General features: G+C 41.2%; 124 protein-coding genes and 4 pseudogenes (1 of these 128 cut by a window edge). 90 read left to right on the top strand and 38 right to left on the bottom strand.

Going from position 1 to position 115,343, the window contains the following annotated elements; genetic code table 11:
• Window positions 1–27: 27 nt before the first annotated feature.
• The gene (gene dapF / locus BA81_RS12995) at window positions 28–882 is read left to right on the top strand and encodes a diaminopimelate epimerase (protein ID WP_034282609.1); all 855 of its coding nucleotides are present in this window, start codon (window positions 28–30) and stop codon (window positions 880–882) included.
• A 73-nt stretch (window positions 883–955) separates the two neighbouring features.
• A complete protein-coding gene (locus BA81_RS12990; protein ID WP_024423354.1) occupies window positions 956–1,318 on the top strand; it encodes a HesB/IscA family protein in 363 nt (120 codons plus the stop codon).
• Window positions 1,319–1,471: 153 nt separating this feature from the next.
• Here BA81_RS12990 and BA81_RS12985 read toward each other — a convergent pair whose 3' ends face one another.
• Together BA81_RS12985 and BA81_RS12980 are read right to left on the bottom strand one after the other, a co-directional pair.
• Complete coding sequence (locus BA81_RS12985; protein ID WP_034282608.1) at window positions 1,472–2,368, bottom strand: DUF2268 domain-containing putative Zn-dependent protease; 897 nt, start codon at window positions 2,366–2,368, stop codon at window positions 1,472–1,474.
• Complete coding sequence (locus BA81_RS12980; RefSeq protein ID WP_193510686.1) at window positions 2,352–3,119, bottom strand: MerR family transcriptional regulator; 768 nt, start codon at window positions 3,117–3,119, stop codon at window positions 2,352–2,354. Before BA81_RS12980 ends, BA81_RS12985 begins: the two co-directional genes overlap by 17 nt.
• Window positions 3,120–3,363: 244 nt before the next feature.
• On the opposite strand from BA81_RS12980, the gene BA81_RS12975 reads away from it, so the two are divergent.
• Window positions 3,364–3,570, top strand: a complete 207-nt coding sequence (locus BA81_RS12975) for a hypothetical protein (protein WP_024425965.1) — start codon at window positions 3,364–3,366, stop codon at window positions 3,568–3,570.
• Between the two features lie 46 nt (window positions 3,571–3,616).
• On the opposite strand, the gene yumC is transcribed toward BA81_RS12975, so the two are convergent.
• Window positions 3,617–4,615: a ferredoxin--NADP reductase 2 gene (gene yumC / locus BA81_RS12970; protein WP_034282604.1), complete on the bottom strand. Its 999-nt coding sequence runs from the start codon at window positions 4,613–4,615 to the stop codon at window positions 3,617–3,619.
• Between the two features lie 391 nt (window positions 4,616–5,006).
• Between yumC and BA81_RS12965 the strand changes: the two genes are divergently transcribed.
• From BA81_RS12965 to BA81_RS12955, 4 genes are all read left to right on the top strand, one after another.
• Window positions 5,007–6,224: an NAD(P)/FAD-dependent oxidoreductase gene (locus tag BA81_RS12965; RefSeq protein WP_024423350.1), complete on the top strand. Its 1,218-nt coding sequence runs from the start codon at window positions 5,007–5,009 to the stop codon at window positions 6,222–6,224.
• 135 nt (window positions 6,225–6,359) lie between these two features.
• Window positions 6,360–6,485: a YuiA family protein gene (locus BA81_RS19665; RefSeq protein WP_157840088.1), complete on the top strand. Its 126-nt coding sequence runs from the start codon at window positions 6,360–6,362 to the stop codon at window positions 6,483–6,485.
• Window positions 6,486–6,566: 81 nt separating this feature from the next.
• Complete coding sequence (locus BA81_RS12960; protein WP_024423349.1) at window positions 6,567–6,887, top strand: YuiB family protein; 321 nt, start codon at window positions 6,567–6,569, stop codon at window positions 6,885–6,887.
• A 99-nt stretch (window positions 6,888–6,986) separates the two neighbouring features.
• Window positions 6,987–7,631 (top strand): 3D domain-containing protein, encoded by a 645-nt coding sequence (locus BA81_RS12955; RefSeq protein ID WP_034282599.1) that lies wholly within the window; start codon window positions 6,987–6,989, stop codon window positions 7,629–7,631.
• Between the two features lie 40 nt (window positions 7,632–7,671).
• Here BA81_RS12955 and BA81_RS12950 read toward each other — a convergent pair whose 3' ends face one another.
• Window positions 7,672–8,148, bottom strand: coding sequence for a divergent PAP2 family protein (locus BA81_RS12950; RefSeq protein WP_024423347.1), 477 nt, complete (start codon window positions 8,146–8,148; stop codon window positions 7,672–7,674).
• Between the two features lie 324 nt (window positions 8,149–8,472).
• Between BA81_RS12950 and BA81_RS12945 the strand changes: the two genes are divergently transcribed.
• The 3 genes from BA81_RS12945 to BA81_RS12935 all read left to right on the top strand — a co-directional run bounded on the left by BA81_RS12945 (window position 8,473) and on the right by BA81_RS12935 (window position 12,368).
• The gene (locus BA81_RS12945; protein WP_034282598.1) at window positions 8,473–9,963 is read left to right on the top strand and encodes a leucyl aminopeptidase; all 1,491 of its coding nucleotides are present in this window, start codon (window positions 8,473–8,475) and stop codon (window positions 9,961–9,963) included.
• A 140-nt stretch (window positions 9,964–10,103) separates the two neighbouring features.
• Window positions 10,104–11,432 carry a Na+/H+ antiporter family protein gene (locus BA81_RS12940; protein WP_034282597.1) on the top strand — a complete coding sequence of 443 codons (1,329 nt, stop codon included), beginning with the start codon at window positions 10,104–10,106 and terminating at the stop codon, window positions 11,430–11,432.
• 159 nt (window positions 11,433–11,591) lie between these two features.
• A complete protein-coding gene (locus BA81_RS12935; protein WP_034282596.1) occupies window positions 11,592–12,368 on the top strand; it encodes a sporulation protein in 777 nt (258 codons plus the stop codon).
• 38 nt (window positions 12,369–12,406) lie between these two features.
• Here the strand turns inward: BA81_RS12935 and BA81_RS12930 are convergent, their stop codons facing one another.
• The 3 genes from BA81_RS12930 to adeR all read right to left on the bottom strand — a co-directional run bounded on the left by BA81_RS12930 (window position 12,407) and on the right by adeR (window position 15,596).
• Complete coding sequence (locus BA81_RS12930; protein WP_034282595.1) at window positions 12,407–13,003, bottom strand: biotin transporter BioY; 597 nt, start codon at window positions 13,001–13,003, stop codon at window positions 12,407–12,409.
• 116 nt (window positions 13,004–13,119) lie between these two features.
• Window positions 13,120–14,256 carry an alanine dehydrogenase gene (gene ald, locus BA81_RS12925; RefSeq protein WP_034282594.1) on the bottom strand — a complete coding sequence of 379 codons (1,137 nt, stop codon included), beginning with the start codon at window positions 14,254–14,256 and terminating at the stop codon, window positions 13,120–13,122.
• 110 nt (window positions 14,257–14,366) lie between these two features.
• Window positions 14,367–15,596, bottom strand: a complete 1,230-nt coding sequence (gene adeR / locus BA81_RS12920) for a sporulation transcriptional activator AdeR (protein WP_034282592.1) — start codon at window positions 15,594–15,596, stop codon at window positions 14,367–14,369.
• A 406-nt stretch (window positions 15,597–16,002) separates the two neighbouring features.
• Between adeR and BA81_RS12915 the strand changes: the two genes are divergently transcribed.
• The 8 genes from BA81_RS12915 (at window position 16,003) to BA81_RS12880 (ending at window position 27,388) form a co-directional block, all read left to right on the top strand.
• On the top strand, window positions 16,003–16,296 hold the full coding sequence (locus BA81_RS12915) for a WXG100 family type VII secretion target (protein ID WP_003213769.1): 294 nt from the start codon (window positions 16,003–16,005) through the stop codon (window positions 16,294–16,296).
• Between the two features lie 95 nt (window positions 16,297–16,391).
• On the top strand, window positions 16,392–16,631 hold the full coding sequence (gene yukD, locus BA81_RS12910; protein WP_003213579.1) for an ESX secretion system protein YukD: 240 nt from the start codon (window positions 16,392–16,394) through the stop codon (window positions 16,629–16,631).
• 14 nt (window positions 16,632–16,645) lie between these two features.
• On the top strand, window positions 16,646–17,959 hold the full coding sequence (gene essB, locus BA81_RS12905; protein ID WP_034282589.1) for a type VII secretion protein EssB: 1,314 nt from the start codon (window positions 16,646–16,648) through the stop codon (window positions 17,957–17,959).
• 51 nt (window positions 17,960–18,010) lie between these two features.
• Complete coding sequence (gene essC, locus BA81_RS12900; protein ID WP_034282587.1) at window positions 18,011–22,486, top strand: type VII secretion protein EssC; 4,476 nt, start codon at window positions 18,011–18,013, stop codon at window positions 22,484–22,486.
• The gene (gene esaA / locus BA81_RS12895; RefSeq protein WP_034282585.1) at window positions 22,483–25,392 is read left to right on the top strand and encodes a type VII secretion protein EsaA; all 2,910 of its coding nucleotides are present in this window, start codon (window positions 22,483–22,485) and stop codon (window positions 25,390–25,392) included. The genes essC and esaA overlap by 4 nt, the downstream gene beginning before the upstream one ends.
• Entirely contained in the window at window positions 25,382–25,867 is a 486-nt protein-coding gene (gene essA / locus BA81_RS12890; RefSeq protein ID WP_034282584.1) for a type VII secretion protein EssA, read from the top strand. Before esaA ends, essA begins: the two co-directional genes overlap by 11 nt.
• Before the next feature lie 99 nt (window positions 25,868–25,966).
• Complete coding sequence (locus BA81_RS12885; protein WP_034282708.1) at window positions 25,967–26,710, top strand: (S)-benzoin forming benzil reductase; 744 nt, start codon at window positions 25,967–25,969, stop codon at window positions 26,708–26,710.
• A 144-nt stretch (window positions 26,711–26,854) separates the two neighbouring features.
• On the top strand, window positions 26,855–27,388 hold the full coding sequence (locus tag BA81_RS12880; RefSeq protein WP_024423336.1) for an HD domain-containing protein: 534 nt from the start codon (window positions 26,855–26,857) through the stop codon (window positions 27,386–27,388).
• Here BA81_RS12880 and BA81_RS12875 read toward each other — a convergent pair.
• Window positions 27,385–28,872 carry an esterase/lipase family protein gene (locus BA81_RS12875; protein ID WP_227001681.1) on the bottom strand — a complete coding sequence of 496 codons (1,488 nt, stop codon included), beginning with the start codon at window positions 28,870–28,872 and terminating at the stop codon, window positions 27,385–27,387. The two genes, BA81_RS12880 and BA81_RS12875, sit on opposite strands and share 4 nt — an antisense overlap.
• A 176-nt stretch (window positions 28,873–29,048) precedes the next feature.
• On the opposite strand from BA81_RS12875, the gene BA81_RS12870 reads away from it, so the two are divergent.
• The 9 genes from BA81_RS12870 (at window position 29,049) to BA81_RS12830 (ending at window position 35,426) form a co-directional block, all read left to right on the top strand.
• The gene (locus tag BA81_RS12870) at window positions 29,049–29,285 is read left to right on the top strand and encodes a YuzF family protein (protein ID WP_034282580.1); all 237 of its coding nucleotides are present in this window, start codon (window positions 29,049–29,051) and stop codon (window positions 29,283–29,285) included.
• Between the two features lie 183 nt (window positions 29,286–29,468).
• A complete protein-coding gene (locus BA81_RS12865) occupies window positions 29,469–30,572 on the top strand; it encodes an AI-2E family transporter (protein ID WP_034282578.1) in 1,104 nt (367 codons plus the stop codon).
• 66 nt (window positions 30,573–30,638) lie between these two features.
• A complete protein-coding gene (locus tag BA81_RS12860) occupies window positions 30,639–30,860 on the top strand; it encodes a spore germination protein (protein ID WP_003213446.1) in 222 nt (73 codons plus the stop codon).
• A gap of 98 nt (window positions 30,861–30,958) precedes the next feature.
• On the top strand, window positions 30,959–31,180 hold the full coding sequence (locus BA81_RS12855; RefSeq protein WP_024425952.1) for a spore germination protein: 222 nt from the start codon (window positions 30,959–30,961) through the stop codon (window positions 31,178–31,180).
• Between the two features lie 96 nt (window positions 31,181–31,276).
• Window positions 31,277–31,525, top strand: a complete 249-nt coding sequence (locus BA81_RS12850) for a YueH family protein (RefSeq protein ID WP_034282707.1) — start codon at window positions 31,277–31,279, stop codon at window positions 31,523–31,525.
• A 27-nt stretch (window positions 31,526–31,552) separates the two neighbouring features.
• Window positions 31,553–31,960 (top strand): YueI family protein, encoded by a 408-nt coding sequence (locus tag BA81_RS12845; protein ID WP_034282575.1) that lies wholly within the window; start codon window positions 31,553–31,555, stop codon window positions 31,958–31,960.
• Window positions 31,961–32,020: 60 nt separating this feature from the next.
• A complete protein-coding gene (locus BA81_RS12840; protein ID WP_024425949.1) occupies window positions 32,021–32,572 on the top strand; it encodes a cysteine hydrolase family protein in 552 nt (183 codons plus the stop codon).
• 17 nt (window positions 32,573–32,589) lie between these two features.
• The gene (locus tag BA81_RS12835; RefSeq protein WP_034282574.1) at window positions 32,590–34,062 is read left to right on the top strand and encodes a nicotinate phosphoribosyltransferase; all 1,473 of its coding nucleotides are present in this window, start codon (window positions 32,590–32,592) and stop codon (window positions 34,060–34,062) included.
• A 137-nt stretch (window positions 34,063–34,199) separates the two neighbouring features.
• The gene (locus BA81_RS12830) at window positions 34,200–35,426 is read left to right on the top strand and encodes an EAL and HDOD domain-containing protein (RefSeq protein ID WP_024423326.1); all 1,227 of its coding nucleotides are present in this window, start codon (window positions 34,200–34,202) and stop codon (window positions 35,424–35,426) included.
• A gap of 35 nt (window positions 35,427–35,461) precedes the next feature.
• Here BA81_RS12830 and BA81_RS12825 read toward each other — a convergent pair whose 3' ends face one another.
• Window positions 35,462–35,818, bottom strand: coding sequence for a YuzC family spore coat inner layer protein (locus BA81_RS12825; RefSeq protein ID WP_034282571.1), 357 nt, complete (start codon window positions 35,816–35,818; stop codon window positions 35,462–35,464).
• A 505-nt stretch (window positions 35,819–36,323) separates the two neighbouring features.
• Between BA81_RS12825 and degQ the strand changes: the two genes are divergently transcribed.
• The 6 genes from degQ (at window position 36,324) to BA81_RS12795 (ending at window position 41,198) form a co-directional block, all read left to right on the top strand.
• Window positions 36,324–36,464, top strand: a complete 141-nt coding sequence (degQ, locus tag BA81_RS12820) for a degradation enzyme regulation protein DegQ (protein ID WP_003213123.1) — start codon at window positions 36,324–36,326, stop codon at window positions 36,462–36,464.
• Between the two features lie 151 nt (window positions 36,465–36,615).
• Window positions 36,616–37,530 carry a polyprenyl synthetase family protein gene (locus tag BA81_RS12815; protein ID WP_034282569.1) on the top strand — a complete coding sequence of 305 codons (915 nt, stop codon included), beginning with the start codon at window positions 36,616–36,618 and terminating at the stop codon, window positions 37,528–37,530.
• Window positions 37,527–37,697, top strand: coding sequence for a competence pheromone ComX (gene comX / locus BA81_RS19335; RefSeq protein WP_073207246.1), 171 nt, complete (start codon window positions 37,527–37,529; stop codon window positions 37,695–37,697). Before BA81_RS12815 ends, comX begins: the two co-directional genes overlap by 4 nt.
• A gap of 53 nt (window positions 37,698–37,750) precedes the next feature.
• On the top strand, window positions 37,751–40,063 hold the full coding sequence (locus tag BA81_RS12805) for an ATP-binding protein (protein WP_034282568.1): 2,313 nt from the start codon (window positions 37,751–37,753) through the stop codon (window positions 40,061–40,063).
• An 80-nt stretch (window positions 40,064–40,143) separates the two neighbouring features.
• Window positions 40,144–40,785: a two-component system response regulator ComA gene (gene comA / locus BA81_RS12800; RefSeq protein WP_034282566.1), complete on the top strand. Its 642-nt coding sequence runs from the start codon at window positions 40,144–40,146 to the stop codon at window positions 40,783–40,785.
• Between the two features lie 23 nt (window positions 40,786–40,808).
• Window positions 40,809–41,198 (top strand): hotdog fold thioesterase, encoded by a 390-nt coding sequence (locus tag BA81_RS12795; protein ID WP_034282564.1) that lies wholly within the window; start codon window positions 40,809–40,811, stop codon window positions 41,196–41,198.
• A 91-nt stretch (window positions 41,199–41,289) separates the two neighbouring features.
• Here BA81_RS12795 and mnhG read toward each other — a convergent pair whose 3' ends face one another.
• Genes mnhG through BA81_RS12760 form a run of 7 tightly spaced genes read right to left on the bottom strand, consistent with a single transcriptional unit; the run spans window position 41,290 to window position 47,060 of the window.
• Window positions 41,290–41,664 carry a monovalent cation/H(+) antiporter subunit G gene (gene mnhG, locus BA81_RS12790; RefSeq protein ID WP_024423320.1) on the bottom strand — a complete coding sequence of 125 codons (375 nt, stop codon included), beginning with the start codon at window positions 41,662–41,664 and terminating at the stop codon, window positions 41,290–41,292.
• A complete protein-coding gene (locus BA81_RS12785; protein WP_024425942.1) occupies window positions 41,648–41,929 on the bottom strand; it encodes a Na(+)/H(+) antiporter subunit F1 in 282 nt (93 codons plus the stop codon). Before BA81_RS12785 ends, mnhG begins: the two co-directional genes overlap by 17 nt.
• The gene (locus tag BA81_RS12780) at window positions 41,929–42,408 is read right to left on the bottom strand and encodes a Na+/H+ antiporter subunit E (RefSeq protein WP_024425941.1); all 480 of its coding nucleotides are present in this window, start codon (window positions 42,406–42,408) and stop codon (window positions 41,929–41,931) included. Before BA81_RS12780 ends, BA81_RS12785 begins: the two co-directional genes overlap by 1 nt.
• A 6-nt stretch (window positions 42,409–42,414) precedes the next feature.
• Complete coding sequence (locus tag BA81_RS12775) at window positions 42,415–43,893, bottom strand: Na+/H+ antiporter subunit D (RefSeq protein ID WP_034282562.1); 1,479 nt, start codon at window positions 43,891–43,893, stop codon at window positions 42,415–42,417.
• Entirely contained in the window at window positions 43,886–44,227 is a 342-nt protein-coding gene (locus BA81_RS12770) for a Na(+)/H(+) antiporter subunit C (protein WP_024423316.1), read from the bottom strand. The genes BA81_RS12775 and BA81_RS12770 overlap by 8 nt, the downstream gene beginning before the upstream one ends.
• Complete coding sequence (locus BA81_RS12765; protein WP_024423315.1) at window positions 44,227–44,658, bottom strand: Na(+)/H(+) antiporter subunit B; 432 nt, start codon at window positions 44,656–44,658, stop codon at window positions 44,227–44,229. Before BA81_RS12765 ends, BA81_RS12770 begins: the two co-directional genes overlap by 1 nt.
• Window positions 44,655–47,060, bottom strand: a complete 2,406-nt coding sequence (locus BA81_RS12760; RefSeq protein WP_034282561.1) for a Na+/H+ antiporter subunit A — start codon at window positions 47,058–47,060, stop codon at window positions 44,655–44,657. Before BA81_RS12760 ends, BA81_RS12765 begins: the two co-directional genes overlap by 4 nt.
• A 218-nt stretch (window positions 47,061–47,278) precedes the next feature.
• Here BA81_RS12760 and BA81_RS12755 point away from each other — a divergent pair, with 218 nt between their 5' ends.
• Window positions 47,279–47,488 (top strand): hypothetical protein, encoded by a 210-nt coding sequence (locus BA81_RS12755; protein ID WP_024423313.1) that lies wholly within the window; start codon window positions 47,279–47,281, stop codon window positions 47,486–47,488.
• Between the two features lie 74 nt (window positions 47,489–47,562).
• Here the strand turns inward: BA81_RS12755 and BA81_RS12750 are convergent, their stop codons facing one another.
• From BA81_RS12750 to malK, 7 genes are all read right to left on the bottom strand, one after another.
• Window positions 47,563–48,900, bottom strand: coding sequence for a 2-hydroxycarboxylate transporter family protein (locus tag BA81_RS12750; RefSeq protein WP_034282557.1), 1,338 nt, complete (start codon window positions 48,898–48,900; stop codon window positions 47,563–47,565).
• A gap of 176 nt (window positions 48,901–49,076) precedes the next feature.
• Window positions 49,077–50,036 carry an ABC transporter permease gene (locus BA81_RS12745; RefSeq protein ID WP_024423311.1) on the bottom strand — a complete coding sequence of 320 codons (960 nt, stop codon included), beginning with the start codon at window positions 50,034–50,036 and terminating at the stop codon, window positions 49,077–49,079.
• Window positions 50,037–51,083, bottom strand: coding sequence for an ABC transporter permease (locus tag BA81_RS12740; protein WP_034282555.1), 1,047 nt, complete (start codon window positions 51,081–51,083; stop codon window positions 50,037–50,039).
• Window positions 51,076–52,611 (bottom strand): ABC transporter ATP-binding protein, encoded by a 1,536-nt coding sequence (locus tag BA81_RS12735; RefSeq protein ID WP_024425936.1) that lies wholly within the window; start codon window positions 52,609–52,611, stop codon window positions 51,076–51,078. Before BA81_RS12735 ends, BA81_RS12740 begins: the two co-directional genes overlap by 8 nt.
• Before the next feature lie 159 nt (window positions 52,612–52,770).
• Window positions 52,771–53,853, bottom strand: a complete 1,083-nt coding sequence (locus tag BA81_RS12730; RefSeq protein ID WP_024425935.1) for a BMP family lipoprotein — start codon at window positions 53,851–53,853, stop codon at window positions 52,771–52,773.
• 394 nt (window positions 53,854–54,247) lie between these two features.
• On the bottom strand, window positions 54,248–54,955 hold the full coding sequence (locus BA81_RS12725) for a response regulator (protein ID WP_024423307.1): 708 nt from the start codon (window positions 54,953–54,955) through the stop codon (window positions 54,248–54,250).
• Window positions 54,948–56,546 (bottom strand): malate sensor histidine kinase MalK, encoded by a 1,599-nt coding sequence (malK, locus tag BA81_RS12720; protein WP_024425933.1) that lies wholly within the window; start codon window positions 56,544–56,546, stop codon window positions 54,948–54,950. The genes BA81_RS12725 and malK overlap by 8 nt, the downstream gene beginning before the upstream one ends.
• A gap of 185 nt (window positions 56,547–56,731) precedes the next feature.
• Here malK and BA81_RS12715 point away from each other — a divergent pair, with 185 nt between their 5' ends.
• Window positions 56,732–57,289: a YufK family protein gene (locus tag BA81_RS12715; RefSeq protein WP_024423305.1), complete on the top strand. Its 558-nt coding sequence runs from the start codon at window positions 56,732–56,734 to the stop codon at window positions 57,287–57,289.
• Between the two features lie 42 nt (window positions 57,290–57,331).
• Here BA81_RS12715 and BA81_RS12710 read toward each other — a convergent pair whose 3' ends face one another.
• From BA81_RS12710 to BA81_RS12700, 3 genes are all read right to left on the bottom strand, one after another.
• Window positions 57,332–57,742: a thiol-disulfide oxidoreductase DCC family protein gene (locus BA81_RS12710; RefSeq protein WP_024425932.1), complete on the bottom strand. Its 411-nt coding sequence runs from the start codon at window positions 57,740–57,742 to the stop codon at window positions 57,332–57,334.
• An 18-nt stretch (window positions 57,743–57,760) separates the two neighbouring features.
• On the bottom strand, window positions 57,761–59,662 hold the full coding sequence (locus BA81_RS12705; RefSeq protein WP_051627354.1) for a transglycosylase domain-containing protein: 1,902 nt from the start codon (window positions 59,660–59,662) through the stop codon (window positions 57,761–57,763).
• 107 nt (window positions 59,663–59,769) lie between these two features.
• Complete coding sequence (locus BA81_RS12700) at window positions 59,770–60,948, bottom strand: MFS transporter (protein ID WP_269199624.1); 1,179 nt, start codon at window positions 60,946–60,948, stop codon at window positions 59,770–59,772.
• Between the two features lie 218 nt (window positions 60,949–61,166).
• On the opposite strand from BA81_RS12700, the gene kapD reads away from it, so the two are divergent.
• Complete coding sequence (kapD, locus tag BA81_RS12695) at window positions 61,167–61,784, top strand: 3'-5' exonuclease KapD (RefSeq protein ID WP_034282551.1); 618 nt, start codon at window positions 61,167–61,169, stop codon at window positions 61,782–61,784.
• Here kapD and kapB read toward each other — a convergent pair.
• Entirely contained in the window at window positions 61,781–62,173 is a 393-nt protein-coding gene (gene kapB / locus BA81_RS12690; protein ID WP_025094193.1) for a kinase-associated lipoprotein KapB, read from the bottom strand. The genes kapD and kapB overlap by 4 nt on opposite strands.
• A gap of 92 nt (window positions 62,174–62,265) precedes the next feature.
• Between kapB and BA81_RS12685 the strand changes: the two genes are divergently transcribed.
• On the top strand, window positions 62,266–62,445 hold the full coding sequence (locus BA81_RS12685; RefSeq protein WP_034282549.1) for a hypothetical protein: 180 nt from the start codon (window positions 62,266–62,268) through the stop codon (window positions 62,443–62,445).
• Here BA81_RS12685 and BA81_RS12680 read toward each other — a convergent pair whose 3' ends face one another.
• Both BA81_RS12680 and BA81_RS12675 read right to left on the bottom strand, forming a co-directional pair.
• Entirely contained in the window at window positions 62,446–63,738 is a 1,293-nt protein-coding gene (locus BA81_RS12680) for a sensor histidine kinase (RefSeq protein WP_034282546.1), read from the bottom strand. It lies immediately after the preceding gene.
• Between the two features lie 330 nt (window positions 63,739–64,068).
• A complete protein-coding gene (locus tag BA81_RS12675) occupies window positions 64,069–65,244 on the bottom strand; it encodes a MalY/PatB family protein (protein WP_034282544.1) in 1,176 nt (391 codons plus the stop codon).
• Between the two features lie 83 nt (window positions 65,245–65,327).
• On the opposite strand from BA81_RS12675, the gene BA81_RS12670 reads away from it, so the two are divergent.
• Entirely contained in the window at window positions 65,328–65,588 is a 261-nt protein-coding gene (locus tag BA81_RS12670) for a DUF1871 family protein (RefSeq protein ID WP_034282542.1), read from the top strand.
• Here the strand turns inward: BA81_RS12670 and BA81_RS12665 are convergent.
• On the bottom strand, window positions 65,585–66,409 hold the full coding sequence (locus BA81_RS12665; protein ID WP_034282539.1) for an alpha/beta fold hydrolase: 825 nt from the start codon (window positions 66,407–66,409) through the stop codon (window positions 65,585–65,587). The two genes, BA81_RS12670 and BA81_RS12665, sit on opposite strands and share 4 nt — an antisense overlap.
• A gap of 175 nt (window positions 66,410–66,584) precedes the next feature.
• Between BA81_RS12665 and BA81_RS12660 the strand changes: the two genes are divergently transcribed.
• The 3 genes from BA81_RS12660 (at window position 66,585) to yugI (ending at window position 68,870) form a co-directional block, all read left to right on the top strand.
• Window positions 66,585–67,085 carry an Lrp/AsnC family transcriptional regulator gene (locus tag BA81_RS12660; RefSeq protein WP_003213765.1) on the top strand — a complete coding sequence of 167 codons (501 nt, stop codon included), beginning with the start codon at window positions 66,585–66,587 and terminating at the stop codon, window positions 67,083–67,085.
• On the top strand, window positions 67,086–68,279 hold the full coding sequence (locus BA81_RS12655; RefSeq protein ID WP_034282537.1) for an aminotransferase: 1,194 nt from the start codon (window positions 67,086–67,088) through the stop codon (window positions 68,277–68,279).
• A 198-nt stretch (window positions 68,280–68,477) separates the two neighbouring features.
• Window positions 68,478–68,870 carry a S1 domain-containing post-transcriptional regulator GSP13 gene (gene yugI, locus BA81_RS12650; RefSeq protein WP_007500519.1) on the top strand — a complete coding sequence of 131 codons (393 nt, stop codon included), beginning with the start codon at window positions 68,478–68,480 and terminating at the stop codon, window positions 68,868–68,870.
• 234 nt (window positions 68,871–69,104) lie between these two features.
• Here yugI and BA81_RS12645 read toward each other — a convergent pair whose 3' ends face one another.
• The gene (locus tag BA81_RS12645) at window positions 69,105–69,341 is read right to left on the bottom strand and encodes a DUF378 domain-containing protein (RefSeq protein WP_003212952.1); all 237 of its coding nucleotides are present in this window, start codon (window positions 69,339–69,341) and stop codon (window positions 69,105–69,107) included.
• 144 nt (window positions 69,342–69,485) lie between these two features.
• Here BA81_RS12645 and BA81_RS12640 point away from each other — a divergent pair, with 144 nt between their 5' ends.
• The 5 genes from BA81_RS12640 to BA81_RS12620 all read left to right on the top strand — a co-directional run bounded on the left by BA81_RS12640 (window position 69,486) and on the right by BA81_RS12620 (window position 74,185).
• Window positions 69,486–70,649, top strand: a complete 1,164-nt coding sequence (locus BA81_RS12640; protein ID WP_034282535.1) for an iron-containing alcohol dehydrogenase — start codon at window positions 69,486–69,488, stop codon at window positions 70,647–70,649.
• A 120-nt stretch (window positions 70,650–70,769) separates the two neighbouring features.
• Complete coding sequence (locus BA81_RS12635) at window positions 70,770–71,942, top strand: iron-containing alcohol dehydrogenase (RefSeq protein WP_034282532.1); 1,173 nt, start codon at window positions 70,770–70,772, stop codon at window positions 71,940–71,942.
• A 126-nt stretch (window positions 71,943–72,068) separates the two neighbouring features.
• Window positions 72,069–73,424, top strand: coding sequence for a glucose-6-phosphate isomerase (locus tag BA81_RS12630; protein WP_034282529.1), 1,356 nt, complete (start codon window positions 72,069–72,071; stop codon window positions 73,422–73,424).
• 111 nt (window positions 73,425–73,535) lie between these two features.
• Window positions 73,536–73,739, top strand: coding sequence for a spore germination protein (locus BA81_RS12625; RefSeq protein WP_227001680.1), 204 nt, complete (start codon window positions 73,536–73,538; stop codon window positions 73,737–73,739).
• 44 nt (window positions 73,740–73,783) lie between these two features.
• The gene (locus tag BA81_RS12620) at window positions 73,784–74,185 is read left to right on the top strand and encodes a YugN-like family protein (RefSeq protein WP_024423291.1); all 402 of its coding nucleotides are present in this window, start codon (window positions 73,784–73,786) and stop codon (window positions 74,183–74,185) included.
• Here BA81_RS12620 and BA81_RS12615 read toward each other — a convergent pair.
• Entirely contained in the window at window positions 74,182–75,168 is a 987-nt protein-coding gene (locus BA81_RS12615; RefSeq protein WP_034282528.1) for a potassium channel family protein, read from the bottom strand. The two genes, BA81_RS12620 and BA81_RS12615, sit on opposite strands and share 4 nt — an antisense overlap.
• 126 nt (window positions 75,169–75,294) lie before the next feature.
• Here BA81_RS12615 and BA81_RS12610 point away from each other — a divergent pair, with 126 nt between their 5' ends.
• From BA81_RS12610 to BA81_RS12585, 6 genes are all read left to right on the top strand, one after another.
• Window positions 75,295–75,519, top strand: a complete 225-nt coding sequence (locus BA81_RS12610) for a YuzI family membrane protein (RefSeq protein ID WP_024423289.1) — start codon at window positions 75,295–75,297, stop codon at window positions 75,517–75,519.
• An 81-nt stretch (window positions 75,520–75,600) separates the two neighbouring features.
• Window positions 75,601–76,275, top strand: a complete 675-nt coding sequence (locus BA81_RS12605) for a zinc metallopeptidase (protein ID WP_024423288.1) — start codon at window positions 75,601–75,603, stop codon at window positions 76,273–76,275.
• Between the two features lie 48 nt (window positions 76,276–76,323).
• Window positions 76,324–77,616, top strand: a complete 1,293-nt coding sequence (locus tag BA81_RS12600; protein WP_024423287.1) for a hemolysin family protein — start codon at window positions 76,324–76,326, stop codon at window positions 77,614–77,616.
• Between the two features lie 113 nt (window positions 77,617–77,729).
• The gene (locus tag BA81_RS12595) at window positions 77,730–78,131 is read left to right on the top strand and encodes a secondary thiamine-phosphate synthase enzyme YjbQ (protein WP_034282527.1); all 402 of its coding nucleotides are present in this window, start codon (window positions 77,730–77,732) and stop codon (window positions 78,129–78,131) included.
• 16 nt (window positions 78,132–78,147) lie between these two features.
• Complete coding sequence (locus BA81_RS12590; RefSeq protein WP_034282526.1) at window positions 78,148–79,179, top strand: NAD(P)H-dependent flavin oxidoreductase; 1,032 nt, start codon at window positions 78,148–78,150, stop codon at window positions 79,177–79,179.
• A gap of 24 nt (window positions 79,180–79,203) precedes the next feature.
• The gene (locus tag BA81_RS12585; protein ID WP_034282525.1) at window positions 79,204–79,452 is read left to right on the top strand and encodes a hypothetical protein; all 249 of its coding nucleotides are present in this window, start codon (window positions 79,204–79,206) and stop codon (window positions 79,450–79,452) included.
• Between the two features lie 21 nt (window positions 79,453–79,473).
• On the opposite strand, the gene BA81_RS12580 is transcribed toward BA81_RS12585, so the two are convergent.
• The gene (locus BA81_RS12580; protein ID WP_034282523.1) at window positions 79,474–80,214 is read right to left on the bottom strand and encodes a protein-glutamine gamma-glutamyltransferase; all 741 of its coding nucleotides are present in this window, start codon (window positions 80,212–80,214) and stop codon (window positions 79,474–79,476) included.
• Between the two features lie 156 nt (window positions 80,215–80,370).
• Here BA81_RS12580 and BA81_RS20205 point away from each other — a divergent pair.
• The 9 genes and pseudogenes from BA81_RS20205 to BA81_RS12555 form a co-directional block, all read left to right on the top strand.
• Window positions 80,371–81,420, top strand: a pseudogene (locus BA81_RS20205) (cache domain-containing protein); the annotation flags it as partial.
• Complete coding sequence (locus tag BA81_RS20200; protein ID WP_369810485.1) at window positions 81,412–82,362, top strand: methyl-accepting chemotaxis protein; 951 nt, start codon at window positions 81,412–81,414, stop codon at window positions 82,360–82,362. The pseudogene BA81_RS20205 and the gene BA81_RS20200, both read left to right, overlap by 9 nt.
• A gap of 125 nt (window positions 82,363–82,487) precedes the next feature.
• Window positions 82,488–83,534, top strand: a pseudogene (locus tag BA81_RS20195) (HAMP domain-containing protein); the annotation flags it as partial.
• A complete protein-coding gene (locus BA81_RS20190) occupies window positions 83,529–84,479 on the top strand; it encodes a methyl-accepting chemotaxis protein (RefSeq protein ID WP_369810484.1) in 951 nt (316 codons plus the stop codon). The pseudogene BA81_RS20195 and the gene BA81_RS20190, both read left to right, overlap by 6 nt.
• A 173-nt stretch (window positions 84,480–84,652) precedes the next feature.
• Window positions 84,653–85,690: pseudogene (locus BA81_RS20185) on the top strand (HAMP domain-containing protein); the annotation flags it as partial.
• Window positions 85,682–86,629 (top strand): methyl-accepting chemotaxis protein, encoded by a 948-nt coding sequence (locus BA81_RS20180; RefSeq protein WP_392387672.1) that lies wholly within the window; start codon window positions 85,682–85,684, stop codon window positions 86,627–86,629. The pseudogene BA81_RS20185 and the gene BA81_RS20180, both read left to right, overlap by 9 nt.
• Window positions 86,630–86,994: 365 nt before the next feature.
• Window positions 86,995–88,038 (top strand): annotated as a pseudogene (locus BA81_RS20175) (HAMP domain-containing protein); the annotation flags it as partial.
• Entirely contained in the window at window positions 88,030–88,983 is a 954-nt protein-coding gene (locus BA81_RS20170; RefSeq protein WP_422109999.1) for a methyl-accepting chemotaxis protein, read from the top strand. The pseudogene BA81_RS20175 and the gene BA81_RS20170, both read left to right, overlap by 9 nt.
• 90 nt (window positions 88,984–89,073) lie before the next feature.
• Window positions 89,074–89,598, top strand: coding sequence for a type 1 glutamine amidotransferase domain-containing protein (locus BA81_RS12555; RefSeq protein WP_034282514.1), 525 nt, complete (start codon window positions 89,074–89,076; stop codon window positions 89,596–89,598).
• Between the two features lie 62 nt (window positions 89,599–89,660).
• Here BA81_RS12555 and BA81_RS12550 read toward each other — a convergent pair whose 3' ends face one another.
• Window positions 89,661–90,653: a Gfo/Idh/MocA family protein gene (locus BA81_RS12550; protein ID WP_034282511.1), complete on the bottom strand. Its 993-nt coding sequence runs from the start codon at window positions 90,651–90,653 to the stop codon at window positions 89,661–89,663.
• 197 nt (window positions 90,654–90,850) lie between these two features.
• Here BA81_RS12550 and BA81_RS12545 point away from each other — a divergent pair, with 197 nt between their 5' ends.
• The 4 genes from BA81_RS12545 to BA81_RS12530 all read left to right on the top strand — a co-directional run bounded on the left by BA81_RS12545 (window position 90,851) and on the right by BA81_RS12530 (window position 94,057).
• Window positions 90,851–91,243, top strand: a complete 393-nt coding sequence (locus tag BA81_RS12545; RefSeq protein ID WP_034282508.1) for a DoxX family protein — start codon at window positions 90,851–90,853, stop codon at window positions 91,241–91,243.
• 66 nt (window positions 91,244–91,309) lie between these two features.
• Window positions 91,310–92,452, top strand: a complete 1,143-nt coding sequence (locus BA81_RS12540; protein ID WP_024423275.1) for an AI-2E family transporter — start codon at window positions 91,310–91,312, stop codon at window positions 92,450–92,452.
• Between the two features lie 127 nt (window positions 92,453–92,579).
• Entirely contained in the window at window positions 92,580–93,413 is an 834-nt protein-coding gene (locus tag BA81_RS12535; protein ID WP_034282702.1) for an undecaprenyl-diphosphate phosphatase, read from the top strand.
• A 170-nt stretch (window positions 93,414–93,583) separates the two neighbouring features.
• On the top strand, window positions 93,584–94,057 hold the full coding sequence (locus BA81_RS12530; protein WP_024423274.1) for a hypothetical protein: 474 nt from the start codon (window positions 93,584–93,586) through the stop codon (window positions 94,055–94,057).
• Window positions 94,058–94,092: 35 nt separating this feature from the next.
• Here the strand turns inward: BA81_RS12530 and bioB are convergent, their stop codons facing one another.
• The 3 genes from bioB to BA81_RS12515 all read right to left on the bottom strand — a co-directional run bounded on the left by bioB (window position 94,093) and on the right by BA81_RS12515 (window position 96,187).
• Window positions 94,093–95,088 (bottom strand): biotin synthase BioB, encoded by a 996-nt coding sequence (gene bioB / locus BA81_RS12525; protein ID WP_034282505.1) that lies wholly within the window; start codon window positions 95,086–95,088, stop codon window positions 94,093–94,095.
• Between the two features lie 151 nt (window positions 95,089–95,239).
• Window positions 95,240–95,590, bottom strand: a complete 351-nt coding sequence (locus BA81_RS12520) for a hypothetical protein (protein WP_024425911.1) — start codon at window positions 95,588–95,590, stop codon at window positions 95,240–95,242.
• A gap of 219 nt (window positions 95,591–95,809) precedes the next feature.
• Window positions 95,810–96,187, bottom strand: a complete 378-nt coding sequence (locus BA81_RS12515) for a helix-turn-helix domain-containing protein (RefSeq protein WP_024425910.1) — start codon at window positions 96,185–96,187, stop codon at window positions 95,810–95,812.
• Between the two features lie 159 nt (window positions 96,188–96,346).
• Between BA81_RS12515 and BA81_RS12510 the strand changes: the two genes are divergently transcribed.
• From BA81_RS12510 to BA81_RS12430, 18 genes are all read left to right on the top strand, one after another.
• Window positions 96,347–96,610, top strand: a complete 264-nt coding sequence (locus BA81_RS12510; RefSeq protein WP_034282502.1) for a helix-turn-helix transcriptional regulator — start codon at window positions 96,347–96,349, stop codon at window positions 96,608–96,610.
• Complete coding sequence (locus tag BA81_RS19780; RefSeq protein WP_169737554.1) at window positions 96,607–96,759, top strand: hypothetical protein; 153 nt, start codon at window positions 96,607–96,609, stop codon at window positions 96,757–96,759. Before BA81_RS12510 ends, BA81_RS19780 begins: the two co-directional genes overlap by 4 nt.
• Window positions 96,737–96,979, top strand: a complete 243-nt coding sequence (locus BA81_RS12505; protein ID WP_080701215.1) for a hypothetical protein — start codon at window positions 96,737–96,739, stop codon at window positions 96,977–96,979. Before BA81_RS19780 ends, BA81_RS12505 begins: the two co-directional genes overlap by 23 nt.
• A 50-nt stretch (window positions 96,980–97,029) precedes the next feature.
• Window positions 97,030–97,431, top strand: coding sequence for a RusA family crossover junction endodeoxyribonuclease (locus tag BA81_RS12500; protein ID WP_034282500.1), 402 nt, complete (start codon window positions 97,030–97,032; stop codon window positions 97,429–97,431).
• A complete protein-coding gene (locus tag BA81_RS12495; RefSeq protein WP_024423268.1) occupies window positions 97,428–97,634 on the top strand; it encodes an XtrA/YqaO family protein in 207 nt (68 codons plus the stop codon). The genes BA81_RS12500 and BA81_RS12495 overlap by 4 nt, the downstream gene beginning before the upstream one ends.
• 126 nt (window positions 97,635–97,760) lie before the next feature.
• Complete coding sequence (locus tag BA81_RS12490) at window positions 97,761–98,279, top strand: sigma-70 family RNA polymerase sigma factor (RefSeq protein WP_034282498.1); 519 nt, start codon at window positions 97,761–97,763, stop codon at window positions 98,277–98,279.
• A gap of 152 nt (window positions 98,280–98,431) precedes the next feature.
• Window positions 98,432–99,076, top strand: a complete 645-nt coding sequence (gene terS / locus BA81_RS12485; protein WP_034282496.1) for a phage terminase small subunit — start codon at window positions 98,432–98,434, stop codon at window positions 99,074–99,076.
• 8 nt (window positions 99,077–99,084) lie between these two features.
• Window positions 99,085–100,386 carry a PBSX family phage terminase large subunit gene (locus BA81_RS12480; protein WP_162176180.1) on the top strand — a complete coding sequence of 434 codons (1,302 nt, stop codon included), beginning with the start codon at window positions 99,085–99,087 and terminating at the stop codon, window positions 100,384–100,386.
• Complete coding sequence (locus BA81_RS12475; protein ID WP_024425905.1) at window positions 100,383–101,840, top strand: phage portal protein; 1,458 nt, start codon at window positions 100,383–100,385, stop codon at window positions 101,838–101,840. The genes BA81_RS12480 and BA81_RS12475 overlap by 4 nt, the downstream gene beginning before the upstream one ends.
• A 38-nt stretch (window positions 101,841–101,878) precedes the next feature.
• Window positions 101,879–102,967, top strand: a complete 1,089-nt coding sequence (locus BA81_RS12470; RefSeq protein ID WP_034282492.1) for an XkdF-like putative serine protease domain-containing protein — start codon at window positions 101,879–101,881, stop codon at window positions 102,965–102,967.
• 22 nt (window positions 102,968–102,989) lie between these two features.
• Window positions 102,990–103,913: a phage major capsid protein gene (locus BA81_RS12465; RefSeq protein WP_034282489.1), complete on the top strand. Its 924-nt coding sequence runs from the start codon at window positions 102,990–102,992 to the stop codon at window positions 103,911–103,913.
• Between the two features lie 13 nt (window positions 103,914–103,926).
• Entirely contained in the window at window positions 103,927–104,310 is a 384-nt protein-coding gene (gene yqbG, locus BA81_RS12460) for a protein YqbG (RefSeq protein WP_024423261.1), read from the top strand.
• Window positions 104,307–104,663 carry a YqbH/XkdH family protein gene (locus tag BA81_RS12455; protein WP_034282486.1) on the top strand — a complete coding sequence of 119 codons (357 nt, stop codon included), beginning with the start codon at window positions 104,307–104,309 and terminating at the stop codon, window positions 104,661–104,663. The genes yqbG and BA81_RS12455 overlap by 4 nt, the downstream gene beginning before the upstream one ends.
• Entirely contained in the window at window positions 104,660–105,157 is a 498-nt protein-coding gene (locus BA81_RS12450; protein WP_034282483.1) for an HK97 gp10 family phage protein, read from the top strand. The genes BA81_RS12455 and BA81_RS12450 overlap by 4 nt, the downstream gene beginning before the upstream one ends.
• 4 nt (window positions 105,158–105,161) lie before the next feature.
• Window positions 105,162–105,617 (top strand): phage tail terminator family protein, encoded by a 456-nt coding sequence (locus BA81_RS12445; RefSeq protein ID WP_034282479.1) that lies wholly within the window; start codon window positions 105,162–105,164, stop codon window positions 105,615–105,617.
• On the top strand, window positions 105,604–105,816 hold the full coding sequence (locus BA81_RS12440) for a YqzN/YkzM domain-containing protein (RefSeq protein ID WP_034282476.1): 213 nt from the start codon (window positions 105,604–105,606) through the stop codon (window positions 105,814–105,816). The genes BA81_RS12445 and BA81_RS12440 overlap by 14 nt, the downstream gene beginning before the upstream one ends.
• Window positions 105,817–105,819: 3 nt before the next feature.
• Complete coding sequence (locus BA81_RS12435; protein WP_034282473.1) at window positions 105,820–107,166, top strand: phage tail sheath family protein; 1,347 nt, start codon at window positions 105,820–105,822, stop codon at window positions 107,164–107,166.
• 1 nt (window position 107,167) lies between these two features.
• On the top strand, window positions 107,168–107,611 hold the full coding sequence (locus BA81_RS12430) for a phage tail tube protein (RefSeq protein WP_024423257.1): 444 nt from the start codon (window positions 107,168–107,170) through the stop codon (window positions 107,609–107,611).
• A 283-nt stretch (window positions 107,612–107,894) separates the two neighbouring features.
• Here BA81_RS12430 and BA81_RS20165 read toward each other — a convergent pair whose 3' ends face one another.
• Entirely contained in the window at window positions 107,895–107,951 is a 57-nt protein-coding gene (locus tag BA81_RS20165; protein ID WP_350223447.1) for a putative holin-like toxin, read from the bottom strand.
• Between the two features lie 185 nt (window positions 107,952–108,136).
• Here BA81_RS20165 and BA81_RS12425 point away from each other — a divergent pair, with 185 nt between their 5' ends.
• The 7 genes in view from BA81_RS12425 to BA81_RS12400 are tightly spaced (at most 41 nt apart) and all read left to right on the top strand, a layout consistent with a single transcriptional unit that may run on beyond the window.
• On the top strand, window positions 108,137–108,577 hold the full coding sequence (locus tag BA81_RS12425; protein WP_012011040.1) for a phage tail assembly chaperone: 441 nt from the start codon (window positions 108,137–108,139) through the stop codon (window positions 108,575–108,577).
• Window positions 108,578–108,618: 41 nt separating this feature from the next.
• Window positions 108,619–108,756 (top strand): hypothetical protein, encoded by a 138-nt coding sequence (locus BA81_RS19580; protein ID WP_095357030.1) that lies wholly within the window; start codon window positions 108,619–108,621, stop codon window positions 108,754–108,756.
• Window positions 108,757–113,076: a transglycosylase SLT domain-containing protein gene (locus tag BA81_RS12420; protein WP_034282470.1), complete on the top strand. Its 4,320-nt coding sequence runs from the start codon at window positions 108,757–108,759 to the stop codon at window positions 113,074–113,076. It abuts the gene before it with no gap.
• Entirely contained in the window at window positions 113,069–113,737 is a 669-nt protein-coding gene (locus tag BA81_RS12415) for a LysM peptidoglycan-binding domain-containing protein (RefSeq protein WP_034282467.1), read from the top strand. Before BA81_RS12420 ends, BA81_RS12415 begins: the two co-directional genes overlap by 8 nt.
• An 11-nt stretch (window positions 113,738–113,748) precedes the next feature.
• Complete coding sequence (locus BA81_RS12410) at window positions 113,749–114,759, top strand: XkdQ/YqbQ family protein (protein ID WP_034282465.1); 1,011 nt, start codon at window positions 113,749–113,751, stop codon at window positions 114,757–114,759.
• Window positions 114,756–115,022, top strand: a complete 267-nt coding sequence (locus tag BA81_RS12405) for a DUF2577 family protein (protein ID WP_024423253.1) — start codon at window positions 114,756–114,758, stop codon at window positions 115,020–115,022. Before BA81_RS12410 ends, BA81_RS12405 begins: the two co-directional genes overlap by 4 nt.
• A 14-nt stretch (window positions 115,023–115,036) precedes the next feature.
• A protein-coding gene (locus BA81_RS12400; RefSeq protein ID WP_034282463.1) for a DUF2634 domain-containing protein crosses the window boundary here: on the top strand, window positions 115,037–115,343 show its 5' portion. 116 nt of this gene lie beyond the right edge of the window; only the first 307 of its 423 coding nucleotides appear in the window; its start codon is at window positions 115,037–115,039; its stop codon lies off the right edge, out of view.

Below are 115,343 nucleotides of genomic sequence, written 5' to 3'. Positions count from 1 at the left end.
AAGAAACAACATTTTTGGAGGAAGCTCATGACATCATTTCAATTCACGAAAATGCACGGATTAGGAAATAATTATATTTACGTCAATCAGATGAAGGAACAGCTTCCAGAAGAGCAGCTATCAGAGATAGCGATCCGCGTTTCTTCTGTTTATACAGGAATCGGTTCTGACGGGATGATCCTTATTTGTCCATCAGATGTTGCACCTGTGAAGATGCGCATTTTCAACAATGATGGATCAGAGGGCAAAAACTGCGGTAACGGGCTGCGCTGCGTTGCAAAGTATGTGTATGAGCATCAAATTGTGACGGACACAACGTTCCAGATTGAGACATTGTCAGGACTCGTTGAAGCGACCGTTCACGCTCAGGATGGTCACGTTCAGCTAGTCACAGTAGATATGGGAAAACCACGTTTTGAAAAAGAAGCGATGCCAATGCTTGGTGAACCGGACAGCACAACGATTAATGAGGCACTTGATTTTGGCAAGGCAGTTTTAAATGGAACGGCCGTTTCAATGGGAAACCCGCACATCGTTTTTTATTTAGAGGACATTGAAAAAGCACCGCTTCATACACTTGGACCAATCATCGAAAAACACCACATGTTCCCAGAAGGCGTCAATGTAGAATTTGTTGAAGTTGTCAGTGAAACAGAACTGCATTTTCGTGTGTGGGAAAGAGGTTCAGGGATTACACAGGCCTGCGGAACAGGGGCCTGTGCTGCGGCTGTATCCACAATTGTGAATGGTCAGGCGAAAAAAGAAACAGACATGACCGTTCATTTAGCAGGCGGAGACCTCATCATTCGCTGGAAAGACAATGACCACGTGCTCATGACAGGACCTGCTGAAACGATTTGTGACGGCACATTTTATCTCTAAACCATTTATTTGAGAAAAGCCATCATCACGTTTATAATTGAAAAGAAACATCCAGTCAAAAGGAGGGATGATCATGAGTACACCAGTAACCATTACAGAAGCTGCTGCACTGCAGATTAAAGATATGATGAAAGAACATGAAGAAGAAAATGCGTTCCTTCGAGTGGGCGTAAAAGGCGGCGGCTGCAGCGGTCTCTCATACGGCATGGGCTTTGACCATGAAGTCTCAGAGAAAGACACGCAGTTCGAACAGCACGGCATCAATGTCCTTGTCGATTCCGAAAGCCTTGATATCATGAACGGAACCATCATTGATTTCAAACAATCACTCATGGGCGGCGGTTTCACGATTGACAATCCGAACGCCATCGCGTCATGCGGGTGCGGTTCTTCTTTCAGAACAGCGACGAATACCGGTACGCCGGAAGAGTGTTAAGGGGTAAAACGATTCATTCTGTAAATCTATTTGTATAATTAAGACCTCCTCAAATTGATTATTTTTTTGAGGAGGTTTTTTTGTGTTGTTTTTAAAGATGCGAAAAAAGGACATGACTTAAATCACACAGCACGTCCTTCTTTATAAAGGTATTTAAGTAGAAAAAAGTTCGCAGTTTCTTAGTATTTCCTCTGTACCCAGTAAGGTCGCTTCTTCAATACCTATATCATTAATTCTCATGAAAGATTGTACAGCTTGATAACCTACTGCATAACCGGCAAAGGGTGATAATCCTACAGGTTGAAAGCCTTGTTCTTTGGCAATGGTATCACCAAACATATAACTACTGACCTCAGCAAACCCTTTTGTATGGATAGCCTCTTTTATCACTTCTTTTGAATAGTCAAATTCCTCTTTATCAAAAAAAGTGACCCAAGGTCCTAAAACATGTTCACCATAAAGCTCTTTTGCAAATGATTCAGCTAAACCCTCTATAATTAAATAATCTCCAACTGTGACGTTTCCGTAATCCCATTCAAAATGTGAAAAACGGATATTATGGTGGAATTCATGTGCAATGAGAGCAGGAATTCTTGGGATATTATATGAATTTGGATATAGTGATACTTGAATAAATCCAGGAATTCCTCCAAAGCCACAATATCCTTTTTGCAGTTCAAGCTTTTTCGGATCAGCTATATACAGACCAAATCTCAACTCATCAGCATTTATTTGAAGGTTATGCTTTTTTATGAAATCCATACAATGGTTTAAGGTGATATCTGCTGTTTGAAGAGCCTGAATTTCTTGTAGTCTTTTTAATGCTTGTTGTCCAGTTTGTGTATCTGTTACATCAAGATAGCCAAGCATCTTGGTTGCCATTATTACATCATAGCCATTTTGCTGTTTAGCTTTTAGCGGAACGTTTATCATATTCCACATCTTTTCAAAAGGTTTCATCATGGTGTGTCGGAAAAAATTTTCTTTATTGTGTTTCGTTGAGAATAACTTTTCGTATTGATCGATTGTATTCTCAATCATAATTTTCATAGCTGTTCCCTCTTTTATGAAGAGTAGTAAAGACTTCCATCGCTTCGCTCATAAATGATGCCAAGCCCTCACCATATTGATCTATATTCTTTTTGAAACGTTCATCTTGAATATAGAGTTGACCTAAGCCGTAAAAAGCATCAAGAGAGTAATAACTAAAGTTTTCGTTTAAAAAGTCGTACCATTGTTTGATTACGATTTGTACTCTCTTGGATTTAGGGGAATGGTTGCGAAGAGAGGCTAGTTTATTAAATATGCTATCCCACCTATCAGATAATTCAATTTGTTCATCTTTAGACAAATGATTTAGTTTTGAGCTGACTTCATCAACAGCTTGATTTCCCCAACGGTGACGAGCTTCTTCTTCATATTGGCTAAAATTCATATTCATATTCTCAAACCTTTCTTTATAGGTGTATTGAGTTACTCCCGTTAAATGCTGCAGCGTCTTATCAATATTACCGATCATTTTATCGAGATTATCTCGTTTCTCTATTAACATTTTTCTTTGTAGCATAAATGCTTCTTTCTTATTAAATGAAAGATTGTGCATCATCTTTTGGATTTCCTTCAATGGAAATCCAAGTTCCCTGAAAAATAATATTTGCTGCAATGTTTCAAGGTTTTCTTCTGAATAGAATCGATAACGATTTTCTGTGACTTCACTTGGGGTCAATAAACCAATCTTGTCGTAATGATGAAGTGTACGAATGCTAATACCAAATAATTCAGCTACTTCTTTTACTTTCATTTCAATTCACCTCTCTTGATATCCACTATAAAATATGACGTTGCGTTAGGGTCAATCATCTTTTTTTAAATTTAAATCATGGATTGTTGATCTTGTTTGAAGCAGCGGATTCAAGGAGCTATGTTTTTTTCTCGCAAATCGCTCAATTTTGTTACAGCTTGCCCGAACAACTGGCTATTTCCACTCGAAAAGAGTATCATGAGAACCAAACATAAACTGTAGTCAGAAAAGAGGTTGCTGAGGTTTGAGTGAACAAATCAATTGCAGGAACTGTCATGAACTGATTCCGTATCGTTCCAAAACGTGTCCGTCTTGCGGGATTGAAAAGCCGCTTCCGAAAAAGGAACGTGTGAAGGATCGGGTGATTTTGGTTGTGGCAGGGATTGTTGTGGTGCTGCTTGCTGCAATGGTACTTGGGATGGCAAATGCCTATATTGGGATTTTTAAATAAACGAAAAAGGAGTTCCGCGAGTGGGAACTCCTTTTTTGATCCGCTCTTATTTGTTTTCAAATAAGCTTGTGGAATGGAGAGGCTGTACACGGGCTTTCGGGTCCATGTAAGCTTTCGCATTGTTGACAGCAGTTGGTGCTTCACCAAATCCGCTTGCGATCAATTTGACTTTTCCTTCATACGTACAGATGTCTCCTGCCGCATAGAAGCCTTCAATGTTTGTTTCCATTGTAGATTTCACCACGATGGAGTTCTTTTCGATTTCAAGGCCCCATTGTTTGATTGGTCCAAGGGAGGAAACAAAACCGAAGTTGACGATCACGTCGTCCACATCAAGCACTTGTTTTTTGTCGCCTTTGACTTCTTCGAGCACGATTTGTTCAATGCGGTCTTCACCAATGAGCTCAGTTGGTACAAATGGTGTCAGTACATTGACCTTCGAGTTGTGCAGGTTTTCTACACTGTGCTCATGCGCGCGGAATTTATCGCGGCGGTGAATAATGGAGACTTCTTTTGCGATTGGTTCAAGCATAAGTGCCCAGTCCACCGCAGAGTCTCCGCCCCCAAGAACGGCAACACGTCTGCCGGCAAATTGGTTCAAGTCATTAATGAAGTAATGCAGGTTGCTTCCTTCAAATGATTCTGCTGCATCTAGTTCAAGCTTTCTCGGTTGGAATGCACCGTTACCAGCTGTGATGATGATTGTTTTAGAATAATGAATCTCTTGATTTGTCACAAGTTTAAAGATCCCATCTGCCTGTTTTTCAACCGTTTCAACTGCCTGCTCTAAGCAAATGGTTTGATCAAATTTATCCATTTGTTCCTTTAAGTTATCAACTAATTCTTGTGCGCGGATTTTTGGGAATCCAGCCACATCATAAATATATTTTTCAGGGTAAAGAGCGGAAAGTTGACCGCCGAGCTGAGGAAGGCTTTCAATGATTTTCACACTTGCCTGTCTCATGCCTCCGTAAAACGCAGTAAACAATCCAACTGGGCCGCCCCCGATAACGGTAATGTCATATACCTTAGAATCTTCTTGCATTCCTTTAATCCTCCCAAATGAAAATTGTTATCACTATATCATATCATACCACATATCGTCGTTTGACTTGTTTTGAAAAACTTGTCGTTTTTTGATGCTGAAGCTTTGAAAAGAAGGAAAAAGTGAGAAAGACCGTTTATCATAAGGATTTTCAGTTTAAAGCCTTGAAAATTGGAGCAGAACTCGCTATTATTGTTAAGGGAACTAAATATTAATTTTTTATGAATTTTTGTCGGATACGGTCAAATGCTTTCGTTTTATGTAGGTGAAAGTTCAGATTTTCACATACTTATTTTTTTGTTTAAATTTCATAAAATGCCGCAAAGCGGTTGAGAATAACGATATGTAATTCTTTATCCGTTTTACAGCAAATTTAAAAAAGGTGGATGTGATTCCAGTGAATAAACCGAAAATCGTTGTATTAGGTGCAGGTTATGGCGGATTAATGACTGTAACAAGATTAACAAAACAGCTTGGCACAAATGATGCGGACATTACTCTTGTGAACAAGCATAATTATCATTACGAAACAACATGGCTTCATGAAGCAAGTGCAGGTACACTTCATCATGACCGCTGTCGTTATCAAATCAAAGATGTGATTAACAGTTCCCGTGTCAACTTTGTACAAGCAACAGTTGAAAGCATTGATAAGGAAGCAAAGAAAGTTGTGACATCAGATGGCGAACTTTCTTATGACTACCTTGTTGTTGCACTTGGTGCTGTTCCTGAAACATTTGGTATTGCAGGACTGAAAGAATACGCATTCTCAATCTCTAACATCAACTCTGCTCGTCAGCTTCGTGAGCACATTGAGCTTCAATTTGCGACGTATAATACGGATGCTGAAAAACGTCCAGAGCGTTTGACAATCGTTGTCGGCGGCGCAGGATTCACAGGTATTGAGTTCCTTGGTGAGCTTGGAAACCGTGTGCCTGAGCTTTGCAAAGAGTATGACATTGATCAAAAAGACGTGCGTATCATCTGTGTAGAAGCTGCGCCAACAGCTCTTCCTGGATTCGATCCAGAATTGATCGACTATGCGATGAACTACCTTCAAGGTAAAGGTGTTGAGTTCAAAATTGGTACAGCGATCAAAGAATGTACGCCTGAGGGGATCATTGTTGGAAAAGACGATGATACAGAAGAAATCAAAGCTGCAACTGTTGTTTGGGCTGCAGGTGTACGCGGTAACCCAATCGTTGAAGAAGCTGGTTTTGAAAACATGCGCGGCCGCGTAAAAGTGTCTCCAGATCTTCGTGTACCAGAAAATGATGATGTCTTCATCATTGGTGACTGTTCATTGATTATCAATGAAGAAATCAACCGTCCATACCCACCAACTGCACAAATCGCTATGCAGCAAGGTGAAACAGTAGCGAAAAACCTTGCAGCACTAGTAAAAGGCGGTTCTCTTGAAAGCTTTAAGCCAGACATCAAAGGAACAGTTGCTTCTCTTGGTGAACACGACGCTGTAGGTGTTGCGTTTGGTAAAAAACTTCAAGGAACAAAAGCTTCTGCAATGAAGAAAATCATCGACAACCGTTCTTTATTCATGGTTGGCGGACCAGGACTTGTTCTGAAAAAAGGAAAATTCAAGTTCTTCTAAACCATTATAGACAAAAACGTGTATCCTCGTGATACACGTTTTTTTATAAGTTGTGGTATATTTTCTCACTTGGTCATCGGCAGCAAAATATGTTATGATAAATTATCAGAAAATTTAGATTAAGGAGTGAGCAATATGAATGCACAAACAAAGGAAAAAACATCAACCTGTCAATATTGTTCAGGAAAAGGGTATTTTCAGCTATTGCTCGGCGGATCTGAAACGTGTGAGGAATGTAAAGGGACAGGAAAGAAGCGTTAATCGATCTGCTTTTTCCATTGATTGACTTCATCTCTATTTCCAAGTTAAACTAATGATGGGATATTTGGGGGTGGAGATGAAGTGATCAGTTTACCAGTCGTTATCATTTCAGTTATTTTATTTTTCGTGTTATTCTTCGGCATTGGCTTTTTGCTCAATATGCTGCTGAGAATGTCATGGATTATGGCTATTTTATATCCAATTGTATGCCTTTTCATTATCAACAATCAAAAGATGATCGCTTATGTAAGAGAGCCTGGCACCGCTTTTTCAGGAATAGGAGACCGGATCGTCTCACTAGCTGCGGCAGATATCATCATCTTATTAAGCGGCCTGATCGGTGCAATCACATCAGGTTTTGTCATTAATGCACTTCGAAAAAGAGGGTATCAAATGTTTTAACTCACTTGTGGACAGGCAAGTGGGTTTTTTTGTTTCTCCTTTGCATAGTTTCCATTTTGTTTGGAAACAAATAGATGGGTAGAGGAGTGACAAATAGAGATGAAAACATGGATGAAACGATTGTTCATGACCGCCCTATTCATGCTTGCACTTTTGACAAGCTTTACGGGCATATCTGGAGTCGAACCAAGTGATTTAGCTGCGTGGGTGAAAGAGACCGATGCGGGCAGGCAAGTATCTTCTTTTTTTCAGCAGCCAAAAAGGGAAACGATGGCACTCAAAAGTGAAGATGCGCGGTCTGTTTCTCTCGAAGAGGCGTTTAATTGGAACGATTACCCGAAACAGAAGGTTGTGGCAACCGGCTATACAGCAGGTGTGGAATCAACAGGCAAAACGAAGGAACATCATGCATATGGCATTACATATTCAGGCGTTAAAGTGAAACGTGATTTATATTCAACAGTGGCAGCCGACCCATCTGTTTTTCCGATTGGAACGGTGCTGTTTATCCCGAACTATGGCTACGGTGTGGTTGCAGATACCGGGAAAGCCATTAAAGGTCATAAGCTTGATTTATACTATGAAACCGTTGATGATGTGTATAGAGAATGGGGTAAAAAAGTGCTCGATGTGTATATCATCAAAAAGGGTGAAGGGACGTTAACGGAAAAAGACTTAAATCAGCTCAATGAAGCAGAATCGATGCAAGTATTCCGTCAGCAGTTTCAAGCCAATAAAGAATAAAAAAGCTTTGGGCCGTTTAAGGTCCAAAGCTTTTTCGCTTCTACATGAAGTAATAATCTAAGATGAGTGTCAGCAAGATCCCTGTTAAGCCGCCGAAGAAGACTTCAATCGGCTTATGGCCAAGAAGCTCTTTTAATTTCTTTTGCTTTTCTTTTTCTTCCGCATTTGGGAAATTCTTTGCTTCGGAAACAAATCGGTTAAAATCTGTTACGAGCTTGTTGAGAACAGTCGCCTGTTCTCCTGCCTGTCTGCGAACGCCTGTCGCATCAAACATGGTAATAATGGCAAAGATGGCGGAAATGGCAAAGATAGATGTATCTAGCCCGTGCTCTAAAGCCACTGCTGTGGAGAGTGCTGTTACTGCTGCGGAGTGTGAACTTGGCATTCCGCCTGTGCTTGTAATGAGCGACCAATCTAGTCGTCTAGAAATGATAAATTGAATCGGTACTTTTACAAATTGTGCAAAAAAGATGGCTGCTAGGCTGGCAAGCAGCGGAAAATTCGTCAGTACGCTCATGAACAAGAAACATCCTCTCTTTAAGAAAAAATATCGTGCGAAATGATGAACTAAAAATCCTAGTATGATGAAAAAATGATAGCAGTAAAAAAAGCTGCCAAGTCCATGTTCATTATAACATTAAAGAAAGTAGATGTGGAACGAGGAGAACACGGACAGGCTGCTCAGGTTTTCGCCGCTTTTTCATGATGCCCTTCCGCGTGTGAAAATATAAATGTTCATCAAGTAAAGACAGACTGGCAATGATCGTATAGGAACGCAAATTTTGATATAATAGAAGTTCCAATGTGAAAAATGGAGTTCATTAAGGAGCGTGTGATAAATATGTTTTTCTCGACAAATGAATTGCAGCATAAAGATACACTGGCGATCGGACTTTTTCAAAAGAGCCAATTATCAGGAAAAGCAAAAGAAATGGATGAATTACTTGAAGGAAGAATCACTGAATTATTAAAAGAAGGCGACATTTCATCCAAACGAAATCAGCTTTCGAAGTTTTTCCCATCCCCTGAAACAGGCATCAAACGCATTTATTTTGTCGGGCTTGGGAAGGAATCAGATTACACGTTTGAAGAGGCAAAAGAAGTGTTTGCCCATTTATTCAAAAAGCTTCATCAAGATAAAAAGCAAGCGGTTTCTGTCTTGCTGGATACGTTTATTGGAAAGGATCTGCCTGCTCAAGATGCAGCCCATGCCCTTTCTGAAAGCTGCCTTTTAGCTACATATGAATTACAGGATTTTAAACATAAAACAAATGAACCGGATCGTTTTATCGAGTTTGTTTATGCAACGACAGAGCATGATCAAGCTGAAATTCAGGCAAGTTTGAAAGTCGGCGAAGTGTACGGACAGTCAGTCAATTCAGCTCGTACCCTTGTGAATATGCCGCCAAACATGCTCACATCCTCTGATCTGGCTTCGTATGCGGCAGAGCTTGCATATAAATACGAATTTGAGATTGAAATTTTAGATAAAGAACAAATGGAAGAGCTCGGAATGGGTGGTATTTTAGCCGTCAATAGAGGCTCAACAGAACCGCCAAAACTCATCGTATTGAAATATCAAGGCAAGGAAGAATGGACAGACGTCATCGGCCTTGTCGGTAAAGGCATCACGTATGATACCGGCGGCTATTCTTTAAAGCCAAGAGCGAGTATGGTTGGCATGAAAACAGATATGGGCGGCTCAGCGTCTGTTTTAGGTGCAATGGAAATCATCGGCGAACTTCGTCCAGAGCAAAATGTCATTGCGGTCATTGCCTCAACCGATAATATGATTTCGGCAGACGCTATGAAGCCTGACGACGTGATTGTGTCACTAAGCGGTAAAACAATCGAAGTGCTCAATACGGATGCAGAAGGCCGTCTTGTTTTAGCAGATGGGGTGACATATGCGAAGCAGCACGGTGCCTCTGTCCTTGTAGATGTGGCCACATTAACAGGCGGTGTCATTGTGGCGCTTGGAAATGAGACAACAGGCGCGATGACCAATAACGATGAGCTGTACGCTCAGTTTAAAGAAGCATCAGAAGAATGCGGTGAAATGATCTGGCAGCTGCCCATCACGGAAAAAGATAAGAAACGAGTACGAAACAGCAAAATGGCGGATCTCAATAACTCGCCAGGCCGTGATGGTCATGCGATCATGGCAGGTGCTTTCATTGGCGAATTCGCAGAGGATACCCCTTGGGTTCACTTAGATATTGCAGGAACAGCTACAACAGAAAAACCTTCATGCTTTGGACCAACAGGGGCAACAGGTGTAATGGTAAGATCACTCGCAACATTTGTGGAACGATTTGAAGGAAAGAAATAAAGGAGAAGGCTCTGCCAAGTGGCAGAGCTTTTTTATGTAGGACATACTCCATTTGACGAAGTTTTTTTTCTATGGTAACATACGTTGGTACTTTAATTATCTACTACATTAGTAAACTAAAGGATTTCGGGGGTTTCACCATGAATGCAGTTGTTTTAGCGGTTGTTTTAATGTTGATATTAAGCTTGCTGCGGGTCAATGTCGTGATTGCGCTGGCTATAGGCGCTTTAGCTGGCGGACTTGCAGGTGGATTAGGCTTGGGAGGAACAGTGGACGCCTTTACGGACGGACTCGGAGGAAATGCAACAGTGGCGATTAGTTATGCGCTATTAGGGGCTTTTGCTGCGGCGCTGACGAAAACAGGTCTACCAGATGCTATGGTTGAAGGAGCAGTGAAGCTTCTAGGAAAAGAAGGCGATTCAAGACGGAAAACACTATCAAAAGTGCTCATCGTTCTTGTCATTTTGATCGTGTCCTGTTTTTCACAGAACGTCGTCCCTGTTCATATTGCCTTTATCCCAGTCTTAATTCCGCCGTTATTAAAGGTGTTTAACGAGCTTCAGATTGACCGCAGACTGCTAGCGTGTGTCATGACCTTCGGACTCACTGCACCATATATATTACTTCCAGTTGGTTTCGGACAGATTTTCCACGGAATGCTTCGTGACAATATGAAGGAAGCGGGGCTGACTGTAAACTTAGCAGATATTCCATATGCCATGCTGATTCCTGTTGCGGGTATGGTTCTTGGTTTGATCGTTTCCATTTTTGTGTATCGAAAGCCGAAGGTATATGAGGATCGTGAAATTACAGATGTAGAAAAATCGGCTTATACGAAAAAAAGCTTATTCTTTGCCGGTCTTGCTATTCTTGTTTCGTTGATTGTCCAGCTTTATCTATCGCAAAGCCTTGGTGTGGAAGGAATGATCTTCGGTGCACTCTCAGGACTGCTTGTCTTGTTTGTGACAGGAATGATGAAACGTGATGAAGCAGATGAACTGATTACATCTGGAATGAATATGATGGCATTTATCGGTTTTGTCATGCTTGTTGCGGCTGGATTTGCCAACGTGTTAACAAAAACAGGAGACATTGAATCCCTTGTCAAAGCATCTTCCCAATTTATCGGAAACAGCCAGAGTCTTGCGGCGATTTTAATGCTGCTCGTTGGTCTGCTTGTGACAATGGGAATCGGATCATCATTTGCAACGATTCCGATTATTACAACCATCTTTGTTCCACTTTGCTTACACTTAGGATTTAGTCCAATGGCCACCATTGCCATTATTGGCTCTGCTGCGGCTGTTGGAGATGCAGGTTCACCTGCAAGTGACAGTACGCTTGGGCCAACATCTGGATTGAATATGGATGGACAGCATCACCACATTTGGGGAACTTGTGTCCCAACTTTTATCTATTATAATATTCCGCTTGTTCTGTTCGGCTGGCTGGCGGCGATTATTCTGTAAGATGAAAAGCTTGTAGAGAAAACGATGATGTTTTTTCTATAAGCTTTTTTGTTGTTCGCAGATGAAAAAATAATTAGGACAAAAGTATGAATTAAATGAATCTTTCTTCCTCTATCTTACGTATATATGCTGATAAAAATGAAAAGGGGAAGATGGGACATGTCATTTTTTAAAAAGCTAGCGGCAAGTGCAGGAATTGGTGCGGCAAAGGTAGATACCATTTTAGAGAAAAACGCTTATTATCCAGGACAAGAAGTAACGGGAACTGTCCATGTAAAGGGTGGGAAAATTGCTCAGGACATCCGTTATATCAATGTCAAGATTCAAACACAGTATGTGATTGTGAAAGATGATGAAGAGCATAGAAAATATGTGAATATCTTTACTTTACGGGTGACGGATTCTTTTACCATCCAGCCTGGAGAAAAGCATGAATTTCCGTTTTCATTTATTCTTCCTATCGATACTCCGATGACGATCGGAAAAGTAGAAATTGCAGTAATGACAGACCTTGATATCCAAGGCGGAATCGATAAATCTGACTATGACCGTATTTTCGTTGAAGCACATCCTTGGGTGAAAAATGTGCTGGAAGCCACTAGCAATCTAGGTTTCCACCTGAACGAAGCAGACTGTGAGCAAGCACCTTACTTCCAGCGGCGCCTGCCATTCGTCCAAGAATTCGAGTTCATTCCGACATCAGACTACTATCGCTATATGCTTGATGAGTTAGAGCTGATTTTTCTGATAGATGAAGGCGGATTAGACATTGTTTTCGAAGTCGACCGTAGAGCAAGAGGCCTGAGAGGCTGGCTTGAGGAGATGTATAATGATGGAGAACAGCTTGTACGCTACCGCTTCAGTCCATCAGATCTTGAAGATGTAGAAGTGCTTGAAGGAATGCTGGAAGAAATCATAGACCAATACGCTGAGTAATGATGAAAAAGAGCCTGAATGAAGACAGGCTCTTTTTTCTATGATACAGCTTCTTGTTTTCGAAAGGATGTGGCTTTGGAAACAGAGCGATAAATTTTAGGTGCCAGCATCGCAAGTAATATCGTCAATGCGTAGTCTTTTACCATAAACCAGATCATAAAGAACCACGTGGTTTGATAGGAAATCGGTGCATTGAGCCATACATTTAATGCGAGGTATGTATAGGTGGTTCCGATCACATACATCACGGTCGTACCCGCAATGGCTGCAAGCAAAAAGCGGCCAAAGCCAGGGTTTTTTCTTTTTTCTAGAATGAATCCGGCAAGCCAGGCAGCAGGGATGTACGATAATACAAAGCCGCCGCTTTTGCCTAAAATGACCCCAAAGCCCGCAGAGAACTGGGCGAATACAGGTGCACCAGCAATTCCGACCAAGGCATAGACAATCATAGCTAATGCGCCAAGCCGTCTGCCGAGTAAGAGACCAGCAAGCACACAAAAAAACGGCTGCATCGTAAGTGGAATTCCGCCGACCTGTAAAAACGGCACAATGGATGTGATATTGGCTCCGATAGCCATGAGTGCAGCAAACATTCCCACTAGCACAAAGTCAGCAGTTCTTGTCTTCTTTTGCATGATGTTTCCCCCTGTCTTATCTGTACAAATAGATTAAGGGGAAGAAGGATTTTTGTCAACTTGTTTTTATTTTAGGTTAACAATAAAACCCGCCCATGAATAGGGCGGGTTGCTGATTAAGCTTCGGTCATAAAAGTGGCATCGATGGCTTTGCTGACAGGTACGTAATCATAGCCGAGATCACGAGCGACCGCTTCGTACGTGATATGTCCGTTCATGACATTGACACCTTCTGCGATGGCATTGTTTTCTCTAATGGCTTTTGCAGCGCCTTTATTCGCAATTTGCAGCGCATATGGAACAGTGACATTCGTTAACGCAACAGTTGATGTCCGCGGAACGGCGCCTGGCATGTTGGCGACAGCATAGTGTAATATGCCATGTTTTTCATAAGTAGGCTGGTCATGGGTTGTGATATGATCAATGGTTTCGACAATGCCGCCTTGATCAATCGCTACATCCACAATGACAGAACCAGGCTTCATTTGTTTCACCATTTCTTCTGTCACTAGCGTCGGTGCTTTGGCACCAGGAATCAGCACAGCACAAATGAGAAGATCAGCTTCACTGACTGAATCTGCAATGTTGACAGGATTGGACATTAACGTTTTCATTTGATGGCCAAATTGGTCGTCCAGCTGACGCAGGCGTTCTGCGTTTACATCAATCAGGGTGACATCTGCGCCAAGTCCGATCGCCATTTTCGCTGCGTTTGTTCCAACAACACCGCCGCCAATAATGGTGACCTTTCCTCTTGATACCCCTGGTACCCCTGCAAGTAAAATACCTTTTCCGCCTTTTGGCTTTTCTAAAAATTGTGCACCAATTTGAGCGGCCATTCTGCCTGCTACTTCAGACATAGGTGTGAGAAGAGGGAGTGATTTTCCGTCCGTTACTGTTTCGTAAGCAATGGCTGTAACGCCTTTTTGTTTTAATGCTTCAGCCAAGGAGGGCTCTGCGGCTAGATGCAGGTACGTAAATAAGATGAGTCCTTCTCTGAAATAAGGATATTCCTCAGGTAATGGTTCTTTTACTTTCATGATCATATCAGAAGATGCCCATACATCTTTCGCCTGATCAAGAATCTCTGCACCAACAGATACATAATCGTCATCAGTGAATCCGCTTCCAAAACCAGCGTTTGTTTCAATTAAAATCTGATGTCCAGCTGAAAGCAATTGAGAAGCTGCTCCTGGTGTTAAAGCCACTCGGTTTTCATTGTTCTTAATTTCTTTCGGAATGCCGATGATCATGTTTATTCCTCCTATGCTTATCTATTGATATTGTATGTCTAGTGTATCCGGAAAGTTTAGAAAATTCTTCGGTTGAAATAAAAAATAAAAAAACGCCTCTTTGTGAAATTTCACAAATGGACGTTTTTTAGCTTCATATCAAGGTAGATGGTCATTTTCTCATTCATGTTTTTTAAATCAATTTCTGCGATGTCTGTAATCCGTTTTAATCGATAATTTAAGGTATTGATGTGGATGTTTAATTGCTTTGCGGCAATATTGGCATTGCTGTCACAGTCAATAAACCGCTCAAGGGTTTCGACAAGATTGGAATGATGCCTTAGGTCGTAATCCTCCAGCTTTGATAAAGAGTAACTAGAGTAAGAAGATCCCTTTCGCTTCTCAGCAAGCACATCAAGATATTGATAAATGCCTAGTTCAGAAAAGCTGTTTAAACGTTCTGTTTCAACTGGAAAGCGTTCTTTCGTTTTTAATACAGCCAGTGCTTCTTTATAGGAAGGCTGAATATGAGAGATGTTATCGTAAATTCCTCCAATTGCTGCCTGAACATGCTGAATATGATACCGGTCCGCAAGCTGCTGCAGCATGCCGCTTGTGAATTGTTTAATATCTTGAAGCGGATGTTCTGTTTTTGGTGAGACAAGAATAATGAATTCGTGAAAATCAACAGTCGTTAACAGTACCTGAACTTGCTGTGTTGTTTCAAGCAGATAGGACAGCTTTTTTTCTGTCTCCTCTGTGAGTTCGTCACGAAGACGGAAGATGATGATGGCATATGTGTCTGGACATCTGATGCCAAGCCTTAAAAATAGGTCAAGCATCTCATCCTTTTCATGAATATGACCCGTGAGCATCTTCCAGAAAAGCTCCTGATTACGTTCTTCTGTTTTCGTTTTTCGAATTTGTAAATTGAGTAATTTGTTTTTCACGGCATGCGCTGCCATTTTGAGAAGGTCCATTTCTTCTTCTGAAAAAGGCTGTGCGGATTCAATCGCCCAAATAAATCCGAGCACTTCTTTGTCCTTCCAGATCGAAATGGCGACCCTGCTAGATAAACCCACCTCTGCAATTTGAGGGACACGAAGCGGTTCGTCTGTTTTAAGGAGTGTAGGAATGATGCCGTCCTTCCAAAGCCGATTAATGACTTTTTCCGGTACCCGGCGGGAGATAATGGTTGAAGTTCTGGCGGGATCAGTAAAATCATTGTGTGTGCTATATGCCAATAATCGATGATGAGTATCTTCTATAGTAATAGGGCAATTGAGCACATCACTAATTTGGTCTGCCACATCCTCTAAACGATCAAGACTATACTTAAACGGATCTGTCTTTTTTGTCATAAAAAACCCCTGCTTTTTCGAATATTTCACGTACTTACATTATGAAGAGAATGAGGTACGTAAATCAACAAAAAACTGCCATAAACTTAAAAAAACAAAAAGTGTGAGAAGCAAGCAAATGGATGTTGAAGCACGCTGAAAAAGAAATAGTACAATAATAACGTAGTAAAAAATCAATAGGCGGAAAGGTCCACCGAAGCAGGTGCATACTTATTAAGAATATATGACCAAAAAACTGTTAAATACTAGATAAAAAGCGAAAAAACAGTAATTCTATAGACTCATTTTGTAAAATAAAAACAGATTTGTTTGACTGTGTATCATTTCTGTTTTTATAATAATAACGTCAAAAAATAAGTGGATTAGCCCATTATATGGCGGCTATGCACGGGAGGTAATGAGGAATATGTCAGGAATTATTCGCGTAACCCCAGAAGAACTAAGAGCGACCGCTAAGCAATATGGTGTTGAAAGTCAAGAAGTGTTAAACCAAGTTGATCGTCTAAATAGAATGATCTCTGATTTAAAAGGAATGTGGGAAGGTGCTTCTAGTGAAGCATTTGCTGATCAATACGAGCAGCTTAAGCCTTCTTTTATCAAAATGTCTGATCTATTAACAGATGTCAGCAATCAGCTTGATCAAACGGCAAATACACTTGAAAGCACTGACCAAGACATCGCAAGCCAAATTCGCGGCTAATCAAAGGGATTTCCTTTCTAAGTGTGAAATGCAGAAAAAGCGCCGAGTCTGTCAATGGATGCCGGCGCTCTTTCTATTTTGTGAGGTGGAAATTTGTGTATATCGATATTACCATCGACTTAAAAAATTATGATGGCAGTGTGTTTGATTTGAGACTATCAAATTATTTACATATTAAACAAGTCATCCATATCGCCTGGCAGGCAAAACAAATCTCACTTCCAAAGCGAGAAGGCGGATGGGTGCGAGTAGTCAATAAGAAAGCTGTGTTTTCAGGCGAATATAAGCTGTCAGACTGTGGAATTACCACAGGAGACAGGCTGGAAATACTATGAAAGGACTTTTGTAAATGGCAGATAAAAAGAGTTCCTATTTAGAAGAACAATTAGAAGCAGTCATGAAAAAAGAGGGAGGCACCTATACCTTTATTTTTCAAAAAGAGACGATTAAACTCTTAGACGGTTTAGAAGCGGCACCGATCAAAGACATCAATCCTTCATTTCAGAAAGAGATTCAATTAACTGAAGATGAGGTCATCATTTCTATACAACCGCCTCCTGCCTATCAGGAATTTCGTTTCATCCATGCAAAGGATGAAAAAAGCAAATGGATTTTTTCATACCAGCTTGTCGATGCAGTTCTTAAACACGATGTGAAACGGCTGCATCCTATTGTTTCTCCTGAAAACATTGTTTTTCATCAAGGCTTAGCTCCTGCATTTTTGCATTATGGGGTTAAAGAAAGCATTCCGCCATATGAAACCGATGAGTATCGCCTGTTAAAAGAGGTCAAGGCTGTTGTTCTTCGAGTGGTCGACCATGAATATCAATTTCAAGAATATGCGGTTTACAATGAAACGTTGAAATTATCTGAGCTGGCAAAAGAAATTAGTGAAACGAAGTCGCTGGAAGAATTGTCAGCTTTGATTGAGCAAAAGATCAAAGCAATCGATGCGAAAGAAAAAACGCTCTTAACCATACCTAAAAAGAAATGGAAGATCGAGCGATACATCGGACTAGGTCTGCTTGTCCTGTTAATCCCTGCATTGGTGTACACCATTTACACCTTCTTTTTTGCCATGCCAAAACAAGAAGCGTACGTCGAGGCAAACAAATATTATCTCAACAAGCAGTACAGTCAAGTGGTGGATACGTTAGAGAAATATCCAGCCAATCAAATGCCAGTCTCTCTTCAATATGAACTGGCCATTTCGTATGTACAAACGAACCAAGGCAGTTTGTTGCTTGATCAGCATAAAAAAGAAATCACAGAAACGTACACATTGCAGACAGATCCGCAATACTTCCTATTCTGGATTCATATTGGACAAGGCAATAGCAAGGAAGCACTTGATATTGCACGGGTGCTTGGAGACGACAGGTACATATTTACGGCACTCGTCGCCTACCGCAATGAAATTCAAAACGATGACAGCCTTTCTGCTGAAGAAAAACAAAAACAGCTAGATCCGATCATTAAGGAAATGGCGAAATATGAAGAAAAAGAAACAACCGAGACAAGCACAAGTGACTCCTCAGACGCAAGCCAAACAGATGAAACAGCTGAACAAAAAGAGCAGTCAAAAGCCGATCAAGAGAAAAAAGAGAAAGAATCTGAAGCGAAAAAGAAAACCTCTCAGACGAAAAAAGATGAGAAAAAATAATTCTTTCGATACAACTGACAGTTGGTGCTGTCCCATGAGGAGGTGGAGCGTTTGAGTCTTCTTTGGGTTTTTTATGAGGAGGATTATCAAACTGTCCGTTTAGATGAACAGTTCAATCGAGAAGCTCTGATAGGACCTGAAATAGAGCATACGGTGACAATCCCTTCACTTTCGTTTGATGAAGGGGTCATTCGTTTATCTCCTGAAGAACCGAATGATGGTTTTTATATTTATCAGGGAGATGAGAAGAAGGGCAAATTACTTCCACATGAACCATATCAGCTTGGTTCACTTACACTTATTTTAATGGATGCACATCATGATCAACATATTTATTACCTAGGAAATAGAGTGGAGCTGTCTTTTTCACGTGAAGAGAAAGATGAGATAGATGTGTGGAAAGAACAAGCCCATTCCATGTTTCAAGATGCCAGCCAGTTCACTTTGGAGAAAATTGAAGGAACATGGTATGTCATGCCTCAAGGCGAGAAGATTTACGTGAACGGAAAGAAAATCCACGGTCCAGAGAAGGTATATGCAGGAGATGAGCTGTTCTGGAACTTTCTGACGGTGACATTTAAAGACGATGATTTATTACAGGTGACAGCTTACGAACCTTTTCATACACGTTTGGAAAAAACAAGACCGCCAAGTACGGAAACAAAACAAAAATACCCTTCATACAGACGTACACCGCGTTTGATTTATGATTTGCCAGATGACAGGGTATCCTTTAGCTTTCCTTCGCAGGAGAGTGAAAATAACAGCAGAGGGCTTTGGCTTGTTGTCCTTCCGCCGCTTGTGATGCTCCTTGTGATGGGGATTGTTGCCCTAATCCAGCCGCGCGGAATCTTTATTATCGTGTCGATGGCGATGTTTATCATGACGTTAATTACATCGTCCGTTCAATACTTTAAGGAAAAATCACAGCGCAAAAGACGAGAAGAGAAGCGTCAGCGAGTCTACTCTCTTTATTTAGAAAATAAGCGGAAAGAGCTGCAGGAGCTGTATGACCGCCAGCAATATATTTTGACGTATCATTATCCGTCATTTGAACAAATGAAGTATTTAACATCAGAAATCAGCGGACGCATTTGGGAAAAGACGCTTGTGAGTGACGACTTCTTGCACCTGCGTCTTGGAACAGGCGCAGTCCCATCAAGCTATGAATTATCGATGAGCGGCGGCGATATGGCCAATCGAGATATTGATGACTTAATGGAACAAACGCAGCACATGCAAAAAGTATATCGTGAAGTGAAGAATGTCCCGATTACATTCGGTCTTGCGGATGGTCCAACAGGATTAATTGGGAAGCCTGCGATTGTGAAAAATGAGCTACATCAGCTTGTTGGACAGCTTGCTTTCTCGCACAGCTATCACGATTTGAGATTTGTCTTTATCTTTCATGAGCAGGAGTATGAGAATTGGGAATGGATGAAATGGCTTCCGCACTTCCAACTGCCTCATACATATGGAAAAGGGTTTATTTACAACGAACAAACACGCGATCAGCTGTTGTCCTCGATTTATGAAATTTTACGCGAGCGTGATTTAGAAGAAGAAAAAGAGAAGAAAATCTTTACGCCTCATTTTGTGTTCATCGTGACAAATCATGAGCTCATTGCCGAGCATGTGATTTTAGAATACTTAGAAGGCAGCCGGACAGATCTTGGTATCTCCATTCTCTTTGCTGCAGAAACAAAGGAAAGCTTAGCTGAAAATATTTCGACGCTTGTCCGTTATATTAACGAAGAAGAAGGAGATATTCTCATTCAGCACAAGAAGGCAGTACGAATTCCGTTTCAGCTTGATACACATCAGCGCGGGGACAATGAACTGTTTGCCAGAACACTGAGAACATTAGATCATCAAGTCGGTATGACCAATTCGATTCCTGAGACGGTCTCATTCCTTGATCTTTTCCATGCCAAACAGGTAGATGACATTGGCATTCGTGAAAAATGGCTGACTTCAGAAACGGCCAAATCATTATCAGTGCCAATCGGTTATAAGGGGAAAAACGACATTGTCGATCTGAACCTGCATGAAAAAGCGCACGGCCCGCACGGACTGTTGGCGGGGACAACGGGATCAGGGAAAAGTGAATTTTTACAGACGTATATTTTATCGCTCGCTGTACATTTTCACCCGCATGAAGTTGCTTTTCTGTTGATTGACTATAAAGGAGGCGGAATGGCGCAGCCGTTTCGAAATATTCCTCATTTACTTGGAACGATCACCAATATTGAAGGCAGCAAGAACTTTAGTGAAAGAGCGCTTGCCTCAATTAAAAGTGAATTGAAGAAAAGGCAGCGGCTGTTTGATCAGTATCACGTGAATCACATCAATGATTATACGAAGCTCTACAAGGAGAAAAAGGCTGAGCAGGCAATGCCTCACTTGTTCTTAATCTCTGATGAGTTTGCTGAATTAAAAAGTGAAGAGCCAGACTTTATTAGGGAGCTTGTCAGCGCTGCACGTATCGGCCGAAGCCTTGGGGTCCATCTCATTTTGGCTACCCAAAAGCCAGGCGGGGTCATTGATGACCAGATTTGGAGTAACTCCCGTTTTAAGGTCGCACTAAAAGTACAAGATGCGTCAGACAGTAAGGAAATTTTGAAAAATAGTGATGCAGCGTCCATTACGGTCACAGGCCGCGGTTATTTACAAGTGGGCAACAATGAAATTTATGAATTGTTCCAATCGGCTTGGAGCGGTGCACCATATATGGAAGATGGCTACGGCTCAGAAGATGACATTGCCATTGTGACAGATACTGGTCTTATTCCGTTATCAGGGGTAAGCACAGAGCCAGCAGTGAAAAAAGAGACAGTGACGGAGATTTTCGCTGTCGTGGATGAAATTGAACGTATGCAGCAGGAGCTTGGAATTGAGAAGCTGCCAAGTCCATGGCTTCCACCGCTTGAAGAACGGATTCCAAAAACGCGTTATGCGTCGAGTGAAGAGCATGTCTTCCATTTTGCGCTTGTTGATGAACCAGATCAGCAAAGCCAGCATCCACTTTCTTATCAAATGATGGAAGATGGGAACATTGGCATCTTCGGTTCCTCCGGCTACGGCAAATCACTTGCTGCTACAACACTGCTGATGAGCTTTGCGGAGAGGTATTCACCTGAAGAATGGCACGCATATATTTATGATTTCGGAAACGGAACATTGCTTCCGTTAGCCAAACTGCCGCATACGGCGGATTATTTCTTAATGGATCAGATGAGAAAGATCCAAAAATCAATGAAGCGTCTGCGGGAAGAGGTTGAATATCGCAAGCGGTTATTTAGACAGCAAGAAATGAGTCATATCAAAATGTACAACGCCTTAAATGAGAAAAAGCTTCCGTTCATTTTTATCGTGATTGACAACTTTGACATTGTGAAAGACGAAATGCATGATCTCGAATCTGAATTTATTCAGCTGAGCCGTGACGGACAATCACTAGGTATATACTTCTTGATTACAGCAACCCGGGTAAATGCAGTGCGTCAATCGCTGATGAACAATTTGAAAACAAAGATTGTCCATTACTTAATGGATCAAGGAGAGGCGTACTCGATTATTGGCAGACCGAAATTCAGCTTAGAGCCGATCCCAGGACGAGTCATTATTAACAAAGAAGAGCTTTATTTTGCGCAAATGTTTCTGCCAGTTGAAGGAGAGAACGATCTCGAATTGTTTGAGCATTTGAAACAAGAGATACAGCTACTTCATGACCGCTTTGAAGCATCCGAAAAACCAAAGCCTGTGCCAATGCTTCCTGATAAGCTGACAGTTTGGGAGCTTGAGAGTCGTTTAGATGAACAAAAACCGCCTTATGACATTCCAGTCGGATTAGATGAGGAATCTGTGGCACCTGTTTATTTTGACTTGAAAAAGAATAAACATTGTCTCATCATCGGTCAAACGCAGCGCGGGAAAACAAATGTGACAAAACTGATGCTCGATCAGCTTTTAGTGGCAAAGCCTGAAAAGCTGGCTGTCTTTGATTCAATTGATCGAGGTCTATCCCATTATGCAAAAGAAGAGAACATTGATTACCTTGAAACAAAGGATGATATCACCGAATGGGCAGAAGAAATGGACCGCATATTCAAGGTGCGGGAAGAAATGTATGTCGAAGCTGTGCGCCAAGGGGAGACCGATCAGCTGTCATTTCCTCAAATTGTGCTTGTGATTGATGGCATTACGCGTTTTCAGCAGACGATCGATCCGCGTCTTCAAGATCAATTAGCTGATTTCATGAAGTCATATGCACACTTAGGCTTCAGCCTGATTGCATCAGGGAATCATACCGAGTTCAGTAAGGGCTATGATGCACTCACAAACGAAATCAAACAAGTTCGTCATGCTATGTTACTCATGAAAAAATCAGAGCAAAACATCATACCGCTTCCGTATGCAAGACAAGAACCAGAGATTCAGCCAGGCTTCGGGTATTTGGTTGAAAACGGAAAAGAGAAGAAAATCCAGGTTCCTTTATGTGCGGTAGAAAGGAAGAGTGTTCAATGACAGAGCAGCAAAAAAGCTCCATCAAAATCGTATCCACCATGATATTGATTCTTGTGCTGCCGGTTTTATTTTTCCACCTAATTGGAGATGACCCGGCAAAACAGAAGAAGAATGCCACACGAAATATTGCAGTGGTCAATGAGGATATGGGAGCGAGCGAAAGTGAAAACACGGCTCGTTTCGGACAGGATGTTGTGGCAGCATTGTCAGAACGTCCTGATTATACATGGACTGTAGTGAATCGCAGTGCGGCGGAAAATGGACTGAAAAACAGAAAATATGACGCTGTCCTTTATATTCCGTCTGATTTCTCTAAAAATGTGCTGAGCTATGATAAAGACCATCCTGAAAAGGCGTCCATTCAATTTTCAATTCAAGATCAGCTCAATGCAGTCAATAAAGAGAAAGTGCAAAGAGAGCTGGAAAATGCACAAAAGAAAATGAATGAACAGATGTCGACGCTATACTGGAGTTTTGTATCACAGGAAATCGGCAATGTAAGAGAAGAGTTTGAGCATATTGTCGGCAAAGAAGTCGAATTCCAAAACACGATGTACAACTTCTATAAACCGAACTCAAACAAACTATCAGATGCCGTCCAGCAGCAGAAGAAACAAATAGAAGAATTAAAAAATGCGATGGCCGATTCACAGAAAGAGTATAAAGACGGCTTGAGTACCACAGAAGAGGCAAAGAACCAGTTAAAGGACTTTGTGAAAGCAGTCGATCAATATCAGCAGTATCAAGACAAACAAAAGGATCTCTTGATCAAAGCGCAATCAGCAAGCCAAAAGCAAATCCAGCAAGGGCTCAAACAACTCGCTGACATTCAAAACCAAAATGCCCGCAGCTTTAGTGATCAAATGGGCGGACTCAAAACAGACATCAACGGGGTACAAAGTCAGCTGAAAACAACGGACAGCGCCATCCAATCTGTTCAAAAGTCGAGAGAAGACGTTATTCCTAAGCAATCCACGGGGTTAAAGGAACTTGTGAAGACGTCTCAGGAAGAACTGATTAGAAATTATGAAGCTCAATATCTTGCATACATAGGGGATAAAATTACTCCATTGCAAGAGCAATTGAAAGCTTCAAGAAAGGCATTGCTTGAAGCAGAGAAACCGAAAGAGGATCCGAATGAGGATTCGAATAATCAAGGTGAAGACCAAAAAGACTCGACAGACGATTTGAAAATCGATCTTGAAGAAGAGATGAAGAAATTAACTGAAATCTCAACAGAAATAAATCAAGTGGCAGATGAGTTGTCTGGAAATGAAGAAACGCCACCTACTTCAGAAAATGGTGAAGAAAATCCAGAACAAACTGAGGAAACCAAATCAACGTCAGTTCAATCAAAAGAGCAACTAAAAGCACTGTCCCTAAAATTAGAAGAAGTGAAAAAGAATATCGAGGAGAAAACCACAGCTCATAATGATCAATTACAAGGAAAAGTCGATCTTTTGAGTAAAGTATTAAAATCTTTAACAGATAAAATAGATAAACTAGAAGAAAAAATAATAAGAATAGAAACTAGCAACAATAAAAACATAAGTGATATAAAGAAATCCATCATCAAACAAGAATCTGCTATTACAAGAAAATTAGAACGAATAGAAACAACTCAATCTCCATTAAATCAATATACATCGAAAATGGATAAACTTAGGGATTTTAATACAAAATCAGAAAATGCATCAGAATTATTAAAGTATTCAAATGAATTAGTACATTATGAAGCATTACTTAACAGCTTCTATCAAGAGAAGGATCCTTCTTCTTTGGTCGACACCAAACCAGATGAAATCCAGTCCATCCTCTCCATCAAAAAAGAAGAAACTGAAAACTGGGATAAGCTCAAAAACCAGATGCTGACATCAAACGATGATGTGTCTACTTTTATTGATGAGATGCAGAAGTTTTCAGATGGTTATGCGGAGTACATTACGACTCAGCAGGCAAGCATGGAACAGGAATTACAGACAATTTCTGAAAGTGCGGACAATGTAGCTGAGCAAATGGCTGATCAAGGAGATGCGGTGTATACAGCAGACCTTGCAGGCAGTTCAATTGTTGTCAGTGCACAGGATTCAATTGGTCAGGAAGTGCTTCGTCTTTCTGAAAATATGAGTTCGTTAACCGACCGCCAAAAAGGGGTGGCGGATTATACGAATAACATTGAAGAGAGTGTCACAACAGTTCAAGAGAAAGCAGATACGCTGAATGAAAACTGGAGCAAGAATGTCGATTCTACAAAACTTGTTCAGCAAGATTTAAAGGGTATTTTAGGAAATACATTAAGTGATCAAGGCAACAGCAACTATGTGTATAACCATTTAGCCAATCCGCTGAAAATCAGCGGCGATGTGCCGGAAGAAAAAACGCAGACTGTACCGCCGGTCGTCATTTTGGTCATTGTGATGATCAGCAGTTTGTTAATTGGCTTTTTCAGCTCGTATTATGCGTCAGCTCCGATGCTGGTCAAAGGTGCACTGTTTGGCATCTTGAATCTATTAGTCGGACTCATGATCAGCTTGTTTGGACTGAACATTTACAAACTTGCAGATGATCAAGCCATTCAATGGTCGATCTTCACCATTTTGTTATTAGTGGCGTGTTCTGCCTTTATTCGCACGGCCTTCCTTTTCGGTTCCATTGCCGGATGGATGGCAGCAACGGCACTGATTTTCTTCTTTGTCGCACCGTTAATTGATTTGGTGATGCCGAATTTCCACTTTACCAATCCAGTGACAGACGTATACCTGTCGATCCAATATGGAAATGGAGACACCTTTGGAATGGGCGTCACAGGGTTAGTGATTTTAACTGTCCTTTTCATGGTCGTACCGCTTGTGAAAAAGCTATGGAAAGATAAAAAAGAGGAACGTGATGTGACTCATGAAGCTTAATCTATTCGTGAAAGGGGCGGCATTCGTTGCCGTTTCCCTTTTTCTCCTCATCCCTGCTGCTTTCGCTGCTGGTGAAGATACGGATACGAATGTCAAGCCGAATGAATATCAGGAAAAGGAACTTAATATTAACTCGAGTATATTGAGGGATCAAACAAAATACGAACAAAGCAAAACGACGTCAAAAATCAAAACAGACATTCATTTTGCTGAACCGCCCAAAGCCCCGGGGGGATCTCTTTCTCCGCAGCTTTTTAGTGATCTAAAGGAGAACCCGCCCAAAACACCGGCTCGTATGATGAAAGAGATGAATATCTCTTTTAGTGATTCGGCTGTATCAGCACCTTCTGAGGATGATCATGAGAAGCAGACATCGGCACTGCTTCCGATGATCTTTGGTTTCTTGATAGCCCTTGGTCTCGTTGTGATGATCATCCTGATTCCAAAGGTGAATGTGAAGGCTGAAAAGAAATAGTCTGTCTCTTTTAATAGAGGCAGGCTTTTCTTTATGCAGATTGCTTGATGTCATACCGTTTCACTACGTAAAATAGTGATATCAAGGGAGGAGATTGTCATTCGAATTTCAATCGTTACAGGCGGATCAAAAGGCTTTGGCTTAGCACTTGTGAACAGGCTGCTTTCACGCGGGGATCATGTGTACACAGCAGCAAGAAGTGCATCGCCCATATCCCATCCGAAGCTTACACATACCCAGGTTGATCTGACCGATGAAGAAGCAGCGGCCAAATGGATTCAAGATAGTCTCACGCCGCAAACTCTGGCAGATGCTGATGACATCTTACTTGTCAACAATGCAGGAATGGTCACACCTATCAAGCGCGTTGGACAAGGCGGACAGGATACGCTTCATCAGCATTACAAGCTGAATCTTGTCATTCCTGTTTTACTGAGCCATATGTTTGCTAAGCAGACTCAATCATTTAACGGAAAGAAAACGATCGTTCATCTTTCTTCTGGAGCGGCGAAAAACCCATATAAAGGCTGGAGTGCGTATTGCAGTTCAAAGGCAGGACTCGATATGTTTATGAGGACTTTTCATGAGGAACAACAGGACGAGGCGCATCCGATCAACACGTTTTCCTTTTCACCCGGCACGATCGATACAGATATGCAGGGGGAAATTCGGAAGTCCTCAAAACAAGACTTTGAACAAATAGACCGTTTTCAGCAATTATATGAAACAGGCACGCTGAAGAGCCCAGATGAAGTCGCAGGTATTTTGCTCGATCTTTTAGCGGATGATCCAGCTGGCGGATGTGTCTACGATGCACGTGAGTATGGGAAAAAGCAGTCATAACGACTGCTTTTTTCGTATTGTACAAGCAAAAACAGCTCATTTGACATAAGCTATTCTTGAGACTCATAGAAAATATAACAGAACATTTGAGTTTCTTTTCAGAATATGTTAGGATGCTAAAAATATAGATAAGGAGGGGTTTCCATGAGAAAGGTTACATTAATGGATGTTTACACCCATCCAGTCGCTCAAAAATATTTAAATCGGTCAGGAAAAGCCCATGCGATTGCTTGTGCTTATCACGCATTCAAACTGGCGGTGCAGGCTGGGATTAATCCAGATCTCGCTGTGAAAGCAGCCCTCTTGCATGACATCGGCCACTATGAATGGTATACAGCTGGCGGAGAATGGGATTACGAGACATATAGACGGAATGATATCCATGCCATTAAAGGCGCAGAGCGGGCTCACAAACTGCTCATACGCCTCGGTGAGGAACCAAAGGCAGCCAAAGATATTGCGCTTGCGATTCTGCTTCATACAGATTCATATTTGCCAGAGGGCGACCTTCATAAAGACACACTTCAGCAAATCGTCAAGAAGGCAGATGAAATGGATGAAGAGCCTGGCGGACATCACCATTACAGACAAATAGACGAATCACTTGCAATGAAAAAAATCACGGAATTGGATCAGAAAGTGCAGCAGGCACTTCAGCCTATGAAACGCTCTGTTTAGTATGGAATGTCTCCATGAATATTTCCATCCTGATCGACATACAATGTGCGAATAACGGTACGGTTAAATGCAGATGTACCTGATGCAGTGAGTCCGGTGTAATGAACCGTGACAGAATAAGCACCTTCTTTTTTCAATTCAACAGCGGATGAAGCAGTTGTTTTGAGTGGATGATCTTTTTGGGCATCCTTAAAGTAAAAGGTTTCTACTTTCTTGCTTAATCGTTTAATCAGACCGCTTGAATGGGTCGATGCATCATCCCCTGATTTCGCTGCCTCTGCTTTGATTTCGTCATTTAATGGTGAATCAAAGGATACGAGCAGCAAATAAGGAGCCTTTTTTCCTGAATTTGATCGAATCGTCCATTTTCCAGGAACGGGTTTATTGATTTGCACATGGTGCGAAAATGCGCCTTCATATGGGAAAGATGCTTCCGATGTCTTCAGATTTGTTAAGACGTCTCCATTTGGGGCGATGATTTCTGGCCGCGCCTCATGCCTTTCATTTAACCACTGAATCGATAAGCCATTCGTTCCTTCCTCTACATAGAACGCTTCTGTTTTATCCTTTTCACTTTCACCGCCTTTCACATAAACATCTGTATTCAGCTCAGTAGAGTTCGGGCTCTCTATATTTTCTTTTTCAGCGCTTGCGGCATTTGCCAGTAGCTGATGCTGAAACACAGGGAACATGCTTGTGCCGTTTTTAATGGAGTTGTGATCCCATTTCCCTGTTAAAATATTGTTTGCATATGATAGTCTTGTGCTGCTTACCGTGACGGCGCCATCATTTGCACCAAAGCTCTTTAAATACATGCCGCCTAAATACAGCACCCCGCCAAATGTTCCCCATTCCGATCCCGAATACGTGATGTATTTTTGAGGAAACTTCTCCAGCTTGTCGGTTTCACTTCGAAAAGCTGCCATGAGCCCCGTTTGCAAAGAATAGAGCGCGTCGCTTTTTTGTCCAAGAATTTCTGCGAGCCAGCTTCCGCCCTTGCTATACGCTAAATCTGCCAGCGGCGTCCCGTAATGAGGGGAGCCGAGTGTGATGACCTTCTCTACATATGGATGGGCATCGTGATACACGAGTGCGGACTGTGTATCCACCCCGCCTTTACTATGACCAATCACAATAAGTTTTCGACCGAACACATCATAGATTTCTTTTAACTTTTCTGCTAATAGTTTGCCATTCTTTTTCGTATCCTGATCTGGATACAAATCTATGAATGCGCTTTCGTATCCGTTCAGAACAGCTTGCTTTGCCATGTCGTTTCGGTCGAACCATGTGGAGGAGGAGCTGTTAATGCCGTGAACAAAAACAAGTGGTGGTTTTGACTCGTCTTTTTGAACCGGCTCTTCTCCTTTAAACCACTTTCCTGGTGTCCCAGGTTCATCTCCAATTGATCCTGCATACGCATAACTTGCAAAGGAAAAAAAGAGCATGACAGCAGCGAGACAGATGAGTTTTTTCAAGATCATTCACCTCTTCAAATGATTTAAGTTGTTGGCAGCACCAATCTATTATACTTCCGAAAAATGTAAAATTGAATAAAATGTTAAAATATGGTATTTGAGTTGTGGGTTTGCCCTGAGTGACATTCACATGGGTCATTGCATACGCTGTGGGTAAATACACAAGTAAAGGGGCAGGTAGGATGGCACAACAAGGAAGTCCGCAGCTTGTTTCATTAGTTGATCCATATGTTTATCAAACATTGCAGAAAGTGATCGGTATGAGATTGATTGTTCAAACAGTGAAAGATACAGTGCGCGGAAAATTGAAGGAAGTCATGCCGGATCATATTGTCATTGAGGCGGGGACAAAATCAGTTTTTTATGTGCGGATCCAGCAAATTGTATCGGTGATGCCTGATCACAGTGAAAGAGTGTAACAAGCAGACGCAAAGGTGTCTGCTTTTTTCACGCTTATAGAATGTATATCTGGAAAAAGTGCATGATATACCAATTGTTCTTTTTTTTACAAAAAATAAGGTTCTAAAACAAGAAGCAGTTGACAGAAGGTGGGTGGAATAGTAGTTTTTTAATAAGATCAATACGTAACAGGAGGAGCATCTTTGTTAAAATCTAAAGTTCATTTTTGGACATTCCAAATATTACTTGTTTTACTCATTGTTTATGTATCTACGAAGGTTTCGTTTTTATTTCAGCCGATTATTTTATTTGCATCTACCTTGTTTGTTCCCATCTTGCTGGCTGGAATTCTCTTTTTCATCTTTAATCCAATTGTTCGATTTTTGTCCAGGAAAATTCCTAGGACACTTGCTATCCTGATCATTTATCTTTTGTTCATCGGCCTCATCACGTTCATTGTGAATGCTGCGGGACCGGTTATTGTCACGCAGGTTGGTGGACTTGTCAAAAGCTTCCCTGGTTATGTGACGGATATGCAGAAATTTATCAACGACTTCTCGCATTCTAAAACATTTACTTGGATGATGAACCAAGATTATGTCTCCGTCTCGAAGTTTGAACAGACAATTGTTTCGACATTAAAAGGTTTGCCGGAAAATATTGCTTCAAGTATGTCTGCTGTGTTTGGTGTGATTGCCAATATTGCTTTAGCTGTGATCACAGTTCCGTTCATTTTGTTTTATATGTTGAAAGATGGACATAAGTTTCCGGACAAGCTCGTTCAATTTTTGCCAATGCCTTACCGTAAGGAAGGATTGAAAATCTTTAAAGAATTAAACGATACGCTTGCAGCTTACATACAAGGGCAGATTGTTGTCTGTTTATTTGTTGGAGTGGCTTGTTTTATCGGATACTTATTAATCGGTGTGAAATATGCGCTCATTCTCGGCATTATCATTGCGGTCACAAATGTGATTCCGTACCTTGGGCCATATCTTGGCGCGGCACCAGCTGTGCTTATTGCGTTTCTTGATTCGCCTGGAAAAGCGGTGGTGACAGTCATTGTCATTCTTGTCGTTCAGCAAATTGACGGAAATGTCATTTCTCCATTGATCATTGGGAAACGCCTCAACACACATCCTTTGACCATCATCCTGCTATTAATTGGGGCAGGAAGCTTTGGCGGAATCCTTGGCATGATTTTTGCGGTCCCTGTCTATGCACTGCTCAAAGCCATCACCTTGAATATTGTCAGATTGGTGCAGCTGCGTCAGCGATCTCGCAAAGAACAGCATTTAAACGTCTAGGACAGATGCACACTTTTTCCCTTCTTGCATAAGATGATTGAGATAAGCAGATAGGGGGAGATTCTGATGCCTGCAATCGTTGGACCTATTCATATCGAGTCGTTAGGAGGAAACGGTGCAGCTACTTTCGGTGATGTCCTGGCCATTGCTCCTTTGGCTGTAGACCACTCTACTGGCGGTGCGGGAGCCTTTAATTCAGGTGATTATATGTCACTTACAAGTGATCCGAATGCCACGATGCTTTGGGACTTTACATTGTTTGGCCAGCCTCAATCATTTAACGCATAGAAAGGCAGCTGATGGTCACAGATCAGCTGTCTTTTTTATTTTTCATACACGTATTTTTGAGCTGGGCATATGATGTGGGGAGAAAAGGTGGTGGAAAGATGCCAGCGATTGTTGGGCCTATTCATATTGACCGTGTGATTGGAAATGGTTCTGCACATTTCGGTGATGTTTTTGCCATTTCGCCAAAAAGTGTCGATCACTCCGCCGGTGGATCAGGTACCTATAATGCAGGGGACTTTGTCCAATTTTTTAGCAGTCCAAACGTTACGTTTATGTGGGATATAGACCTGATCAGCCAGCAAAAGAGCTTTAATGCATAGCCAGCTTTGAAAGGGAATTCCTTTTCAGAAGCTGTCTTTTTTTATGGTACAATGGATATGGATGTAAGAAGAAAAAAGAGGTGTGAACTGAGTCAAATGAAAATTAGAAAAGCACACATCACAAGCGGACAACCAAAGACCTACAATGTATATTTACATGAAAATAAAAAAGAATATAAAACGCTTGTAGCCGTACCTGACATTGAATGGAGTATTTCCATTGCGTATGAGTACGAAAAGGAGCAGCTCATCCATACGCTTGAACAATCCTTAATGGAAAGAGTAGAAACAGACGAAGCCCGTGACCTCGCACTCAAGATTGTGCACTGGGTCACAGAAATGTAAATTTAGAAACCAGGAGTGAACACAGCGATGAAAGAAGAATCCGTAGACTTTTATTTGCAGCAAGGGATATTTGGACATGCTGAAACAAAACCCGATGAACGAAGAATGTTTCTTGGTTCATTAAGGGAACGAGCGCTTCTCGCCCTGACAAAGGGACAGGTATCAAGAAATAAACCGTATCAAGAAGTCGAACAAATATTGAAGGCCAATCGCCAGGCCACAGTTCTATTAAATGGTGAACTTTCCTATGCTTCTTATTCTCAATATGTCAAAATGGCAAATGCCGCTGGATGTTCCTTTAAAGTGGTGAATCATCACGAAGCGCACTCTCCTTTTGGTCTTGTCATAGAGATGCCTGATGCGGTCAATCAGGAGCATATCTATATAGAGGATGAGCTGTTTCAAAAAGCTTTTTCTCATGAATCTGTTGAATAGGTTTCCCTAGTGAAATGAATAAGCTATAATGATTCAAAAGAGCATATGGGAGAGATGCGGATGGGCAAAGCGTTGATTTGTATAGATTATACAGTTGATTTTGTTGCAGACGATGGAAAACTGACATGCGGAAAGCCTGGACAGGCGATTGAGTCTAAGATCACAGAAATCACTTCTTCATTTATTGATGAAGGCCACTTTGTCGTCTTTGCTGTCGATCATCATGAAGAAGAGGACCCTTATCATCCAGAGACAAAGTTATTTCCGCCCCATAATATTCGCGGAACAGAGGGTATTGAACTTTATGGACAACTAAGTTCACTATTTCACACGTCAAAACATTTAAAACATGTCTACTATATGGAAAAAACAAGATACTCTGCTTTTGCAGGCACTCAATTAGAAATGAAACTGCGCGAGCGCGGCATCACGGAACTTCACTTAGCCGGCGTATGTACCGATATTTGTGTACTTCATACAGCTGTTGATGCGTACAATAAAGGCTTCGAACTTGTGATTCATCAAAATGCTGTGGCGAGTTTTAATGAAGCGGGGCACGAGTGGGCACTTTCTCACTTTGAGCAGTCGCTTGGTGCGAAAGTGGTTAAGTAAGGGAAGGAGAATGGAAGTTGGAGCATCGGTTTAATGACGACAGTTTATCACTACATACAGATCTTTATCAAATTAACATGGCAGAAACGTATTGGAGAGACGGCATTCATGAGAAGAAGGCAGTCTTTGAACTCTTCTTTAGAAAGCTTCCATTTGACAATGGCTTCGCTGTATTTGCTGGCTTAGAGAAAGCGATTGAATATTTATCGGACTTTTCCTTCACCGAAAGCGATCTAGCGTATTTAAAAGAAGAACTCGGTTATAAAAGCGATTTCATTGACTATTTAAGCGGATTGTCCTTTACAGGTACACTTCATTCAATGCGAGAAGGGGAAATTGTCTTTGCGAATGAACCGATTATGCGCATCGAGGCAACGCTTGTTGAAGCTCAGTTAATCGAAACGGCATTGCTCAATATCGTGAATTTCCAGACGCTGATTGCAACAAAAGCGGCCCGGATTAAAGGAATCATAGAAGATGAGACAGCATTAGAATTCGGAACAAGACGTGCGCATGAAATGGATGCAGCGATGTGGGGAGCAAGAGCGGCACTCATCGGCGGCTTTCAGGCGACAAGTAATGTTCGTGCTGGGAAACGCTTCAACATACCAGTATCAGGAACACATGCCCACGCACTTGTACAAGCATACCGCGATGAATATACGGCATTTAAAAAATATGCTGAAACACATACAGACTGCGTCTTTTTAGTCGATACGTATGATACCGTCAGATCAGGTATTCCGAATGCGATTAAGGTAGCGAAAGAATTTGGAGATAAAATCAACTTCATTGGTGTCAGACTTGATAGCGGAGACCTTGCATACTTGTCTAAAAAAGCTAGAACAATGCTTGATGAAGCAGGTTTCCATGATGCCAAAGTCATTGCATCAAGCGATCTTGATGAACACACCATTATGAATTTAAAGGCACAGGGCGCCAAAATTGATGTGTGGGGTGTTGGGACAAAACTGATCACAGCATTCGATCAGCCAGCCCTCGGTGCAGTATATAAGCTGGTGTCCATTGAAGAAAACGGCAAAATGAATGATACCATCAAAATTTCATCCAACCCAGAGAAAGTGACAACACCAGGCCGTAAACGTGTGTACCGGATTATCAATCAATTGAATCATCATTCTGAGGGCGACTACATTGCACTTGAAGAGGAAGATGTTCATAGTGAGGACAAACTAAAAATGTTCCATCCTGTGCATACGTTTATTAGTAAATTCGTGACAAACTTTGTGGCGAAAGATCTTCACGTCCCGATTTTTGATCAAGGAAAACTTGTCTATGACAATCCAGATATTCAAACGATTCAAGCCTACGTGCAGGACAGTCTTGGACTCTTCTGGGAGGAATACAAACGAATCAGCAAACCAGAAGAATATCCAGTCGATTTGAGTCAAAAATGCTGGGATAATAAAATGCAGTTTATCCATGATGTGAAAAATAAAATCAAAAAAGAGCTTTATGAAAGCGAATGATTTAAAGAAAGGGAGACCATCAAGCCAAGTGGTCTCTTTTTTTTATTTTGACCGATTGAAATTGAACTAAAAGCGCAATCATTTGGTATACTGAAAGCACATCTTGTTTGTCATGGCATAAAGGAGGATTGGAGCAGTTGAGGGTGTTTGTTGCGAGACAGCCTATTTTTAACAGAAAAGAACAAGTCGTATCATATGAGCTGCTTTATAGAGATAGTGAAACCAATACATATAGCGCTGAAGACGGTGATCAAGCGACAACGGACCTCATTATCAACAGTTTTCTAAATATCGGCATCGAAACACTGACAGAAGGAAAACGATGCTACATTAATTTCACCGAAAGCTTGCTTTCATCTGATCTGCTCACCTATTTTGATCCGCATCAGCTTGTGATCGAGATATTAGAAAATGTACCGATTACCCCGGCACTTATTATGAGATGTAAGCAGTTAAAAAAATGGGGATATACGATTGCACTCGATGATTTCTTCCTAAACGGAACACATTATAGTGACAAGCTGCTTGAGGAACTCCTCTACTGCATAGATATTTTAAAAATTGACTTTCTGAAAACCACAACGCAAGAACGAAGAGATATTCTGCATTCGTATAAAAAGTATCGCCTTCGATTCCTAGCAGAAAAGGTAGAAACGAGAAGAGAATATGAAGAGGCGCTTGAAGCGGGCTTCCACTTGTTTCAAGGGTATTTCTTTAGTGAGCCGCATGTGATATCGGGACGAGCATTATCAACCAGCTTCCATGCGTATCATCAGCTTTTAAATGAGTTAAGCAAGGACCAGCCGAATATCCAGACCGTGACCCATTTTATTGAAAGTGACCTTTCGCTATCATATCAATTATTAAAAATGCTGAATTCAGGCGGCATGAGACGTCTTTATCAAATTAAAAGTATCCGGCAGGCGATTATCCTGCTTGGGTTTAATGAAATTCGGCGCTGGATCTTTATCCTTTCATTTAAAGAACTGAATGTCCAAGCTAATTCAAGCCAAAAAGAAATCATCAAAATGTCATTCATTCGTGCCAAAACGTGTGAACTGATTGCTTCTCGTACTGAACGAGAGCACCCCGCCTCTTATATGCTGACAGGTATGTTTTCTCTGATTGATACGCTTGTCAGGGCAGATATCACAGAACTTGTGAAGGAACTGCCGCTTTCTGATGAAGTTGGCGAGGCACTGCTTGGCTATGAAAATGATTATTCTTTTGTACTAGGTGTGGCCAAACGTATTGAACGAAATGAATGGGATGATGAGATGTTAGATGGAAATCTCCCGAAACAGGAAGCCTATGGCTGTTATATAGAAGCCATTGAATGGTGCCATAAAATGTTTGAATCTTAAGAAAAGCCGCTCGCGTGAGAGCGGCTTTTTCTTTGTCATGCCCACTTTAAAAGAAGGAAAAGTCTGCTGGAGGCAAGAGACAAGTAGATTCGAATCCCTTCTGGACTAAAGCGGATATCAATGCCGCTTTTCACACCGATTTGCTTCAGCATTCGGACGACACTTGTTGAATCAGAGCGCTCAGCAGCCTCCATGATGCGCTGCGCAAACGGAAGGGAGCTTGAAATTTGCTGTGTAATGAGTGAAGCATCAGCAACGAGGCGGGCTGATTCTTTTGCGGCTCGTTGAAATGAGTGGGCATCTACTGGAGGAAAAGTCATTGGCGTGCGCGGCGGGTATGCGCGGCTCATTGCGGGAACCTGCAAAGCAGGATAAGGAACATAGTAAAACACATGGTCACCTCTTCTCTCATTGACGTGAAATTGGACGGATATCTGTTCTAAATGTATGTAGAAAATCAGAATAAAGAATCAAAATGATCTTTCTATCTTTGTAATTCCAGCATAAAAATAGGTACTTTTGCGGTCAATTTCGGTGAATGTCGCCAAAAAATTGCGGTGTCCACAATAGCATCTGTCGTCTGACCTATGACACGCAAAACCGAAGATACAGAGGGGATCGTACGTTCTATCGGGAGAGAAGTGTGACGAATGATGCTTATTCCTGTCGCAAAAATGACGCAATTCCTTTGAAATTGAGATAAAAGTATGATTTGAAAAGTCAGAAAATGATGAAAAAAGACCTATTGAATTTTGCGGTATCGCGCACACGTTTTGTGTATACTTTTCGGTGAAAAAATACTCAATTACATTTACACTGTTAGTAACAGATCAAATACTTATGACCCAATCACCATACACAAATACATTGATCTTCCAAAAAAGGAGAGTGGAATCGATGGAAAAGTATGAAATCGAAGAACTTAAACAATTATTATGGAAACTTGAAAACGAAATCAGAGAAACAACGGCTTCTCTTCATAACATTAACAAAAGCATTGATCAATACGACAAATATGAATATGTGAAAATTTCTTAAAGACTTGATAATCATCAAGTCTTTTTTTTATCCAAATACATACAAAAAAAGGATATATTATTATATAATTGTTAAATAGTGATGTCAGTGGACATTTGCTCATGTCTTTTTAGTAAAATAAAAGGCGGAAGGGTGAGGTACAAGATCGAGTATGCTAAACTATCTAGAGAATACAAAAATCAAGCAGAATATGTCTGATTTTATTCAACATGCAGTCAGGCAGAATGATTTACAAAAGCTGCTTTTGAAATTTACAGATAGAAAAAAAGAATTTCCTCTTGGTCAATTAGCTTATCAGCATTATGAGGCATTTGACGGACAAGACAAGCAAGCGATTACAAAACTGGCAGCAGGGATTGAACTTCTCATCTTAGCTGCCGATATATTAGATGATATTGAAGATCAGGACAATGATTCGTATCCTTGGATGAACGTCGACCAAGGAGTGGCCATCAATGCTTCTACGTATTTGTATACGGTGAGTATTCAATTCATCACGTCAATATGTGAAAATAATTCTCAACTAGTAGAGAAACTGTTCCATTTCATCAAAATGTCAATGGAAGGTCAGCATGAGGATTTGCGACATTTGCATGGAACAGAAGAAGAGTGTGTAGAGGTTTTAAGGAAAAAATCAGGATCTTTAACAGCTCTTTCTAGCGTACTGGGTGTTTATTTAGCGACAGGAAAAATAAACGCTACTGTGGAATCTTATTCGATATATTATGGTGTTGCTGAACAGATCAGTAACGATTTTTTTGCGTTATTTTCAAAATCAAACGGAGATTTTCAAAAAAAACAAACGCTGGCATTCAGTTATTTACAAAGACGTTTTAACGATGCCAGTCAAGAGCTTCTTTCCTTCTTTTCTAAGCGGCTGGATGAGTCAGAGCAAAAGTCGTTTCAATTGAAGCAGAAGTTACTTGAAGCTGGTTTGACTCAGTACATGGTATCGATGAGAGAGATTATGCTGTTAAAAATGAAGCGAGGAATTGAACAACTTGATTTACCTAAAACGAAGAAGGAACAATTATATGCATTTATGACAAAGGAGGGCAATGATTGAACATTCAAAATGTTATTGCATATTTAGTCAAAAATCCTGGTGTTGTGAATGAATTGGACTTAGGGAATGCAAGTTTAATTCACACAGATGAGCAAACCATGCAAGCAATCATTCAGGGGATTAAAAAAGGGCAAATGTCTGCAGATTATATATGGTACTATAAATGATACTATTCATTTAAAAATGATTTAAAAGTTCTCCAGTTAAGGATGTTTTATACATGAAGATAACTTATACGAAACTATCTGCTTTTTTGGTTTTTCTGTCTTTTTTATTTGTGATCTATGTTTCATATATTTATGTATTTGATATTTTTAATGGAGCACGTGTAGCGGAGAACAAGAACGGTCAAGCAGAAGTTGTCAAAGTTGAATATCTTTCTTTAGCCTACACATCAGGATTAGAAGAAGGAGATATTATACTTAAAATCAATGGGGAACCTGCTAACAACAAAGATCATTTGATCAATGGTGAGCTTAGGAATGTGCAAAGAATTGATATTCAAAGAGGCAACCAAATGATCACCCTAAAAAATAAGACATTGATTGGCCAAGAGAGTTTATTTGTCTATATAATTCCTCTCATCCTGTATTCAATTTGTTTATTTTGTATCTTCTTTATCATTCGAATTAACAAAGAGGCTCAACGAAAATCAGCATTTCTTTTAGTTGTATTTTTATTAACGATTTGTATCGGATATCTTAGTGCAGGTACTTCAGGTATTGGTGAGAGATTTAGCCATTATGTGATCGTATTTTGTTTATCAAGTGTATTTATCTTTTATATTCACTTCATTTATCAATATTTCAAAGAGTTTGACCTGCATATTACGACTCAAAAAACGATTCGCTTTTTATATAGTCTTCCTATAATTAATCTAGTAATAGAGTTATTTGTTCCAATTGATTCGGCGTTAGCCAGATACATGCCAAGTTTAAATCTTTTATTCTTTTTCGCTTCTATTATCATGTCATTCAAAGTGATTATCAATGGAATGCGGAAATATAAAGAGACAGAGCAGGGGTCTGTTTTAAAGTTTTTTGTCATGATAAACATCATAGCATTTTGTCCATTTATCTTTTTGTTTGCAATTCCATATGTTTTGTTTCGTATTTATGTGGTAGATCCCTTTTTCTTAACTTCTTTTGTCTTGCTCATTCCTTTTTCACTCGTGTATCAATTTATGACGAACAAGCTTTACAATATGGATTTTTTGATAAGCAGACTGAAATACTATGGGTTTCTTGCCATTACACCGACCGTTTTTGTTGTTGTCACGTTTTACATTCTGCAAAAGCCAGAAGATTTGAAGTACACACTGAAGCTCGCATTAATCACCTATACACTCATGCTGGCTGTATTCTATTTCAAAGAAATTCTAGATTTCCGCTTCCGTCTGAAGCGTTTTTCAGAAAAGTATAATTACCAAGACAGCGTGTTTAAATTTACACAGCTTATTCGTGAGGCGTCATCACTTCATCAAGTGCTGTATCATTTGAAATACACCATTTTAGAAGTGCTAGTTGTGAATAAAGCCTTTGTGCTTGAGGTGAAGGCTGATGGACAAATTATTGAAATTGATGAGTCAACAAATGATAGTAAGCTATGGAAAGAATACGTGGATCAATTTCAAGATATTTTAGGTGAAGTTGGTAAAATCATCGAGCTTGATAAAGGGTTTATGATGAAAATTGGCGAGCGGGGCGGTCACTCGTTTATGATTTGCTGCTTATCCAATATACAGACACCGAAATTGACCCGCGATGAAATCTCATGGCTGAAAACATTGGCCTTTTATACAAGTGTCAGTTTAGAAAATGTCGTCAAGATCGAAGAATTGATGGAGCACCTTGACGATTTGAAACAGCGCGAGGCCAATCCTGCATGGTTGAAGAAAATCATGTTTGCTATGGAAGAAAAGCAGCGTTCAGATTTAGCGAGAGATCTTCATGATTCCGTGCTGCAGGACTTGATATCACTAAAAAGGCAGTCGGAGATGTTTTTAACGAATTTCCAAAACAACCAATGCCCGACATCTATTGAAAATTCGCTTATCTCATGGAATGATCAAATGTCCAAAGTGATTCAAACGACGAGAGAAACGTGTCATGAGCTTCGGCCGCAGCTGCTGTATGATTTAGGTTTAGTAAAGGCGATATCGAAGCTGACTTCTCAAATCCAAGAGGAAGCACCGTTTCATATTAGGTTGAATACGACACGCTTTGATAAAGAATTGGACATTGATATTGATTCACAGCTGAATATTTACCGAATTGTTCAGGAGCTGTTATCCAACGCCCTGAAGCACTCAAAAGCCACTCAAGTGTTAGTGATGCTGATTTGTATTAAAGATCAGGTTGTTCTTCACTATGAGGATGATGGAGTCGGTTTTGATGCCAGTCATCTTGATCAGCATACAATGAGCATGGGTCTGTCGGGAATTAGAGAAAGAGTGAAAGCGTTAAATGGAAAGCTTCAAATTCACACAGCCCCGGAAAAAGGGCTCAAGGTGAAAATTGAAATGGAATTGTAACGATTTATTAAGGATTAAGACTTGGCATCAGCCAAGTCTTTTATATAAAATGGAAGTGAGTGATTTAAAGGGAGGAAGACATGAAGAAGATATTGGTCATTGATGATCATCCGGCTGTCATGGAAGGGACAAAAAGCATATTAGAATCAGACCAGCAGCTATCAGTCGATTGTTTAAGTCCTGATGCAGAAGCCGCTTTTTTAAAGACGCATGACTTTTCCATCTATGATGTGATTTTAATGGATTTAAATCTCGGGGATATCAATGGAATGGACATTGCGAAACAAATTTTAGAAACCAACCATCAAGTGAAAATTATCATTTATACAGGGTATGAAGTAGATGATTATTTTGAAGAGGCTATTCGGGCTGGATTACACGGTGCAATTAGTAAAACAGAGACGAAAGACAAAATTATTGAATACATACACCGCACATTGCAAGGGGAAGTTGTCATTCAGCTGTCCTATTTAAAGAAATTAATTTCACAGCAGCAAGAAAAGCCAGAACAGGCGCAGCAGACTGATCACGAGCTCTTAACCGAACGGGAGTGTTTGATTCTTAGAGAAGTGGAAAAAGGATACACGAACCAGGAGATTGCCGATGTGCTTCATTTGAGCAAACGGTCAATTGAGTACAGTTTGACATCCATCTTTAATAAACTGAATGTTGGATCTCGTACAGAAGCGGTGTTAATTGCCAAGTCTGAAAGTGTGCTGTAAACGTGTGAAGGGAGAGGGCCTTAATGGATGTGAGCGGATCAAATACACTGCTTGAGGCACTAGGCATTGAGATTGTAGAGTGCAATAAATCACGATGCGTTGCAACAATGCCAGTCGATCACAGAACAAAACAGCCATTTGGACTGCTGCACGGAGGAGCATCTGCTGCTCTAGCAGAAACAGTGGCGAGCATGGGGGCTGCTGCTCATTTGGACTTAACGCAGCAAGTTTGCTCAGGTATTGAAATCAATGCCAATCATTTAAAATCTGTACGCGGTGGAGTGGTGACAGCGACAGCTGTTCCAGTACATGTAGGACGGCGTACAATGGTATTTCAAATCGATATAAAAGATGATCGAGACCGGCACATCTGTACGTCAAGATGCACACTTGCTGTCATTGATCGCATATAAAAAAGCTCCCGGTGCAGCGGAAGCTTTTTTTTATGCTGTTGCGCGATAAAAAAAGAATGGCCCAACATGGCAGGCCATTCTTTTTTGCTTTTTATAAATAAGAATCTTCTTTTCGCTTAATCACAAAGTTACGGAAACCGCCATAATCATCTTGGACACTGCGCTTGTCGAGCTTAACACCAGTATTGTACGCGGCTCTTCCGATCAAGTGCGCGCCGACTGGTGCTGTCAGGAAGATGAATACGATCCCGAGAAGGATTTTTGCAGAAATAACGCCTGCAAGAAACCATTCGTGAAAAAACACACCTACTAAAATCAGAACAACGCCAAGGGTCGATGCTTTTGATGCAGCATGCATACGTGTGTAAACATCCGGCAGGCGAAGGACACCAATGGCTGAAATTAAACAGAGGATAGCGCCTAGCAGGATAAAGAAAATCACGATGGCTTTAGCGATGACGATCATTTTCAATCACTTCCCCTTTCTCAAGGAATTTGGAAAAAGCGACAGTACCGATAAAGGCAAGGATGCCGAGCAGTAAAATAATCTCAAAGAATGCAGTGGTTTTCAGTAAAATTGAAACGATGGCTGTCATCCCAATTAAATTGATTCCTATCGCATCAAGTGCACTCACGCGATCAGGAATAGAGGGACCTTTGATCACTCGTATCACAAAAAGCAAAGTAGACAGCGCAAGAATGCCAAGTGACATTTGCAAAATGAGTTCCATTACTTACCGCTCACCTCCTGAATCGCTTTTTCAAATGAAACCCGGATATCGTGAATGGCTTTTTCAGCATCTTCAATATCCATCGCATGAATGTATAAAATGGACCGATCATCGGAAATATCAATCACTAGTGTACCTGGTGTCAATGTAATCATATTTGCCAGTATGGTGATTTCCCAATCTGTTTTCAAGTCCGTACGAAAGGCGAAAATACCGGGCTTAATCGTGAGCTTTGGAGATAATACGGTCTTTAATACACTTAAATTGGCAAGAAGCAGCTCGCGAATAAAAATGATGATCAGCTTGAAAATCGCATAAAGGGCATAGCCGTAAAAACGCTGCGGGAAAAATCGACGCAGCATAAAAATGGCGATCATCCCTAATGCAAAACCTGATACAAAGTCTGCGGCTCTGTATGTATCATTCATAAACATCCATGTAAAGGCGAGGAGTGCGTTTAGTAATATTTGAAAGGCCATGTTCATCTACTCCTTCAGCACAGCTTGAATATATTTTTCTGGTGTAGAGAGCATTTCCGCTGCTTGATTGATATAAGGGGCAATGAACTCTGTCCCTAACCCAATGGCAAGCGATAAGACGACAAGCAGTACGCCAGGGTACACCATTCCTTTAATTGACGGCTTTCTTCTTCGCATATCCTGTTCCTCGCCCCAAAATGCGGACATGAAAATCTTCATAATAGAGTAGAGGACAAGAAGACTGGACAGTAAGATCAGGATAGAAAACGTCATGTGTCCAGCAGAAAATCCACCTTCCACAATTTTTAGTTTTCCAACAAAGCCACTCAGCGGCGGAATTCCTGCAAGCGATAAAGCCGATATGAAGAACATCCATCCTAATAGAGGCTGGGATTGAATCAGTCCGCCCATTTTTTTCAGTTGATTTGTACCAGCATACACAAAGAGGGCACCTGCCAGCATAAATAAAGCCCCTTTGATCACCATGTCGTGAATGAGATAATAAATGGCACCTTGGAGTGATGCAGGTGTGTTGGCTGCAAATCCAAACAAAATGACCCCAACAGCTGTGACAATGTTATAAATCACGATCTTCTGCACATCAGAATAGGCGATCGAGCCTATCACACCGAATATCACCGTCAGTGCGGCAAGCCACGCCATGAGTGTATGGGTGAAGCCTGTATCGTGTATAAAAATTAATGTAAAGACTCTGGCAATCGCATATAAGCCAACCTTTGTCAGCAAAGCCCCAAATAGAGCTGAAATCGCTGCTGGCGGCGCGTGATACGATCCTGGCAGCCAGAAATAAAGCGGGAAGATCCCAGCTTTTAAGCCGAATACAATGAGGAACAGGATGGAAATAACAGTGATTAGCCCTGTTTGCCCTGATTCAGCTATTTTCACACTTAAATCAGCCATATTGAGCGTACCCGTCACTGCATATAAACAGGCGACTCCGACAATAAATAATGCCGACGAGATGATATTAAACACAATATATTTGAGTGATTCACGAAGCTGAGGCTTTGATCCGCCTAATACAATGAGCATATAAGACGCCATCAGCAGTAATTCAAAGAATACAAACAGGTTGAAAATATCTCCTGTTAAAAAGGCTCCGCTCACGCCAGCTAACAAAAACTGCACGCCAGAATAATAGAAGAGACGCTCTCTTTCTTTCCCAATCGTTTGAAAGGAGAAGAAGACTGTCACAAGCCCGACAACGGAAGCGGTCAGTACAAGGAGTGCAGCAAATTGATCGGCCACAAGGGCAATCCCAAATGGTGCTTTCCAGCCGCCCAAATAAAGGGTTTGTATCCCATTTGTGAAAATCGTTTGAACCAAATATGCATTACATATAATGGCTGAAAGAGATGCCAAGACACTAAAGACTCTTGACAGCATGATGTTTTTATTCATAAAGATCAACAGTGTAGCAGCTAGTAATGGAATTAAAATAGGCAGGATCACGAGATTATTCATGCTGATCATTTCCTCTCATTTGATCCATGTCATCTGTTCGCAGCTCTTGGAAGGCACGGAAGGCCATGACAAGTAATAAGGATGTCACACCAAAAGCAATGACAATGGCTGTTAAAATTAATGCTTGTGGTAATGGATCTACATAGGATGTGAGCCCCTCTTTTAGAACGGGAGGCGCTCCTTTTTTTAAACCGCCCATTGTTAAAAGAAGCAAGTGGACGCCGTGACTCAAAACAGCAGTACCGACGATGACCCGCAGAAGGCTCTTTGACAGCATCAAATAGGTCGCCGCCATAAAAATAATTCCGACGATAATAGACATTAGAAATTCCATTATTCCTTCTCTCCAATCATTTGAATAATGGTCATGGTGACACCGACAACAACCAAATACACACCGATATCAAACAGGACGGCTGTCGCTAGTTCTGTTTTTCCTAAAAACGGTAATTGAAAATAATCAAATGCATGGGATAGAAAAGGTGCACCGAATAGAAAGGATCCCATACCTGTCAGGATCGCAACGAGCAAACCGGCTCCAGTTACATAAATAAAGTCAAATGGCAAAATGCGTCTTACTGTTTTCAGATCATAGGCTAAAAGCAGAAGAACGACAGCCGCAGCACTCATCAGGCCGCCAATGAATCCGCCGCCAGGATTGTTATGTCCTGCAAGAAATAGGTGAAGGGAGAAAAGCAAGATGATGAATGCTGTGATTTTTGTTGTGACTTGCAAAAGCATATCATTCGTATCAATCTTTCTCATCGCCGCACACCTCTCTTCCGTTTTACTTGTGTTTTTAATAACCCATAAATACCAAGTGCCGCAATGGCGAGCACGGTAATTTCAAAAAGGGTATCAAAGCCCCTGAAATCTACAAGAATGACATTAACAATATTGTCACCGCCAGCAAGTTTGTAGCTGTTTTCAATAAAGTAAGTTGAGATGGTGTCAAGTGACTGCTGACTTGTGGAAGCGAAGGCTAGACAAGTGACAACAACCCCAACACCTAAAGAAATGATGAAATTGGTCATTTTGAATCTTCTCGTTTTTTGCTTTAAGCTCAGCTTCGGCAAATGATAGAAGCAAAGCAAAAACAGTGCGACTGAAATCGTTTCAATAATCAACTGCGTCAGCGCAAGGTCAGGTGCTCTGAAAATCACGAAGAATAGTGACAGCGTGTAGCCCATGACACCTAGAGCAATAATAGCTGTTAATCGTGAGCTTGCGAATACTGTGGCAATCGTCGCCGCCACCATCACAAGTGAAAGAATCACCTCATACGTGCCAATTGAGGCAGCCTGATCTGTTTGAAATGAAAAGGCCTGCTGATAAAACATCACGCCGCCAATGACGATAATCATGAACCCAAACACATAGACAAGATAGTCACGAAGAAAACCAGTCATATAACTGTTTGTCAGGCGGTATGAACCTTTTTCCAAACCGATAAGAGAGCGGTCGTATAAAGCGTTAAATGACCATTTTTCCTTAAAGATGTTGTATATTGGACGCCATTTTGAAAGCGTCAAGTAGCCGATTGTGCCGAGTACAACAACACCTATTGTCATATAGAGTTCTGGCTGGAAGCCATGCCATGCTTCAATTTTTACAGAAAACCGGCTTCCTGTTTCAATCGCTTCAGGAATGATCGCCGCAATTGCGGGTTCAATGACAGAATAGGCAAGAATATTAGGGAAAAAGAAGAAGGTGACCACAAGTGCAGCTAGAATGATGGGCGGAATGAGCATGCCGATCGGTGCTTCATGCGGTTTTTTCTCCAATTGGTCTATATTCAGACGGCCTCTAAAAGTTTTAAAGAGGAGCATCATACTATAAATGAACGTAAAGACACTAGCGAGCCAAGCGAGTGCTGGGAAGATGGCACCCCATGTTGAAACGTCCGTAAAGCTGATATCGGAAATCCGTATCATACTTGTGAAAAATAGCTCTTTACTTAAGAAACCGTTAAATGGCGGTAATCCGGCCATTGAAAATGTACCGATTAACGTAATGGTGAAGGTAATCGGCATGATCGTCATTAATCCGCCTAATTTCCGAATGTCACGAGTTCCTGTTTCATGATCGATAATACCAGCTGCCATAAAGAGACTGCCTTTAAACGTAGCATGGTTAATGAGGTGAAAAATAGCTGCAAGAACGGCTGCGCCAAAAAAGGCAGGATTGTTTTCATGAATCGCAGCTGCGCCGACGCCAAGCATGAGCATAATCATGCCGAGCTGACTCACTGTCGAATAGGCCAGAATGGCTTTCAAATCGTTTTGCCGGACGGCGTGGAATGATCCCCAGAATAATGTGACAAGTCCCACGATGGAAATGGTCCAGAACCATACCTCTGATATAGCAAAGATTGGACTGAAGCGGGCAACAAGATAAATACCGGCTTTCACCATCGTAGCAGAATGCAGATAACTGCTCACAGGGGTCGGTGCTTCCATTGCATCAGGCAGCCAGATATAGAATGGGAACTGCGCTGATTTCGTAAAGGCACCTAGTAAGATTAGGATCATGGCAGGGATAAAATAAGGTGATGCCATAATGAGCTGAAGCTGATTCACTGCTTCACGAATACTGAATGAATCAGTAATCAGGTAAATGAGGATGAAGCCGCCAAGCATAGCTAATCCGCCAAAAACAGTAATAAGCAGTGATTTCGTTGCTCCATACCTAGAGCGGTCCCGCTTATACCAATACCCAATTAAGAGGAAGGAAGAGATACTCGTTAACTCCCAAAACAAGTATAGAACGACCATGTTGTCAGAAAGAACGACACCCAGCATCGCGGTCATAAACATGAGCAAATACGTGTAGAAAGAGCCAAGCTGTTCTTTTTCCTTTGATAAGTAGAAAATACTGTACAGCACCACTAGTGAGCCGATACCTGTAATTAATAAAGCAAATAACAGGCTGAGACCATCGACATACACAGTGAAATTCATCCCTAAAGATGGAATCCATTCAGCCTGTGAGAAAAGCGTTCGTCCATTCGAAGTGATGTGTAACATTTGGATGAAATAGGTAAATAAAAGAATCGGCAAGATGAGAACAAACCATCCTGTATGTATACGTCTCACATATTTGTAAAGGAAAGGTACAACAAAAGCGAGTAAAAAAGGTGATAGGATGGCGAAGTGAATAAGCTGCAAGAAAATGAACCTCCTTTGATCAATATAAATTCACGTTCTAAAGAACTGGTAATTAAAATTATAGCGTAAATACAGCCATAGTGCATTGGTTTGAAACGATTTCAAGCAAACTGTATTTATTTTAGGTTCTTTTGACCACAAAATAATTTTATCAAAAATGATACTCATTGTATATTGTTTTGTTTTTCGTACATGCTTTTCTTAAAGGAGCTGATCAAATGAAACGAAAGATCGCCATCAGCTTAAGCCTATTCTGCACGATTTTAGGAGGAGCATTCTTGATTGACCGAAATGATCAAAAAAGGTGGCAGGCCGGGAGTGAATGGCCGCTGTTTTCTGAGCATCTTCTTCACATGAGCTATCAAGAAACCAAGCTGTATCCTTTTCAGCCCAGGGAATATTTACGAATTGTATTAGCTGATGAATAAGATCCTATAGGAGAAAAGAAATATAAAAAAAGCATGGGTCCATGTGAGAGCCCATGCTTTTTTTGTGTGAATGTTTAACTAAACATTCTGAGTAAGATCGTTGCACAGATGACTGTTGCTGCTCCGCCAAGCCGTGTAGATACTTGTGCGAAAGGCATAAGACCCATTCTCCCAGAAGCTGAAAGAATGGCAACGTCACCAGTACCGCCAAGTCCGCTGTGACAGCCAGTGACAATAGCTGATTCTACTGGATACATGTTCATTAGTTTTCCAACGAAGTAACCAGAACCAACCATTGCGAGTACAACAGCGATACATACGCATACGAATGGAATGGAGATGACAGTTGCTACATCATCAAGTGGAATGTACAGAATACCGAGACCAACCATTAGCGGCCATGTAAAACTTCTTGATACAAACTTGTAGAACTGCTGTGAGCCATTTTGAAGATGCTGAGGCATCACGTTTAAGTATTTGATTAAAGCAGCAAGAACAATCATTAAGATTGGACCTGGAATATGAACAAAGCTTTCTAACAAACCACCAAAGATGAAGGTTGTACAAGCAACGAGTACACCAGCACCCATTAACCCGAAATCAACTTTTGCATCCATATCTGGCTGTTCGAAAATTTCGTTTGCTTCTTTAGATTTCACAAGACGGCCATTCCCGTTCAGTTCAGGACGTTTCTCACCAAGCTTTTTCATTGCACCAGCACAGATAATGGCAATGACATTCCCAATGACAGCCGCAGGAATTAATTGAGAAATTAATGACTCTGCTGACACATCAAGAATTTGTGAATAAGCGATAGATAATGGCAAAATCCCTTCACCAACACCACCGGCAATAATCGGTACAATAATAAAGAAGAATGAATGATGCGGTGTGTAACCAACTAAAAGGCCAACAAGGATACCAGCACTCACAGCTGCAATTGTACCTGCAACTAGAGGAACAAACATACGAATAAGGCCTTGTACTAAAACCGTTCGCTGCATCCCAAGAATACTACCTACTACAAGAGCAGAAATATAGAAGTAAAGGAAGTTCGACGTTTTCATAAGAGACGTAACCGCTTCCAATGAGTTCGGATTCAGAACATTAAAAAAGACCAGGAACGATGGTACGAATAAAGAAAGAATCGCCGGTCCACCAATATCTTTTAAGATTGGAATACGTTGTCCTACATCTCCAAGGAAAATCCCCAAAATCATAATAACAGCGAAACCACCAAGCATATTTGCTGGAATTTTATTAAAATAAGCGGCAGTTAAAATAATCGCTGCAAGTACTAAATACACAGGTAGATCAATAACACCAATTTTCCAAGACATGATCTTACGGAAAACGCTTTTATTATTGTCAGAATCGTTTGTAATCGATTTCAATTGTTGTGCATTAGCCACATAAACACCCCCAAATGCTATTTGTCTCAATTGTAGAAGATTCAATGACACTCTTCTATTTATTAAACTAAAATAAGTGTAATAAAAGTAAAATAAACAGGAGTTTTTGAGTTTTTTATCATACAAAAATCCCCTGAAGATAGTTTGTCCTTCAGAGGATTGATCATACATCGTATTTATCGTTTTCCTTTTAGATAAGGCGTACCAAGTGCTTTCGGTGCATCGGCACGTCCGATGAAGCCAGTAAGTGCTAAAATGGTGAGCACATATGGTGCTATGAGCATATACACATTCGGTATATCTTGGAACAGCGGCAGGAGAGAGCCAATGATGCTTAAACTTTGAGCAAATCCAAAGAATAAAGCGGCGCCCATTGCGCCAAATGGATGCCATTTACCGAATACAAGCGCAGCTAGTGCGATGAAGCCTTGTCCAGTAATGGTGGCATGTGAGAAATCAAGCGCGATCGTTGAGGCATAAACAGCTCCGCCAAGACCGCCAAACAGTCCACTAATGAAAACAGCGATATAACGCATCCGATACACTTTGATACCCATTGTATCAGCTGCCATTGGGTGCTCTCCGACTGCACGAAGACGAAGACCAAACGGCATTTTAAATAAAACAAACCAAGCAACAACCGCAAGAGCTAAGGCGAGTATAGACGTATAATAAACATCTTTAAAGAAAATATCACCAATGATCGGAATGTCACTTAAAAGGGGGATATCTCCTTTATAGAAAGGCTCTGTAATTTTATCAGTTTGTGCTTTCCCATAAATCAGTTTGACGACAAACAATGTTGCGCCAAGTGCCAGCATGTTAATCGCCACACCACTGACCGTTTGATCAGCTCGGAAGGTAATGGTCGCCACTGCATGAATCAGTGAGAACAAACCGCCAACGGCCATTCCGACGAGAAGCCCAAGCCACGGGGTCAAGGCTCCAAACGTATCAGCAAAAAATAAGTTAAAGATAATACTGGAAAATGCTCCGACGACCATCAACCCTTCAAGACCGATATTGACAACACCTGATCTTTCTGAAAAGACGCCTCCAAGAGCGGTTAAAATAAGTGGTGCAGCATAAACAAGTGTAGCTGGGACGATGATTTCAAGTATTTGCAGAAATCCCACTTATTTTCCCCCCTTTTTCTTCATTTGTTGAATCACAAGACGGATAATATAGCTTGAGGCGACGAAAAGAATGATGATCGCAATGACAATATCAACAACCTCAGTCGGTACGCCTGATTCAAGCGGCATATTTAATGCACCGACCTTCAATCCACCAAGCAATAATGCAGCAAGGACAACACCAACAGCCGTATTTCCACCTAATAAAGCGACGGCAATTCCATCAAAACCTACGCCTGTAAACGAGCCTTTAATAGAAGCATATTCAAATGTACCAAGACCTTCCATAGCGCCTGCAAGACCTGCAAAAGCACCTGAAATGAGCATCGCATAAATGATATTGCGGCGAACGTTCATACCAGCATAATGTGATGCCTGCTGGTTCATACCAACTGCTCGTAATTCAAACCCTTTAGACGTTTTTTGAATAATGATCCACATTACGACCGCAGCAATAATGGCAACAAAAATACCGTTATGCATTCGGGAAAAATCAGTGATCTGCTCAAAAAATCCAGAGCGGAGCGACGCAGTGGCATCGATTTTATCTGTTTTATCTTTATTATCTGTTAAGACATTTGAGATTAAATAGTTTGTGACATGAAGGGCGATGTAGTTCATCATGATAGTAACGATGACCTCATGCACATAAAAACGAGCTTTTAAAAATCCAGGAATAAAGCCCCATAAAGCACCTGCAGCAGCTGCGGTGATGAGTGCAAGCGGCAGATGAATATACATAGGTGCATGGACTGTTGTTCCAATCCATACAGCAGCTACCCAGCCAACAAGCATTTGACCTTCTACACCGATATTAAACAGGCCTGTCCGAAATGCAAAGGCAACAGCAAGCCCTGATAAAATATAAGGTGTCACTTGCCTGATGGTTTCTCCCATATAATAGGTTTCACCGAAAACGCCATTCCAAAGGGCGCTATAGCCTTCGATGACACTATAACCGCTTGCCATCATAATAATGGCCCCAACCAAAAGACCAAGTACAATGGCTATAAGCGGAATCAGCAGATTTGTTAAGCGATTAGACATTTGCTTCTTTCCCCACTTCCTGTTGCGTACTTCCAGCCATTAATAGACCAAGCTCTTGCTCTGTTGTTTCTTTTGGATCAACAATGGCCACAATGCTGCCTTCGAAAATAACAGCGATTTTATCACTGACATTGATAATTTCATCAAGCTCAAAGGAGATGAGCAAAACGGCTTTGCCTGCGTCTCTTTGCTCGATTAGACGTTTATGAACAAATTCAATCGCACCAACATCAAGTCCACGTGTCGGCTGAGCGGCAATTAATAAATCAGGATTGCGGTCAACTTCACGGCCGATAATGGCTTTTTGCTGGTTACCGCCTGACAGAGCGCGCGCTTCTGTATATTCACTCGGTGTTCTGACGTCATATTCCGCAATGATTCGTTTTGCTTTTTGATAAATATTTTTCATATTCAATAATCCGAATTTTGAATAAGGACGCTGATAATACGTTTGTAAGGAAATGTTTTCTCCAATTGAAAAATCGAGTACAAGTCCATGTTTATGACGATCCTGAGGAATATGTCCAATCCCGGATTCGGTCACTTTACGAGGCGGGAGATTTTGAATGGCTTTCCCGTTTAGCATGATCGTGCCAGATTCTGATTTCTTTAGACCGGTAATGGCTTCAATTAATTCAGACTGGCCATTGCCATCTACCCCAGCAATTCCGACAATTTCGCCAGCCTTCACTGAGAGGTTCAACTGTTTGACCGCTTCAATTCCTCTGGCGTCTTTTACTGTGAGGTCTTGAATTTGAAGAACCTCCTCAGCAGGAGAAGCCGCTTTTTTATCTGTTTTAAATGACACTTCACGGCCAACCATGAGGCTTGCCAGTTCGTCTTTATTTGTACTTGCCACATCAAGTGTACGAATGCCTTGGCCTTTTCGGATAATGGTCACGCGATGACAGGCATCCATAATTTCTTTCAGCTTATGGGTGATTAAAATAATGGATTTGCCTTCATTGATTAAGTTTTTCATAATTTGTATGAGTTCTTTGATTTCTTGAGGTGTTAAAACGGCCGTTGGTTCGTCGAAGATCAAAATGTCAGCGCCGCGGTAAAGTGTTTTTAAAATTTCTGCACGCTGCTGCATGCCGACAGAGATGTCAGATACTTTTGCGGCAGGATCTATTTTCAAACCATAGCGGTCAGAAAGCTCTTGTACTTGCTGTATGGCTTGTTCTTTGTCAATCTTTCCAAACTTCTTGGGCTCTTTACCTAAAATGATGTTTTCAGCGACAGTGAAGGTATCGACAAGCATAAAGTGCTGATGCACCATTCCGATGCCTAAATCACTAGCATCATTTGGACTAGAGATGGTCACAGGTTTTCCGTGTACCTTGATTTCACCTTTTTCAGGCTGGTACAGTCCGAAAAGCACGTTCATGAGCGTTGATTTTCCAGCGCCGTTTTCACCAAGCAGCGCATGAATTTCGCCCTTTTTTAGCTGCAGCGTAATGTTGTCGTTTGCTACAATGCCAGGGAATTCTTTGCGTATATTCAACATTTCAATGACATAATCCACAGGTTTAACCGCTCCTTTTTTAGGGTGCTGATGAAGATAAAAACTAGCAAAAGAAAAGCTGCAAAACGAGGCTGCAGCTTTTCTTTTACCACCTTTTACGAATAAAGAGGAGGTAAAGGAGAGGCAAGGGGATAAGGCACGCTTATCCCGCTGCTCAAATTAAGCTTTAAAATCTTTTAGTTCATCACGTGTTGCAGGGATTTTCACTTCACCCTTGATGATTTTTTGTTTCCATTCTTCAACTTTCTTTAATACATCTTTATCAAGGTTTTCCTTAGATGGAGAGATGTCAAGAGCGCCTTCTTTCAGACCGTATGTGATCACTTCACCGCCAGGGAACTTACCTTCTTTTGCTTTCGTTGTTAAGTCTTGTACCGCTGTGTCTACTTTCTTAACCATAGAAGTAAGGGTGACACTTTGTTTTGTTCCAGGTACTTTTCCTTCGTCATACTGGTCTTTATCTACACCGATAACCCAAACTTTACGGTTAGGATCTGCTTTTTTCAGGTTTTTCGCTTCTGTGAAGACACCAGTTCCAGTGCCGCCAGCAGCATGATAGATGATGTCGACGCCAGATTTGTACATGCTTTCAGCTGTTGCTTTCCCGATGTCAGCCTTATCGAATGCACCGGCATATTTCACTTCAACTTTTGCTTTCGGATTAGCTGCTTCAACACCTGCGCGGAAGCCAACTTCGAATTTTCTGACTAATTCAGAATCAACGCCGCCTACGAATCCAATTTTGTTTGATTTTGTAGAAAGAGCAGCCGCAACACCCACAAGGAATGATCCTTCGTTTTCGTTAAATACAATGCTGGCTACGTTGTCTTTTTTCACGACTGCATCAACGATCGCAAAGTGGTTTTTCTTACGTTGATCCGCAATTTCAGAAATAGCATCTTCCATTAAGAAACCAATTCCGTAAATCAAGTCGAATTTCTCACGAGCAAGTGTGTTTAAGTTTGTTGTATAGTCAGCATCTGATTTAGATTGTAAGTAATCAAAGCCGTTTTTACCTTTTTTTAGATTGTTGTCTTTCCCAAATGCTTGTAAACCTTCCCAAGCTGATTGGTTAAACGATTTGTCATCGACACCACCGACATCAGTTACCATTGCAACAGTGAATTGATCTTTATCTTTTTTGCTTTCACCGCTGTTTGAGCCAGAGTTGCCGCATGCTCCAAGGATGGTTCCTGCTGCTACGACTAAGGACAATGCTAGTCCAATTTTGCGCTTCTTCAAAACATAACCCCCTATAAAATTTAAAAGTTTCAGAAAAGTCTCGCGAAAAAAGACCGAACTATCACTTCTCACCCTTCTGAAGAGGGTATTTTATCCTGCTTTCTCATGAAACTTATGGAGGGCAGGAGAGAAGATGTAAGACATCAGACTTATATCTCGTTGAACTAATCAATCATAATTTATCATTTCCGATCGAATAAATAAATAGAAATTTGTTTTATTTTTAAAAAAATGTTAAATGGGTTTATTTGATGTCTTTTTATCTGCTGAAATATGATATAATGCCGCTTTTGTGATGTGCTCCGCTACAGCAGAACTACTGATATCAAGGGGTTTGTTACATCGTATGCCATAAAAAAACATCTGGCCTTTGTGAAAGGTCAGATGTAGTATTTTAAAGATATTGCTGAATCAAATTCATATTGCTCGTGTTCAGTTTATATTGGAAAACAGGACGTCCAATTGTCCCATATGCCATTTCAACATCCACCACTTCGATATCCTCAAGGAACTTCAAGTATTTTCTAATGGAGACTTGAGAGATTTCTGTATGATTGGCTAGGTCTTCAGTTGTGAAAGCCTGCTGGCCAAATGATTGAATGCTTGTCCAGATGAGTTTAAGTGTGCTTTTGGTCAGTCCTTTTGGCAAGAGGACTTTTTCCGCCTCTGCTTTTTTATGAAAAAGCTTCGCATCTAAATCATTTTGCGAAATGCTGTTCATGGATTGATACAGGGCGTGTTTCCGTTTGTACTCTGCCAGTGCTGATTGGAATCGTTCGAACTCAAAAGGCTTAATTAAATAATCAACTGCTCCGTTTCGCATCGTTTGCTGTACAACATCGACTTCATTTGCAGCCGAAATGACAATGACATCAACGGCATGATTTTGCTGGCGAATTTCTGTTAGTAATGCCAGTCCATTTTGACCAGGCATATAAATATCGAGCAGGACGAGGTGTATGACTTCTGTTTTTAACACTTCAAGTGCCTGCTGAAAGGAGGTGGCAATCCCCTTTAACTCAAAGCCGTCGATTTGGGTCAGGTAGCGTTTGTTCAGCTCCCCAACCATTGGATCATCTTCTACTATTAACACATTAATCATGTGAATCCTCCTTTTGTTTATATGGAATGCGGAGACTAAAGGTCGTTCCTTCTCCTTTTTCACTCGTGACAATCATATGTCCGTTCAATTTCTTGATGCTTTGGTCAACGAAGTAGAGTCCGAACCCTCGGTCTTCTCCTTTAGTTGAAAAGCCTTGATCAAACATGATGTCTTGTTCTTCTTTCGTGAGACCAACACCTGTGTCCGTGATTTCAATGTGAAGCTGCTCATGGACGTATCTGAAGGAGATCGAGATGTTTTTCGTGTCAGTATGTGAAACAGCATCGAGTGCGTTATTTAACAAGTTGCCAATCACGGTAATGAGATCATGCGTCACTGCCGGGTCCTCCGTATTTGGCACTTGTGTGCTGCAAATAACCTCCAAGGCAGCGCCTTGTTCCCTGATATAGCTTTGTTTTCCTAGTAAAAATCCTGCTAAAACAGAGTTTTTCACATGGTTGATGATTTCATTTGTTTCCGTTTGCTGATAGATCGCAATATCTTTGATATAGGTGCCAAGGTCATCGTAGTTTTTGAGCTGAACCAACCCTAAAATGACATGCAGCTTGTTCATAAATTCATGTGACTGGGCACGGAGCGCATTCGCATACATTTTGACCCCGCTAAGCTGCTCAGCCAGATGTTTCACTTCTGTTTTGTCACGGAAGGTGGCGATGGCTCCGACAATTTCACCTTTTACCGTAATTGGCACTTCATTAAAGACGAGCTCCAGTCCATTCATTCTCACGTCACGATCAAGCAGCGGCTTGCGTGTTTCAATGACCTGTTTTAAGCCGCTTGAAGGGAGGAGAGTTTGAACATCTTGTTCTCTAGGATCAACCATAATGCCCATATTATGAAAGAGCCGTTTTGCCTCTGCATTGGCCAGTTTGATTTTACCGTGCTGATCGACGGCAAGAATCCCTTCTTTTGTTGATTCTAGCATGGCACTTCGTTCTTTTAACAATGTAGCGATCTCATCCGGCTCAAGTCCAAACATAATCTTCTTCACTTTTCTTGCCACGATGAGTGCTCCAATGATGCCAGATAGAAGGCTGAGTGATGTGACGAAGTAGAGTGGAAGTAAGCTTTGATGAATAATCAAGTCAATTTCCTTTAACGTAATCCCGACGGCCACAGCCCCAAGCTGCTTTCCATTTTGATCATAAACAGGAACAAAAGCACGCATGGATCTGCCGAGTGTTCCAGAAGCCGTACTAATATGTTCTTTTCCCTGTAATGCTGCTTTTTCATCACCGCCGGCAAACCGCTTTCCAATCTTCTGCGGATTCGGGTGTGTTTTGCGGATACCGTTCATATCCATGACGACAACGAATTCGGTTTTGGTGATTTGCTGAACACTTGTTGTATATTTTCGTAATGCGGAATATGAATGATTTTCTAATGATTGTGCGGTGATCGGTGCCTCTGCGACCATTTTGGCAGTAGAGAGAGCAATGTCACGTTCCTGCTGATGGATGTTCTTGGCTGTTTCCGACCATATCGTAAAGAATGTGATACAAAGGGAGATCAGGACAACGATGCACACAAAGATCGTCAGCCGTGTTTGCAGTCTTAAAGTTTTTTTCACGAGTATACCCCTAACGCACGATTTTTTCGTAACAGTAATACTTTAACGGGAAAATGTAAGTTTGTGAAGGAATGTACGTGCAAAATCATAAATTTGATTTTGCTGTCAGTTTACTTTGAAAGCATCTTGTCAATCCGTTTTAAGTGAGCCATAATAAATGTGAGCTTATGAGAAAGGATCTATTTATGAAAAATACATATTTGACTGGATATTTTCCGCTGATTTCAATTTTACTATTCAGCTCTGCTTTTTCGATTTTCACAGTAGGTATCACGACTGATTTCTTGACTCAAGCAGGCATTTTAAAAGGAATGCTTGAATTTTTCTCTGAACAGGGCATTCGTCTTGCTCTCTTTGCTGCTTTTGCACTTGTTTATTTTATGATCTTATCTGCCTTAAAACTGATTGCAGATACGGTATTAGAGCTGGCGCTGCTCTTTTTCGCTAAGGACCCTGAAGGGGAGAACTTAAAGAAAATTCGGATTGCATCCGTTGTTTATTTATTTGCCAGCTTGCTAGCATTTCTGTTGACGCAGCAGCTCATTCTGCTTGTTGGACTTTTTGCATTAGCAAGTCTTGTCTATTTTATCTGGGTTGTGGTTCGCATTTATCAATCGCTTTCTATGCTGAATTTGATTGGATTTATGATGTTTATTCTGCTGTTTTGGGCGACGTTTTTGATCGGTATTTTGTACTTATTTATTAAGCTTTATAACAGTGTGATGGCAAGTCTGCCTTCATAAGCAGACAAAGAAAGCATCCTCCAATGATGGAGGATGCTTTTTTTATGAAAGAAACCGCTTTTGAATATCGGGTGTAGGCATCATACAAGATGTTTTTTGACCAAACCATTTATAGCGATTTTTTGCCATCAGCTGATAAAACCAATCACGGATTGGGCGAGGTATGGCAAGGAGTAAAAAGCTCCATCTGTAGATTCCTTTTAAATGCCGCGCGGCTTTTAAGATGCCTGTCGATTTCGTATACAGGGTCCCTTTTTCGATATAAATGAATGAATTGAACTCATCTAAAGGCAAACCGTTTTCCTTTAAAATACGCTGCCCTGTATCTGATTGTAATGAAGCGAACATCATCCGTTCATTCGGATCGCGCTTAATCACAAACTGAACAGCGCCGCTGCACACGTTGCAGACACCGTCAAATAAAATTAAATGGGGTGGATGTGTTGAATGCATCGCAATCAAACCTCCTGTTTATCTGGCGTATTGCATCGTATTTTTCCAAATACGTAAGTGCGGGCTTGAATTGTAAATCGATTCGACCGTTCCTCTATCTCTTCCGACCCAGACACCCATTGTGTACTGATCTGTCAGTCCCACAAACCAAATATCTTTGTAGTCATTGGATGTCCCTGTTTTACCACCGATGTAAGGGGCATTGAAATTCGCTTTTTTCCCTGTCCCACTTTTCACAACGGAGGTAAGCAGCTTACGCATCGTTTCATTTGTACGCTGAGAATATACTTGCTTTGGCGACTCTTTCCACTTGTAAAGGGTCTTACCGTTTAAGTCTGTCACTTTTGTGATCGAATGACTTTGTGTGTAGGCTCCTTGGTTGCCAAAGACGGTATATGCATCTGTTATTTCTAGCGGTGAGAAGCCTTTCGTAAATCCGCCAAGTGCAGAAGGAAGGCGGTAATCATCCGCTACAATATGCTCAAATGAGAACTTCTCTAAATAGCTGAAGCCTTTTTTGACACCTACTGTATCCAGCATTCGGATCGCAGGGGTATTGTAAGAATGTTTAAAGGCTGTTTCAAGTGTGACTGTACCATACGTTTTATGATTATAGTTCTGCGGACAGTATCCGCTGCTGCAAAACTTGCCGGCACTGATGGTGCTTGAAGCCGTTGCGCCGGTTAGATCAATATAAGGTGCATAGTCTAAAAGCGGTTTAATTGCAGAACCAGGCTGTCTTTGCGCTTGATAAGCGTAGTTAAAATCAAATTTTTTATAGTTTTTCCCGCCAGCAAGTGCAACAATTTGATGCGTTTCATGATTAATGACGGCTGATCCGCCTTCCACACCTTGGTAAGGCAATTGAGCATTGAGCTGATAGACGGCTCTTTGCTGTAAGGAAGGATCAAGCGCCGTATAAATTTTCACACCATCCTGGAGCAGGGCACTGACCTTTTCGGATAATTCTTTTTGAATCGCCTTTTTCGCTTCAGTTGTTTTGGCTTTCTTCAATCGTTTTGTAAAGCCCTCCTGATCAGACACAAGATCGGTAAACTCTTCATTGGCATATGTCACATAGTCAGGGTATAGGTTTTTCTTTTCACTTAAAGAAAGGCTGATTTTTTCTTTGACGGCTTTTTTGTATTGCTTTTTGGTGATGACGCCATCTTTCTTCAAAATACCAAGCAGTCGTTCTTGGCGTTTCTTTGTGTGCTTGAACTGCTTTAATGGGTCATACAGTGTTGGGTTGTTTGGAATAGCAGAGATAAATGCCATTTGTGCAAGTGTTAAAGAACTAAGCGGCTTATCAAAATAGTAATTAGCCGCAGAACCGACACCGTAAACACCATTACTGAAATAAATCGTATTTAAATAGCTTTCGAGAATTTCATCCTTCGAGAATTTCCGCTCAAGTTCATAGGAATAGAGCAGCTCCGTAAACTTTCGGCTGAACGAACGTTCATGGCTTAAATATAAGTTGCGGGACAGCTGCTGTGTGATCGTACTCGCTCCTTGGCTGATGCCATGGTTTTTGACGTTTGCAGCAAGGGCACGAACAACCCCCATAAAGTCAATTCCCTTATGGTCATAAAAGTTGCGGTCCTCTGAACGAAGGAACAGCTCCTTCACAGGTTCAGGGATTTTATCGTATTTCACGAACACCCGGTTCTCATCGTTTGAGACGATCTCGGAGATAAGAGAACCATCCCGGTCATACATATAACTGTTTTGGGAAAAATCTATCTTTTCCAGCTTGATTTTTTGATCAAGCACTTCGTTAACAGGCTTTACACTTGCAGCTTCTTCCTTTGATAGATAAAAAGTCAGAACAAATAGTGGGATGAGGGCAGCAAGTAATAACCAACCAATGATTGCACGAAACATGAGGTCACTCACTTTCTTCAATTTTCTAGCCATATCGTACCATTCTTTTGCGAATACGAGAAGGTTATTTTTAGAAAAGAATGGGCGTGAAGTCTAGTGAATAAGGCTTTTACGCAAGAAAAAAGAGTATCTGAAGATGATCAGACACTCCTTTCATTCGTCTTCGCATGCGAGCGGACCGCCCATAAAAATAACGCACCAAACAGAAAAATGCCGGCAGTGACATAAAAGACAGCTGGAATCCCGTAATGACTCGCCACAATGCCGCCGATCACCGGACCGACGACATTCCCAAGAAAACGGAAGCTGACATTGTATCCGAGCACTTCCCCTTGCATAGAAGCAGGTGCTTTGATCCGGATATACGCCGTCGTACACGGAATAATTCCGCCAAGTGCCATCCCGTATAGGAAACGGAAAATGACTAACATGACGTATGAATCCGCCATCGCTTGCGGGATGAATAAAATAGAGGAGAGGATGAGAAGGGCAAGCAGCACCTTGTCGTGACCAATTCGATCTCCGAGATCCCCCCATTTTCGCGTGAACAGCAAATTGCCAAGTCCAGTTGCAGAAAAAGCAAGCCCCGCATAAAAAGCGAGATTGACAGGACCATGTAAATCATGAATGTATAAAGCCAAAAGCGGCTGTATGCTAAAGTTCCCTACCTGCGTAATAAACGTTAAAAGCATCGTGACCACAAGCAAAGGCTGATTGAAAATGTGAATGAGTACATCCTTCCGTGAGTAAGAAACTCGCTTTGCTTCTTTTGACCGGATCGGCTGTTCCTTTACTCCGAAGACAATCACAATAGCTGACACATAAATGACAGCCGCTGTGAGGAAAAACGTATAAATAAATCCGACGCTGTCTGCCATGAATCCGCCCATTAACGGACCAAACAATCCTCCGGCGACATTACTCATCTGCATCGTTCCAAGGGTTTTACCAGCAGTTGCCTTTTCAGTCTGTGCAGAAATCAGTGCCATTGAAGTCGAGATAAAGCCTGTGACAAGCCCCATGAAGAGCCTTAGTGCAAATAGCTGATACACGGTGTGCACAAGCCCCATTAATAGAATACTTGTGGCGATGCCAATACCGTTAATTAATAATATCTTTTTATAGCCATGCCGGTCGCCAATCCGCCCCCAAATCGGAGAAATCAGGAAGGCTGTTAAAAACGTGACCCCAAAGACATATCCGCTCCATCTTTGAACAAATTCATTTGAATAGCTGCTATCAAGAGATTCTATGTAAAGTGATAAAAAAGGGACGATCATTGTAATACTCGCAGATACAAAAAAGTTCACAAACCACATGATGTACAAGTTTTTCTTCCTGTTTGTGATAGAGACCACCTTCTTTATTTATTTCGTGTTCCTTAATAATTATAAAGGAAAATAAACGATCTTTCATCAGATGAATAGGTTGGGCATAGTGAATCTGCATTATTTTCACGAAAATGAAGTGATTTCAAGGTCCGTCTTAATATAATGGTATGAGAATGAAAAGCTGACGAAAAAGTGAGGTGAAACTGGTGGAACAGAAGACGGTGCTTGTGGTCGATTTTGAATTTACGATGCCTGATGGAAAATATCATCCACAAAACTTTTTTCCTGAAATTATTGAAGCTGGGGTAGTGAAAGCAGCAGATGAAACGATCATAGACACATTCTCTAGCTACGTCAAACCGAAAAAGTTCCCGAAGCTGACGAAGCGCTGTAAATCTTTCCTCGGAATTACGCAGGAGGATGTAGAGAGCGGGATTTCATTTGAGGCGTTTATCGAGAAGCTCGTGTCACTTGATGGGGGAGAGAATTGTGAGATTATTACGTGGGGCAACATGGACATGAAGGTACTGAAGCAAAATTGTATGCTCAATCATATTAACTTTCCTTTTAAGGGGAAGCTGAGGGATCTGGCTTTTGAATATAAAACCTTTTTTGGTGACCGCACACTGACAGGGCTTCGAAAAGCGGCAAAGGAATACGGCAGTGAAGGAGCTGGTAAGCATCATAAAGCACTCGATGATGCCATGACGACTTATCAGCTGTTCACCCTTTTTGAAAAAGACAGAGCATATGTGGAAAATCCGCAAACAACCAAAATTGGTGAGCTGATCGATTTCTCACATTTTTTTGATTCGGCTGATTAGCGGACGTCTTCTGGAAAATAATCTTTTTCAAGAGAAGATAGGCACGCTCTTGATTTTTCAGCCCATTTAGAATCATCCGCACGGAGTGCTTGTTTCAATTTATCTACAGCTTCTTTCAGTGACTCTTCATAATCAGGTATATCGCCATCATAAGGCTTCACCATATGATGAGGGATATTTGTCTGTTCTCTATAGGCCAAAGCCCGCCTCTCTTGGAAAAAAGGCACGTCTGCTTCTTTCGGATGATGCAGGTCGCCTTGAGTGGGATGTGTCAGAACGGCTTTTACTTGAACGAGATAGGTCGATGGTTTCACTGCTGTCACTTCCCCAACGTATACACCTGTTTTATAAAAACCTTTCACAACTTGTCCAATTTGAATGTCTGTCATGTGAAATTCCTCCATTTCCTTCTTATCGGAAGGTATTTCATTTCTTTTAGCCAATATAGTGAAGTAAACGAGCAAAAGGGGGGGAATGGCGAATGATGTCGTTCATCGTACTTTTTCTACTATATTTTCCTGAAGATAAAAGGGAGTACATCCCAGCGGCTATCACCACGGTGATTTTCTTTATTGCTGCATTTATTTGTTTTCGGCTCATCGTTCGTGCATCTAAGAAGCAGGAGCGCATAGATGAAAAAAGAACAAAAAAAATGGATTAATCATTTTCTTCTTGTATCTTCAGGAAATTTCACGGTGACGGTTGTTCCAGATTGCAGCGAGCTTTTGAAACGAATGGTTCCATGGTGATTTTCAATAATAGAAAAAGTCACTGTCAGCCCAAGCCCAGTCCCTTTATTTTTCAAGGTGTAATAGGGTTCGCCAAGCTTTTTCATTTGGCTTTCTGTCATACCTACACCGTTATCAACGAAATAAAGGCAGATCTTATGATTTTCTTTTGAAGCAAAAAGTTCTATTTTCCCTTCATGTTCAGGAGCCGCTTCTATCGCATTTTTGATTAAATTAATCATGACTTGCTTGATCTTCGTTACATCCCCTTGAATGTATAAATCAGGTTCAATGGATTGATGAATTGTGACCGATTTAAAATTCGCATAGGATGTCATCAGTGATGCACATTCCTCAAGTAATTTAGAGAGATTAAGAGATTCTATTTGATAATAGTTTTGTTTTGCAATGTCAAGATAGCTCGTGATAATGTCCTGCGCACGGTCTAACTCGGACAGAACGAGATTCTTATAATCTTTATTGGCAGGTGGTTCTTTTGTATTATCACTCGAAAAGAGCAATTGAATAAAGCCTCTCACAACTGTCAGCGGATTGCGTACTTCATGGGCAACGCTTGCAGCAAGTTCACTTACAATGGTCAGTTTTTCTGACTGGACAAGCTGTGATCTCATTTCCGCATTTTCTTTCACGAATTCAATGGAATAGATACTGAGCACAAGAAAGAATATGTAGTAAAGAGTTGAGAAAAATAACTCAAGGAGCTTTTGCTGCATAATAAAAGCTGGGCTGTATGCCATTAAGCTGACCGCAAGCAGGCCAATGTAAATAAAGAATCCTTTGGATAAACCGATAAGCACTCCGTAAAACAGCTTATTTGGCTTCGAATATTGATGCCATTTTCGGTAGAACAGGAATGGGATGAAAAAGTAAATTGGGACAACGATGAGCCCAATCCATAAGAAAGAGCCGTACATCACGAATTTGACAATGATGCTTATCAAGATGGCAACGATCCCCGCCATGTATCCTCCGTATAAAATAGCAAGCACAAGGGGAATAGATTGAAGCCCAGTCTGCAAATCTAAAATCGAACCAACTGGATACATAATACATAGTGCTGAAGAGATGGATGCGAATACTGTGATGAGCAGTTTATTCGTTTTTGGGAAATGAGCAGGGGTCCGGCTTAGCCATAGCGCATGATATAAAAAGATTGGAAATAGAATAAAAGATACATGGAGCAGAAAATCCTTGAACATTTCCATTTAAATGCTCTCCTCGTAAATAATTGTAATTCCTCTCATTATATCATTTCATTTACAAAGTAGATATGATAAAAGGAGGGTTTTTTTCTTTAAAAAGAACACCCGTTAGGATGTTCTCAGATTGCTGACAAAGGGCTAAAATGATCTTGATTTTAGCCCTTTGTCTTCTTTTCAGCGTGATAGAAAACCTTTGAAGTCTAGGAAGGACGAGTACTGGCGCGGAGCGAATTTGACATTCGTGAGCACCAGCACGCAGGACTGACAAAGAATGCGAGGGTTTGTCTACACGCTGAGAACACCCGTTAGGATGTTCTTTCTATCGTATAGGTCTTATTCAGCTGATAGCGTGAACGCTTGGTGGAGACGTTTCAGTCCTTCTCTGACTGTTTCAGCAGGACAGCCGAGATTCATCCGAATAAAGCCGTCTCCTTCGTGTCCGTACACGTGGCCAAGCTCTAGGATCACTTTCCCTTTTTTCAGCAGATTCCGTTTCAATTCCGCTTGACTGAATTGATAATCCCGAATGTCCAGCCACAATAAATAAGAAGCATCTGGTTTCATATAACGCATATTTGGAAGATTTTCGTCGATATAGTCCATCGCCGTTTTCATATTGCCTTCGAGATAAAGAACAAGGGCATCAAGCCACTCATCCCCGTGGCGGTATGCTGCTTCCATCGCTGGAATCGCAAAGGCATTCAGTTTGGACAGTCCGTTTCTTTGCACTTCATTCGTGAAAAGGGTTCTTTTTTCTTCATCTGAAATGATAATAGCAGATGCCTGGAGCCCTGCTAGATTAAAGGTTTTACTCGGCGCAATACACGTTACCGTGATATGTGCAATGTCGTCAGAAAGGCTGGCGAAGGGCACATGCTGCTTCCCGTAAAGCATCAAATCCGAGTGAATCTCATCTGAAACGACTGTGACTCCATGCTTCACACATAGGTCTCCGACTCGCTTTAATTCCTCTTTTGACCATGCTCTTCCGGACGGATTATGCGGATGGCAAAGGAACATGAGCTTTGCTTGTGGTCTGCTCAGTTTTTTCTCTAAATCATCAAAATCCATCATATAGCGGTTGTTTTCTATTTTTAAAGGATTGGTTGAGACTGTACGTCCATTTCGTTCAATCATTTGATAAAAAGGTGTATACACTGGTGACTGTATAACTACTTCGTCGTGCGGTGCTGTAAAGGCTTGAACAGCAAAACTAAGTGCCGTTACAATTCCTGGTGTGAAGGTGACGGCATCTGTCTGAATTGTCCATCCATGTCTTCTTTTGAGCCATCCAGCGACTGCCTGCTGCGTATCCTGATCTTGAAATGCATAGCCAAATACACCGTGGTCTAATCGCTCTTTCAATGCATCAAGGACGACCTGCGGCGCTTTAAAATCCATATCAGCCACCCACATCGGGAGGGCATCTGTTGTCAGGAACAAAGACTCTGCTTGATCCCATTTCACTGATTTTGAACCTTTACGTATGATCTGTTCGTCGAAATTCATGAAACCCACCTCTAGCTGTTTTTCAACCATTCTTGGTTGTGCTAAAATAAACATCACAAAATTTATTATAAGCGGTGATACCGATGAAAGATAGTCAAGCTGTAGAAGAGATGATTCAATTCATTAAGGCATGGGACCCTTTTCATTATGGAGAGGATTTTTATGAAACGGAGCCTGCTGACGTCATCAGTGCATTATACGACGCAGAAGACCCGTTATCTTTAGCAAAAGAGATTCAAGCCATCTACCATCACTCATTTGAACAGCTTCTTCCGCTAGAGAGCTGTCAGCATACAGCGAATCAGCTTTTTGCCATAAGAGACAGCAGCTCCTGTTCACGCTAAGACAGGCTGAACTGTCCGATTTGATCAGACACAAAGACCGGATTTTCCTCAGGAATGAGGTGCCCGGTTTTTTTTAATGCATGCAAGGTTGAATTTGGCAGATCTTTGTGCAGTCTTTCGCCTATTTGAATGGGAACGATTCGATCTTCCTCGCCCCAAATGAGCAGCACGGGTGTTTCCATTTTCTTTAAAACGTCCGAGGTCAAATCTCCTTCCCGGTGCCGAATCAAACGAAATATCCCCCGAAAGATTTGATCATCTGAAAACGGCTTTAAATAGCCGTCGACCATCTCTTGATCAATGATGGAATGATCATGCACAACAGCCGTTAAATTTTTCATAATGCCCTGTTTTAAAAGCTTTCTTTTTAGATACAGATAAAAATAAGGAATATATGTGCTGTAAACAAGTGATCTTTTTGACTTATTCAAATAGCCAGAGCTGCACAATAGAACCGCCTTTTCAAATAGGTCCGGCCGTTCAGATGCAGCGTATAAGGCGATTTGTCCACCCATTGAATGACCCACTAGAATCGCATGCCGAATCTGTAAATAACCAGCTAGCTCTATAATAATTTTTCCCATGTTGCGATAGCTGTAAATAAACGTATTCGACTTCTCGGACTGTCCAAATGGCGGCAGATCAATTGCAATTAAATTGAAATCCTGTTTCAGAAGCGGGATGAGCTTTCGATAGCTGAAGGTAGAAGAGAAGAGACCGTGAATTAAGATCAATGTCTTCTTGCCCTCATTTGGATAGTACTCGTAATAGATGTCTAAACCGAATGTACTTTTCATATAAGCTGGCTGAACAATGTCCACATTCTTCACTCCGATACTTGATACTCTCTCTGTTAGGTGACTGTATTGTACCCTAAAAAGTGGATTTTAAGCTATTAATAGAATCTTTTCCCTGCTTAGCATAATGGGAAAAACGTGCTATAATGTTCAGAAGATTTTTTAAAACTAGCTTTTATAATCTGAGGTGTGAAATCAAATGAAACTAACAGAAAAAGAAACTGAAATATTAGAGATTTTAGATGAAAACAGCCGCGCCGATTTAAATACAATTGCAAAAATGGCAGGCGTGACAACAGAAGAAGCCGAAGCCATCATTCAAAAACTTGAAGATCAAAAAGTCATTATTGATTATTCAACCATGATTGACTGGCGAAAAGTGGATGGTCATGAAGGCGTTACAGCAATGATTGATGTAAAAGTGACACCAAAAAGAGGCGTCGGATTTGATGAAATTGCTGAACGGATTTATCGGTTTCAGGAAGTGGAGTCTGTCTATCTCATGTCAGGTGTTTATGATCTTTCCGTTGTGATCCGCGGAAGATCAATGTCTGATATTGCCCGCTTCGTATCTGAAAAATTATCGACACTTGATTCCGTTGTTTCAACAACTACCCACTTTATTTTGAAAAGATATAAACATGATGGGAAAGTGTTTGAAACAGGAGACGATGACAAAAGAATCGTGGTGTCTCCTTAAATGAAAAAGTCTTATTTATCTGAAACGGTACAAAGCATTCAGCCGTCAGGTATTCGGAAATTCTTTGATTTGGCTGCCACAATGGAGGGGGTTATCTCCCTTGGTGTCGGCGAGCCAGATTTCGTGACAGCTTGGAATGTCAGAGAGGCAAGTATTATGTCATTAGAACAAGGGCTGACCTCTTATACGGCGAATGCAGGTTTAATTTCTTTGCGAAAAGAACTGAGCCACTATTTATATAAGCGGTTTCACATTAACTACAGTCCAGAAGAAGAACTCATTATCACAGTTGGCGGAAGCCAGGCACTTGATTTGGCCTTTCGTGCGATTTTAAACAGCGGGGATGAAGTGATCATTCCAGAGCCTTGTTTCGTAGCATACGGGGCACTTACGACACTTGCAGGCGGCGTGCCTGTCTATTTAAGTACAACCGCTGAAAAAGATTTCAAAGCAGATTCTGCTGATCTTCGCACAAAGCTGACGCCGAAGACAAAAGCCATTTTGCTTTGCTCGCCATCAAATCCGACTGGGTCTGTTTATTCAAAGGAAGAGCTTGAAGATATTGCTCAATTTGCGAAAGAGCATGACCTGCTCATTATTACGGATGAGATTTATGCAGAGCTGACATACGATGAAGCTTTTACAAGCGTGGCGGCTATTCAAGATATGAAGGAAAGAACGATCTTGATCTCAGGCTTTTCTAAAGGGTTTGCCATGACGGGCTGGCGTTTAGGATATGTGGCAGCACCACCTGTACTGCGCGATGCCATGCTGAAAATACATCAATATTCTATGATGTGCGCGCCGGCGATGGCACAATATGCGGCAGAAGAAGCATTAAAAAATGGACTTGAAGATGTGGAGAAAATGAAAAAAAGCTACAGAAGGCGCCGTAATTTGTTTGTCGGCTCCCTTAATGAACTAGGACTCACATGCCACCAGCCAAATGGAGCGTTTTACGCGTTCCCATCGATTAAAAGCACAGGCATGACGTCAGAACAATTTGCTGAGGAGCTGCTCCTAAGCGAAAAAGTGGCCGTTGTTCCTGGGAATGTTTTCGGACCGAGCGGTGAAGGTCATATTCGCTGTTCATATGCTTCGTCACTTGATCATCTTCAGGAATCACTTTCAAGAATACAGCGCTTTTTGCAGGCTCGACAAGTGAAGGAAGAAGCATCAGCCATCTTAAAATAAAAAAAGGCATCAATCCAAATGGACTCATGCCTCACAAATTAGGGGGGAATACTAGAAAGCATTCTTGTTTTCAGGTATTCCCCCTTTTGATCTCATCTAAACCCATTTAAAAAATATTTTGCGTAACTGCCTGTTCTGTGATATAGTTTTTAATTGCGTATAAACGAATATTAAAACATTTATTTAGGAGTTGTTATCATGGCGACAAAGTTTGAAGTAGGCAGTGTTTACACTGGTAAAGTAACAGGATTACAAGCGTATGGTGCGTTTGTTGCATTAGATGAAGAAACTCAAGGACTTGTGCATATTTCTGAAGTAACACATGGCTTTGTAAAAGACATCAACGAGCACCTTTCAATTGGTGACGAAGTACAAGTAAAAGTTCTTTCTGTTGATGAAAATGCAGGTAAAATCAGCCTTTCTATCCGTGCGACACAAGATGCACCTGAAAGAAAAGAAAGCAAACCAAAGAAACAAAGACCACAGCAAGTGAAAGAAGAAGCTGCTGCACCACAAGGTTTCAATACGCTTAAAGATAAACTTGAAGAGTGGATTGAGCAATCAAACCGTAAAGACCTTATCAAGAAATAATAAAAAAGCACCGCTCCAAACGGTGCCTTAGATTGTTGACAAAGGGCTAAAATTTTAGCCCTTTGTCTTCTTTTTCAGCGTGATAGAAAACCTTTGAAGTCTAGGAAAAGCGGGCACTTTTGCGGACGAATTTAGAATTCGTGAGCACCAGCGCGCAGACCTGACAAAGAATGCGAGGGTTTGTCTACATGCTGAGGCTGCCTCATGTAGGCAGCCTTTTTTATGTCTTTTTATTTAACGAACTTCTGGGTTCGGCTCGTCACGGCGAACAGCTTCTTCGCTTGGTTTGAACAACAGACCAAGGTTGACAAGACCTGCAATTCCAACAAGACCATAAATAATACGTGATAATGCAGAACCTTGTCCGCCAAAGATCGCTGCTACTAAGTCAAATTGAAAAAAGCCGATTAGTCCCCAGTTAATAGCACCGATAATCGTGAGCACGAGGGCAATACGCTGAATAGCACTCATCGTGATTCCTCCTTTCGCTACAGCATCAATACATTTATATTTTGCAGATTTTTAGCCAAACTATGCGTAAGAAAATGGATGAAAGCAAATTACTTTACTTTTGGAATGAATGAGGCGCATAATGTAGCGCGAGGAGGAGATCACATGGATCGATTTACTTATTGGAACCCAACGAAATTAATTTTTGGAAAGGGAGAAGTATCAGCCCTTTCAGATGAACTCAAACACTACGGAAAAAACGTATTACTTGTATATGGTGGAGGCAGTATTAAACGAAACGGCCTTTATGACCAAGTTGTCAGCATCCTAAAAGAATCAGGAGCTGCAATCACTGAACTTGCTGGTGTGGAGCCTAACCCGCGCTTAACAACAGTAAGAAAAGGGGTCGAACTTTGCAAAGAGAACGACATTGATTTTATTTTGGCAGTTGGCGGCGGCAGTGTCATTGATGCGACGAAAGCAATCGCAGCTGGTGCGAAGTACGATGGAGATGCTTGGGATATCGTGACACGCAAGCACGTCCCAATGGAAGCTATTCCGTTCGGTACTGTGTTAACACTTGCCGCAACAGGCTCTGAAATGAACTCTGGATCAGTCATCACAAACTGGGAAACAAATGAGAAGTATGGCTGGGGAAGTCCAGCAGTTTTCCCGAAATTCTCTATTCTTGATCCAGTCAACACATTCACTGTGCCTAAAAACCATACGATTTATGGCATGGTTGACATGATGTCACATGTGTTCGAACAATATTTCCATCACACAGAAAATACACCTTACCAAGATCGTATGTGTGAAGGACTTCTTCGCACTGTCATTGAAACGGCACCGAAGTTGATCAACGATCTAGAGAACTATGAGCTCCGTGAAACGATTTTATTCACTGGCACAATTGCGCTTAATGGCATGCTTTCAATGGGGGCACGTGGTGACTGGGCTTCTCATAACATTGAGCATGCAGTATCAGCTGTTTATGATATCCCCCATGCAGGCGGTCTTGCAATCTTGTTCCCGAACTGGATGAAACATGTGATTCAAGAAAACCCAGGCCGTTTTAAACAATTAGCGGTCCGTGTATTCGATGTAGATCCTGCGGGCAAAACAGATGAAGAAGTCGGCTTAGAAGGAATTGACAAGCTGTCAGCTTTCTGGACAAGTCTTGGTGCACCAAGTCGTTTAGCCGATTATGACATCAACGATGAGAAAATTGATTTAATTGCAGACCGTGCAATGGCACGCGGTGAATTTGGTCAATTTAAAAAGCTGAACAAAGAAGATGTTTTAGCCATTTTGAACGCTTCTTTATAATTGAACAATAAAGGGATAGCTGCTTGCGGGCAGTTATCTTTTTTGAGTTCATTGTGTACATATGTTACAGTAGTCTTTCATGTTTTTGGATATATTCGTTGTAAGGAGATGTTTCAACAGATGGAGAATTTTATTTACTATAACCCAACAAAATTGATGTTTGGAAAAGGACAGCTAGAAGGACTCAAAAGCGAACTCGCTCGTTATGGAAAACGAGTGTTACTTGTATATGGCGGCGGCAGCATTAAGAAAAATGGTCTTTATGACAATGTCATCAGTGCGTTAAATGAAGCAGATGCAGAAGTGTTTGAGCTGTCTGGCGTTGAACCAAACCCGCGCCTCACAACAGTGAAAAAGGGAATCGATATCTGCCAAAAGGAGAACATTGATTTCTTATTAGCCGTTGGCGGCGGAAGTGTGATCGACTGTACAAAAGCAATTGCAGCCGGAGCAGAGTATGACGGTGATGTGTGGGATATTATTTCAAAGAAAACAACCGCTCAAAAAGCACTGCCGTTTGGCACAGTGCTGACACTTGCAGCAACTGGTTCAGAAATGAATCCAGACTCTGTCATCACAAACTGGGAAACGAATGAAAAATATGTGTGGGGCAGCTCTGTCACTCACCCAGCTTTTTCAATTCTAGACCCTGAGCATACGTATTCTGTGCCAGAAAACCAGACGGTGTATGGTATGGTCGATATGATGAGCCACGTTTTTGAGCAATACTTCCATAATGTGAAAAACACGCCTTTACAGGACCGGATGTGTTTTGCTGTTCTTCAAACAGTCATCGAGACAGCACCAAAACTGCTGGAAGACTTACAAAACTATGAGCATCGTGAAACGATTCTATATGCAGGAACGATTGCTTTAAATGGCACGCTGCAAATGGGTTACTTTGGCGACTGGGCGTCCCATACGATTGAGCATGCTGTATCGGCTGTCTATGACATTCCGCATGCAGGCGGGCTTGCTATCCTCTTCCCAAACTGGATGCGCCACACGCTCGATCATAATGTAGAACGTTTTAAAAACCTTATGCTGAACATGTTTGACATCGAAACAGACGGAAAGTCAGATCGTGACATCGCATTAGAAGGGATCGACAAACTGTCAGCGTTCTGGACAAGTCTCGGTGCACCAAGCCGTTTAGCGGATTATGATATTGGTGAAGATCAGCTGGACAAAATTGCCGACATTGCAGCAAAAGAGATGGAATACGGTGGTTTTGGTAACTTTATGAAACTTAACCGTGATGATATTCTATCGATTTTGAAAGCTTCTTTATAATCCAGATTGCCGCTTCTCAACAAGAGAAGCGGCTTTTTGCCATGCCAGTGACGATCACTTGATTTCAAAAGCTAGTTCCGCTAAAGTGAAAGGGACAGAACTAACGTAATGGAGGGCTTACAAGCGATGACACATATTCAATTTGACTACTCGAAAGCGTTACCTTTCTTTCAAGAACATGAGCTTACATATTTAAAAGATTTTGTGAAGGTAGCCCATCATAATATTCATGAACAAACGGGTGCAGGCAGTGACTATTTAGGCTGGGTGGACTTGCCGAAGCAATATGACCGCGAAGAATTTGCCCGCATTAAAAAAAGTGCAGACAAAATTAAATCTGACTCTGACGTCCTGCTCGTTGTCGGAATCGGCGGGTCATATCTAGGGGCACGTGCCGCGATTGAATTTTTGAACCATACTTTCTATAACACTTTGCCAAAAGGCAAGCGCAAGACACCGCAAATCATTTTTATTGGAAACAACATCAGTTCATCTTATTTAACAGATGTAATGGATCTATTGGAAGATGCAGATTTCTCCATTAACGTGATTTCAAAATCTGGTACAACAACAGAGCCAGCCATTGCGTTCCGCATCTTTAAAAAGCTCCTCATTGAAAAATACGGTGCTGAAGAAGCGAAAAAACGTATTTATGCGACAACTGACAAGGCACGCGGTGCACTTAAAACATTAGCAACTGAAGAAGGCTACGAATCATTTATCATCCCGGATGATGTTGGTGGACGCTATTCAGTATTAACAGCAGTCGGTCTTTTGCCAATCGCTGTGAGCGGTGCAGATATTGATCAGATGATGGAAGGTGCAGCAAAAGCAAGCGAAGACTTCGCTTCATCGGAGCTTTCTGAAAATGCGGCTTACCAATATGCTGTCGTCCGCAATGTCCTTTACAATAAAGGCAGAACGATTGAAATGCTGATTAACTATGAGCCAGGTCTGCAATATTTCGCAGAATGGTGGAAGCAATTATTCGGTGAAAGTGAAGGGAAAGATGAAAAAGGAATCTATCCTTCATCTGCTAACTTCTCAACAGATCTTCATTCACTTGGTCAATATGTTCAAGAAGGAAGAAGAGACTTGTTTGAAACAATCGTGAGTGTAGACAAGCCTCGACATGAGCTTGTAATTGAAGCAGAAGAACAAGACCTTGATGGCTTGAACTATCTGGCAGGAAAAACGGTTGATTTCGTCAATAAAAAAGCATTTGAAGGAACGATGCTTGCCCATACAGATGGAAAAGTACCGAACCTTATCGTGACAATTCCTGAGATGGATGCTTATACATTCGGATACCTCGTGTACTTCTTTGAGAAAGCATGTGCGATGTCTGGATATTTACTAGGCGTCAATCCATTTGATCAGCCTGGAGTAGAAGCTTATAAAGTGAATATGTTTGCTTTACTAGGAAAACCAGGCTTCGAAGAGAAAAAAGCAGAGCTTGAAAGCCGTTTAAAACAATCATAAGAACAAAAAGCACACCTTTTCATAAAGGTGTGCCTTTTTTGTTTTCTTCAGGTTCCTGTGCAAGCTTTCCAGTGTGCTGTACATAGAATAATGAATAGAGGAGGGTGAAAAATGAGGACGAATCATATATATATTCATGATATTTCTGGTCAGGCGATCGTTAACTTTGGCAATGTCGGACGCATTTGTTCTAAGAGTGCTACGAAGGAAACAGCGGGTTCCGGCAGTGATAACGAGACGAATCAATCATCCAATCAAAGCCTGTTCGATGCCGCGTTTACAAACAATGTCCAAATCGCGAGAGGAAATGTATGAATTCCTCTCTTTAACGAACCCTAATACAAAAAGGAGGGTTTCGTATGATTCATGTACCATCCAGGCTGCCTGGTGAAAGCTTTTCACTTTACCATTTAGAAGAAACGATGAAGCCGCTCGGTTATGTCATTAATGGGAACTGGGATTATGATCACGGGTATTTTGATTATAAAATTGATAACCGTGATGGCTATACCTTTCTCAGAGTTCCTTTTACAGCCGAGAAAGGCCAGCTCGATCAGCCAGGTGTTGTGGTGAAAATGGGACATCCATTTCTCTTAAAGCATGTCTATCAAGATAAGTTAGATGATCATGCGATGGTTGGAAATGTGGGTGCATCCTTTAATCAATTCCAAGAACCAAAAGAGAAAGATGGGGATGTATCAAAGGCTTATGCTGAGATTGGCTTTTCGCTCGTCAAGGAATTAGAAGACGCACTGCTTTAAAGGCTGATCAATTCATCCTCTGGATGAAGCTCATAGCCAAAGGGAGGATTCATCATGGGTCCTTCTTTTTTTTGTACGCCAACGATAATTACATGATGCTCTAGAAAGTGATGGAGCGCCGTTAAGAATGTTTCTCCAGCCAATGAAGCCGGTACAGGTATGATGGTGACGTGTTTATGCAGCGTCATATGTCGTTTTTTCTTAAACGCCGTAAGCTGTTCCTTTATCAGAAAATGTTCAACCATTAAATGATTGACAGCATCAGAGGTATGAATGACTTGGTTAGCGCCAGCACGCTCGGCATTCTTCACGTAACGATCTGTTAAGATTTCAATTAAACAATATAGAGAAGGGTTTAATCCTTTTGCTGCAAGTAAGGTTAAAACACTCTGCATATCGGCTGTCACTTCATTTTCATGCTGATCTGCGGTAATCATGATTGCATCTGCACCGGTAATGTTGGCTTTACGAAGTGTGACATCTTCGGTCCCATGTCCTTTAATAAAATGGACATTTTCCAAAAGAGGCCCTTCTTTCAAGGAGTCATCAATCAGCACAATCGGCATGGCTGGATCAATCGTTTGAAACGACTGAAGCAGTTTGTTTGTCTTCTCATTCCAGCCGACGATAATGAGGTGTCCATTCCCCTTAAAGGCTACCTTGCCCTCAACATAATGGTGCTGCTTGCTGAATACAGCGGCGGCAAGTGTGGCGAAATAAGCGGTGACAAAGCTGGCTCCGATAAAAATGAGCGCCATACCTGCCACCTGCCCTGGCATGGTTTGCGGCACAAAATCACCGTAACCAACCGTAGAGACTGTAATAAGCGCCCACCAGATCCCATCAAAGATCGTATGATATTGCTTCGGTTCAAGTAAAACGATTAATTGTCCAAAAAAGAGAAGCAAGAAACAGATTATAATGGCAATTCGAAGATAAAGTGGCCACCTTAGCCAAGCGATAAAGATACGGTTTGATTTCATCGGACTCTTCCTTTCAGGAGACTGCTAATGTCAGTATGCCCGATTGAGGAAACATTTTTTCATCTTCGTCATGTATTGAAATAGAACCCATATCTTAAAATAAGGGAGAAGAAGGAGGGAATTCGAATGTCGTTTGTTCAAAAGACCGTACTTCTTTTTATTGGTGTGCACTTTTTATCATCAGCTGTCATCTTACTCGTGTTTGATTTAAATGCTGTGAATCATTTTATGAATGATTTTTCATGGCTGCACTTTTTTCAAGACCTTTATGGTACAGGGACCTTTTATACAGCTTGCTTAGGTGTGTTCTTCTTTTTCATTGGTGCGGTTATTCCCCTAAAAAAGACCTAGTGCTTTTTGCTGTACATGGTACATAAAAGTCATTAAAATTGTAAATAAATATATAAAATAAAAAGGAAGCTGATGAGCATGCTGTTTTTTTATTTTTTAACGTTTGCCGCATTGGGTTTATCATTTTGGGCACAATTTAAAGTGAAGAATAATTTTGAAAAGTATTCAAAGGTGGAAGCATCCAGTATGAAAACAGGTGCTGAAACCGCTCGATATATTTTAGATCGCAACGGGTTATATGACGTGCCCGTTGAACCGGTAAGAGGAACTTTGACTGATCATTACGACCCGACGCAGCGTGTGGTTCGTTTATCTGAACCTGTGTACTACGGCCACTCCATTTCGGCCATTTCAGTCGCATCACACGAGGTTGGACATGCCTTGCAGCATCAGGAATCCTATGGTGCGCTTGTTTTGAGACATAAGATCTTTCCTGTCGTGAACTTTGCATCTGGTGTTGCTCCGCTTCTTTTCCTTGGTGGAATTTTGCTCAGCAGCCTTAACTTAATCGGGCTTGGGATCATTTTGTTCTCAGCAGCTGTATTCTTTCAGCTTGTGACATTGCCTGTCGAGTTTAATGCAAGTTCTCGTGCAAAAGATATCATTGTTTCAGAAGGAATCATTAGAAGCAGTGAAGAAAGAGGCGTGAACAAGGTGTTAAATGCTGCAGCTCTGACATACGTAGCAGCGGCCCTTGTCTCCCTGTTTGAATTGCTCCGTTTTGTAATGATCTTCCTAAATGGCCGTAATGATTAATTGATGCCAGAGGAGGTGAGCCCTTACCATTGTTAGGTAAGGGTTTTTTTGTACATTTTAAACGTATTTTTAGTCATATTACTCATTGCTGCGACAGCATTTTTTGTTGTCACTGAATTTGCGATTGTGAAAATTAGAGGCTCTAAAATCAACCAGCTGATCGAAAGCGGGGATAAGAGAGCCATTCATGTTCAAAAGCTGATATCAAATCTTGACGAGTATTTATCCGCCTGCCAACTTGGCATTACCATTACGGCTTTAGGTCTAGGGTGGCTGGGTGAGCCGACGGTGGAGCATTTTCTGCATCCGCTGTTTGAAAAAATCGGGCTTCATTCTGCATTGACTGACATCCTTTCGTTTATCATCGCATTTGTGATCATTACATTTTTACATGTCGTTGTGGGAGAACTCGCGCCTAAAACAATTGCCATTCAAAAGGCAGAGGCGGTCAGCCTTGTGACAGCAAAACCACTCATCTTTTTCTATAAAGTCATGTACCCGTTTATTAAGGCATTAAATGGGGCTGCACGAAGCATCGTGAAATTATTTGGTTATCATTCTGTCAAAGAACATGAAGTGGCGATCAGTGAGGAAGAATTGCGTCTCATTTTATCTGAAAGCTATGAGAAGGGTGAGATTAACCAATCTGAGTACAAATATGTGAATAAAATCTTTGAATTTGATAACCGAGTGGCAAGAGAGATCATGATTCCGCGTACAGAAATTTCAGCTATAGAGATTGAACAGACCTTAGAAGACGTGACCCATTATATGCTGAACGAAAGGTACACACGCTACCCTGTTATTAAAGAAGACAAAGATCATGTGATTGGTGTTATTAACAGCAAAGATGTATTTAAGGCCAGCTTTCTAAATCAAGATGTATCGATTGAAGACTTAATGCGTCCGGTGATCCGAGTGATTGAAAGCACCCCTGTTCAAGAATTGCTCATTTTGATGCAAAAGGAACGGATTCATATGTCAGTGCTCGTAGACGAATACGGAGGTACAGCGGGACTTGTCACAGTGGAGGACATATTAGAGGAAATTGTCGGAGAGATTCGAGATGAATATGATCAGGATGAAACACCTCACATCGTTAAAAAAGGTGATTTTCATTATGTGATGGATGGGAAAGCATTGATTGATGAAGTAAATGATTTATTGGATTTAGCCATTGAGAATGATGATGTTGATACAATTGCTGGCTGGATGATGACGCATAAATTTGATTTTGACATTGGGGATACGATTGAAGCAGAAGGCTGTGAATTTACGATCATTGATGCTGAAGACCACCATATTCGAACCATTGAAGTCAAAAAGGTTCACTTTTCTTAAAAACCTCGCATTGCTTGACGAGGTTTTTTTGCTTGGTAAACTTTAGATAAGAAGATTTGTTTCACATAAAAAGGGTATGGTTTTTATAGAAACGTGAAAAAGGAGCAGCTCATATGAAAAAAATCAATCTACAAACAGACAGACGCGATGATATGATCGACGTCACACATGAGGTTCTCCAATATGTCAGGGAAACAGGCATACAAAACGGAACTGTCATCGTCTATTGTCCACATACGACAGCAGGGATCACCATTAATGAAAATGCGGATCCAGATGTGAAACGAGATATGCTTCGCCGGCTTGATGAAGTTTTTCCGTGGGAACATCCAAAGGATCGCCATATGGAAGGAAATACGGCTGCACATATGAAAGCGAGTTATATGGGGGCGTCTCAGCATGTTCTCATTCATGATGGAGATCTTGTGCTTGGCACGTGGCAGGGAATCTATTTCTGTGAGTTTGACGGGCCGAGGCATCGTCATTTTTATGTACAAGTGTCGTCAAACGAGTAAGAGATGGGGGAAATAAATGGGGGACATCAAAAAGTTACTGCAAATCGAACATGGAATCATCCAAGCACCAATGGCAGGAGGAGCTGTGACACCGCAGCTGGCAGCCGCTGTTTCAAATTACGGAGGGCTTGGCAGCTTGGCAAGTGGATATGTGCAGCCTGACGATTTGAGACAGCAGATTAGACAGGTCAAACAGCTGACATCTCGCCTGTTTCAGGTCAATGTGTTTGTACCAGAGCCAATTCCAGATGTGAAAAAAGAGGATGTGGCGTTTTGGGAGAAGAGACTGCCTGTATGGCCCGAAGCTCATAGGATGCCAAGCGAAGAAGAGCTGTGGGATGATTTTGAACGGAAAATCAACATTCTTCTGGAAGAAGACGTTCCGATCGTTTCCTTTACATTCGCCTGTCCAAATGAACAAACGATTCACCACCTAAAACAAAAGGGAATCTTTTTAATCGGAACGGCGACAACAAAAGAGGAAGCACTGCTTCTAGAGGAAAAAGGAATGGATGCTATTGTGCTGCAAGGAAGTGAAGCAGGGGGACATCGCGGCACATTTTTACATGCAAAAGGAGACGCCTTGGTGGGGCTGATCAGTCTGATCTCTGACGTCAAACCGCTCTGCCGTGTGCCTTTGATAGCTGCAGGAGGCATCACGAACCGATTAGGTATGAAAGCAGCGCTAGCGCTTGGAGCGGATGCGGTTCAAATCGGCACACGATTTTTAGCCAGCCAGGAAAGTGCTGCGGCAGAGGTATACAAGAAAGCCATTTTAAAGGCAGAAGGCAGTGAAACGAGGGTGACAAGGCTTTTTTCTGGGAAAAGAGCGAGAGGTATTGTGAATCAGTGGATGGAGGATGAAAGTCTGCATGAAGATAGGGTTCTTCCTTACCCAGTTCAGCATCTATGCACAACACCGATGCGAAAAGCAGCTGCTGCCGGAGGTAACCCTGATCAAATGGCTCTGTGGGCAGGACAGGGCGTTGGACGTATTCACTCGATTTTAAGCGTTGAAGACATCATGCACGAACTGACGCAGACATAAAATCATGATGGGTGGTGTGACAGGATGGACATCTTAAAACATTCCTACCGAAAAAAAGGCCAGATTGAATTTTGGTTTGATGATTTCCCTCATTCTCCTGCTGTCCTTACGCCCATTCGTCATTACTATTTTGTTCGATACGTGAAATGGAGCCGGCACGACTCGCCGGTCACAAGAAAAGATTTAGAAGAAATGGAGGTCCTTGCGAACACGATGCTTGGCACACTCCAAAATTATCGTAAACGCAAGGCATACAGAAGCCCCTTGTCATAACCAATAGACAAGAGGCTTTTTTTAGCTGCCAAACATTTGCCTGAGATAAATTACATCCATCCGGGTAGTCTGCGGTAATAAATAAGCGGATTGAACCGCACCTGGCCGTCTTCTCTTATTCAGTTTGTCGATAATTTCTGCCGCTGTTAAAATTCCAAGTCCATGACCGTAATATTGATCTTCTCCTAAGTAAATCACATTTTCCCCGCGCCATTGCGATTGCTGATAGCTAAACTCTGGATTTTCGAAATATAAACAATCCCCATAGATAAAATCATTCCCGCGCTCTGTATAAATCGACAAAGTATCATAGTGCCAGTCATACAGTGTTAAACTGCGAAGTCTTCGATTAAACTTCTCCTCTCCTACTGTTTGCAAAACCCCCATATAAAACACAATGACAATCGCTGTTGCGCATTCAAATGCATATTTTGAACCATTTTCAAAAATGTCTTTAATGCCTCTTGATGGCTCCACTTGATAACGCAGCTCTAGTGCTCCTGCTTCCGACACACGCCAAAACGCATCATTTGCACGCGACCTTTGAAAGATGGCGAATGAGGCACCGCTTTTATTCAAATCTCTTGCAGCATTCATAATGTTCGATCTTAAAGTGACCTCAAATAACAAATCAGATGCTTGCCTATAGCGGAACGTATCATTCGAGGCCTGTAACTGCATCAAAATGATCCGCTTTTGTCCCTCTAGCTGAAACGATGCCAGCTGCTCATTTGTCACTGGCTGTCCTGAAAGGATAATCATATGAAAAGCGCCCCCTTTTGTATTAGCGTATGCAGGGTGCTTGGGCAAGGAATCAATTTGTGGAAATAAACAAAATAGCATCCTTTTTATTTGAAAAACATGAAAATACTATGAAGATGTCCGATATAAAACATATCGTTTAAAAGGAGGAAAAACATGAAAAGTGCAATAAAATGGTTGAAAAAACCATCGATTTCCAAAAGACTGATTATTTCATTCACACTTGTTCTCGTCTTGCCAATCATTACACTCAGTACGATTTCATATCAGATTGCCAAAGAAGAATTAGATCATGAAATCATGTACGGAGCAAAAGCAAGAGTCAATGATATGAATGACATGATCGAGCAAAAGCTTTTGAATAAAGAAAACGCGGTGAAACTTTTTACTCAAACAACAACTGCTGCAGACTTTAAAAAGAAAAACCAGGACGAACTGTATGAGCATTTTGAAATATACAGCAAAATCAACGAAGATGATGTAGTTGGATTTTATGCAGCAAGTAAAAATCGTGATTTCATTCAGTTTCCTAAAGTAGACATGCCAAAAGGCTATGACCCAACAACACGCGATTGGTATCAGCAAGCGATGCAGGATGAAAAAGGTGAGCCAGTTGTCACCAATCCATACATTTCTGCTACAACAAACGGCATGGTGGTCACGATTGCCCAGCGCCTGAAGGACGGGTCGGGAGCGATCGGAATCGACATTGATGTGCAAGACATTGTTGATAAAATCAAAGAAATTAAAATTGGACGAGAAGGATATCCAATTATTGCAAATAAAGACAAACAAATTGTAGCCCATCCAGAAGAAAAGTCAGGATCTGAGGTCACAGGAAATATTTCATCAATCCTTTACAGCGGCAAAGAAGGAACATCAACTTATGAGAATAAAGGAGAACAAAAACGTATCGTTTTTGTCACAAATGATTTAACAGGTTGGAAAATTGCTGGAACGATGTTTGTATCAGAAACAGAAGAAGCAGCACAGCCAGTTTGGAATTCTGCCATTATTCTTTTAATTTCTTCATTTATCCTTGGCGGTGTCGCTATCTTCTTCATTGTTCGCTCGATTACCATTGGACTGAGAAGGCTTGTTGATTTCTCAGAAAAGGTGAGTGAAGGGGATTTAACAGAAACCCTCGAAACCAAATCGAAGGATGAAATAGGAGATCTCACAAGAAGCTTCAGCAAGATGAGTGAATCTCTTCGTGACGTCATTCGCGCTGTACAGCAATCTGTCGACAACGTGGCTTCGGCTTCAGAGGAGCTGACGGCAAGTGCCAGCCAAACGAGTCAAGCAACAGAGCATATCACGATGTCAATTGAACAATTTTCAAATGGAAATGAAGCACAAAACGAGAAAGTCGAATCTAGTACGAATCAGCTTGTGGCAATGAACGAAGGATTACAAGATATGTCACAAACCTCATCTGAAGTGGCTGCTGTCTCTATTCAATCAACAGAAGCTGCTGGTCAAGGCGGCCGAATTGTTGAAAGCACAGCAAGCCAAATGAAACATATTGATACATCTGTACAAGAAGCAGAGCAGGTCATGAAAGAATTAGAATACAAGTCTAAAGATATTACGAGTATTTTAAATGTCATTAATGGCATCGCGGATCAAACGAATTTACTTGCGCTTAATGCAGCAATTGAAGCAGCAAGAGCAGGTGAATCAGGACGCGGATTCTCCGTCGTTGCAGAAGAAGTGAGAAAACTAGCAGTCCAATCCGCAGATTCAGCGAAAGAAATTGAGAAGCTCATCCAAGAAATTGTACTAGAAATTGCTAAATCTCAAGATATGTTCAAAGCAGTCAATCGAGAAGTAAACGCAGGACTCGGTATGACAGAAGAAGCAAAAGAAAGCTTCCAGCACATTTATGAGGCGGCAGAAGGAATGTCGAAAAAACTGTCGCAATTAAACGATACAGCCATTGACCTATCAAGTGGTTCAAAGCTTGTTTCACAAGCGATGCAGGAGATGCGCCAAGTCTCGAGAGAAAGCGCAGCAAACATTCAGGACATTGCGGCTTCTGCAGAAGAGCAGCTAGCATCTATGGAAGAAATCACATCTTCCTCTGTGACACTTGCCAACATGGCAGAGGAACTAAAAGAGCTCACAAGTCAATTTAAAATTAATTAAATAATGATGAAAAAGTATCCAGAATTGTCTGGGTATTTTTTTTATTTTTAAACGTCATTTCCAGCCTCTAAAAATACACCTTTCATCCGATAATAACTTTAGAGAAGTAAAGGGGGAAAGTTAAAATGGGAAAAATGATCCAATGGTTCCAAAAACCATCCATTTCAAAGAAATTAATCATTGCCTTTTTGGTCGTCCTTATTCTGCCAACTGTGGCACTGACAATTAGTGCGTTTTTTACATCAAAGACAGAGCTAGACAAACAGATTATGGGCAGTGCGATGAGTCAGGTTAATGCATTTGATACCTTAATCAATGAGAATATTGGAAATAAATCAGATGCTGTGACACTGTTTTCAGACTCGCTCAAAGCGTCTAATCTTCAAGAAAAAAATAGAAATGCGACCATTAAAGAATTACAGCAATTTGGAAAAATTAATGAAAAAGATGTATCCGCAATCTATGCAGGCTCTGAAAAGGGATTGTTTATGCAATATCCAGTTCAAAAGATGCCAGATGGCTACGATCCAAGAGAACGTCCATGGTATCAAGAGGCATTGAAAGCAGAAAACGGCAAACAAGTCATCACAAAACCATATGTAGCAGCATCCACGGGCAAAATGGTTATCACAATTGCCCAAAAAATGAAAGATGGTTCAGGTGTCATTGGTCTTGATATGGAAATTGACAGCCTGCTCCAAAAACTAAAAGAAATCAAAATTGGGCAAAAAGGCTATGCTTTCATCATGGAGAAAGATAAAACAGTTTTAGCAGATCCAACCCAAAAGCCAGGAAGTCAAGTCAATGAAAATCTGGCCAGTATTATTTTTAAAAATAAAGAAGGAAGCGGCAGCTATACCCTCAAAGGAACAGATAAAAAGGTTGCATATGTCACCAATGAATTAACCGGCTGGAAAATTGGTGGAACGATGCTCGTATCTGAAGTAGAAGAAGCGGCAAAGCCCGTTTTCAATACAGCCATTATCGTATTCAGTGTCACACTCATTGTTGCAGGAACCCTCATTTTCTTTATCGTCCGCTCTATTTCGAAAAGATTATCCAATCTTGCCCGCTTCTCGAAAAAAGTCAGCGAAGGTGATTTACGCGATAAGCTTCAGATCCAGTCAGATGACGAAATTGGACAAGTTGGTAAAGGCTTTAATACGATGATTGACTCATTGCGATCTCTCATTGGAGCCGTTCAAACTTCAGTCGAGAATGTCGCATCTTCATCAGAAGAACTGACTGCCAGCGCAGGACAAACAAGTAAAGCAACAGAGCATATTACACTAGCCATTGAACAATTCTCCAGCGGAAATGAAAGCCAAAATGATAAAGTCGAATTGAGCTCAGAAGAGTTAGAGGAAATGAACCGCGGTCTTCAGAATATGAATGAATCGGCTGAATCCATTACTGCTTCATCGATCAAATCAACAGATATCGCAGGGGAAGGCGGCCAGCTTGTTGAAAAAACCGCTTCTCAAATGAATGTCATTGATCAGTCCGTGAAAAAAGCAGAGAATGTCATCAGTGCACTTGAAAGTAAATCGAAAGACATTACCCAAATTCTCGGTGTCATCAATGGAATTGCCGATCAAACGAATTTACTTGCGCTAAATGCAGCGATTGAGGCAGCAAGAGCTGGTGAATCTGGCAGAGGCTTCTCCGTTGTAGCAGAAGAAGTAAGAAAACTGGCGGTTCAATCTGCCAACTCGGCAAAAGAAATTGAGAATTTGATTAAAGAAATCGTGCAAGACATCGACGTATCACAGGAAGTATTCACTGCGGTGAATCGAGAAGTTCAATCAGGCCTAAGCTTCACTGAACAAACGAAAGTAAGCTTCCACAATATTTTCGAAATGACAAAAGAAATTTCTGACCAGCTTCAAACAATGAATCAAACCGTTGTTCAGCTTTCAAAAGGCTCGGCACATGTGTCAGAGGCTGTTCGTGAGATCGCAGACGTATCACGTGAAAGCTCGGCAAATATTCAAGACATTGCTGCTTCAGCAGAAGAACAGCTGGCATCAATGGAAGAAATCAGCTCGTCCTCTGCCACACTCTCTTCTATGGCAGAAGAATTACGCGATTTAATTAGCAAATTTAAGGTTGAATAGACAGGAAGAAAAGAGCCTCCAGATAGAGGCTCTTTTTCATTGAGTAAATCAAAAGAAATGGGTAATTATACTTATTTTTTGGATTTTTTGAACATTATTCCTTGAAAAATAATTCATATTACCTAAGAATAGAAGAGGAAGACCACAAATCATAAATCAAAAGGAGTAGAGTCATGAAAAAAATCAACTTTTTTAAGCACTTTACGATGTCGAAGAAATTAATTACTGCATTCTTAGCGATTCTCCTAGTGCCAATTCTCGTATTGGCTGCATTTTCTTATGAAGTGGCATCAAAGTCTCTTAATGATGAGATTATGTCTAGTGCTGCAAATGGTGTTCAACAATTAAACGAACTCATTAATAAAGATATACAGCCTAAAATTGACATGGTTTCATACTTATCTAAATCGATCAAAAAGGGTGAATTGACTGCTAAAAACAAAGATTTACTCAAAGTGAAATTAGAGCAATTATCGGAAACAGATGACGATGTAGTAGAAGTATTTGTTGCAGATCAAAATGGTAAACTAACTGAATATTCGGAGATTCACAAAGGTAATGCAAAGAGCGCAAAAAATGAAACTTGGTTTCAGAAATCGATGGGAGAGAAGAAACTCATCATTTCAGATCCTTTTGCCGATAAGTCATCAGATGACCTGCTCATCACAATATCAGAACAGCTAGCAGATGGATCTGGTGTGATCGGGGTGAATGTACGCTTAAATACGGTTGTAAAAGATACAAACAGCATCAAAATTGGCCAAGAAGGCTATGCGTTTATCGCCACATCAGATCAGCGTTATGTGGCCCATAAAACCGATAAGGCTGGGACAAAGCTGACTGGTGACTTCATCTCAAAACTATATGATAAAAAAGAAGGCAGCTTTGAATATGAATACAATGGGCAGCCGAAGCAAATGTTTTTTGACACAAATGAAGCAACCGGCTGGAAGCTTGCTGGAACGATGTATGTGAATGAAGTAAAAGAAGCCGCACAGCCAGTGCTCGACTTAACAATGATCATTCTTGCGGCTGCGATTGCCATTGGCGGAATCGCGATTTATTTTATTATTAAATCGATTCGAAAGCCACTGATAGAGCTCTCTGAATCGGCTGAAAAAATCAGTCAAGGTGATTTGACCCAGTATATTGAAGTTCGTACGCACGATGAAATTGGTAAGCTTGCGCAAAGCTTTAACGACATGTCAGCAAAGCTGAAGCAAGTCATTCAAGCTGTCCAAAATTCCATTGAAAATGTGGCTGCATCGTCTGAAGAGTTAACGGCAAGTGCAGGACAGACAGCTCAAGCGACCGAGCATATCACATCATCTATTGAACAGTTCTCAAACAGCACTGAACATCAAAATGATATGATCGAAAAAAGCTCAGTTCAGTTAAACGAAATGGATCGGAGCTTATCGCATATGGTCGATACAACCTCTCATATGATGGAATCGTCGATCGAATCGAGCAAAACTGCTCAGGCTGGAGGAGAACTCGTTCAAAAAACAGCAGGTCAAATGCAAACGATTGAGCAGGCAGTAAAAGAAGCAGAGCTTGTCATTGCAGGCTTGGAGCAGAAATCAAAGGATATTACAAACATTCTTGGGGTCATCAACGGTATTGCGGATCAAACGAATCTCCTTGCTTTAAACGCTGCGATCGAAGCCGCACGAGCAGGTGAAGCAGGCAGAGGCTTCTCTGTTGTCGCAGAAGAAGTCCGCAAGCTGGCAGAGCAGTCAGGAAGCTCTTCAAAAGAAATTGAAAGCCTGACGAACGAAATTGTGGAGGAAATAGAAAAATCGCAGAAAATGTTTAAACAAGTAGCAGGTGAAGTACAATCTGGATTAAACATTACAGATGAAACGAAAGTGAGTTTTGAGAAAATCACTGATAAAACATCAGAAATGACAGAACAAATGAAACAAATGAACAGATCAGCCGAAGAGCTATCGCATGGCTCAAATGATATTTCTCATGCGGTGAATCAAATCAAAGAGCTCTCAAGAGAAAGCTCAGCAGGCTTCCAAGATATCGCGGCATCAGCAGAAGAACAGCTTGCATCTATGGAAGAGATCAGCTCATCTTCTGCCACTTTATCTCAGATGGCAGAAGAACTAAGGGAGCTTATTAAACAATTTAAAATGTAAGAGAGTAGCGAAACACCTGACGCCAAAACGTCAGGTGTTTCAGCGTGTAGACAAACCTTCAAATTTGGTGTCAGGTCTGCGCGCCGGTGCTCACGAATCTTTTATTCGCTCTGGTACTCGTTCTTCCTAGACTGCAAAGGTTTTCTATCACACTGAAAAAGAAGACAAAGGGCTAAAATCAAGAACATTTTAGCCCTTTGTCAACAATCTTAAGCACCTGACGCCAAAACGTCAGGTGTTTTTCCATTCGATGCATATAAATTGGGTAATTTGGACTTATTTAGACTTTAATAAGTTAAAAAAGTAAAGAACCTAGTAGTACTTCCGATATATATACTATCTTACTAAAAGGAGTTTTCTTTTTTATGAAATTCATACAGTATTTCAGAAAGCCATCTATTTCAAAAAAGCTCGTATTCTCTTTCTTATTTATTCTTTTATGTCCAATCATTGTATTGGCATTCTCTTCATACCATACGGCAAGCACCTCTTTAAATGATCAAATTATGCAAAGTGCAAAGGAAAACGTAGAGCAGCTAGATAAAAATATTACGAAGGTTGTCAAAGTGAAAACAGACGCAGCCGATTTCTTTAGCAAATGGATCACGGAGAAAAAGCTCAAGCAAAAAGGAACGACCGATATTCAAGGACGCTTTGAGCAGTTCATGAGTATGAATGATGACACAGAAGGCATTTTTGTCGCTTCAAGTGACGGCAAAGTGTTTTCAAGATATCCTAATCAAAAAATGCCTGCAGGTTATGTCGCAACTGAGCGGGATTGGTACAAAGACGGCTGGGCGAAAAACGGTGAGCTGTCTGTTTCAGCACCATATGCAACGGCTTCAACCGGTACACTTGTGGTAACCATTTCTAAAAAACTAGAGGATGGATCAGGCGTCATCGCGATGAACCTAAACATTGCGAATCTAGTTAAAGAGTCCAATAGCATTAACATTGGGAAACAAGGCTATGCCTTTATTGGAAGTCCAGACCGTACATATGTGGCACATCCAACGAAAAAAGCAGGAACAAAATTATCTGGTGAATGGTTAGAAAAAATGTATTCACAAGATAACGGATCTATGAGCTATATGTTTGAAGGAAAAGAAAAGCAAATGGAGTTCACCACAAACAAGGCGACTGGCTGGAAGATTGTCGGGACGATGTTTGTCAGTGAAGTAGAAGAAGCTGCACAGCCAGTCTTTAACATGGCCGCCATCATTTTAGCCGGCGCGCTGATCATTGGCGGGATTCTGATCTTCTTTATCATCCGTTCCATTACAAAACCACTTTCCACTCTTGTCTCTTCTTCGAAGAAGATCAGTCAGGGAGATTTAACAGAAAAAATTGATGTCCGCTCAAAAGATGAAATTGGACAGCTTGGCACAAGCTTTAATGAAATGAGTGAGTCCCTAAGAGATGTCATTCAAGCAGTACAAACATCTGTTGAGAATGTTGCTTCATCATCTGAAGAACTGACGGCAAGCGCAGGTCAAACAACTAAAGCAACCGAACATATCACATTATCTATTGAAACATTCTCAAACGGCAACGAAAATCAAAGCGAAATGGTGGAACAAAGCGCGGTTCATTTAAAACAAATGAATGAAGGACTGAACGAAGTTGCCGAAACGTCTGATGTCATCACAGCGTCATCTGTTCAATCAAAAACAGTCGCAGAAACAGGTGGACAGCTTGTGGAGCAGACTGTTGGCCAAATGAAGACGATTGACCATTCAGTGAAAGAAGCTGAAGGCGTGATCAACGGGCTAGAGCATAAATCAAAAGATATCACAAACATCCTCGGCGTGATTAACGGCATTGCGGATCAAACGAATTTACTTGCACTAAATGCTGCCATAGAAGCAGCACGCGCAGGTGAATCAGGCAGAGGCTTCTCTGTTGTTGCGGAAGAAGTGCGTAAACTAGCGGTTCAATCATCGGATTCAGCAAAAGAGATTGAAAAGCTTGTGAATGAAATCGTTACTGAAATCGAAACATCTCAAAATATGTTCAAAGCAGTGAATGAAGAAGTGAAAAGTGGTCTTACTATTACAGATCAAACGAAAGAAAGTTTCTCACAAATAAATGAGCAAACAGCGGAAATCGCAGCAAGAATGAATGAAATGAATACAACGGTGCGCGAGCTGTCGAAAGGATCTGAGCAAATTTCTAAAGCAGTAAATGAAATTGCAGATGTATCAAGAGAGAGTTCAGCAAGCATCCAAGATATCGCAGCATCTGCTGAAGAGCAGCTTGCTTCTATGGAAGAGATTAGTTCTTCATCCACAACTCTTTCCCAAATGGCGGAAGAATTACGTGATTTAATTAAAAAATTCAAGATCAGCGAATAAGGTCAAGTGGTTCTCCTCAAGGGGAACCGCTTTTCTTTTTAAGAGGACATCTCGTACAATAGAGGAAATCGAAAGAAGAGGAGAGATAGTATGCGTTTATCAGATAAGAAGGTCATTGCGTTTGTCAGCGATGATTTTGAAGATTTAGAGCTATGGTATCCGGTTCTGCGTTTAAGAGAAGAAGGGGCGACTGTCCATCTTGTAGGTGAAAAAGCAAATCATGAGTACATCGGGAAGTATGGTGTGCCGGCGGTATCTGATGCAGATTTTTATTCCATTCAAGCTGATGATTATGATGCTGTGCTAGTCCCTGGCGGATGGGCGCCTGATAAACTGCGCCGTTATCCAGAAGTATTAGACATCGTCCGTACATTTGATGCGAAGGCAAAACCAATCGGTCAGATTTGTCATGCCGGCTGGGTGCTGATATCAGCAGGAATCCTGAAAGGCAGACGAGTGACAAGTACACCTGGTATTAAAGATGATATGACAAATGCTGGTGCGGACTGGTTCGATGAGGCAGTTGTCACAGATGGCCACCTCATCTCCAGCAGACGCCCGCCGGACCTTCCGCCGTATGTGAAAGCATTTGCGGATGTGTTAGCCGCAAAATAAACGACTGACACGAAACAAAGGGCGAACAAAAAAATTTCGCCCTTTGTTCATCATTTCATGCCCTATACATTTTGTCTGTCGGCAGGATACAACACACCCATTTGTCTTCTCGCTTCGTCCATGACGGACATGGTTTGAACAGATAGGGCAAATGTATTGACAGGAGACTGCCCCATTCCCTGCTGAATACACTCAATAAAATGATTGATTTCATAAGACATAGCTGGCTGATCATCTTTGAGAGAGATGTCAGTTTGATGTCCGTCACGGTCGTGTATCGTGATTCGTGAAGGACGGTGGAATTGATCAATCACCATGGTGGCATCCTCGCCTTGAATTTCAGCCGATAAATGAGACGTTGAAATTTTAGAATGAAAAAGAAGTGCTTGATGCCCGTCATACTGTAAAAGGACTGAACCGTTCCCATCCACACCAGAAGAAAGCTTATAGCCTCTTGCGGTGATTTGATTCGGCAAACCAAATAAGTATATGACTGGGTAAACGAGGTACACCCCGATATCCATTAAAGAACCGTTGGATAGCTCAGGCTTAAAGGCATTTGGAAGCTCGCCGCTTCGATAGGCATCGTATCTTGAAGAATATTTACAGTAATGCGCGACCACTTGCCTGATAGGTCCAAGCTGATCAAGATGCTGTTTGATTTGAAGGAAATTAGGCAGAAATGTCGTTTTCATCGCTTCCATCAAACACACTTGATGTTTTTTCGCTGCGGCAATCATTTCTTCCACTTCTTTTCGATGAGAGGCGAATGGTTTTTCGCATAAAACATGCTTTTGATGCCCCATCATCAACATGGCCTGCTCTTTATGAAGGGCATTTGGACTCGCAATATACACGGCATCAAACGTATCACTTTCCGCCATTTGTTGTAAGTTCGTAAAAACCGTATCAATCCCATATTTTTCGGCAAAGGCCTGTCCTTTTTCAGCGGACCGTGAATAGACGGCTGTACATGTAAAATCAGCTAGTTCTTCACCAGCTTGTAAGAACCGATCTGTAATCCAGTTCGTTCCGATGACAGCAAATCGAATCATGTGATTCCCTCCTTCTGCTTTTCTCTGATTATACATGCTTTGAAAGCGTTTGTATGAAAGAATATTCTTTTTATTGCAAAGCGGATGAAACCTTTATATAGGCTGATGCGTCTTACATAAAGGATATAAATGTACGAAAAGTGGGTAGTTTCTTCCTTCTTCGGGTAATACTCAGGATAGAAGGGAGAGGAGGAAACATGAAGCGCGTCCTGCATATAGGAAGTACATACATCTTTGCGCTTTTATTCATAGCGGCTGGTATTTTTCATGTGATAGAGCCGAGCGGCTTTGCCCGCATGATGCCAGGCTGGCCATTTCCATATGTAATGGTCTATGCGACTGCATGTCTTGAATGGCTGCTGGCCGTGCTGCTGCTTTTGCCAAATGTCAGGATTGCAGCGGCAAAATCCATTGCTGTCTATCTTGTACTCATTTTCCCTGCAAACTTATTTGCTGCTCGTGAGGGAATACCGTTTCCAGGTCAAGAAAATACAGAACAAGCCTTGCTATGGATAAGGCTTATTGGACAGCCGATTCTCATTGTATGGGCAATGTCCATTGCAAAATGGGAAAAAAAGCTCAAACAATGACGACCATAATCATGATCAAGTAGTGTACAATTTACTCATAAAATAGCCCGTGTTTGGAGGAACAATATGAATTCTATGCAAATGTGGAGCAGTCGATTTAGAAAATTTTTTCTTGATAACAAGTTTGTTCTCTTTTTACTCGTCCTGTTATTAATTGGATTGAATATCCTAGTTTTCATGAAAACATCATTTATTTTCACACCGCTCATTGTACTCGTCAAAACCATTGCCTTACCGATTATTTTAACGGGAGTCGTGTATTATTTATTAAATCCAATTGTTAACTTGTTAGAGAAAGCAAGAATCAAGCGGATCTATTCCATTTTGCTTTTATATATTGTCATTATTGGGATTATTACAGTGACCATCGTGTCCATTATTCCTTTTTTACAAGCTCAAACCATGAGTCTATTTCATAATCTTCCGAAATACGTCGATACGGTAGAAGATCAAATTAGACAATTAACAGGAAGTAACTTTATTAATCAAGTGCAAAACTCGATGAACTTTAACGTGTCTGAATTGGTAAGTAAAGCATCCAGTCAAGCGACGAAGATTTTGGAAAGCACCTTTACCGGTGTAGGAACATTCTTAGGGGCGCTCACAGAAGTCATTATCTCGATCGTGACTGTGCCGTTTATTCTGTTTTATCTATTAAAAGACGGCAAAAAGCTGCCTGACTATCTATTGAAATTTTTCCCAAGTAAAATGAGGGAACATACACATATCATGCTTCACGAAATGAACCACCGTCTAAGCTCGTATATTCGCGGACAGATCATTGTCAGCTTCTGTATCGGTGTTCTTCTGTTAATCGGTTATATGATCATTGGACTTGACTATGCGCTGCTGCTCGCTATCATTGCTGCATGTACAAGCATAGTGCCTTACCTTGGTCCAACAATTGCGATTACACCAGCGATTGTGATTGCACTTGTGACGTCACCAGTAATGCTGCTAAAACTTATTATAGTCTGGACAGTGGTTCAGCTCGTTGAAGGGAAATTCATTTCTCCTCAGGTGATGGGGAAAAACCTTCATATTCATCCCATTACGATTATTTTTGTTATATTAACAGCTGGTAAATTGTTCAACGTGGTCGGCATCATTGTCGCTATTCCGACGTATGCCGTTCTGAAGGTCATCACGACTCACTTATTTGATTGGTTCAAAATGCGGTCCAATTTGTATAAAGAAGAAAAGGTTTGATGTCATAATCTTTTTTTGAAAAAAATATAGTATCATAAAGACGAGCTTTCGATGAAGGAAGCTTGTCTTTATGTGGACATAGATGTTTGGCGTGTTCAAAAGATCAGAATTGAAAGGAAAGAAAATCATGAATCTATGGGATTTATTCGTGGCACTGGTTTTAGGAATTGTCGAAGGATTAACAGAGTACGCACCTGTTTCATCTACAGGTCACATGATCATTGTCGATGATCTTTGGTTAAAATCAAAGGAAATTATTACGCCAGAAGCGGCCAACACATTTAAAGTCGTGATTCAGTTAGGCTCAATTTTAGCTGTCATGATCGTGTTTAAAGATCGTATTTTAAACTTATTGGGCTTAAAGAAAAATATCACCGAAGAGCAAAAGCGCAGCGGGCATAAACTGACCATCGCCCAAATTGCAGTTGGACTTGTTCCAGCCGTCATTTTAGGATTTCTATTTGAAGATTATATTGATAAATACTTATTTGACGTCAGAACAGTCGCTGTCGGTTTGATTTTAGGGGCAGTTCTGATGCTTGTCGCTGACTGGATCAATAAACGGAAATCAGAAACAAGCTCTGTCGATAACATGACTTACAGACAGGCGCTTTATATTGGACTGTTTCAATGTTTAGCATTATGGCCAGGATTTTCGCGCTCAGGTTCGACGATCGCAGGCGGGGTTATTCTTGGTTTGAATCACCGTGCTGCGGCAGACTTTACATTTATCATGGCGATGCCGATTATGGCAGGAGCAAGCTTGTTAACCCTTGTGAAAAATGCCGAATATTTAACACCGGATATGCTGTCATTCTTTATCGTCGGCTTTGTGAGTGCGTTTGTTGTGGCTCTCTTTGTTGTTCGATTCTTCCTAAAACTGATCAATAAAATCAAACTGGTGCCTTTTGCGATATATCGAATTATCCTAGGTGTGATTTTATTTATCCTGTTCATGTAATACTGTAAACTACTCTTTTATAAGAGTAGTTTTTTTGTTATTTCGCCTAATTAAACAGTAAAAATACCCTCTTAATTGGTAGAATAAGAATTTTTTTCATAAATTAGTGTTTAAGAGACAGATGAAGGGGTAGTACATAAACATACCAATTAAAGGAGGAGTTAGAAATAATGAGAAAAACAAGCAAAATGTTTGTTGGTTCTGTCATCGCTACGTCAATGATTGCTGCCCCTCTATCTCTTACGACTTTTGGTCAAACGGCTGAAGCTGCTACAACAACAGGTGTTGATGGAAGTGTCTCAATTGATCCAGTAGCCATTGCCGATAAAATTGAACAAGCAGTAAAATCATCTCAAAATCGTGATGGATTCGTAAAAAATGCGGCATACAGTGCGTTCTATGAAGCAGGTCAAAACTACAACGTAGTTGTCCAAAACTTAAGCCAAGACCACGACTTTAGCGGTCTGAACAATGTTGTCTACTATGATAGTGTTGAATATGACGGTATTACGTTTGGTATTTGGGTATTTGAAGATGGTACGTTTGTCAACAATGGTGACGGTGGATATATTAACTGGACGTTTGTTGGCAGCTTTGACCGAGAAGATGGAAGCGGAACTGTCGATTTTCATAAAAGATTCTAATCTTAAAAGTCTGCCGGTGAATCGGCAGACTTTTTTTATAACGCACATTCTTCTATTTCAAACCCTAAATCCTCAATGATGTGATGATCCGTTTGGACTTGCTGGCCTTTTGTTGTTAAATAATCACCAACAAAAATGGAATTTGCGGCATACAGTGCGAGCGGCTGGAGTGTCCGTAAATTAAACTCTCTGCCTCCAGATACCCGAATTTCTTTTGTTGGGTTGACAAATCTCATCATTGCCAGCACTTTCAATGCTTTGATCGGGTGTGTTCGTTTTTGATGCTCAAGCGGTGTTCCTTCGATGGCATGAAGAAAGTTGACTGGAATTGAATCCGCATCAAGTGCTCTGAGCGCAAAAGCCATTTCAACAATTTGCTGATTGGTTTCACCCATTCCAATAATGACCCCTGAGCAAGGTGACATGCCAGATTGTTTGACCTGCTCAATGGTCGACACGCGGTCATCGTATGTATGAGTTGTCGTAATGTGAGCATGATGATCATGATGTGTATTGATATTGTGATTATACCGATGAACACCCGCTTCCTTCAGCCGCTTCGCTTTTTCTTCATTTAATAACCCAAGACAGGCACACACTTTCAAAGGCATCGTTTCAGTGATTTCCTTGACTGCTGCTGTGACTTCATCTAATTCCCTATGAGAAGGCGCTCTCCCGCTTGCCACAATACAATAAGTCCCGGCTTTTCTTTTGAGAGCCTCACGCGCACCAGCTACAATGGTCTTTTGATCAAGCATTGTATATCTTTCAACTGGTGCTTTTGAAATCATCGACTGTGAACAATATCCACAGTTCTCAGGGCAATATCCACTTTTTGCGTTAAAAATCATATTTAATTTCACCTTTTTTTGAAAAAAATGAAATCGCACTTGATAGGCTGCATGCATAATAGGTAACAATTCTCTATCGTCAGCTTTTAGAATGTCTAGACCCTCTTGCACCGTGATCGGTTCATTTTTCATCGCCTTCTCCGCTATTGCTTCCCAAGACAAAGACAGCTGCTCTCTCATCATTAATGCCTCCTTAATATGTTAACTTATTTTTATTAAAAGTTAACATATTGTACGGATGTTGGCAATCATGATTCAGATGAAACCAACTCTAAACACCAAAAGGCGATGACTTCATGTCATCGCCTTTAGATATGTAAAGCTAGATTGCTTATCGAACAGTAATATAGTTAATCACAAGCTCGCCTAGTGAATTATAGTAGGAAACTGTCACAGAACCGCGTTGTACAGCGCGAATCCAAGTAAAGTTTGGAGCTGTTTGATCTAATTGAATCGCATACGTTGCACCCGACACAGAAATTTGGCTTGCTGGAAGAGAGACGGCGATTGAAGAACCTACAGAAAGCGTACGGTTCACCGTAATTACTTTATTCATAATAGGAGCTTTTGCTATGACTGGTTCTTTTGGCTGTGCAGCTGCATGAGCACCTTCAGTTTGAGAGAATGTAAGAGCACCTACAGCAGCTAAAGACAATGTACAGATTTTCATGAATTTTTTCATCGGTAACACTCCTTTTTTTGGTATATACATATATTAATAATAATAGAATTATTTGTCAATTAAAATATGTGAAAAAAAGAGTAATTATGGCGAAAATTGTCACATATTATGTTGGAAAAGACATGATTTTTTATTCATATGCTATTTCTTTTTTAAGGGAAAAAGAGGTATAAAAAAAAGCTGGGTTCGTCCCAGCGTAAAGCAGATGAAAAGAGATGATCAATTGTCGTCTCGCTTTTTTGGCTGACGACCTTTTTGCTTCTCCTTCTCTCTAATGTAGTTAATAAAATCGATGGTTTGTCTTCGTGCTTCTTCGGAAAAATCTGATGCTGCTTTAAACGCAATTTGCAAATCAGGATCGTCTGCAAGATCGTCATCGGGCCTGCCTTTGTCCTTACCTGTGAGAAGATAATCGGTTGAGACCCCATATAATTCGGCAATTTTCACAATCATTTCACCGTCGGGTTTTCTCAAGCCGTATTCCCAGTTTGCATAAGTGGACATCGCCTTTAATCCGAGTTTTTTAGCAACTGTTGACTTGCTCCATCCATGCTTCTCTCTTAATTCAGTTAGAATCTTCCCAGTCAAATTATCCATCAGAAACACCTTTTTTCATGTTATGAGTAAATTTTATCATGAATTACACGGAAAAGATAAATAAATACACAAAAAGAATAAAAATATGATTGACTTACTCGTTTCGTGTATATTATCATAATGAATATAACTTACACATATTGAGTAAGAGGTGGAAAGATGAAACTTGAAAATTTACGAGAAGAGCGCATATTGCAAGGAAAAACACAAACCTATATGGCGAAAAAATTGGGATATAAGTACACAAGCGGCTATGCGAATATCGAAATGGGCAGAACGAAGCCTAGCTTAGAAACAGCAAAGCATATTGCAGATCTGCTGAATACCGGGGTTCAAGAGCTTTTTTTTGGCCAAAAGTTACACGAAAAGAGTAATTGTTTAAGAGAAGATCGGTTCTTAGAAAAGGGGAGACGAGCAGAATGAATATTGAACATCCAATGGTGACTCAGATAAGTGACTTTGGTTATCCAAAAAGTTATTGGTTATATGACATGAAACGATATGGATACCAAACAGAAATTGAGGACAGCTTGGAGGGAGCTGAAGAAGATGAGACATCAGCTGACGTTTGATGCTAGAAAAGAAGCGCAGCTTTGTTTAGACCAAGCTGGCGGCTGGATCGCCTTTCATCATCAGACACCGATGTTTGTTTTTGCCACATCAGAAGAGAAAGAGACATATATGACCCTCCTAGAAGCTAAGGTTGATGATACAAAAAAGGAGGAATCAGGTCAACGTGAAACGATGGAAGCAAATCATGACATTTTTGAAATGCTTGCTCAAAGCGAGTAAAAACGAACAAGACATCCGCCAGTGGGCAAAGGATGACGGGAGATCATAACATGGTCATCCATTTAATCATTGAACATGAGCATTTGTTAACAAAAGAGACATTGATGAAAAGAATACGATCAGCTGCAAAAGGGCAATGCCCGCAAAAATTAAAAGGCGCACTATCACTTGAAATTCGTTTATTTGATCACATGCCGTTTGACATAGCTGACTGCCAAAAAAAGCGTACATACGCAGAAAAAGGGTTGATACGCCCAGTACACGTCAGCATCTTTCAGCCGAATCTACAGCATATTCAAGAAGCACTTCATTCTATAGCCGATGAAGTCCCTCTGCAGATGGTCGATTTAAGAGTTTCTCAGTTTTATAGTATGTGTCCAAGAGTTGAAATCATTATCAATACGGTAGGTGGTGGCACGAGGCCAACACCAAAAAAGGAGACAAGCAGATGAACGAGCCAAAACAACTATTCATTCAAGAAAACCAAACATTTGTCGGTGAGATGGAAAAAGGAAAAATTCAAGTCATCGTGTTAGATGGGAATGTAGGAACGGCTTATAAAATGGATGTACCTGAACATGGAAAAACCATTATTCAAACGGCAAAAGGTCATTTTGCAAGAGTAGATCACGAGATTGGTTTTAAAATCAGCTAACTGACTGAACACATCAAAGCACAATATGTCCAAGACGGAAAGCCTGCGGACACTGATCAAGACCCTGCTAAAGGGGGCCTGATTGGTGTCCGTTTTTTATTTTCTTAAAAAAGGGAGAGAGCCAATATGCAAGATTTACTCATTGAATATAAAAGAGCTTTAAAGAATGCTAGAAAACAATATGAACCATTTAAAGAAAAAGAAGAACATCAGCTGTCCGTTCAAGACAAGCATGATAAAAAAATGATCGCCAGTATGGTAAGCGATCTGGAATACGTAGTAGAATGGCTCCAAATCGGAAGAGAGCCAGGTGCGCGCAGAGGATTAGACAGACGTTCAGTCTATCAGCGTACCATTCTCGCAAATCCAGAAGTGTTAGAGGCTTTATCACATGAATATACCCTTATTCAAGAGAAAGAAAGAGAAGTCAGTGAGAGAGACAAAAAAAGAATTGATGACGCTTTGTCTGTTTTAACAGATCGAGAAAAGGACGTATTCTTTATGCACACAACACAAGGGTTATCGTTTAGCGAGATTGCGGACATGCTGGATGTCAAAAAAGGAACTGTGCAAAAACATATGGAAAGAGCGCGGACGAAAATGTCCAAAAAAGTACAAGAACGCCTATTCAGAGCTGCTGAATAGGTGTTTTTTCTGTTCAAAAATAAATCAGCTAAAGCTTGTCTTACAGTTGCCACCTATAGTTAGAAAGACCAAACGAATGTTTGCTAGCCCTACACAAATGATTCCTTCAGAGGGAATCATTCGAATTAAAAGGAGGCGGCAGGTGAATGTAAATGAAAGATAAACGGATAGAGGCCAAGCAGGATTATATGAAGGGGATGACGTACCAGCAAATTGCTGATCATTACAATGTCTCGATCCATACCGTCAAATCGTGGAAAAGACGATACGGATGGCAAAGACAAAAAACTTCGTCAAAGCAAGCACACTCGATTTTCAATCAATTTCTTTCAGATGAAACGATTGAAATCATGGAGAAAATGGATGGACGCACATCGCTTGATTTAATCTGGGACCAAATTCAAATTCAATATGCAGCCATTATTCGGGCGCAGCGAATCATGTATGTAGCAGATCAAGAGGACATGATCAAAGAGGTGAAAAAGGCGGCATACATGCCTTCTTCATTAGAAGAAACAGGCGAAGGCATTCAGACAGAACTAGACATGACCTCAGAAGAATACTCGTTTCAATTTTCATGGGATCGGCATGCGACGTTTTTAAATGCACAATCCCGTGCAATGGGTGAACTCAGGCGTTTAATAAAACAGTTTGAAGAGCTCGCACATGCGAAGGATGAACGAAGATTAAGGCTGAAGCAAATTGAACTGACGATCGAAAAAACAAAAAAAGCAGTGCGTGAAGAAAAAGAGGAAGATCTTCAAATCATGATCAAGCGAAAAGAGGAAGACTCATGACGCCATTGATTGAAAAAGAAGTCAATCCTCACTTTGAACACTTTCTATTCGATTGGAATCAAAAGTTTCAATTTTTAGTAGGAGGCTATGGCTCATCCAAAAGCTATCACATTGCTTTAAAGCTTGTCTTAAAACTGCTGGAAGAAAAGCGGACAGCACTTGTCATTCGAGAGGTGTATGATACGCACCGCGAATCAACCTTTTCTTTATTACAAGAAATCGTTAGCGACCTCGGCATCGACCACGTGGTGAAGTGCCGAAGTTCGCCGCTTGCACTAACGTTTCGAAACGGCAGCAGCATCTTATTTAAAGGACTGGACAAGCCTGAAAAATTGAAATCGATCAACAACATCTCGATCATTTGGATTGAGGAATGTTCAGAGGTTTCTTATGAAGGTTTTAAAGAGCTGCTTGGAAGGCTGAGGCATCCATCCTTACCGCTTTATATGATGTTATCGACGAATCCCGTTGGTCAGGATAATTGGACGTACAGACATTTTTTTCGAGATGAACAGCTGAAGCGATTTGTTTTAGATGACGAAACATTATACAAAAAGCGAACCGTTGTCATCAAGGATACGTATTACCATCACTCCACGGCGGAAGATAACCTATTCCTTCCTAAAAGCTACGTGAAGCAGCTGGATGAGCTGAAAGAGTATGACCCAGATCTCTATCGTATTGCGAGGAAGGGGTATTTCGGCATTAATGGCACAAAGGTTTTTCCTCAATTTGAGGTGAGAAGCCATTCTGATGTATTAGAAGCCATTCAGCAGATTGACAGACCGCTGAAACGAGCAGGCATGGATTTTGGATTTGTTGAATCATACAATGCGCTCATTCGGTTAGCTGTCGATCATGAAAAAAAGTACTTATATATTTATTGGGAATATTACGACCGCGGGAAAACAGATGATGAAACAGCCACTGACCTGCAAGAGTTCATTGAATCACAGGAACTGATTAAAGCTGACGCAGCCGAACCTAAAACCATTCACTATTTTCGGCAGCGCGGATTTCAAATGGTAGCGGCACATAAGTTCCAAGGCTCACGTTTGCAGTATACAAAAAAAATCAAACGGTTTAAGAAAATTATTTGTTCTGATGCTTGTCCATATACCATCTATGAACTTCAATCACTAACCTATAAGGCAGATAAGGATGGACGTCTAGAGGAAGATGAATTTCAAATCGATCCGCACACTTTATCAGCCATCTGGTATGCGCTGGATGATTATGAAGTGACAGATTTGAAACAGACCGCCTCAGAGCGTGTCCGTCCAAACAGAGAGAGGAGGTCCATACAATGAAACAATTGAAAGCAACCATTATGAAGGCAAACATGTCTGATCATACAAAACAAATGTATGCAGATGAATTTTCCTACGAAAAAGATGACATTGTTCCCCCGCCTTACAATATCAATGAATTAAAAAGCATGGCAGAATATTCAACCATTCTTCAGCAATGTATTGATGCGTATAAGACCAATATTTTAGGCTTTGGTTTTGGCGTAGAATATGCCTTTGACTTTAATGCAGAAGGTGTGAAACCGGCAAAAAAGAAAGCAGCAGAGAAGGAATGGACAAGACTTGAAGAGTTTACGAAATACATGAACTATGATGAGTCTGCTGATGTGGTGCTTGGCTATGTCATCGAAGACCGGGAGAAAACGGGGAATGGTTTTTTAGAGGTTCTCCGAGATGGTCAGGGAAAGCCGGCAGGAATCGAGTATTTAGATGCGCTCCATATCCGTATTTGCAAGCTTAGTGAGCCAGTTGATGTTGAATTCCGGTATACAGAAAACGGCGAATTGAAAACAATGAATCGAAAGAAACGATTCCGTAAATATGTGCAGGTGATCAATGAAAAGAAAGTCTTCTTCAAGGAGTATGGTGATCCGCGCATTTTACATTGTGAAACAGGCAAATACGATGACACCACCCCAGAGCCGCTGCGCGCAACAGAAGTGATTCATTTTAAAATCGGCAGTGGAACGTATGGGATTCCCCGCTGGATTGGCAACATCGTCAATATGTATGGGGCACGCAAGGCAGAAGAGTTGAACTATCTTTATTTTAAACAAGGGCGGCATGTACCTGGTGCCATCATTGTCGAAAATGGAATGCTGTCTGAGTCTTCCTATCAGCAGCTTCAGGATTATATGGACGATATCGAAGGCTCTGATCATGCACATAAATTTCTATTGCTTGAAGTCGAAGGTCTCCCGACGGAAAAAGGGTTAACTGGAGAAGAAGATGTCTCAAATGTCAAAGTGAACTTCAAATCCCTAGCAGAGATCTTGCAAGAAGATGCACTCTTTTTAGAATACGATGAAAAAACAAGAAACAAAATCCGCTCTGCTTTTCGCCTGCCGCCTATTTACACAGGTGAGTCTCAAGACTATAACAAAGCGACAGCCGATACGGCGCGAAAAACAACAGAAGAACAGGTATTTCAGCCTGAACGGCATCTCATCACAGGAAAGCTCAATACCCTTTTCCTGCCGGATCTTGATATTTGGCATGTTCGTTTCCTATTAAATGGTCCTGACTTTAGAGATCCATTAGAGATTGCCAAGGTTCTGACACCGTTTATTCAGGCTGGGGCAGTGTCACCAAACGATTTGCGAGATCTAGCAGGACGTATCCTTGGGAAAACGTTAGAGGAATGGCCGGAGGATCTCTATCACAGACCTTTAGAAAGCCGCATGACATCAGCCGAACAAGAGCCTCAACGAGAGGCGAATCAGCTGAAGAAATAAACCGAAGCGCATGCGCTTTTTTGAAAGGGGGTGAACATATGCCGAGAGAATTAAAAAACGCAAAAATTACGCATGTTTCCTATGTGGACAGAGCCGCAAACAAAAAGAAATTCTTTTTGATGAAGGCAAAGAAAAGCCAGCCTGATTTTCAAAAGGAGGTTAGTGTGCTGACAAAGGCAGAAGATGCTCATCGTCTTGTGTATGGTGTCGTGTATGAACCGAATACACCTGATGCACACCAAGACTTTATGTCTGCCAAAGAAATTGAAAGAGCGGCACATGGTTTTATGAAGGATGCCCGCCGCATTGACAAGCAGCATGATTTTCAACATGGTGTGGGCGAGGTTGTTGAATCATACATTGCCCCCGCTGATTTTGAGGTAGGCGGTGAGCTGATTCGAAAAGGATCTTGGGTACTTGTAACAAAGGCTTCCCAAGAGATTTGGGATCAAATCCAGAAAGGCCACATTACAGGGTATTCAATGGCTGGAACGGCAGACATCGTAGCAATAGAAGAACAAGATCAGCTCCTATCTCAAAGCACAAATGAGAGAGGGCTTTTTTCTTTGCTGAAAAATTTCTTTTTGAAAGAGGAAGGTGCAAACATGTCACAACATTTTTGGAGCGTTTTAGACCATCTGCTGGAAGCCTTACAGTCAAGTGATGGTGATGAGGCGGGTGTAAGATCAGCGCTTGAGCAATTGCTGCCAATCGTGCAGGACATTTTGAAGACAGAGGATGTGCTTCAAACGATTGGTGAAAGGCCAGCCTCCGTACAAAAACAAGATGCCGCTCTGACAACGGAGCAAGTACAAGAGCTTGAAAAAGCAAAAATGGCCATTGAAAACGTCTTACAGCAGGCAGAACAGCAGGAAACAGATCAAACAGAGGAAGAACCTGTCCAAAAGGTGCTTGAGCAAGTCGTTGCACCGATTCATCATCAGCTTTCTTCCTTAGAGAAATCAGCCAGCAGAGAAAAAGCAGCGCTTGAGCAAGTGCTTCAGCAGCAGCTTTTGCCTATTTCAGAGCGGATTCACATGCTTGAAAAAGCGCGCGGTATGTCAAAACAAACAATCCACGATACACAAAACGACAGTACAAAGCCCATATGGGATGGCTTACTTTAAGCCTAAATAAGGAGGAAACAGTGTGAGAAATCAAGAGTTGATTCGCAAGGCCGAAATGACACTTGCCAGCTTAAAAACCGGCGGTCTCATGAACGCAACCCAATCCAACACATTCATTAGAATGATGCAAAATACACCAACCGTTTTAAATGATGCACGTATTATTCCAATGGAAAGTGATTCACAAAAAATCGAAAAAATCGGCTTTGGCCAGCGTATTTTGCGCCCAGCAGAAGAAGGCAAAGCACTTGATGCGAAAGACCGTATTGTCCCAGCGACAAGCACTGTCCAGCTAAATGCGAAAGAGGTCATCGCAGAGATTCATATGACCTACGACAGCATTGAAAACAATATTGAGAAAGACGGAATTCAGCAGACGATTATGCAAATGCTCGCTGAACGAGCAGCCGTTGACATTGAAGAGCTCATCGTCAATGGCGATACGGCTTCAGCAGATCCATTTTTAGCCCAAATGGATGGCGTGAGAAAACAAGCAGTCTCTCATATCGTAGATGCAAACGGAGCGGAAATCAGCCGCCAAATGTTTAAGCAAGCCTATAAAGCGATGCCGTCAAAATATTTACGTGTACCTCAGGATTTCCGTTTCTACACATCCCCAAGCTTAGAAGTTGAATGGAAGGATCAAGTAGCAAACCGTCAGACAGGCCTTGGAGATGCGGCCATTCAAGGCGGACTTTCTTCTGCATTCGGTGTGCCGGTCAAAGGTCTTGCCAATATGCAGCCATATGACGAAGCGGGAACAGACGTATCAGATATTTTGCTGACACACCCTAAAAATATTATCGTAGGTTTCTCTCGTAATATTCGAATTGAAGTAGAAAAAGATATTCGCAGCCGTAAATTTATTATTGTCCTCACAGCGAAGCTAGACAGCAAATTTGAGGAAGAGGATGCTGTAGCAAAAGTGATGAAAGTGAAAGAGTAGGTGACGGAAGGCCATGATCATTTCTGCTGAAGAACTGCAAGCCTATTCTGTCTTTGATCGTGTGAAAAATCGATCTGTGGAAAGACTGACAGCAGATATTATCGAAGCAGAAGCTGCGGTATTTCAGATCGTAGGTCACGATTTCTCAAGCGAAAAATATCAGCCCCTCCCTGAAAAAGCAAGAATCGCATTATTAAAAATGGCCCAATATTTTGCCATGCTGAATGATGACGAATCTATGATGAAAGGCTTTACGTCAGAGAAAATGGGCGATTATTCATATGCGAAGGCAGCTGATCAAGTGAAAGGCAGACCCTATGTATATGCCCTGCTTGTAGATTACATTGAACCAACATTGACCGGCGGCAGTGCCAAGTTAAAGGTGAGGTCATTATGAGCTATCAATCTCTATTAACAGATCGCTGTGATCTTTTTCATCTTGAACGGAAGGAGTCCGCCCGCGGGAAATTTGGAATTCCAGCTGATGATTTACAAATAACACTTTCCTATCCCGATGCTCCCAGCCTGACCGATCTAGCTTGTTATGTCATAGAAAAGAACCAGTCACTTGTGCAAGAAGAGCCGAATACAGTCATTTATCAATCCTATCTTGTTCATTTTCCTTTAGGAAGTGATATTCGCTTGCATGACAAAATGATGTGGAATGGCGTGTCACTCAAATTACAGCAGCCTAAAAAAGTGAAAAATCATCACATCGAAGTGATGGCAGTCAGGAAGGAAAATCTATGAAAATTGATGGACTTGACCGGCTGATTTCACAGCTGCAGACAGCGGGTGATGGCGGCTTAAAGGCAGAATATCAAGATTGGCTGGAGGACATGGGCCTGGAGTTTTTAGACATCATTCAGGATGAATTAATCAAGGAGAATGCTGTTGATACAGGCCGGCTTCTTAGATCCTTTACACAAGGCGATAAGGAGAATCATTTTCTCATTTCAAAAGGCGGTCTCACACTTGAAGTGGGAACGCAGCTTGAATATGCCTCCTATGTCAATGATGGACATGCCACTTCTTCAAGTGGAGAGCGAAGATGGGTGCCTGGCAGATGGACTGGCAGCCGCTTTGAATATGATCCGAATGCAAGTACAGGAATGATGCTTGCCTCTCAATGGATTGATGGAAATGGCTACTGGGATCATGCTGTCATGCTCTATGAGCAAATGTTTGACCAGTCGCTGGATCGAAAGCTGCAAAGCTGGTTCGATCGACATTTTGGGAGGTGATGGAATGAATCAAGAAGTCGGGGCAATCATGCATTATATCTACACACACTTTCCTGTGACAATGTATGATCGTCTTTTGCCAGAACGCTTTCAAGTGCCATCCGTTTACGTGCCGCCTGTGACAGTGATCAGTGGTCCAGATACGGTCTCTACCTTTATGAAATCTTATTCGCTGCAAGTGAAAGTCTTTCATATTGATACAGAAAAAGCACATGATGCGGCAGAATCAATCGTTGATGCATTGCTTGCTGATCGTCAAATCATTCAGATGATGAGTGAAGACGGAGAGGTGCTTGATGATTATGTCCGCATAAAAAGAGTGGAAACAAGAATGATAGATCAAGGCGTAGCAGCGATTGTCCTGACGTGGGATAGCAGCTATTGGTATAACCGTGACAAACAGGCAAGCCTTGAAGATATCAACTTTTCAGATGGGGTGATCAAACGTGAGCAAGACTAAACATGCTCAGCCTGCTCAAACAGCCGGCGAAGAAAAAGAATTTGGCTTTTCATTTGAAGCCTTAAAGGAGCACAGTAAGGATCTTTTTGGGGTCAAACCAGAAATCCTTGAAGGGGCTCTTTTTTATATCAAACATCAACCAATTACAAAAACAGAAGCGAAAAAGCACATTGATGCTTTTTTGTCCAAGGAGGTTTAAAGGATGAACGGAGGCACTTTTACACCAGGTACAGAGAAAAAGCGTCCTGGTATTTACTTTAATTTTAAAACAACAGCAGAGCAGCGAATTACTTTAGGCGATCGAGGTACAGTGGCACTTCCCCTTGTGATGAGCTGGGGAGAACCCAAAACCTTTATTTCCGTTTCAAACATGGAAGATTTAAATAAAAAGGTTGGACTCAACATTGATGATAAGTCACTTCTTCTTTTCCGTGAAGCAAAGAAAAAAGCCCAAACGGTCTTGCTTTACCGCCTAAATGAAGGAGAGCCGGCCAAAGCCGAAATTGCTGAAAATTTTGTCGTCACAGCAAATTATGGCGGCCTAAAAGGAAATGAGATCACAGTACAAGTCGCAGAAAATGTACTTGATAGCACAAAACGCGATGTGATCACTTATCTTGGAACAGATATTGTGGATAAACAGGTCGTCACTGATGTCAAAGACCTTGTGAAAAACAAATACGTTCAATTTTCTGGTGAAGGTGAAGCCGTCATCACAGCAGGTGTGGCACTAAGCGGCGGGAAAAACGGCGTGGCAAGTGTCGCAGATTATACAGCTTTCCTAGAAGCAGCAGAAACAGAATACTTCGATGTCATTGCCCTTCCAGTCGATAATAGTGAGCAATTAAAAGCAACCTTCGCTTCATTTATCGAGCGTCTACGTGATAAGCAAGGACGTAAGGTGCAAGGGGTTGTGGCGAATTATGCAGCGGACCAAGAAGGAATCATCAATGTGACAAGCGGCGTTGTCCTCGAAGATGGAACAGAACTAACACCTGCCCAAACAACAGCATGGGTCGCAGGTGCAAGTGCCGGAGCAAATTTCAATCAGTCATTGACCTTTGTTGAATACGAAGGAGCAGTCGATACATTAGAACGCCTTGACAATGATCAAGTAGAATACCGATTATCACAAGGGGAGTTCCTTTTCACCTTTGATGCGAGAGATCGTACCGTGAGTGTTGAAAAAGATATTAACTCCTTGACTAGCTTTACAGCTGAAAAGAACCAGCAATTGGCGAAAAATAAAATCATTCGTGTGCTTGATGCGATCAACAATGATTTAACATTCGAATTAAAAAATCTGATTAAATTACGTAAAGCCAATGGCAATGACATTCCAGCATCAGATGATGGTGTGCAGCTTGTGAAAACACTGATTACTCAGTATCTTACACAGCTTCAAGATGGCAGCGGCATTACAGGCTTTAATTCAGAAACAGATATCGTGATCGGTCTCAATGAAGATCGTGATGGATTTATCATCGATTTAGCGGTTCAACCAGTAGATGCAGCAGAAAAATTCTATTTCAATGTGGAGGTGAAGTAAGATGGCTTTTAAAGCGCAAAATACAATTTCAGGTAAAGAAGGTCGTCTTTTCTTAGAAGGTGAGGAGCTTGCATTTATTAAAACCTTCGAAGCAAACGTGGAGAAAAACAAATCAGAAGTCAACGTCATGGGCCGCCGAATGACTGGACATAAAACAACTGGAGCAAACGGAACAGGAACGGCAACATTCTATAAAGTTACGTCCCGTTTCGTTCAATTAATGCTCAATTATGTGAAAAAAGGAGAAGATCCATATTTCACTCTTCAAGCTGTCATTGACGATAAATCATCAGGCCGTGGCACTGAGCGTGTGACATTATTTGATGTCAACTTTGATTCTGCTAAAATCGCTGGATTGGATGTTGATTCAGAGGCGCTTGAAGAAGAAGTTCCTTTCACATTCGAGGACTTTGATCTGCCTGAAAAGCTGAAGAATACATTCTAAGAAAAGTGGAGGAAATTAGCTAATTAATTAGCAAAATAATAACTGAATATGCTATAATGCAGTTGTAATACAACCGTCTTGAAGCCGTCTTCATTTCTTCTGGTGACGTCTTGTATTCGATTCATTAAAATATGTTTACATGCAAAGCGATTTGCATAAAATAAAAAGAAGCCAGGATGCTCTAACATCCCGGCAATGTACAATTAGGCCCTTCAAGGGGCTGGCTTTTCGAATAGGTTCTTTAGGTAGACTTCCCTTTAACCTTCCACAGCTCAAGGGGAGTCTATTTTTTGTCTATATACGTCAACAAAGTAAAGATAAACATCCCGAATAAAAGCATAAGGGAAATCGCTTCAAATGTTGACATATGCATCACCCCCTTCCTATCGGGGATGAGCCAGACGCCCTTGAGCAAGCCGTTCAATTGTACAATTTAAATTATACATGAAAAGATTGGAAAGCACATTCAAAAAATGGATGTGCTTTTTTGCATTCAAAAAAACATAACAAAGGGAGTTTTTAAACATGAGTGAAAAACAAACATTTGATCTTTCATTTTTTATGCCAGGACAAACAGTAGAAGCGGAAGAAGTCAAAGTACCGATTTCTAAGCGTTTTGTTGATAAAAAAGGGAATGTCATTCCTTTTGTCTTTAAAGCCATTACAACTGAACGTATTGATGAATTGGAAAAAGAAAACACAACCTTCAAAAATGTCAAAGGCAGAGGACGTGTGAAAGACTTAGACAGCCAGCGCTTCTACGCACGTATTGCGATTGAATCGACGATTTACCCAGATTTCCGCTCAAAGGAATTAAGAGAAGCCTACAGCACACAAGATCCAGTTGAAGTAGCAAAACGGGTCCTGTCAGTCGGCGGTGAATATGCGAACTGGTTAAACAAAGCGATCGAAATCAACGGATTCGAAGATGAAATTGAAGATTTAGAAGAAGCAGCAAAAAACTAATAAAAGATGGGGATAAAGAAGCGGTGTTTTTATATTACGCAATGCACGAGCTTCACTACTCCCCATCTGAACTCCTGGAATTATACGAATCCCCAAGACCGTTCAAAGCATTCCTTTTCGGACTCATCAGCTACAAGCTAGACATGCTAGAAAAAGAAGCAAAGAAAGGAGGTAAATAATTGGCGAAACTTACAGCACGATTTGAATTAGAAGACCGGGTGTCGAAGAAGTTATTACGCATTCAAAAACGATTTCAAACGTTTGAGAAGCAGCTCAAACCATTTAGAAAACCAGTGAAAATAAGTCTGGAAATGGATGAAAAGAAATTAAGAAACCTCACTTTATCGCTGCGGAAAGTTTCAGTATTTTCTATGAGGCTGGATCAAGGAATCTATCGGGATCTAAAAGCATTGAACAATCAGTTAAATATGATTCCAAATCATCTGGTCATATCCTTTCAAGCGAAGGGGCTGAATGTCATTAAATCCAACATAGATCGTTTGAAACAAATGGGGACAAGTTCCATTATGCTGACGTTTAAACTAAACGATCAATTGTCAGCGAAAATGTCATCGATCAAAAAATCAATCCTTCAGCTCATCAACAGAACGTACTATATGAGATTAAACATGGTTGACCAAGCCACGGCTGCAATTCAACGAATCAAAAAGACACTCAAAAGCTTGACGATGTCCAAACACGAAATCAGAGTGTCTGTTCAAGACAATGCAAAAAGTAAGCTGAAAAAACGAGATCAGGCAGAGTCTGTTGTGAAAGAAAAGAAAGTAAAAAAGCAACCTAATGCAACTGCTGCTACAAAAACGAATGAAAACAAACAGAGCTGGTTGGGTAATTTGGGAAATAAGGCCCTAAAAGAAATTGAAAAATATGCAGGTGACGTTTCAGATAAATTGAAGGAAAAATTGAGTCCTAGAAACTTTTGGGATAATAATGCACTCCCTTGGATTGAAACGAAAATCGACGCATACAAACAAGAAGTGATCGGACGAATTAGTGAGAAGATTAAAATCAATCCTGAGGAGTATTTAGACAAATGGTTTAACAAAGGCTTAGATTTGATCCTTGGTCCGAAAAATCAATCAAGCGAGAACAACAGTAACTCTTCAGCTCAAAATCAAACGACTGAAGCATCAACAAATTCAACTCCTAATACGCAGCCAAATAAACAAAAAGGAAAAGGTTTGTTTCGTAATAGCTGTTGCCCTTGTTGTGCTCGAGGTTTAAGCAGGCGTGGTTCTAATAGAACTAGAAATAGAAATGGCCGTGCTCAAAGGCAGCCCACAAATCCTACCGCCACTTCTAGAGCTGAAAGAAATAGAAGACCTCCAGGTAGACTAGGAAAACTGAAAACAAATGCAGGTAAGATTTTTGAAAAAATCCCTAGTGGATTGAAGAAAACTACAGGCATAGTAGCCTCCGTTGCGGGACTTGCTGGACTGATGAAAGGTAGCGGCGGGTTAAGTAGTTTAGGCGATTCATTAAAAAATATAGGTAGAGGAAGTAGTAAGTTATTAAAAAGAGTGCCTGTATTAGGGAACTTATTAAGTGCAACAGATTTAATAGGAACAACCAAAGAAAACGTTGGGGAAAAAGTAGGTGGTTTCTCTGGAGGTCTTGCAGGAGGAGTTAGTGGAGCTGCAATTGGTCAGGCTCTAATTCCAATACCATTTGTAGGAGCTGCAATCGGTGGTGTTGCTGGAGGCATGGCTGGCACTTTTGGTGGATCAAAATTAGGGGAGATATTTGATACTTCAAAACTTAAAGAGAATATTTCAAACACTTTATTTAATGGCGAATGGTGGAGTGAAAAGTGGGGGAGTGTTAAAACTTCTGCAGAAACGTCTTTAGGAAACTTAAGTGAGAAATGGGAAGATATAAAAACTACAGCATCGAATACACTGTTCAATTCAGAATGGTGGGCAGAACAAGCTGGATACGTTACAGGAGTTTTAGAATCTACTGTCTTTAATGGCGAATGGTGGAGTGAAAAATGGGATGCTATCAAGGACTGGACTCAAGAAAAGTGGGATAGTGCCGTCGAAATATGGGATTCTATTAAGAGGAAACTTAGTGAGACCGTTTTCAACGGAGATTGGTGGGGAGAGAAGTGGGATAATGTAAAGGAATGGACCAAAGAAAAATGGGATGGTGCCGTCGAAATATGGGATTCTATTAAGGGGAAACTTAGTGAGACTGTTTTTAACGGAGATTGGTGGGGAGAGAAGTGGGATAATGTAAAGGAATGGACCAAAGAAAAATGGGATGGTGCCGTCGAAATATGGGATTCTATTAAGGGGAAACTTAGTGAGACTGTTTTTAACGGAGATTGGTGGGGAGAGAAGTGGGATAATGTAAAGGAATGGACCAAAGAAAAATGGGATAGTGCCGTCGAAATATGGGATTCTATTAAGAGGAAACTTAGTGAGACTGTTTTTAACGGAGATTGGTGGGGAGAGAAGTGGGATAATGTAAAAAAATGGACCAGAGAAAAATGGGATGGCGCAGTCGACATATGGAATTCAATTAAAGGGAAAATTCGTGAAACGGTCTTTAACAAAGATTGGTGGGGGGAAAAGTGGGATAACGTAAAAAGTTGGTCAAAAAGTAAATGGGAACAATCAAAAACAATTTGGTCAACTGCAAAAGCAACTATATCTTCAACTTTATTTAATAAAGACTGGTGGTCAAGTAAGTGGAGTAATGTTCAATCTTGGGGTAAAAATATTTTAGGAGATTCATGGGATTTACTCAAAAGTGAAGGCGCAAAACTCGTTGGTAGGCATATTGTGAAATTTGAAAAAGGTCGAGAAAACGGGAAAAAGGATTTTAAACCTGGTAAAAAAGCCACAGGCGGTTATATCACCCAGCCAACCTTATCATGGGTTGGTGAAGCAGGTAACGAATTTGTTATTCCAACTCAAAATAACCGAGGACGCGGAAAGATGCTGCTTGCTCAGGCTGCTTCTCATCTTGGAATGTCTGTTATGCCAAGCGGAGCAGCTGGAAAAAAACAAGTATCAAGCTCCCCAGCTCCTACAACTGCATCATCTTCTGTAGGTTCAATGAGCGGAGGCGGATCAGTCTCAATGAATGCGAACATTCAAGCTTCTAGCATTGGCGAGCAATTTAATGACGATTTTGAACAAGGGTTAAACCGTAAAGTCATCTCTCTTGATCAATGGAAACAAAAGAATATTCAGCAGCCTTTTGGTCAATTGACATCAGACTCAGGAAAGTATGGTCAGCAAACGGTTTCTGCCTTTGCAAACGGTCAGCAGATGACACCAACAGGAACAGACAGCTTCTTGCAAAGTCGTGTAAAAGCACCCTACCAACAAGTCATGACAGCATCACCCACTTGGGGTTCTGGAACAGTTAGTGGTTTTGCAGCAGGCCAAAATGCCACATCAATTGGCACGAGCCAATACGTAGATCAAAACATCAAACAACCATTCCTGCAAGCAAAACAAGAATCACCAGGCTGGGGTTCTGGAATGATTGACGCCTTTAACAGCGGCATGCGTTCCAAAGGAAGCGAAGTCACGCAAGCGGCCAAAGAAATGGCGAAGAAAGTAGAACAGGCGTTTAGAGAGGAATTAGACATTCATTCCCCTTCACGCGTCATGATGAGTCTTGGGAAATTTGCATCGATCGGTGTCGTAAAAGGGCTCGACTCAGTTGATGTGAAAAAATTTGCTGAAAATCAGGCTGGTTCATTAATCGGTGCCTTCAGCGGTATGGGAGCTTCAGGGCTTAATATTAAACAATGGCTCATGGCGGCTATCATGGCAACTGGTACATCAATGAGCTGGCTTCCAGGTCTGATGACCATCGCGCAGCATGAGTCACGTGGAAATCCGAGAGCGATCAACTTATGGGATTCCAACGCCAAAAAGGGAACCCCTTCTAAAGGCTTAATGCAAACCATTGGAACGACGTTTAACGCCAATAAAGGCAAAGGCATGAATGACATTTGGAACCCAATTCATAATGCCGTAGCAGCTATTAACTACATTAAGGGAAGATATGGAACAGTCTTCAACACGCCGGGATTACGAAGTATGAGAAGAGGCGGACCTTATAAAGGCTATGCAAATGGCGGATTGATTACTCAAGAGCAGGTGGCTAGAGTCGGTGAAGGAAATAAACGCGAATGGATCATTCCAGAGGAAAGAGGCATTCGCGGAAGGTATTTATTGACGCAGGCAGCCAAGGCACTTGGGATGCAAGTATATGATCCATCAAATGCATCTGCTCCTTTACCGGAAGCACAGATGCAGCAAGTTACCTCAGCTCAGTCTACTGGCAGTACAACTTCGCCAGGTAATAAACAGATTACGATTCAATTCAATGGAGATCAGCATTTCCATAATGGACAAGATCAGCAATCGCTAGTCGAAAAAATTAAACAAATGCTTGTAGATGAACTAGAAGTAGAGCTTCATACAGGAACGAAGGGGGTCGTAATTGATGGGTAAATCAGTGTATCAATTGTGGATTTCCCAAGGAAAGGACAAGTTGCGATTCCCTGTCCTTCCCTCCGAACTCGAAATCACTAACAACGTACAAAATGAAACAGTAAAGGTCGCCTCTTTTGGAGAACTGACCTTTATTGACGTACCATCGGCGAAACAAGTATCTTTCACCTCATTATTTCCTAAGAAATATTCGCCGATTGCTGAATATAAAAGCATTCCATCACCAGAGAATGCTATCGCGAAAATTGAACGAATGATGCGTTCAAAGAAATCCGTGCGGTTGATTGTAACTGGAACAAAAATCAATATGACGTGCAGCATTGAAAGCTTCACCCACAAGGAAGGGTCATATGATATTGGAGATCGTGAATTTACGATCGAGTTAAAGGAATACAAAACTGCATCTCCTAGGAAAATAAAACGTAAGAAAAAAGCAAAACAAACGAAAAAGAAACGACCTTCAAAAACACCACCAAAAATGTACACCGTCAAAAAAGGGGATACGCTATGGGCCATTTCTGGCAGGTTTTATGGCGACAGTACAAAATGGCGGCGTATTTGGAATGCCAATAAATTAGCGATGATTAAACGTAGCAGACGCAATATTAAGCAGCCGGGGCATTGGATTTTCCCTGGACAAAGGTTAAAAATACCACAATAGGGGGGCTGGCATTGATTGAGCTTTTTGCCATCAGAAGCGGCACCATGTATGAGCTTGTCACAGAGAGTGTGACACTTCAGGGGCAAAGGTATCAAGCCCCTCGCTCTATTCAGGCAAATATTATCACAAAGCAAGGCAGTCAAACATATTACCGTGTCTCAGAAGGGGACACGGTTCTTTTTAAATGGAAAGGAAAAGAGCTGTTTAGAGGCATTGTTTTTTCGCGGACGCCGGTTGAAGGAAAGCTGACGTTTACTGCATACGATATGCTCCAATATTTGGTGAAAAACCAAGATGTCTATGTTTTTTCAAATCAAAGAGCAGATCAAATCTTAAGGCGGATTGGAGCCGACTTTCAAATTCCAATGACTTCTATCTCCAATACAGGACATGTCATAAAATCACTAGTCTTTAAAAATGACACGAGCCTGTATGACATGATATTGAAAGCATTGAAAGAAACGAAGCGGCAAACAGGAAGAAACTATCAAATCTATTCTGCTAAAGGCAAGATGGGGCTGAGAGCCTGGCCTGATCCAGAGGACGTCTGGGTCATTGAATCAGGCGTCAATCTCATCAGCTATCAATTCAGCACCTCGATTGAAGAGACAGCCACTCGTGTCAAGATGCGTACGTCTGCTGATGAACAGGGGAAGAATAAGAAAAAAGGCAGTAAATCCGAAATTGTAGTGATCGAACAGGATAAAGCCGGTCAGAATAAATACGGTATTTTACAGCATGTTGAGACAGTCACAGGGCAAATCAACCAGCCGCAGCTGCAAAAAAGAGCTAAAGTACGGCTGGCAGAGAAAAAAGGCGTCAAACAAGAAGTCAAAAGCATACAAGCGTTAGGAATTCCAGAGCTGCAAAGCGGTCTCCCAATCTATTTGAAAATTCCTGAAATCAACGTGAAAAAAACTTACTGGATCGATCAAGACAAACATGAATTCAGTGGAGTGAAACACACCATGACCATTGATGTTGTTGAGAAAAATTCCATGCCAAAGGGTGATCAAGCGTGAGATTAAGTGAAGCGATTAAACGATTGGCAGTAAATGCAGTAGACGCAGAATCTCCAATTGATCTTGTCATCGGAGAAGTCACGGCGGTTTCCCCTCTGAGCATCCGATTAAATGAAAATCATAAACTGATCATTCCAGAAGAATTACTGATTTGGCCGAAGCGCTTAAATAAGGGTGAGGATGATGAGCTGAAAAGGGGAGACAGTATTATGGTGCTTGCAATGGCAGGAGGCCAGTCCTTTTACATCATCGACAAATTGTAAGGGAGGTGATGAACGTGGCACTTTCACCAGAGGAAGAAATCGAGGAAACAGAAGAAGACGAAGAGGTCGAAACCTCGACGACGTATCGAATAGATTTTGAAACTGGCAGACTGACAGGCGAAACCATTTCAGGCATCGAGGCAATCCGGCAATTCGTTTATATGACACTTAGGACAGAGCGGTATGCACATCCTATCTACAGCCACGACATTGGTACTGAAATTCAGGAGCTATTGACGGATACAGAAGCTACGGATGAATACAAAGAAATGGAGATTCCAAGGCTGCTAGAGGAAGCACTGATCGTTGACGAGCGGATTG

This window comes from Bacillus safensis FO-36b (assembly GCF_000691165.1).
Classification (GTDB): Bacteria; Bacillota; Bacilli; order Bacillales; family Bacillaceae; genus Bacillus; species Bacillus safensis.
Note: the sequence above shows the minus strand (reverse complement) of the source record. Positions and strands in the feature narration are given on the sequence as shown.

Coding starts and splice junctions, on each gene's coding strand:
- degQ (WP_003213123.1), top strand. CDS start 36,324: ATGGAAAAGTATGAAATCGAAGAACTTAAACAATTATTATGGAAACTT.
- terS (WP_034282496.1), top strand. CDS start 98,432: ATGAAAGATAAACGGATAGAGGCCAAGCAGGATTATATGAAGGGGATG.
- BA81_RS12655 (WP_034282537.1), top strand. CDS start 67,086: ATGAAAAAGTCTTATTTATCTGAAACGGTACAAAGCATTCAGCCGTCA.
- BA81_RS12435 (WP_034282473.1), top strand. CDS start 105,820: ATGAACGGAGGCACTTTTACACCAGGTACAGAGAAAAAGCGTCCTGGT.
- BA81_RS12635 (WP_034282532.1), top strand. CDS start 70,770: ATGGAGAATTTTATTTACTATAACCCAACAAAATTGATGTTTGGAAAA.
- BA81_RS12985 (WP_034282608.1), bottom strand. CDS start 2,368: ATGAAAATTATGATTGAGAATACAATCGATCAATACGAAAAGTTATTC.
- BA81_RS12470 (WP_034282492.1), top strand. CDS start 101,879: ATGCCGAGAGAATTAAAAAACGCAAAAATTACGCATGTTTCCTATGTG.
- BA81_RS12625 (WP_227001680.1), top strand. CDS start 73,536: ATGAGGACGAATCATATATATATTCATGATATTTCTGGTCAGGCGATC.
- yumC (WP_034282604.1), bottom strand. CDS start 4,615: ATGCAAGAAGATTCTAAGGTATATGACATTACCGTTATCGGGGGCGGC.
- BA81_RS12675 (WP_034282544.1), bottom strand. CDS start 65,244: ATGAATTTCGACGAACAGATCATACGTAAAGGTTCAAAATCAGTGAAA.
- BA81_RS12770 (WP_024423316.1), bottom strand. CDS start 44,227: ATGGAATTTCTAATGTCTATTATCGTCGGAATTATTTTTATGGCGGCG.
- BA81_RS12930 (WP_034282595.1), bottom strand. CDS start 13,003: ATGCAAAAGAAGACAAGAACTGCTGACTTTGTGCTAGTGGGAATGTTT.
- BA81_RS20180 (WP_392387672.1), top strand. CDS start 85,682: ATGTCAGCAAAGCTGAAGCAAGTCATTCAAGCTGTCCAAAATTCCATT.
- BA81_RS12430 (WP_024423257.1), top strand. CDS start 107,168: ATGGCTTTTAAAGCGCAAAATACAATTTCAGGTAAAGAAGGTCGTCTT.
- BA81_RS12630 (WP_034282529.1), top strand. CDS start 72,069: ATGACACATATTCAATTTGACTACTCGAAAGCGTTACCTTTCTTTCAA.
- BA81_RS19780 (WP_169737554.1), top strand. CDS start 96,607: ATGAATATTGAACATCCAATGGTGACTCAGATAAGTGACTTTGGTTAT.
- esaA (WP_034282585.1), top strand. CDS start 22,483: ATGACAGAGCAGCAAAAAAGCTCCATCAAAATCGTATCCACCATGATA.
- BA81_RS12765 (WP_024423315.1), bottom strand. CDS start 44,658: ATGAGAAAGATTGATACGAATGATATGCTTTTGCAAGTCACAACAAAA.
- BA81_RS12990 (WP_024423354.1), top strand. CDS start 956: ATGAGTACACCAGTAACCATTACAGAAGCTGCTGCACTGCAGATTAAA.
- BA81_RS12725 (WP_024423307.1), bottom strand. CDS start 54,955: ATGATTAATGTGTTAATAGTAGAAGATGATCCAATGGTTGGGGAGCTG.
- BA81_RS12870 (WP_034282580.1), top strand. CDS start 29,049: ATGGCACAACAAGGAAGTCCGCAGCTTGTTTCATTAGTTGATCCATAT.
- comA (WP_034282566.1), top strand. CDS start 40,144: ATGAAGAAGATATTGGTCATTGATGATCATCCGGCTGTCATGGAAGGG.
- BA81_RS12755 (WP_024423313.1), top strand. CDS start 47,279: ATGAAACGAAAGATCGCCATCAGCTTAAGCCTATTCTGCACGATTTTA.
- BA81_RS12795 (WP_034282564.1), top strand. CDS start 40,809: ATGGATGTGAGCGGATCAAATACACTGCTTGAGGCACTAGGCATTGAG.
- BA81_RS12670 (WP_034282542.1), top strand. CDS start 65,328: ATGAAAGATAGTCAAGCTGTAGAAGAGATGATTCAATTCATTAAGGCA.
- mnhG (WP_024423320.1), bottom strand. CDS start 41,664: ATGATCGTCATCGCTAAAGCCATCGTGATTTTCTTTATCCTGCTAGGC.
- BA81_RS12540 (WP_024423275.1), top strand. CDS start 91,310: ATGAATTCTATGCAAATGTGGAGCAGTCGATTTAGAAAATTTTTTCTT.
- BA81_RS12555 (WP_034282514.1), top strand. CDS start 89,074: ATGCGTTTATCAGATAAGAAGGTCATTGCGTTTGTCAGCGATGATTTT.
- essA (WP_034282584.1), top strand. CDS start 25,382: ATGAAGCTTAATCTATTCGTGAAAGGGGCGGCATTCGTTGCCGTTTCC.
- BA81_RS12950 (WP_024423347.1), bottom strand. CDS start 8,148: ATGAGCGTACTGACGAATTTTCCGCTGCTTGCCAGCCTAGCAGCCATC.
- yqbG (WP_024423261.1), top strand. CDS start 103,927: ATGATCATTTCTGCTGAAGAACTGCAAGCCTATTCTGTCTTTGATCGT.
- BA81_RS12980 (WP_193510686.1), bottom strand. CDS start 3,119: ATGAAAGTAAAAGAAGTAGCTGAATTATTTGGTATTAGCATTCGTACA.
- BA81_RS12945 (WP_034282598.1), top strand. CDS start 8,473: ATGTTTTTCTCGACAAATGAATTGCAGCATAAAGATACACTGGCGATC.
- BA81_RS12880 (WP_024423336.1), top strand. CDS start 26,855: ATGAGAAAGGTTACATTAATGGATGTTTACACCCATCCAGTCGCTCAA.
- kapB (WP_025094193.1), bottom strand. CDS start 62,173: ATGACAGACATTCAAATTGGACAAGTTGTGAAAGGTTTTTATAAAACA.
- BA81_RS12510 (WP_034282502.1), top strand. CDS start 96,347: ATGAAACTTGAAAATTTACGAGAAGAGCGCATATTGCAAGGAAAAACA.
- BA81_RS12425 (WP_012011040.1), top strand. CDS start 108,137: ATGAGTGAAAAACAAACATTTGATCTTTCATTTTTTATGCCAGGACAA.
- BA81_RS12490 (WP_034282498.1), top strand. CDS start 97,761: ATGCAAGATTTACTCATTGAATATAAAAGAGCTTTAAAGAATGCTAGA.
- BA81_RS12475 (WP_024425905.1), top strand. CDS start 100,383: ATGAAACAATTGAAAGCAACCATTATGAAGGCAAACATGTCTGATCAT.
- BA81_RS12520 (WP_024425911.1), bottom strand. CDS start 95,590: ATGAAAAAATTCATGAAAATCTGTACATTGTCTTTAGCTGCTGTAGGT.
- BA81_RS12580 (WP_034282523.1), bottom strand. CDS start 80,214: ATGATTATCCTTTCAGGACAGCCAGTGACAAATGAGCAGCTGGCATCG.
- BA81_RS12685 (WP_034282549.1), top strand. CDS start 62,266: ATGATGTCGTTCATCGTACTTTTTCTACTATATTTTCCTGAAGATAAA.
- BA81_RS12495 (WP_024423268.1), top strand. CDS start 97,428: ATGAACGAGCCAAAACAACTATTCATTCAAGAAAACCAAACATTTGTC.
- yugI (WP_007500519.1), top strand. CDS start 68,478: ATGGCGACAAAGTTTGAAGTAGGCAGTGTTTACACTGGTAAAGTAACA.
- BA81_RS12585 (WP_034282525.1), top strand. CDS start 79,204: ATGGACATCTTAAAACATTCCTACCGAAAAAAAGGCCAGATTGAATTT.
- BA81_RS12915 (WP_003213769.1), top strand. CDS start 16,003: ATGTCAGGAATTATTCGCGTAACCCCAGAAGAACTAAGAGCGACCGCT.
- BA81_RS12955 (WP_034282599.1), top strand. CDS start 6,987: ATGAAAACATGGATGAAACGATTGTTCATGACCGCCCTATTCATGCTT.
- BA81_RS12595 (WP_034282527.1), top strand. CDS start 77,730: ATGAAAAAAATCAATCTACAAACAGACAGACGCGATGATATGATCGAC.
- BA81_RS12530 (WP_024423274.1), top strand. CDS start 93,584: ATGAGAAAAACAAGCAAAATGTTTGTTGGTTCTGTCATCGCTACGTCA.
- BA81_RS12860 (WP_003213446.1), top strand. CDS start 30,639: ATGCCTGCAATCGTTGGACCTATTCATATCGAGTCGTTAGGAGGAAAC.
- BA81_RS12700 (WP_269199624.1), bottom strand. CDS start 60,948: ATGTGGTTTGTGAACTTTTTTGTATCTGCGAGTATTACAATGATCGTC.
- BA81_RS12855 (WP_024425952.1), top strand. CDS start 30,959: ATGCCAGCGATTGTTGGGCCTATTCATATTGACCGTGTGATTGGAAAT.
- BA81_RS12445 (WP_034282479.1), top strand. CDS start 105,162: ATGAATCAAGAAGTCGGGGCAATCATGCATTATATCTACACACACTTT.
- BA81_RS12640 (WP_034282535.1), top strand. CDS start 69,486: ATGGATCGATTTACTTATTGGAACCCAACGAAATTAATTTTTGGAAAG.
- BA81_RS12545 (WP_034282508.1), top strand. CDS start 90,851: ATGAAGCGCGTCCTGCATATAGGAAGTACATACATCTTTGCGCTTTTA.
- BA81_RS12780 (WP_024425941.1), bottom strand. CDS start 42,408: ATGGCCTTTCAAATATTACTAAACGCACTCCTCGCCTTTACATGGATG.
- BA81_RS12705 (WP_051627354.1), bottom strand. CDS start 59,662: ATGGCTAGAAAATTGAAGAAAGTGAGTGACCTCATGTTTCGTGCAATC.
- BA81_RS19665 (WP_157840088.1), top strand. CDS start 6,360: ATGAATGCACAAACAAAGGAAAAAACATCAACCTGTCAATATTGTTCA.
- essB (WP_034282589.1), top strand. CDS start 16,646: ATGGCAGATAAAAAGAGTTCCTATTTAGAAGAACAATTAGAAGCAGTC.
- BA81_RS12610 (WP_024423289.1), top strand. CDS start 75,295: ATGTCGTTTGTTCAAAAGACCGTACTTCTTTTTATTGGTGTGCACTTT.
- BA81_RS12515 (WP_024425910.1), bottom strand. CDS start 96,187: ATGGATAATTTGACTGGGAAGATTCTAACTGAATTAAGAGAGAAGCAT.
- BA81_RS12535 (WP_034282702.1), top strand. CDS start 92,580: ATGAATCTATGGGATTTATTCGTGGCACTGGTTTTAGGAATTGTCGAA.
- BA81_RS12505 (WP_080701215.1), top strand. CDS start 96,737: ATGAGACATCAGCTGACGTTTGATGCTAGAAAAGAAGCGCAGCTTTGT.
- BA81_RS12415 (WP_034282467.1), top strand. CDS start 113,069: ATGGGTAAATCAGTGTATCAATTGTGGATTTCCCAAGGAAAGGACAAG.
- BA81_RS12845 (WP_034282575.1), top strand. CDS start 31,553: ATGAAAGAAGAATCCGTAGACTTTTATTTGCAGCAAGGGATATTTGGA.
- BA81_RS12840 (WP_024425949.1), top strand. CDS start 32,021: ATGGGCAAAGCGTTGATTTGTATAGATTATACAGTTGATTTTGTTGCA.
- BA81_RS12590 (WP_034282526.1), top strand. CDS start 78,148: ATGGGGGACATCAAAAAGTTACTGCAAATCGAACATGGAATCATCCAA.
- BA81_RS20170 (WP_422109999.1), top strand. CDS start 88,030: ATGAGTGAGTCCCTAAGAGATGTCATTCAAGCAGTACAAACATCTGTT.
- BA81_RS12455 (WP_034282486.1), top strand. CDS start 104,307: ATGAGCTATCAATCTCTATTAACAGATCGCTGTGATCTTTTTCATCTT.
- BA81_RS12940 (WP_034282597.1), top strand. CDS start 10,104: ATGAATGCAGTTGTTTTAGCGGTTGTTTTAATGTTGATATTAAGCTTG.
- BA81_RS12710 (WP_024425932.1), bottom strand. CDS start 57,742: ATGCATTCAACACATCCACCCCATTTAATTTTATTTGACGGTGTCTGC.
- BA81_RS20190 (WP_369810484.1), top strand. CDS start 83,529: ATGATTGACTCATTGCGATCTCTCATTGGAGCCGTTCAAACTTCAGTC.
- BA81_RS12935 (WP_034282596.1), top strand. CDS start 11,592: ATGTCATTTTTTAAAAAGCTAGCGGCAAGTGCAGGAATTGGTGCGGCA.
- BA81_RS12775 (WP_034282562.1), bottom strand. CDS start 43,893: ATGAATAATCTCGTGATCCTGCCTATTTTAATTCCATTACTAGCTGCT.
- BA81_RS12740 (WP_034282555.1), bottom strand. CDS start 51,083: ATGTCTAATCGCTTAACAAATCTGCTGATTCCGCTTATAGCCATTGTA.
- BA81_RS12805 (WP_034282568.1), top strand. CDS start 37,751: ATGAAGATAACTTATACGAAACTATCTGCTTTTTTGGTTTTTCTGTCT.
- adeR (WP_034282592.1), bottom strand. CDS start 15,596: ATGACAAAAAAGACAGATCCGTTTAAGTATAGTCTTGATCGTTTAGAG.
- dapF (WP_034282609.1), top strand. CDS start 28: ATGACATCATTTCAATTCACGAAAATGCACGGATTAGGAAATAATTAT.
- BA81_RS12815 (WP_034282569.1), top strand. CDS start 36,616: ATGCTAAACTATCTAGAGAATACAAAAATCAAGCAGAATATGTCTGAT.
- BA81_RS12500 (WP_034282500.1), top strand. CDS start 97,030: ATGGTCATCCATTTAATCATTGAACATGAGCATTTGTTAACAAAAGAG.
- BA81_RS12660 (WP_003213765.1), top strand. CDS start 66,585: ATGAAACTAACAGAAAAAGAAACTGAAATATTAGAGATTTTAGATGAA.
- BA81_RS20200 (WP_369810485.1), top strand. CDS start 81,412: ATGAGTGAATCTCTTCGTGACGTCATTCGCGCTGTACAGCAATCTGTC.
- BA81_RS12450 (WP_034282483.1), top strand. CDS start 104,660: ATGAAAATTGATGGACTTGACCGGCTGATTTCACAGCTGCAGACAGCG.
- bioB (WP_034282505.1), bottom strand. CDS start 95,088: ATGAGAGAGCAGCTGTCTTTGTCTTGGGAAGCAATAGCGGAGAAGGCG.
- BA81_RS12645 (WP_003212952.1), bottom strand. CDS start 69,341: ATGAGTGCTATTCAGCGTATTGCCCTCGTGCTCACGATTATCGGTGCT.
- BA81_RS12550 (WP_034282511.1), bottom strand. CDS start 90,653: ATGATTCGATTTGCTGTCATCGGAACGAACTGGATTACAGATCGGTTC.
- BA81_RS12785 (WP_024425942.1), bottom strand. CDS start 41,929: ATGGAACTCATTTTGCAAATGTCACTTGGCATTCTTGCGCTGTCTACT.
- BA81_RS12615 (WP_034282528.1), bottom strand. CDS start 75,168: ATGAAATCAAACCGTATCTTTATCGCTTGGCTAAGGTGGCCACTTTAT.
- BA81_RS12850 (WP_034282707.1), top strand. CDS start 31,277: ATGAAAATTAGAAAAGCACACATCACAAGCGGACAACCAAAGACCTAC.
- BA81_RS12620 (WP_024423291.1), top strand. CDS start 73,784: ATGATTCATGTACCATCCAGGCTGCCTGGTGAAAGCTTTTCACTTTAC.
- BA81_RS12715 (WP_024423305.1), top strand. CDS start 56,732: ATGAAAAATACATATTTGACTGGATATTTTCCGCTGATTTCAATTTTA.
- BA81_RS19580 (WP_095357030.1), top strand. CDS start 108,619: ATGCACGAGCTTCACTACTCCCCATCTGAACTCCTGGAATTATACGAA.
- BA81_RS12680 (WP_034282546.1), bottom strand. CDS start 63,738: ATGGAAATGTTCAAGGATTTTCTGCTCCATGTATCTTTTATTCTATTT.
- ald (WP_034282594.1), bottom strand. CDS start 14,256: ATGATCATCGGCATTCCGAAAGAAATTAAGAACAATGAAAACCGAGTG.
- BA81_RS12875 (WP_227001681.1), bottom strand. CDS start 28,872: ATGATCTTGAAAAAACTCATCTGTCTCGCTGCTGTCATGCTCTTTTTT.